We start from the raw sequence: 115,343 nt of genomic DNA on the forward strand, positions 1-115,343 counted from the left end.
TAGAGATAGGTCACGCATACGTTGTAGGATATTGGTTGTCTCATTCATTGCACCTTCAGCGGTCTGTGCAATTGAAATACCATCATTCGCGTTACGTACCGCAACGTCTAAACCACGGCTTTGAACGTTCAAGCGGTTCGAAATTTGTAGACCCGCAGCGTCATCTTTTGCGCTGTTGATTTTAAAGCCTGAAGACAAACGCTCCATTGAAGTTTGTTGAGCTGAGTTTGCGTTGTTTAGGTAACGCTGAGCGGTCATCGCCGATACGTTTGTATTTACATTCACTGCCATGGTGATTTCTCCAATTGATTTTCCGATGTAGCGGTTTCCGACGTCTCGGAAAACCAAGTAGTTCTCTCAAAGTTACTTTTATTAACGGCGCTACTTCTGATTTCTTGAGGAAAAAAATACGTTTTTTTGAAAAAAAGTTCGTTTGGCAGGGAAATAGTGATGAAGTAAATAAAAAAGCAAAAAAACTTTAAAATTCCACTAAAGCTTCTTTTATTACTGTCGATACAGGCTGATTTCGCGCTGAATTTAGATATCTAAATTCATTAACCTAGCAGGGTAAGAGCTAAATTGGGCGCCTGTTTTGCTTGAGCAAGAATCGTCGTACTAACCTGTTGCAAGATTTGTTGCTTCACCATTTGAGTGGTTTCTTTCGCATAGTCAGTGTCTTGAATACGACTTTTTGATGCCGCTACATTTTCGTGAATGTTATCTAGATTATTAATCGCATGACTAAAGCGGTTTTGGTAGGCACCAAATTCGGCACGATGGCTATCAACGTACTTCATTGCCGTATCTAGAACAGCCACTGCTTGTTGAGCGCCACCCACAGACGTAATGTCGATGTTATCAACCGCATCGTAGCCTTTTAGCTGTAGCCCCAATTCACTAGCCAAATCACCAGAAAAAGACATTGTGCCTGACGTTTCTTCACCCGCCATAAACAACTGCAACTGCCTTTTCTCATTCACTGATGCCGTAACCTTGTCAGTTTGACCATTGATGTAAGTGGCAAGCTCTTCTATGTCATCACCTGCTTTAGCATTGATCTGAATGGTTTCAGTTTCACCCAAACGATTAGTGAAGGACATACTCAAATCATTGGCACCATTTTTTACTTGCCAATCAGAACTTGCACGCCCATTCGCAATATAGCTAAAGCCTCCCATCTCGAGACCATCGGTACGCATCGACTTCAGTTCAACCTGAACTGCTTCACCTGAAGCGGCGCCGATTTGAAATGCCGATTTACCAAAACTGCCGTTAAGTAGTTTGCGTCCACCAAAGGATGTGGTCTCTGCAATGCGATTAAGCTCATCGTTGAGTGCCGTGACTTCTTCTTGCAGTGCAGTACGTTCCGCTTTGCTGTTTGAGCCATTGGCTGATTGGAGCGACAAATCACGCATACGCTGCATGATGTTGGTCACCTCATTCATCGCACCTTCTGCAGTTTGCATAATGGAGATACCATCGTTCGCATTACGCACCGCGACATCCAAACCACGCATTTGCGATTGCAGGCGATTAGAGATTTGTAGACCCGCAGCGTCATCCTTTGCGCTGTTAATACGCTTCCCTGAAGACAAACGCTCCATGGATTGGTTCAGCATATCTGTTGCACTGGTCAAATGACGCTGTGCGACAAGTGCTGCCACATTGGTATTAACGGTGATCGCCACGAATAAAGGTCCTAAAATTAAGGCTTTGGACATTTATCGACCACTCACCATAAAGGTTTAGTGTTTTTTTTGAAAAAGTGATGAAGATAAGAGTTGAATAATCACTTGTTTGAAGAATGTTGGTTTGTCAGCGTAAACAAAGAGCTTACGCTGACTGTGTAGGATTAAAGTGCTTCTGCCGGCTTAGCAGGTTTGCGCGTAAGATCTTTTGGCGTTTCTTGCGCAGTAATATGGTCGTACTTCTCCGTCAGATGATCTTGGATCTCCTGATGGTAAGCGCCGTTGAGTTTGTAGAAGCGGAAGTACACAACCAAAGCGATGGCAAAGAAGAACGCAGGCAAGCCAACCATGATGCATTGCATACCAAATACCGTTTCAGGGCTTTGTTCCATGTTTGGTACATAATCCACTGCTGTCAGCGCAATACCGATAAAGAAAGCCGCAAAGGCAGAACCAGCTTTTACCACCAGCGTTTGTACTGAGTAAGCAATACTCTCGCAGCGAGAGCCCAGTTTGTACTCACCATAGTCCACCGTGTCCGCCACCATAATGACGTTAAGCACCCAGAAGAGCGCGGTACCGATTTGCAATAACACACCCGCTGTAGAAATCAGCAAGATGCTTTGCTTGTCGTACATGCCTACATAGATAAGTACTGCACTGCCTAAGATTGGGAAGCTAGACGCACATGCCCATAGCACTCGACGAGAGAACATTTGCGCCAGTTTAGGAAAAAGAACCAGAGTAATTAAGTTAGCAATACCTGCGTACGCCATGTAGTAAGGAAAAAGTGCCTCATTGCCGACCACGTACGTGAAGTAGTAAACCGCAAAGGCTGTAATGATGTTCGTCGCGAGATTGTATGAAAGTGCCATACAAAGCACGCTGGTCAGTTGGTCATTTTTGTAGATAAGAGAAAGGAGCTTCTTCAGGGAGACCTTTTCTTCAGGTTTGGAAGCGTCAAGATTACTTGTCGAATAACGTTCTTTGACGTTGCGCAACGTAATGTAGGTTGAAACGAGGAAACAAGCGATAAGCAGAATCGCAAACACTTGGAATCCAAAACCTTTGTCGTCACCACCGACATAATTCACAAATGGCATCGCGATAGCCGCCGTCACAATCCATGCAAGGCTAGCAAAAAATCGAGGGTATGGAACCAGCTCTTCACGCTCTCGTTTATCCAACGTTAGTGTCGGAACCAAAGACCAAAACGGGATATCCATCAAGGTGTAAGTCATGCCCCACAAAATGTAGGTCACGGCAGCATAAGCAATAAGCCATGGTCCTTCGATATGGTGAGCACTAAACAGCATTAGCAGCACAACGGAGTTAGTGATGGTGCCAATTAAGATCCACGGCTTAAATTTGCCCCAACGAGAGCGAGTGTTGTTCACGACCCATCCCATAATAGGGTCATTAACCGCGTCCCAAATACGTGCCACCAAAAAGATGGTTCCCACTGCGGCAGCCGAGATACCAACAACATCGGTGTAGTAGAACATCAGATACATGTAAACGATGGTGATAGCGAAGTCTTTACCAAATGCGCCAAAGCCGTAGCTTAGCTTGGTATTCATAGAGATACTCATTTGTTGCTCCTTACGCCCTCTCATTGAGAAGGCGCAGTATATTCACGTTATTGTCGTTTTTATTGATATTGGTTTTGTGATTCTGGATTTACTGATGCACCCACTCTGGCAACCAACCTTCATGTGCTTCGATCAAGTCATCAACCAGTGCATAAATTTCTTCCAACCCAAGCACTGCCGCAGTATGAGGGTCCAGCATGGCTGCGTGATAAATGCGGTCACGGTTTTCCGTTAAGATGGCTTCCGTCAGCAGTGTTTGCACATTGATATTGGTCTGCATTAATGCTGCTAAATGATTCGGCAAGCGCCCTGCTTTAATCGGTTGGATACCATTCGCGTCAACTAAACAAGCCACTTCCACACAACAACCTTGTGGCAAGTTATCAATTAATGCTTCGTTCTTAACGTTGCCGTAAATAACGCTCGGTGTACCCGTCCAAATCGAGTTCATAATAGTACTCGCGTATTCATGTGACTCTTTGACGGTGATTTGATCGGCGTTTTTGAAGTCTTCGAGATCTTTCTTCCAGTCAGCAATTTGTTCTACACAACGTTTAGGGTATTCATCCAATGGCACTTTATAACGTTCAATCAAATCTGGGCGATTTGGTTTGATGAAATATGGCGTGTATTCAGAAAAATGTTCTGAAGATTCAGTCACAAAGTAACCCAGCTTCTTAAACATCTCGTAGCGGACTAAGTTCGTACAGCGGCCATTGTGGTGCAGACCCGGCTTCGGCGCTTTACCAGATTCAAATGCTGCCAGCAGATCAGGGTAGATATCGACATACTCTCCTTGCTCGTTTTTCTTTTCGAGTGTCAAGTAGTAAGCCATGTGGTTAATACCCGCACAGGTGTAACGAAGGTCTGAATATTCGATATCTAGGTCACGAGCGAGCTCTTCCGCCGTGCCTTGCACTGAATGGCACAAACCCACTTGTTTGATATGCGGGTATTTCTCGTACATTGCCCAAGTGTTCATCGCCATTGGGTTGACGTAGTTAAGCATAGTGGCGTTTGGGCACACTTCAGTCATGTCTTCACATACGCTCCATAGATGAGGAATAGTGCGCAATGAACGCATAATGCCGCCAGGGCCTAACGTGTCCGCGATGGTTTGTTCCAAACCGTGACGCTTACACACCTCAAAGTCCGTCACAGTACATGGCTCATACCCACCGATTTGGAAAGCTATAACGACAAAGTCTGCGCCTTGCAGTGCCTCTTTTTGGTTTAAGTGGCAAGTGATCGTGCCCGTAGCACCCGATGATTCCATCAGCTTACTCACTACAAGGTGCGATTCCTCTAAGCGGATTTCATCGATATCCATCAAGGCAATTTGCGCCCCTTTGAAGGCCGGTTTGTGGAATACATCACCAAGAATGTTCTTCACAAAAATCGTAGAACCCGCACCGATGAATGTGATTTTAGGGCTTTTCATAGTTGAATCCTTTTTGCTTTCATACTTTTGTTTCGATGTATTTAAGTTACACCTGTCGCAAGGCCAAATTCGTCTCAGATAAACCAATCACTCTCCCATTTTGTAATATTTAAAATCAGAAAATTCCAAATCTTAGGAAATGGGACATTTTTGTTTAAATCACGGATAAAAGAGAGAAAATCTAACGATGAGCCCAGCTGATACAACGATTTAAGTCACATAATAAAAATCTTATAAAACGGAGTAGTCTGTGTTTTTGAGGCTGTTCTGAGTTTTGCTCTAGCAGATTTGCTACAAGGAAGTTATACAGTTTCCTAAGAGGTGGGTGATGTCTAAGTTAGAGTCCAATGCACTGAAAGTGGTCATTCAGGATAAATATTCCTCCGACAATGTCTCGGTGAGCCCTCTATCGTTGTACTCATCTTATGAAAAGATCGATATTGAGCTGAGGCCGCCCCACTCTATGCCGGGTTATCACTGGCACGGACAAGTAGAGGTAAACATTCCTTTCGGGGATGATGTCGAGTACATCATTAACGGCAGTCCAATAGTGGTGAAAGCAGGCTCGATAGGATTATTTTGGGCGTCGGTTCCTCATAGGCTCACCGACCCGGGCAAGAGTCATAATATGGGGATCATCAATATTCCGATTCACCACTTTATGTCTTGGACGCTAAACCGAGACTTCGTCAATCAGATCACCCACGGCTGCGTATTGCAGTCCAGTTCGAATGCATTGGTCAGTGAATTTGAGTTAGCGCGCTGGGCAGAAGAAATTAGTCACCCTTCAGAAAGCCGTCAGCAATTAGCGATAGATGAAATTGGACTCATGTTAAAGCGAATGTGCCTTGATGGCTGGGAGCAACTGGTCATCAATCGACAAGAGAAGTCGACCAAAAAAGGCGTCTCCAAACACTCGCAGTTTTACGTCAGTCAGATGCTGGAATACATTGCCACCCATCATAACCAGCCGATTACGATCAAAGACATCGCAGAGCACATTGGGCTGCATACCAATTATGCGATGAACGTATTCCAACGAACCATGCAGATGACCATCAAGCAATACATAACGGCGATGCGGATTAACCACGCCAGAGCACTGCTGAGTGATACCGACCGGACAATATTGGACATTGCCTTAACGGTAGGTTTTAACTCGAGTAGCCGTTTCTATGAGACTTTTCAGAATTATATTGGCGTGACACCAACGCAATATCGTAAGAAATCACGCGAAGATCATCGCTGGAGCAGTCATAGTAGTAGCCCTCTCTATGAGCTAGAGAAAGGCGCCATTGATGGCAAAAGGCCACTAACGATAAGTTAGTCGAGCAGGAAGGGATTAAAGGAAGATAAAAAAGGCAGATCACTCTGCCTTTTTAATATGTGGGAATTGACGAGAAATTACTTAACGGCCAATTCTGCTAGCATCTCTTGCGATGGAGCGAAGAAGTACGCACCTGTTACCGCTTTAGTAAAACGAAGCAGTTGGTCAGTCTTACCATCCGTCACTCCGTACATGCTTTCAAGCATCACTTTGATGTTGTGGATAGTGTTGCAGTAAGAGATGAACAGAAGACCATGTGCGCCAGTTACTGTGCCGTATGGCAAGCTGTGGCGAACGATCTTAAGACCTTTACCTTCTTCTTTAATGTCTACGCGACCTACGTGAGAAGCCGCTGGTACGTCTTCTAGCTCAATAGAATCTGGTTTAGTACGGCCAATCACTTTCTCTTGAGCAGATACATTCAAACGGTTCCATGCAGGAAGGTTGTGCTCAAAGCGTTGAACCATCACGTAGCTACCACCAGCGAAAGCGCCGTCTTTGATCAATGCAACGTCGGCACGAGCGTCACCTTTCGGGTTTTCAGTGCCATCAACGAAATCCGTCATGTCACGAGCATCTAGGTAACGGTAACCGTAAGTTTCGTCGACGACTGTTACGTCTTCTGCTGTATCCACTAGGAATTTACGCAGTACATAGAAGTGCAAATCGTGACGAGTTGAGTGGCAGTGAATCAGTACATCAACATCAGATGCAGGCGCAATCACGTCGCCTTCACCCAACTCAGGGAAGTCGATCAACTCTTCTGGCATTTGCATGTTTAGGTGCTGCCAAAAAGACTTAGTGAATGCGATAGAAATCGTTAGGTCTGCACCTGGTTGGCTCGCATTTAGCTCATTTACTAGCTCAGGTAGCGCTTTCAGTTTCGCCAGTACGTTTTCACGGTTTTGGTTCACTTTTAACTGAGTGTAAAGTGCAAATGGTCCTGCTTCAGGCACAATCGCCGTTTGAGCTTGTGACATTGAGATATCCTCTTTATAGCCCCGTGCGGGAAATTTTTGTTCTTAATTTTTTGATGGCTGTTCTTCTTTGTGCTCAATCTGTGGCACGTTGAAGCAGTCTTTCACCCATCTTCCATTTAGAAGATAGATCATAAACCAAGTTAACAGGGTAATTGTGAGCGCGTTTGCCCAGTTGAATACACCATGTTCGAGGTAGACATGATACATGGTCTGAGCCAATTGAATACCGCACAAGATCAAAGTCATAGCACGACCATGTTGGGTAATTTGATTCACCCAGCCTCTATCCGGATGGCGCAAGCCCATCAGCCACATCAGCAACAAGCTTGGAATACCCATCGAGAGGCCGAGATATAACGTATTAGAGTCAGGGTAAACAATTGCTAATATCTTACTACCACTGTCTCTACTTACTCCTGCCATGGCAAACACCACCCAAGAGCGTGCTAGGAACATCCAACCTAGCCATAACATAATTGGCGCTTTCAAAAATCCATGAGCGTCATATTGATCGAAGGAGTAACGCACAATATCGTCTTCTTAGTTTCATAAAAACGCCACTTTAACCGATCGCTAAAGAGTTGCAACACCGCAAAGATGAGAACTAAAGTTCATTTCATCATCTTAGGAAGGTAAACTAAGCTCAGGTTTACAGCGACGCCGAATAAACATGAAAAAGAAAAACACAACAGCACCCGTTCCTTCTCAAGAAACCCAAACGGAAGCAATGAAGATCGCCAAAGCGACACAGAAGCCAGGTCAGACCAAAGATCAAACTAAATTAATCGCACAGGGTATCGAAAAAGGTATTGCTCAATACAAGAAGCAACAAAAAGAACGTAATAGACAAGCCGACAGAGCAAAGAAAAAGCAACAAAAAGAGCGCTTGCGCCAGCGTGACGAAATCACTGAAACAGAAATCGAGCCTATCGAATCGACGCCAGCAACTAAATCTCTTTTACCTTGGCTACTGCTTGTTACAAGCTGGATTGGATTCGCCGCTTATATTTTCTTAGGGAGTTAACATGCATCGCGTACTTATCTCTTGTGGCCTCGCAACTTTATTGCTTGGCTGTGCAACGCCTTCAACACTTGTCAATGAATCCAGTAAAGATGTCGAGATCCGTATTGATAGCCAGTTTTCCCCTGAGCGATGTCAATATATGGGAGAGGTCACGGGAAGCGAAGGGCATTGGTACAGCTACTTATTTTATACCAATGATGCAATGATCCAAGGGGCGATGAACGATTTAAAAAATAATACCGCATCTCTAAATGCTGACACGGTATTTATGGTTTCACCTCAAGATTTCGTCACTTCATTTAGCGTTTTGGGAACGGCGTATCAGTGCCAAAATCGATAAGTATTTGAATACAAAAAAAGCCAGCGATTGCTGGCTTATGCACGAAATCCAAGACTAGTAGCGATATCTTTTTCTCGCTCAAGAACCCATTGACTATCAAAAGGCCCCCAGTCAGAAAGCTGGTAATAACCGTCATTGTGACGTCGACCATCTTGAACAAAAATCAGTTCAATGCCGATCCCCGGTAAAGCCTTAAGTACATCTTGAATAGTACGACGAGGCCACCCCGTTTTTTCGATTAACCTAGGCACATTTGGCCTTTCTAGACTTTCGACCAGTAAGGCTAAATACAGCCGCCTTGCAAAAACAGGACTCAATTCCATTGACACCTCCTAAAATTGTGCTGATTCATTATTTCTTTTTTGCACAGTAATTTGTTGAGGCTGATCAATAACTCGCCCTTTCCCAGCAAATTCCCCCTTATTTTTTTCAAGAAGTAAATTATTCATCTCATCATTTTGTCAGTTTCGTTGCTTCTTGGTAGGATGCGTTAACAACTCAATGAATAAATAAGCCAAATTTAACCAATTGGCCCCGAAACAAGAAAGTAAGACTCAAAAGGACACATTATGACGATCACTATGTTCGGCATCCCAAATTGCGACACGATTAAAAAAGCGAAGAAATGGTTAGAAGCAGAAAATGTTGCTTTTGATTTCCATGATTACCGCAAACAAGGTGTCGATGCAGCAATGGTTACAGAATTTTGCAACACACTAGGTTGGGAGCAAGTACTAAACAAACGTGGTACAACTTTCCGTCAGCTGACTCAAGAACAAAAAGATTCTCTTAATGAAGAAAACGCAATCGCGCTATTAATAGAAAACCCAGCGATGATTAAGCGCCCAATCTTGAAAGTTGAAGACCAACTACATATTGGTTTCAAAGCAGACCAATACGCGACCATTTTTAACTCTTAATTAAAGGAACAATCAAGGATGACAGACAGTCCAGTACTGGCACTCGCTAAAGACCTGATCAGCCGCCAGTCCGTAACGCCTGAAGATGCAGGCTGTCAGGAAGTAATGATCGAGCGATTAAAAGCCCTCGGTTTTGAAATCGAAGTAATGGTGTTTGAAGATACCACCAACTTCTGGGCTCGCCGCGGTACAGAAGCTCCCCTGTTTGCTTTTGCAGGCCACACTGATGTCGTGCCAGCAGGTAAGCTAGAGCAATGGGATACGCCGCCATTTGAACCAACTATTCTAGATGGCTACCTTCACGGTCGTGGCGCTGCTGACATGAAAGGCTCACTCGCTTGTATGGTCGTGGCAGTTGAACGCTTTATTGCTGACAACCCAGACCACAAAGGCTCAATCGGCTTTTTGATCACCTCTGACGAAGAAGGCCCATTCATCAACGGCACCGTTCGCGTCGTTGAAACCTTGATGGAGCGCGGTGAAAACATCGATATGTGTATCGTTGGTGAACCTTCAAGTACTGAAGTGGTTGGTGACGTAGTCAAAAATGGCCGTCGTGGTTCAATCACTGGTGACCTAACCGTACACGGAACACAAGGCCACGTTGCCTACCCTCACCTTGCTAACAACCCGGTTCATCAATCTCTATTGGCAATCCACGAGTTAGCCACCACTGAATGGGACCAAGGGAACGACTACTTCCCACCGACAAGTTTCCAGATCCCGAACGTTTCAGCTGGTACTGGCGCGTCAAATGTCATCCCTGGAGAATTTAACGTTCAGTTTAATCTACGTTTTAGCACTGAGCTAAATAACGATGCGATCGTGCAACGCGTAACAGAAACATTAGACAAACATGATTTGAACTACGACCTGAAATGGACTTTCAATGGTGACCCATTCCTAACCGACACTGGCGCACTACTTGATGCGGTTGTCGCAGCAGTTGATGAAGTGAACAGCACTAAGCCCGCACTTCTGACGACAGGCGGTACGTCTGATGGTCGCTTTATCGCGCGTATGGGCGGTCAAGTGGTTGAGCTTGGCCCTGTCAACGCAACGATCCATAAAGTGAACGAGTGCGTGAAAGTCGATGACCTAGAGAAATTGACCGACATGTACGAAAACACTCTGAAGCACCTGCTAGCAAAATAGAGTTTACATCGAACACGCAGTATTTAACGAGAACCCCATGACACCAGAGCAACTTACCGGAATCACCGATTCGCATCTGCAATCCACCTTAGTGGGTCAAAAAGCCTTTATGCTTCACCCCGCTGTAGTAGATGATTTGTTGAAGATGATCGAAGCGGCCACTCAAGCGGGCTTTAAGATGGAAATCGCCAGCGGCTTTCGCGACTTCAACCGTCAAAAAGCCATTTGGAACGGTAAGTTTTCTGGTGAGTTAACGATCTTAGATTCCCAATCTCAGCCTATTGATAAAAAGAAGCTCAGTGACGAAGAAAAGCTGATGGCGATTCTTCGTTGGTCTGCCCTACCCGGTGGCAGTCGCCATCATTGGGGATGCGATTTTGATGTTTATGCCCGAAACTTGTTGCCGCCCGACACGCAACTACAGTTAGAGCCATGGGAATACTTAGAAGGCCACCAGTTGACTTTCTATCAATGGTTAGAGGCAAACCTAGATCGCTTTGGCTTCTTTTTCCCTTACCAACAAGATTTAGGTGGTGTGGCTATTGAACCTTGGCACATCAGTCATAAATCTGTTGGGCAACAATGCTTAACCCATCTGACTCCTGAAGTACTAAGAAGCCAGCTAATTGAACAAAATCAGATCGACAACATTGCAGGGATTGACGTCATATTGAATAATTTGGATAAGGTCACTACCAAATTCATTCACAATATCACTCTGCCGGAGGCTCTATGATAGAAATACTAACCAACCCTTGGGTCATTATCATCATAGTGGTCAGCATAGTGGTTGGTAATATAGCTGCGTTAAAATACACCGCAAAAATGAAGTTTGGTCAGATGGATAAGAGCCGTAAGAACGATTTAGACAAGTTGAACGAACTTGATAAACAACGTTACGGAGACCAAAACAAGGATAACGATGAATCTCGTTGAATGTATACGTTGTGGACAGAAAATAAAAAAGGGACCTTCAGGTCCCTTTTCTTTGTTCGAGTTATTGCTTCGCGACTGCAGCTAAAACAGGTGCTAAAGACTTCAAAAACTCTTCTTCAACAGGCTTGCCTGCCGAATTGGTAACATTAATCGACGTTCGGTTTCCTAGATCACCAAATAGGAAAGTATATTTACCAGCATCTAAGTCGATTGGTTTCACACCAATATCATTCCAAAATGCGTCATCAGGTGATGCGTATCTCGCTTCAACTGTACCTTGCGATTGACTACGACTTTCAATAGTGAAGCCAATTTTTGGAAGCAACTCAGGTAGTCGTTGCCATAAAACATTGTACTGTGCGCGAGCAATGATTACTGGCAGGCCACTGCGATCGGTTCCCATCGTGATCGGAATTTGCTTCACGAGTTCCTGTGCTTTTTTCTGTGCGTCTTCACGAACTTGTTGATCGTAACGAGCCGTTACCAAGTTGGTCATCAGAACATTGTAGCGTTCACGGTTTGTGCGTGATACGTCTTTAACCTGATCACCTTCTCGCCAGTCAACTAAGTTAACTTTAAATCCAAAACGGTTGCTAGCTTCAAAACGAGAAATGTCGTAGCGACTGCCGATTTCCATATCTTCATCCGCAGAGTTCCAGGTCACCCAACCCGTCTCAATGAGAGAGTCACTCTGTTTCTCAACAGGAATCTGATTTGTTGAAATCATGTTTTGAACGGTTTGCCAAACAAGATCAAGCTCGTCTTTGCGAAGTAACCATAGAGTAACCTCACCGTTGCTACGCTCTAAACGTGCACCAGGGATCAGCTCTAGCACTTCTTGCGGGGGACGAATATCAACAGCTTTACCAATACCGCCCTCAAAGTTGCCCTGAGGGATATCGTAATTTGGATAAAACTGAGGCTGAGCATCGGCAGGAATATTCCATTCTGATAGCGGCTCAGTATCCAAATACTCGAAGTCATCTTTTGCTTGACGACGCTGGTTGGCACCACCTGAACAGGCAGTCAATACAAAAACAGCCAGTGAACTCATCACTAACTGGCTAGAAAGCTTCATCTATACTCCTAAAAACTGAGAGCTCTCGCCCTCAGTTATACTTCAATCCTAGTAAATACCGGCGTCTGTAAGCGCCTGTTCCAAAGTCGGCTGCGACTTTTCAGAAAGTGGTGTCAAAGGAAGACGCAAACTGCCGTCATCGATCAAGCCTAACTTAGTAGCCGCCCATTTCACTGGGATAGGGCTTGATTCGATAAATAAGTTTTTGTGCAAAGTCATCAAACGCTGGTTGATTACTTCAGCCTCTTCAAACTTACCATCTCTTGCTAAGTGGAACATATCAGCCATATCTTTTGCTGCAATGTTATTCGTTACTGAGATAACACCATGACCACCTAGCTTCACAAACTCTAAGCCTGTCGCATCATCACCACTTAGTAAGATAAAATCTTCGCCACAAAGTTCACGGTGAAGGGCAATTCTGTTCAAATCACCCGTTGCGTCTTTCAATGCAACGATATTATCAAGCTTTGACAGGCGTGCCACTGTCTCAGGCAACAAATCTACTGCAGTACGACCAGGTACATTGTATAAAATTAGAGGTACATCACTTGCTTCAGAGATCGCTTTGTAATGTTGGAACAAACCTTCTTGCGTTGGCTTGTTATAGTAAGGCGTGACACTTAAGAAGCCTGCAATACCAGAATCTGCAAGTAACTTACTGAATGTGACTGCCTCATGAGTTGCATTTGCACCTGTTCCAGCAATCACTGGGATGCGACCGTCGGCAAACTCTACCGTTTTATTTACGACCTTCACATGCTCTTCAATCGTTAGAGTCGAAGACTCTCCCGTTGTGCCTACCGCAACAATACCGTCAGTACCCGCCTCAACGTGATACTCAACCAGCTTTTGCAGACCATCGAAATCTACTTCACCATCTGGCTTAAATGGCGTGATCAACGCTACGATACTTCCTGAAAACATGTCTATCTCCCTCATTTAACTCTTTCTGCATGGTACTGTAATGCGATTAACAAACACAAGTGTGTATAGACGCTTACAAAGTACAAATGAATGAATAATTATCAGTTGTTAGAGGTTTAGCAAGGTTCTTTTGCTCAACTCTGGGGGTTCGCTCAATTATCGAGCTTCACCAATAATCGTTGCAGCCTTTGCTCCCTAAGGGATCGGCACCTAATTTAGCCGCGGAATATACTCCCTGTTTTCTTCTTCACGTCAGAGCTAAGTGAAATTATCCCGTCCAGAAAGTAGACGATAATATTTCGCTTACAAAGCAAACACTCGCGTCTAAAAAAGGAACCAACTCGACATTTCCAATACTTATCTGTGCTACCATCACTCTATTGAAGAAAGGACAAGAAGCTCATATATGACGCAACATCTGGTACTTACAGCAGTTGGAACGGATCGCCCAGGCATTTGTAATCAAGTAGTCAAACTGGTCACACAAGCTGGCTGTAACATCGCTGATAGCCGAATTGCTATCTTTGGTAATGAATTTACATTGATCATGCTGTTAACAGGCAATACTAACAACATAACTCGAGTCGAGACTCAATTACCTCTACTCGGGCAAGAGCATGACCTTATCACTATCATGAAGCGAACGTCCGCACATGAGTTATTAGACAACTCATATGAGCTTGAGGTTTTCATCGAATCAGAAGACCGAATGGGTTTAACAGAAAAGTTCACCCAGTTTTTTGCCGATCAGAATATTGGCCTTAACTCACTAAGCGCTCAAACTATTAGTAAGTCTAAAGTCCAGCTAGACGCTGACCAGTTCCATATTGCAATCACAGCATCGGTTCAAGCTGACTGTAACCTTATGCAGCTTCAAGAAGATTTCGATGAACTTTGTACTACGCTCAACGTACAAGGTTCTCTGAATTTCATAAAAAACAATCTATAAATAAGTAAAGGACATAACAATGAATACGCTGACAGCAGGCACGCCAGCGCCAGCCTTCTCTTTGCTCGACCAAGATGGTAACACCGTTTCTCTCGGTGATTTTAAAGGTAAGAAAGTTCTGTTTTACTTCTACCCGAAAGCGATGACACCAGGCTGTACCACTCAGGCAAAAGGTCTTCGTGATGTAAAAGCAGAGCTAGACGCACACAACGTTGTCGTTTTGGGCGTAAGTATCGACCCAGTGAAACGCCTTGGTAAATTCATCGAGCGTGACGAACTAAACTTCACACTACTATCTGACGAAGACCATGCAGTGGCTGAACAGTTCGGCGTGTGGGGCGAGAAAAAATTTATGGGCAAAGTCTACGATGGCCTTCACCGCATCAGCTTCCTAATCAACGAGGAAGGCGTGATTGAACACGTATTCAATAAGTTTAAGACCAAAGACCACCACGAAGTAGTTGTGAACTACTTGAAAGAAAACGCTTAATCGCTCCTTTCAATCAAACAATAAAAAGCCCAGCAATCGCTGGGCTTTTTGTTCGGATCTGTTTCTATTCTTGTATCGGTTCTGCTTCTTCTGTACTTGGTAGCGCGTTCCATACCGCTTTGACAAGCGTCGCCAAAGGAATTGCAAAGAATACGCCCCAGAAGCCCCATAAACCACCAAACACCAGTACCGCAACAATAATTGCTACCGGGTGTAGGTTCACCGCTTCAGAGAACAAAACAGGAACCAGTACGTTACCGTCTAGTGCCTGAATAATGCCATACGCGACCAGTAGCCAGTAAAACTGCGGAGATAACCCCCACTGGAACAAACCGACAATCGCAACGGGCACAGTGACTGCCGCCGCACCGATGTATGGGATCAGAACAGATAATCCCACCGCTACCGCTAACAATGCTGAATAACGCAGGTCTAAAACGGCAAACGTCACGTAGCTCACACCACCGACAATTAGAATTTCGAGCACTTTGCCCCGAATGTAGTTCGAGATTTGTTCATTCATCTCGTGCCAGACTTTATTCGCTAGTTTACGGTTCTTTGGCAGAATACCACTAGCCATGCTCATCATCTCTTCTTTATCTTTCAATAAGAAGAAAACTAACAGGGGCACAAGTATCAAATAAACCGCTAAGGTTGCAATGCTCACAAGTGATGCAAGTGAGCCCTTCACAACGCTTTCACCTAAGCCGATTGCTTGGTTTTTAGCGTTGGTTACAACCGTCTCAACAATTTGCAAGTTTGCTAGCTCTGGGTAACGCTCAGGTAATGTTGCAATGAACTTCTGCAGCCCTGCATACATATTAGGAATATCATTAATTAAGTTGCCTACCTGAGTCCAAATGGTCGGAACTAAACCAAATACCGCGATTAACATCAAACCGATGAAAATCAGAATCACTGTAATAACGGAGAAAGTTCGCGGAATACCCAAACGACACATTTGTGTCACTGGCCATTCAAGAAGATAAGCAAGAACAATCGCGACCAGCAATGGTGCAATTAAATGCCCAAAAAAATAAATAGTGATAAAGCCGAACAACAGAATCGCGACTAGGCTCACGGCGTGTGGGTCTGAAAAACGTCGCTTATACCAACGACTTATCATCTCAAGCATCTTATGATGATTCCTTATTGAATACGGTCAAAGTGAAGTACTCTGGTAATGCGTGGCAATGCACTTCATACCTTTGTTTACGTAAATACGTCACTATGTCTCGTTTAGAGCTCTTGTCCACAACTTGAATCACAAGCTGTTGATACTGGGAAGATTCTCCCTGAAATACTTCAGCAGCGTGACGTTTGGCAAGTAACAGCGCCATAGGGCAGCGTTGCTCGCGCAAATCAAGTAACATGGATTCCATTGTATTGCTCTGCACTTATGATAGGGTTGTATTGTAACGGCTTTTTGAGCTGGTGCTAGCATTTCTAACTTGAATTAAATGCATATAGCACAGACTTTACAGTTAGTAATTCAAAGTCTCGTGACACTATCAACGAAACCAATTTGTTTATTTTGGGTCTTATAGCTAGCATATTCATCCATCACGGATGACCATTGGGCATGTATTGATAACGTTCTTTCAATCGCATGCTTTGGTATTTTGGAGAATCTTTAAACCGTATGTTAAAACGCACTCGCTCGCTAGTTTGTTTGTGCCTTGCTGCTGCATTAAGTACACCAACGCCTATTTACGCCAATAGCCTCGACCTCCCTGATATTGGTACCGCAGCCAGCGGCACTCTGACGATAGATCAAGAGTTGATTTATGGTGATGCGTACATGCGCATGCTCAGAGCCAGCAGCCCAATCGTTAGTGACCCAGTTATCAACGAGTATATCGACACGCTGGGGCACCGACTGGTCGCTAATGCAAATGATGTAAAAACACCGTTCCACTTTTTTATGATTCGCGATCGCAACATCAACGCTTTTGCCTTCTTTGGTGGTTACGTTGCTCTGCACTCAGGGCTATTTTTACACGCACGAACGGAGAGTGAGCTCGCATCGGTGGTTGCTCACGAGATTGCGCACGTAACACAACGTCACCTTGCACGAAGCATGGAAGAGCAAGCTCGACGCTCACCAGCTACGCTAGCTGCACTAGCTGGTGCACTTCTCATTGCTATTGCAGCGCCAGAAGCTGGTATGGCAGCCATTACCGCCGCTACCGCAGGCAACATGCAGAGTCAGATAAACTACACGCGTTCTAATGAGAAAGAAGCGGATCGCTTCGGTATTTCTACGCTGGCTAAAGCTGGGTTTGATGTCCAAGCAATGCCACGCTTTTTTAGTCGACTTGCTGATGAGTATCGTTATGCAAGTAAACCACCGCCGATGCTGCTGACTCACCCATTACCTGAAGACCGTATTACCGATTCTAGAGCCCGAGCACAAGCCTACCCTCCAATGAGAGTTATGCCATCGCTCGATTATCATCTTACTCGCGCACGCATTGTGGCACGCCACGCAGGTATAGATGGTGAAGCCGCTATGGGATGGTTTGAACGCACGCAAAAGAAAGCAACCGCAGATTTGATTCCCACATTTGAATATGGGAAAGCACTTGTGCACCTAGATAACAAGCGCTTAGACAAAGCCGAAGTATTGCTTAATAAATTGCTCAAGCAAGACCCATCTAATCCTTTTTATCTTGATGCGATGACCGATTTATATATTGCTCAGAAGCAACCACAAAAAGCGATTGATATGTTATCAAAAGCACTTAAACGGTCGCCGCACAATAAAGTTCTCACTATCAATTATGCGAACGCTTTACTGGAAGCTGGTAAAGACAAAGAAGCAATTAAAATACTGCAACGCTACACGCATGATAATCCTGAGGACACCAATGGTTGGCACCTGCTCTCTAAAGGGAACATTGCCTTAGGAAATAGTGACGAAGATTTGGCTTCACGAGCAGAAATTTTTGCGTTACGCGCAAATTGGAATAAAGCCATTCAATATTATAGTGAAGCAAGTAAAATTGCCGAACTGGGAAGTTTAAAACAAGCTCGATACGACGCTCGTATCGACCAACTTATGATCCAAAGAGATCGATTCATGGCATTACAATAACGAAATGGAGAAAACCATGTCAGTCGTGATTTATCACAACCCTCGTTGCTCAAAGAGCCGTCAAACACTAGAACTTCTAGAGCAAAATGGTGTAACACCGGAAGTGGTCAAATACCTTGATACACCGCTTAATGTTGAACAACTGAAAGCGCTGTACGCTCAACTTGGTTTCTCTTCTGTACGCGAGATGATGCGTACAAAAGAAGACATCTACAAAGAGCTTTCACTTGGTGAAGCGTCAGTCACAGATGCGCAGCTTTTTGAAGCGATGGCTCAAAACCCAAAACTGTTCGAGCGCCCAGTTGTGGTTGCAAACGGCAAAGCAAAAATAGGCCGTCCACCAGAGCAAGTATTGGAAATTCTATAAATGGATTGCCAGATCCTCATTTTGTATTTTAGCCGTCATGGATCTACAAAACTGCTGGCGAGACAGATAGCAAGAGGGGTCGAATCGACCCCTCGTTGCGAAGCAATTTTGCGTACAGTTGAAGAATTGTCACCTCACTCACATACCCCTTCGGATCCAATTGTTACTCTAGATGAGCTAAGAGGGTGCGATGGCCTCGCGTTTGGCAGCCCAGTATGGTTTGGCAACATGGCCGCACCGCTTAAGCATTTTTGGGATCAAACCACACCTTTGTGGGTGAATGGCGATCTTATCGATAAGCCGGCTTGTGTGTTTACCTCATCATCTTCGATGCACGGAGGTCAAGAAACCACGCTACAGAGCATGATGACCCCACTTCTGCATCACGGCATGATGGTGTTGGGGATTCCCTACTCAGAACCGGAACTACACACAACACAGTCCGGAGGTACACCTTATGGGGCTAGCAGCGTAGGACATGAGCCAAGCCTCTCGGCTGAAGAGATTCGTCTCGCACAACAATTAGGAAAAAGACTGGCAACCGCCGCACAAAAGCTCAAAGGAAGCCAGTAAGCTCAAGGATAAGTAAATCGATGTCTGACATTATTGACCAACCACCTCTCAGCACACGAACCCAAACCTATCGCTACATGGCGCTATTCGGCAATTTGGCGTTGTTAGCTTGGGTCGCAATTTGGCAATTAGCACTTTCCCCTCACCCTCACCTGAGCAGCACTACTCTAGCAATTGCGTGGTGTGTTCCTTTGCTTTTGCCGCTTCCTGGCATCCTCGCGGGTAAGCCTTATACGCACGCTTGGGCTAATTTTGTTTTAATGCTCTACTTTCTGCATGCACTCACTATTTTATATGTGGATGATGGTGAACGATGGCTAGCAGCCGTAGAGTTAATGCTCACTACATTAGGGTTCGCTGGTAACATCTTATTTGCACGTGCACGTGGTAAAGAACTAGGCTTGAAACTAAAACGCTTGTCTCAAGTCGAGAAGGAAGAGAAAGCCAAATTCAATAAGTAACCTCAGTTCAGGATAATTTAAGCCATAAAAAACAAGCAATAAAAAAGAGTCGCTCTGGGCGACTCTTTCTTGTTCAGCTTTGGTAAAACATAGAGCTTAACTTAGGTCTTCAACCACATCCGTTTCCAGTACTGGCGCGATTTCTGATTCTTGCTCTACTGGCTCAGCTTGAGTACGAACTGGCGCGTTCCATTTATAAATCAAATCATACTGCACTGGTGCTGGCTGAACGATGACAGGTTGCTCTGATTGGGTTACCTCAGCAGCAGTATCCAGCTCAACCACACCTGCTGCTTGGCCTTCTTCTGCCTCCACTGGCAATTGTGCTGGTTGAGCAGGTTCTTCAGGCAGTTGTACTGGCGTAGCTTCTTCCATACTCACCAATGGTTCTTCTGTTGCCACTAACGGGCGAATTGAAGACGCTTCTTGCTCAAACGCTTGTTGAGAAGCTAACAGGTGAATCGTTAACGTTACTTGGTCTCCTTGCACACGCTTGATTTCCGTACCTGCTACTGAATTCAGTTTGGTTAAGGCACTCTCTAGATCGAAGAAATCCATCGCCGACTCTACATTCAGTACTTTTACATCAAGCGCTTTAGAGGACTTACTTGAAACCACAACCGCACTCTTCTTCGCGTAGTAATCAGCAATACCGCCTATCATCGAAGGAATCGCATTTGCACCAGATACAGAACCGCTACGTGGCGATTGTTTTGATTCAGAGAGTTGAGCAGGCGACTGATCGTACAGTGTCCAACGAATCTTATCACCTTGAACTCGCATAACCAGTACGGCATCCACTGGATAACGTTGACTTGCTTGGCTGATTGGTCCAACAAAGTCACCCCAAAGATCAGAGACGTTCACGCCAGTCACGTCATCAAAATCACCCACTGGCATAGTGATAGGTAGACCACGGGCCTCTGCTGCTTTACGAAGAGCGACTGCATTTGCTGAATCCGAATGCTCCCACGTAATAGCGCGATCGTATCCCTGCTCTTCCACCATCCAGACTAAGATATTTGCTCGGTTTGGTGACCATAAAGGAAGTTGAGCTTGAGTGAGCAATGAGCGAACTTGACTACTATTAAATAGCATCTTAAGGCTTGTTTGCCCATCAAGCTGACCATAGCTTAGCTGAGAGATATAGCGTGCACTCGAGCCTACCGCTTTTTGAATAACTGGATTGTTAATAGAAGATTGACTGCCCGTCGCTCTGACGATGACATCTTTCATACCTTGCTGACGAGCAAGAGACTCACCATCTTTCTGATTACTGTCTATCGCAACTTCGGCACGGTAGACATCTACCTGAGTAAGAGCGTGCACAGGCAGGGACAACCAACCTATCAGTAGGAGAGCTAAATAGCGCATAGTTTTCATAATCCTCAAAACAAGAACCCGCATGATAAGCAACTATCATTTCTTGAGCAAGAAGGGTACTGAGTATGTTGTCGATATTCTGACCAAGTTATTACTTAAAACCGATATAAAGTATTCGTCGCTCTTATAAATCCATACAAAAGTTTGATCTAGACAACATTGCAATCGATTGCCAGATGATAAGATTCGCCGGATTTGTCTACGTATCTTTGAATAGGGAATTATTATGAAAAATGCGTTACAAGGCGCTCAAATGCTCTTTGTCGCTTTCGGTGCTCTCGTGCTTGTGCCACTTCTTACTGGCCTAGATCCAAACGTCGCTCTGTTTGGTGCTGGTGTCGGTACTCTTCTTTTCCAACTGATTACTAAACGTTCTGTTCCAATCTTCCTTGCCTCTTCTTTCGCGTTTATTGCTCCTATCATGTTTGGTATCCAAACTTGGGGTATCGGAGCAACCATGGGCGGTCTTATGGCAGCGGGTCTGGTTTACGTCGGTCTTGGTGCAATGATCAAAGTCCGCGGCGTTGGCTTTATCCATAAGATTCTGCCACCAGTGGTTGTTGGCCCTGTAATCATGGTGATTGGCCTTGGCCTTGCTCCTACCGCAGTTAATATGGCAGTAGGCAAAACAGGCGATGGTGCAATTCAGCTGATCAATGGTGATGCCGCCGTTATTATCTCGGCAGTTTCACTGCTTACCACCATTGCACTTAGCGTGTTCGCAAAAGGTTTCCTAAAGCTAGTTCCTATCGTGGGCGGCATCTTGGCAGGCTATACCGTATCGCTGTTCTACGGTGTGGTAGATTTCACTCCAGTCGCTCAAGCGGCTTGGCTAGCAATGCCAAACTTCACAGCACCAGAGTTCAACATCAACGCTATCTTATTCATGATCCCAGTGGCTATCGCTCCAGCGGTTGAGCACGTAGGTGATATGCTAGCGATTTCAAACGTAACTGGTAAAAACTATCTTAAGAAGCCAGGCCTGCACCGCACTATCGCGGGTGACGGGGTGGCAACGATTGCCGCATCTATGGTTGGCGCGCCACCAAACACCACTTACAGTGAAGTTACGGGTGCGGTTATGCTAACGAAAGCATTCAACCCAGTAATCATGACATGGGCGGCGGTCACTGCTATCGTACTTGCACTCGTTGGTAAGCTAGGTGCAATTTTGCAAACCATCCCTGTTCCAGTGATGGGCGGTATCATGATTCTATTGTTCGGTTCTATCGCAACAGTGGGTCTAAACACACTAATCAAGAACAACGTAGACTTACACAAATCTCGTAACCTTGTGATCGTTGCAGTAACACTGGTATTTGGTATCGGTGGCATGGCTTTCGGTATTGGCGAGTTCAGCCTACAAGGTGTGAGCCTGTGTGGTATCGTAGCAATCATTCTTAATCTAGTGCTGCCACACGACCTTGGTGAAAACCACGTTGTTGATAATGCACAGATGGAAGAAGAAAGCGCAAAGTAGTCCTCTGTGTGGCTCTACCGATATAAGTCGCACGACTTACTCTCGCTTCTCACATCTCGTCACTAGTTTCGAAATAAGTAGATACAAAAAAGGCTTGGTTCTCACCAAGCCTTAATTTTTTTCAATTCAGTAATAATGAAGCATTAAGCTCTAACTATTTAGTACCGAAGATCTTGTCACCTGCATCACCTAGACCAGGAACGATGTAGCCTTTGTCGTTTAGCTTCTCATCGATTGCTGCAGTGTATAGCTCAACGTCTGGGTGCGCTTTTTCTAGAGCTTCGATACCTTCTGGTGCTGCAACAAGAACAAGGACTTTGATCGCCTGACAACCTTTCTCTTTTAGAAGATCGATAGTCGCGATCATAGAACCACCTGTTGCAAGCATTGGGTCAACAACTAGAGCAATACGCTCATCGATGTTAGAAGCAAGCTTATTGAAGTATGGTACTGGCTCAAGTGTCTCTTCATCACGGTAGATACCAACAACACTGATACGCGCGCTTGGCATGTGCTCAAGAACACCATCCATCATGCCTAGACCCGCACGCAGGATTGGCACTACTGTTACTTTTTTACCCTTGATTTGATCAACTTCTACAGGACCATTCCAACCTTCAATGGTTACTTTCTCTGTTTCAAAGTCTGCAGTCGCTTCGTACGTAAGTAGGCTACCGACTTCTGTCGCTAACTCACGAAAACGTTTCGTGCTGATGTCACCTTCTCTCATTAGACCAATTTTGTGTTTTACTAGAGGGTGTTTAACTTCAACAACTTTCATTTCCATCTCCGGCTTTTTTGGCAATATTTAAACAAACCTTCAGATTATACATGATTTTTGCAGGGATATCAGGATAGTTCACTAAAGAAAAAAACCGACGCAAACGTTTGCTATCTACATTTAACCACTGGTAGAATAGCGCCGTTTTCATATCCAACTTAAAAACCGAGGACTTCCCTGTGAGTGGTAACAACTCTTCTCTTAGCTATAAAGACGCTGGTGTAGATATTGATGCAGGCAACGCGCTTGTAGATCGTATTAAAGGTGCGGTTAAGCGTACTCGTCGCCCTGAAGTGATGGGTGGTATCGGTGGTTTTGGCGCACTGTGTGAATTACCGACTAAATACAAACAACCTGTACTGGTTTCTGGTACTGACGGTGTAGGTACAAAACTTCGCCTAGCACTGGATATGAACAAGCACGACACTATCGGCGTTGACCTAGTGGCAATGTGTGTAAACGATCTAATCGTTCAAGGTGCTGAGCCTCTATTCTTCCTAGACTACTACGCAACAGGCAAACTAGACATAGACACAGCGGCGGACGTAGTTTCTGGTATCGCTGATGGCTGTGTTCAAGCAGGTTGTGCGCTTATCGGTGGCGAAACCGCTGAAATGCCAGGTATGTACGAAGGCGAAGACTACGATGTTGCTGGCTTCTGTGTTGGCGTAGTAGAAAAAGAAGACGTGATTGACGGCACTAAGGTAGCAGCAGGCGATGCACTAATTGCTGTTGGCTCAAGCGGCCCACACTCAAACGGTTACTCTCTTATCCGTAAGATCCTAGAAGTTTCTGGCGCAGATAAGAACGAAGAGCTAGCAGGTCGCACTATCGGTGAGCACCTACTAGAACCAACGAAGATTTACATCAAATCAGCACTTAAGATGATTGAGAAACACGATATTCACGCTATTTCTCACATTACAGGTGGTGGTTTCTGGGAAAACATCCCACGCGTACTGCCTGAAGGCACTAAAGCCGTGATCGACGGTAACAGCTGGGAATGGCCAATCATCTTCAAATGGCTACAAGAGAAAGGCAACGTTGAAACGCACGAAATGTACCGTACCTTCAACTGTGGTGTAGGTCTAATCGTAGCACTACCTAAAGACCAAGCAGACGCAGCAGTTGCACTTCTTAAAGAAGAAGGCGAAAACGCATGGGTGATTGGTGAAATCGCTCAAGCAGAAGCCAATGAAGAGCAAGTTGAAATCCAATAACTTGCGAATCAAGCTCAAAAAATAAAAAGAATGAGGACGTGATGTCCTCATTCTGCTATCTGGAACATCGAAAACCATTCTAATAGTAGGTAATTTAGCGAATACGCACTTCAAACCTACAATAGCAAGGCAGTCTCTACATCATGAAAAACATAGTGGTCCTCATTTCGGGTAACGGCAGTAACCTTCAAGCCATCTTGGAAGCTTGCGAAGACAGTATGCCAAATGCACAAGTCACAGCGGTGTTCTCCAACAAAGCTGACGCTTATGGTTTAGAGCGTGCAAAACAGTTTGATGTGAATGGTCATTTTGTCGATCCAAAAGCATTCGAATCACGTGAAGACTTTGATGCTGAACTGATGAAGCAAATCGATGACTACCAACCGGACGTGATTGTTCTTGCTGGTTACATGCGCATTCTGAGTAGTGAGTTTGTTTCCCATTACCTAGGTAAAATGATCAACATCCACCCTTCTCTTCTGCCTAAGTACCCAGGTTTACATACCCACCAGCGCGCTATTGATGCTGGCGACAAAGAACACGGCACCAGCGTTCACTTTGTGACAGAAGAACTCGATGGCGGCCCTGTGGTACTACAAGCCAAAGTCCCTGTGTTTGAAGACGATGATGCCGATGTCTTGGCCGCGCGCGTTCAGACTCAGGAACACAAAATCTATCCAATGGTGACTAAGTGGTTAGCGGATGAAAGGCTAACGATGAGAGATGGCAAAGCGTATCTAGATGGCTTTGAGCTTGGTGAACACGGCTACGCCGACGAGTAATTTTCAATTCCAAACGACAAACACAAAAAAGGCAGCCAACAGGCTGCCTTTTGTTATTTTAAATCTTATAAACTTAATTCAAGAAAGCCACAGTCAGACTAGAAACCTAAAACCAACCACCTAACAAGTCCCTACAACCACTTGAGCAATACCATACTCGGCTAGTAGATTCTGAATCGGGCTCGTTCTTCGCCGTTCAGAATGACACGGTAGGTAACGAAAAAAGAAACTTAACTTCAATTATTTACGTCATTCCAGCAAGCCTTAGCGAGACTAGGAATCTACTACCAGTACACTAGGAAGTAAGAATGTTTCTCCGTATCCGTCCTCGATTTAAAAGGCATAAAAATAAAGCCCGCGATTAAGCGAGCTTTATTTAGTTATTAAGTGTCCGGAACCATCACTCCAACGGCTCGGTCGGTGCTTGGTTGCCCGGCTTCGGTGCAGCAAATGGCACATCTTCTAATGCCTTGGCGTTATTCAACACCAATTCACCGACATGAAACAAACCAAACTCACCTGGCTTCATTCGTTGCCATGTCTCATTACCAGTTAGCGGCTGAGTCGCAATCACAGAAACCACATCATTTGGCGTCGTCTCTTCTTGGAAATTGATTTCTACATCTTCATCCAACAGTGCTGCTTTACCAAATGGTGCACGACGAGTGATCCAGTACAAATGGTTAGTGCAGTAAGTCATCACAAACTCACCATCACTGAGTAGCATGTTAAACACGCCCTTCTCTTTCAACCGGTCGCAGCACTGAGCTACGTAAGTAAAGACCGATTCCATGTCGTGAGGTGGCTCAGGAAACTTATCTTCCATCTGCTTGAGCAACCAACAGAAAGCCATCTCGCTATCAGTTTCTCCCACAGGACGATGACGACCGGTGTGCAAATCTTGGTAGTCAGTCAACTGACCATTGTGTGCAAAGGTCCAGTAACGCCCCCACAACTCGCGAGTAAACGGGTGCGTGTTTTCTAAGTTCACTCCGCCTCGGTTTGCTTGGCGAATATGGCTGACTACCGCACGACTTTTAATCGGGTAGTTTTGCACTAATTCAGCAATCTTAGAGTCACAACTTGGGTTTGGATCTTTGAAGTTACGAAACCCCTTTCCTTCATAGAAAGTAATTCCCCAACCATCACGATGCGGGCCCGTTCGACCACCGCGCTGCATCAATCCTGTAAAACTGAAACAAATATCTGTTGGAACATTTGCGCTCATGCCGAGCAATTCACACATGGTTTAACGAACTCCTTACCTTAAAACACAACTAAGCCAGCATTCGGTTTAGTCGTAAATCTTATTCCATCTCTTTTTCAATCAACTGAATGATGATATGAATGATCTTAATGTGCACTTCTTGAATGCGGTCTGCATAGCCAAAGTGAGGCACGCGGATCTCGATATCAGCAAGACCTGCCATCTTACCGCCATCTTTACCCGTTAGCGCAATCGTCTTCATGCCTTTCGCTTGTGCCGCTTCAATCGCTTTTAGGATGTTGCCTGAGTTGCCAGAAGTCGACAAACCAAACAGAACGTCACCCTTGCGACCAACGGCTTCTACGTAACGAGAGAATACGAAATCATAGCCAAAATCGTTACTTACACAAGAAAGGTGGCTTGGATCTGAAATAGCGATACCAGCGTAACCTGGGCGGTTTTCACGGTAACGACCTGTTAGCTCTTCTGCAAAGTGCATAGAGTCACAGTGAGAACCACCGTTACCGCACGACAACACTTTACCATCTTGCTTGAATGAGTCAGCAATCATTTTCGCTGCCGCTTCGATTTGTGCGATGTTGTGGTCATCACTTAAAAATTTATTCAGAACTTCAGCAGCTTCGTTTAATTCACTTCTAATCAGATCTTGGTACATAAGACGTTCTCTTTATTATCTCGGCCACAGCCATGAGGTTGAACCTCTCGCCAGGCAAATTGTTCCGATGTGAAATTCACACCGGACAGTTCATTACTCTGAGTTTACCCACAAACGAGAATTAGTGTCGATAGCGAACCAACAGATTTGGATTCATCACAGTAATAAACTTGTTAACTTGCTTACGAAATCATCACCCAACTCCCAACTTTAGAATTTTAACTCTACATAGATCACTTTTTACTCAATTCTGGGTTTTACATTTTATTAATATTTTGATTACACTTATGAGAACTGGTTAGACCTCTTACCAAAATACAGACGTACAACATTAATAAAGTCTGAAAAGGAAAAACATATGGATATCTTGCTCTCAATCGTCACGATGACAATTGTGTTAGGCATTGCGCTCTACCACAGAATATCTCTCGTGAAATCCGTCGGCCTGCTAACCGCTGCCATGCTAGCACTGACGATCGCAGGCTCAGTTGGTGTAATCGGCTGGGCACTTTACGTACTTGCTGCTGCGGTATTCGCCGTATCAGGAATTCGCCAATCGCTGATCAGCCGTAAAGCGCTCGTCATGTTTAAGAAAGTCCTACCTGCTATGTCTCAAACCGAGAAAGAAGCATTGGATGCAGGTACAGTATGGTGGGAAGCCGAGCTATTCAAAGGCAAGCCTGAATGGCAAAAACTACACGCCATCAAAGCACCTAAGCTGAGCAAAGAAGAGCAAGCATTCCTAGATGGTCCAGTAAATGAAGTGTGTGCCATGGTAAGTGATTACCAAGTCACTCACGAACTTGCAGATTTACCGCCGGAAGTGTGGCAATACCTGAAAGACAATAAGTTCTTCGCCATGATCATCAAGAAGAAATACGGTGGCCTAGAGTTCTCTGCATACGCGCAATCTTTGGTACTGCAAAAACTGACAGGCGTTTCTGGCGTGCTGTCGTCAACCGTTGGTGTACCTAACTCATTAGGCCCAGGTGAGCTACTGCAACACTACGGTACTGAAGAACAAAAAGATTACTACCTACCTCGCCTAGCAGAAGGTAAAGAAATCCCATGTTTCGCACTGACTAGCCCAGAAGCTGGTTCGGATGCTGGTTCTATCCCAGATTTCGGTGTGGTATGTAAAGGCGAGTGGGAAGGCGAAGAAGTATTGGGCATGCGCCTAACTTGGAACAAGCGTTACATCACCTTAGCGCCAGTCGCAACCGTACTTGGTCTTGCATTCAAGCTGCGTGACCCAGAAGGACTACTTGGTGATAAAGAAGATCTTGGTATCACTTGTGCTCTAATCCCAACTGACCTTAAAGGCGTTGAGATTGGTAACCGTCACTTCCCGCTTAACGTACCATTCCAAAATGGTCCAACTCGCGGTAAAGACATCTTCGTACCGATGGATTTCATCATCGGTGGTGAAAAAATGGCAGGCCAAGGCTGGCGTATGCTGGTTGAGTGTCTGTCAGTTGGTCGTGGTATCACGCTACCTTCAAACTCAACAGGTGGCATCAAGACAGCGGCTATGGCAACGGGCGCTTACTCACGCATTCGTCGTCAGTTCAAACAGCCTATCGGTCACATGGAAGGCGTGGAAGAGCCATTAGCACGTCTAGGTGGTAACGCCTACGTAATGGATGCCGCGAGCAACTTGACCGTGGCAGGTATCGACCTAGGTGAAAAACCTTCGGTTATCTCGGCTATCGTGAAGTACCACTGTACGCACCGTGGTCAACAAAGCATCATCGACGCGATGGACATCGTAGGCGGTAAAGGTATCTGTATGGGTCCTTCTAACTTCCTAGCGCGTGGTTACCAAGGTGCACCAATCGCGGTAACGGTAGAAGGTGCCAACATCCTAACTCGTTCGATGATCATCTTCGGTCAGGGCGCGATTCGTTGCCACCCTTACGTTCTTGAAGAGATGAACGCAGCATATTCTGACGCTGGCGACGCAGTTGAGAAGTTCGATAAAGCACTAGCGGGTCACGTGAGCTTCACCATGAGTAATCTCGTTCGCAGCATCTGGTTTGGTCTAAGTGATGGTCTGGGTTCAACATCACCAACCAAAGACGCAACCAAGCGCTACTACCAACAATTGAACCGTTACAGCGCAAACCTTGCTCTGCTATCGGATATCTCAATGGCGGTATTGGGTGGTTCGTTGAAACGTAAAGAGCGCCTGTCAGCGCGCCTCGGTGACATTCTAAGTCAGCTATACCTAAGTTCTGCAACACTGAAACGCTTCGAACAGGATGGCCGCCCTGTAGAAGATTTACCATTAGTGCATTGGGGCTTGCAAGACAGCTTGAAGCAGACTGAAGCCGCGATTGATGAGTTCCTAGCGAACTTCCCGAACAAAGTGATTGGTCGTGCACTGCGTGTGTTAATCATGCCATTCGGTCGTGTACGCAAAGCGCCAAGCGATAAGCTAGACAGCAAAGTCGCTCGTATTCTACAAACACCAAGTGCAACACGTTCACGCATTGGTCGTGGTCAGTACCTAGAACCAACGGAGCACAATGCCGCAGGTAAGATTGAGCTTGCGCTGTCTGTGATTCTTCAAGCTGAGCCTGTGTTCGACAAAGTATGTAAAGCACAAGGTAAACGCCGTCCATTTATGAATTTAGATATGATTGCTCAGGAAGGTCTAGAGCAAGGCGTGATCACGCAAGAAGAAGCGGAGCTGTTAAGAGAGGCTGAGCAGCATCGTCTAGATACTATTAACGTGGATGACTTTGAACCGGAGCTATTGGCCGCAAAGCCACTGTACCCTCAGATGGAAAACGTCGCTTGAGCGAATGATGGCTTAAACGATAAATAAGAAAGCAAACGGGAGCCGAGGCTCCCGTTTTTTATTGAATCTCCGCTACACGTAACACCGTGTAAGCAAAAGAAGCGTTTATTGTTCGTTATCTTCTTCAACAATAAACGACTGTTCAATTCTGCGCAGTTCTTCCTGCTCTTTTAGCTTAAGCTCTTCTTGAAGCGTCGCTTTACGTTCGTTCAGTGCTTTCTTTTCTGACTTCGTTAAGAACTTAACCGCTTTTTTATTCGCCAATGCGTACGCGACGACATCTTCACCTTTTTCACGACGTTCACTCACGCGTTGCGAGAAACGTTCATTGTCACGTGCTTTACGTTCAGCTGAACTTAATTTGCTCATTTTTATGCCTTTAATAAGAATATGACAGCCCGATTGCTGCCCTCAGGTAAACAAATGAGAAGTCATTCATATAGCTGATGGCGTGAGTTTAGCATAGATACTGAAAGGAACAGCGAAGCGATTGAGAACACAGACTAGAACCTGCTTACCAAGCACTCTCTAAAGGATGAAGAAACAAACGCCCTAGCACGCTGACAATAGATTCTTAGTCTCGCCGGAGCTCGCTAGAATGACGATTTATTTTGAGTTATCAGACTACTACACACGCAGAGCTACCAGACCACCGTCATTCTGAACAGTGAGGAACGAACGTGATTCAGAATCTACTATCCAAATGCTCCGCAGAGGATGAAGGCACAAGCCTCTCAGCACGCTAATAGCAGATTCTTGGTCTCGCCGGAGCTCGCTAGAATGACGATTTATTTTGAGTTATCAGATTACTACACGCGCAGAGCTACCAGAACACCGTCATTCTGAACAGTGAGGAACGAACGTGATTCAGAATCTACTATCCAAATGCTCCGTAGAGGATGAAGGCACAAGCCTCTCAACACGCTGATAGCAGATTCTTAGTCTCGCTGGAACGAGCAAAGTATTTAAACAAAAAACGGAGCCCATCAGCTCCGTTTCCTAATATTTCTTTCACCCTACTTCTTGGGCACTTCCAGTTGCATCTCTGGCATTGCATCACGTTTTGCTTTCAGTTTACGCCATACAAACCAAACAATTAACCCCAAAATTATGGCAATCACGTTGCCTACGGCAATAATTATCATGCTGCGCTTACGATCGGCTTCCCGCTGGGCAATCAATTGCTTTTCGAGCTTAATCTTACGTTGTTGCTCTAGCTCAGCCTCTTTCGCCAAACGTGCGGCTTCTATATCAACTTCTTCTACCACGCTAAACGACTGCTCGTTAATAGGAAATACTAACGCTCTCTCAGTAGCAAAATCCGTCGCGAAGATCCCACCTTTCCATGAGTACTTTCCTATCTCAGGGTCGTTATCCATCGTTAAAGTCGTGGTCAAGCCATCCGCACTAACCACACCCTGACTAAAAGTAGTAAAGCCATCAGGTGCAATTTGCTCAACACTTACCGCGAGTGACCCCGGCAGAACCATCCCCTGCTCGCCTCGTACGACCAACTGATGAGGCTTATTCACATCTCGGGATTGGATAAAGGTTTTGGAGACTGGCGTTGGATATACAAGAACGATTTGTTCTTGAGCACGCAAAAACACGCCATTGCCCGAGGTAATACGCGCTCGATATTTCCCAGGTGCTACATCAATAGGCAACTGCACGGTAAATACACCGTCTGCAGCTTTTTCATCAAGGTTGCGTCCATCATCGGTAAACTCACCAATAACAATCGGAACAGGACGAGCTTCTTTAATCAACTCATCTTCATTTTCCACATATTTGGTCAGTGTCACACGCAAATTGACGCGGTCTAAAAAATCGCGCAAAGCCAATAACTTATCATCGGAAGTAAGGCGAGCCGTAAACTTAAGCGCCTCACTTTGATATAAACGATTTGGAAAAGTGTCTGTTGTGAGCTTTAGGTGTGAGATTAAGCGAATATTGTTTTTAGGCGTAACTTTACCGACAGCCTGCCAAGGGCCGGACATCGGTTTATCAATGGAAATGATGTCTAGAGAGGGTTCTTGATACCAACGGACATTGTCATACTCACCCCATGAATAGTATTTTTTACCGTCAGGGCGAACTAACACAACTGGTTGAGAGCTTTGTTCACGATAAACCAAAAAGGTAATCTGCTCGATGCTGGGATCGACACGAAAGCGGTTATCTAACAAAGACATGACGGACTCATTTGCAAAAGCGAAACAACTCCAGAACGCTAAAATAGCGACTGACAAAGCCCTCAACATAGTCTCTCCTATTACTGCCAAATACTATCGTTCACCAGTTCTAGTCTTTTCTGGTGCGCTTCTACTTCATCGGCAGTTGCACGTAAAACCTTTAGCGCTTTTCTTCCTTCAACGCGACGAATGCCTTCTGCGCCGCCATCACTCTTGTTAGCGTTGAATTCTAGACTTGTTTGTCCACCAGTCATCAGTAGGTAAACGTCGGCTAGAATCTCCGCATCGAGCAATGCCCCGTGGAGAGTACGGTGTGAGTTATCAATGCCGTAACGTTCACACAATACGTCAAGGTTATTTCGCTTGCCCGGGAAGATTTTCTTCGCCATGGCAAGGGTATCGGTCACCTTACAGAAATCATCCGTTTTACCGATGGTTGGATCGAGCATTTCAAACTCGTAATCCATAAAGCCGGTATCGAAGGGCGCGTTGTGGGCAACCAGCTCGGCACCTTTGATGAAATCTAAAAACTCTTGGTGGACATTCGCATAGTCAGGCTTGTCGACTAGGAACTCATCGGTGATACCGTGAACCTCAATCGCATCAGGCTGAATTTCACGATCCGGTTTTAAGTAAACATGGAAGTGACGACCAGTCAGCTTACGGTTGATGATTTCTACGGCACCGATCTCGATAATGCGGTGACCCATGTAGTGTGGGCCGCCCTCGAGGTTCATACCCGTGGTTTCAGTATCGAGTACGACAATACGATTATGTTCAGAATTGCTGCTGGTATTCATAAGGTTATGTGTGTCAGACTATGCTTTATTAAATGTTTCGGCTAATAGTACCAAAAAATATGACCAAACACGTTGAGATTTTCACTGACGGTTCTTGTCTAGGCAATCCAGGGCCAGGTGGTTACGGCATTGTCCTGCGCTACAAGCAAACGGAAAAGACCCTAGCGAAAGGCTACACACTGACAACTAATAACCGCATGGAAATGCTGGCAGCTGTGGTTGCACTTCAAACGCTAAAAGAGCCATGCCAAGTAACGTTAACAACGGACAGCCAGTATGTGCGCCAAGGCATTACGCAGTGGATTCATAACTGGAAGAAACGTGGCTGGAAAACGGCAGATAAAAAGCCAGTGAAGAATGCCGATTTATGGCAGGCGCTAGATAAAGAAACCGCTCGCCATCAAGTGGATTGGCATTGGGTGAAAGGTCATGCTGGTCATCGTGAGAACGAAATCTGTGATGAGCTAGCACGCACAGCAGCCGAAAACCCAACCGAAGAAGATACCGGTTACCAAGCGTCTTAGTTTTTGCTACTGGATACCTTTTTCACTGCACTACCCTCTCTGTTCATCACACCCAGTGGTGTTAACTTTCTCTTCAAACGCCAATGAGGCTTGATTGGTTTGAGAGGGTAAGTTCGCTTACGAGCGACAATGTAGTACAAACTTCCAGCTGGTGATGCCCAATCGCCCAAACTGTTTTCTAACCAAGTCCACATGGTTTTGTAGCGTGTCATTGGGAACAACGCGTAACGATCACAATGAATCACTTGATAGTTCAATACCCCTAACCAGTCTTTGATACGGTTGGAGGTGAACATGCGACCGCTCCAAGGCAAATTGTTCCTGCGCCAAGGCAACAAACTCGCTAAACCAGTAAAACTGATCGGGTTAAAGCCCGTAATAATCAGATAACCATCATCCATCATGACGCGATCAACTTCGCGCAGCAGCCTATGGGGATCACTTGCATAGTCAAGCTGATGAGCAAGCACGACAACATCAAAGCTTTTCTCTAAAAAGGGTAATTCGTAACCATCTGCGATGACATTATGCAACGGGTTCTGGATATCTACGTTGACTTGGTGTTGAATGTTACAACTACAGCTGGTTAGCTCACAGCTCAAGCCACCCAATTTCAACATGTGGTAGCCGAATAACTTCGGACACCATTCATCAAGTCGGGTTTGGATTGACTCAAGTACCCACGGGCCATTGTTCATATCTGACCAAGTCGAAGGGTGCTGTATAGTTTTGTTGCTGAGTGCTGGTTTCATTAACCACCTGACTATAAAAAGGGTGACGGAGAACGAATCGTGTTAGAGATCAAAAGCATACCCGCATTTAATGATAATTACATCTGGCTGATACAAAATAGCGACAAGCGTTGTGCTGTGGTTGATCCGGGCGATGCCAAGCCAGTATTAGAATATTTACAGGCTAACGAGTTAACTTTAGAAGCGATCTTAATTACACACCACCACAACGATCACATTGGTGGCGTTCCTGATTTAGTTCGTGCTTTTCCTCACGTTTCTGTTGTAGGGCCAAAAGCAGAGCCGATTCCAACCTTGACCAATGCTATGGAAGAAGGCGACAAACTTGAGCTTTTCGGTGAAATCTTCATGGTGCTTGGCTTACCTGGCCACACTTTAGGTCACATTGGTTATGTAGGCGACAGCAAGTTATTCTGTGGTGATGTGCTGTTTTCAGCAGGATGTGGACGTATTTTTGAAGGCACACCAGAGCAAATGTTTGAGTCTTTAAGTAAAATTGCGGCTCTTCCGGAAGAAACTGAAGTCTTTTGTGCTCATGAATACACGGCAAGTAACGTGGCATTTGCACTCGCCGTCGAACCAGACAACGAGCAGCTGCGTCAGTACCGCGATGATGTAAACCGCCTACGCGCACTTAATATACCGACGCTTCCTACAACCCTGCGTAGAGAAAAATGGATCAACCCATTCTTGCGTACAAACAACCCGGAAGTGATTAAATCAGTCGCAAACCGCATTGAAAATAGCGATCCAGTCTCGGTTTTTACAGCTTTGCGTGAGTGGAAGAACGAGTTTTAACCTTTTTCTGCTTGTAACCTCCAAAAACGCAAGTATTATCATCTGCTGTTTGAGAAGCGCCTTGTGCGCTTCTATTGTTTTGGAGGGAGCGCATATCATTGCAATTCACTCCAATGCATAGGTGAGACCTTCTCATCCATTTGTAAGTAATAAATTGTCTATTATCTTGTGACTGCCACGCACAAAAGCTGCGCGACAGGCAGGAGAAGATAAACAGGCCCTAAATAGGCTGAATCCATGCGTTTGAAGTACAGTTGGGTGTTGGCGGTATTACTATCTGGCTGTCAACTAACTCAGTCAGACTCGACTACCACATCGACACCTGAAACCAACAAAACACAAGCAACAGACTCCCAGCAGGTTGCCAATACTCAACAAAAGGTTGAACCTGCGGAAAAAGCTGCCCCAAAAGTTATCACTCCTCAAGAGCAACAAGATGTATGGCGCCGTATCGGCATGCAGCTCAAGATGGACATTCCTCAAAGCAAAAAAGTCGACTACTACCGAACTTGGTACCTGAAACACCCAGGCCATCTACGTACCGTATCTCAACGAGCTGAGCCGTTTTTGTATCTCATTACAGAAAAAATCGAAGCCCGTGATTTACCGTTGGAGCTTGCTCTTTTACCTGTAGTCGAGAGCTCATTTGATGCATTTGCCTATTCACACGGCAGTGCTGCTGGCCTTTGGCAATTTGTTCCTGGCACAGGAAAAATGATGGGCCTAGAGCAAAACTTTTGGTATGACGGCCGCCGTGACGTAGACGCATCTACCGATGCTGCATTGGACTACCTTGTTAAGCTAAACCAGCGTTTCGACGGCAACTGGAATCACGCTATTGCGGCTTACAATAGTGGCGGCGGGCGTGTAAACAGCGCAATTCGAAAAAATAAAAAACTGGGCAAGCCAACGGACTTTTTCTCTCTAGACCTGCCGAAAGAAACCAGCAGTTACGTACCAAAACTGCTCGCTCTTGCAGATATTATTGCGAACCAAGATAAGTACGGCATCGAGATTCCACCTATCGCCAACAAGCCTGTTTTAGCGCTAGTTGATCCAAAAGAGCAGCTTGATTTGGCCATCGCAGCTAAGTACGCAGATATCAGCGTAAAAGAATTGCAAAGCTACAACCCTGCCTATAATCAATGGTCTACCGCTCCCGAGGGCCCGCACCAACTTCTTATCCCTATCGAGAAGAAAACGGCGTTTTTAAAAGATGTCAATCAGAACCGTGGGAAAGGGATGAAGGTTGTCCGCTATAAAGTGAAGTCAGGTGACTCCCTGAGCGTCCTCGCTGAAAAATATGGCACAACAACCAAGGTAATTCGTCGCGCGAATGGTATGAGCAGTAATAACATTCGAGTTGGTCAACACTTGATGATCCCAACATCAACTAAGGACGAAAATAGTTACGTTCTTTCAGCCCAAAATCGCTTGTCTAAAACACAAGCCACAGCTCGTGGTAAATATAAGCTGACTCATGTAGTGCAATCAGGAGAAAGCTTATGGTCTATCGCACGGGCAAATAAGGTATCGCACCAATCTCTAGCAAAATGGAATGGTATGGGGCCAAGAGATACCTTACGTGTTGGACAGAAGCTGGTGATATGGAAAAGTGGTGATCAAGGTGCTGTGATTCGTACCGTGTTCTATCAAGTGCGTTCTGGCGATACCATTAGCGGCATTGCTAGCAAATTTAAAGTAAAGAGTAATGACATTGTGAAATGGAACTCTCTTCAAAAACAAAAATACTTGAAGCCAGGACAGAAGCTCAAGCTGTATGTTGATGTAACTAAGGTGAGCGTATGAACTCCTCCAGTAACCCTCTCGTAATGTTGTTGGATATTTTTCGAGCACCAACAGCTTGTTTCCTTGCTCTCTACCAACGTGGAGGCTGGGGCTGGCAGCCTTTCATCATTTTGATGATTAGCCCATTTTTATTCTGGGGAGCTTACTTTTCGAACGTCGACTTTACTTGGTTAAGTGAGCAGCTTTCTGTTCAGTTCCAACAAATTGACCCTAAACAAGTAGAACTGCTTGAGCCGAACACGCTGATGGCAAGCGCTATCATTAATGATGTATTCAATCGTTTTGCAACACTACTTTTGTTAGCACTGTGGTTTTTCCTTGCTACCAAAGCAAGCAAGCAGCAATACGGCTACTGGAAGTGGTTTGCCGCATCAAGTGCAATACTGTTTCCAGCAGTACTAGGGGATATCGCAAGTTACGCAAGCCTGCTGCTCAAGCATGGTCAGGTAATGACATATGCCGCTGACTTAAACAGTCTTAATGGCTTGTTGAAACTACCGTTAACCAACGAATGGTCTCACTTTGCTAGTTCACTACCGTTACTGCTGCCTTGGTACATTGTACTTGGCTACGGTGCGGTTTTAACTTGGACGGAATTTGAACGCGGTCAGGCTCTTGTTATTGCGAGCCTGCCGTGGGTTGCGTTTTACGTAATTTGGGCGCTATACATTGTCGTGACGTAGATAGCCTTCAGTTAAGAAGTGAAAACGATACCAACAATGGATTATGATCAGAAGCGTCGCTCAGCGGCGCTTTTGAGTATTTTAGCTTTAAGCCTCGATAAAACACATGATCAAGCGGTAAGCCTGTAATAAACTGGGTACGTTGATCCGGGGAAAAGCGAACCTCTTTGAGGTCGATATCTGCCAATGCGACTTTCATTGCCGAAACCCTCTCTGCACTCCAGCTATTAAAATCTCCAGCAAAAATGATTGGGCCTTGATGCGCTTTCAATACCTTTTCTAACGTCGCTAACTGAGATAAATATTCATCTGTGCCCACAGTAAAGTTGATAGCATGAATGTTTATCACTGCCAGGTGCTGACCATTACTTAACTGGTATTCACTATAAAGTGCAGATTTAGGCAAGCGTAGCCATGGTTCTTTAGATGTATAAGCACAAGCTCGGATTGGTGCTTTGTGGGCAATACTGATAACACCTGCGTCGCTGCCAAGAGCCTTAAACGCTGACACTTGGTTACTGATCCACTGACCATCAATAAGCCAACGCTTCAGCTCACTCGTTAAACTGGCTTCTTGTAATAACAGCAATTGGCTCTGCTGCGATAGATGATTCAGTGCAACTTCCCAACTAGGCTTATTCTGCTTATAGATATTCCAAACTAAAACGTTTAATACTCCCTCATTATCAATCGCTTGAGGAGTATCAAAATCGACACATTTTACCGTTTGAGTTACGTTTTCTCCCGATTGAGAGATAAGCTGTGGTTGTTCCGAAACGGTGAACACCCACTGAAAAGCGAGTAATACTGATAAAGCAAGAAAAATAAGAACGGCAATAAAACGTTTAAGCATGACAACACCTGAGCTGACAACAAAAAAGGAGCCCAAGGCTCCCTTTTAGTTTAATCATATTTCGAAAAGAAATCGTACTATGAACTTAGATTGCGTCTTCGTCTTCTTCACCAGTACGGATACGTACGACGCGCTCGATATCAGTGACAAAGATCTTACCGTCACCGATCTTACCAGTTTGTGCTGTTTCGATGATAGTTTCTACACACTTGTCTGCGACATCTTCCGTCACAACGATTTCTAACTTCACTTTAGGAAGGAAATCCACCATGTACTCTGCACCACGGTACAATTCTGTGTGACCTTTCTGGCGACCAAAGCCTTTCACTTCAGAGACGGTCATCCCTGTAATGCCTACTTCAGCCAATGCTTCTCGAACATCATCCAATTTGAATGGCTTGATAATCGCTTCAATCTTTTTCATGTTCATCCCTTAAGCTTCAATCGTTTGCGCATATTATCGGTTAGCGCCTCACAACATTCAATCCTTGTTGTTACCAAGCAACTGAAAATCCTGATACTGATGGATTTTATTTGATGAAGAATGTAACAAAATCGCGAAGTCAGCAAGCCCGCACACCCTAAAAGAAAAAGCCAGAGTGTTGGCTCTGACTTGATTTGAATATTTCGCTGAGTCTATTTAAAACCGCATTTACTTCAAACTTGCATAAAACGCCGCTAAGTTTGCGATATCTTCATCAGAAAGCAAGTTTGCTTGTGCCTGCATAACTGGTGCTAAACCACCCGTACGCTGGCCTTGTTTGTAAGCCTTTATGGACGTAGCGATGTACTGCTCATTTTGACCTTTTAGGTTTGGGTAACCAGGAATAACAGCGATACCATCCGCACCATGACATGCAGCACACACTGCAGCTTTAGCTTGTCCAGCCGCTACGTCACCTGCAGCCAGTACTTGTCCACTTAGCATACCCAAGGCAACCACTGCACCTACCATCATTTTCTTCATTGCTTCACCTAATCATTTGTTATTTACCACCAGTGTACGCTTACCTTCCGATTGCAGTACATCAGCAAAAGGCAGAAACAAGCTCTAGAGGGGTGTTTTTAAGTTTTCATTGGCATTGTGACATGAATTACAACGACTTGCGCCATATCAGCTCACAGTCTTGACCGCTAAAAGCTTGATCAACAAATAGGTCAGCAACCGCAACAACTTTATCTTGATACATCAAAATTGGGATTCGACGACGTCGCCAACTTGGCACATTGTACTCTTGGAAGAGCTTTTTTAGCTTACGGCTGTGGTGTCGTGTGGTTGGGTGCGCAGAGAGTCCTTCTGGATTAAACATCACCCGTAATAGCTCCGGATGAGGCGGCATAGCAATGGTCGCTTTGTCCGAGCTAGTACTCAGTGTCAACTCGCCCAGTTGCTCAGGCAGCACCAACACCGTATCGGTTTGAATGTCACTTTGCCACTTCGTCACGTCTGCTGTTTCTGTTACCCAATAAAGGCGATTCTGAAAACGGCGAACTTCACCCTGCTTAAGCTGCAGCTTTGGGTTAGCATCTTGCTGTGCCGACGCGACTTCATTCCAAATCAAATTAAGCTGTACTTGCGTTGGCATGTTGGCATTCAGCTTAGCGAGCCACATGCGCACCAATCGTGCACGAGCGAGTTCACTGTGCGTGGCTAGCTCGTTAATACTCAAGCTCAGGTCGCTTTGTAGAGCACGCTCAAACACCGCGCCAAGCAGCTCATCCAACAAGGCTTCTTGCTGAGCGCACAAGCTAGCACTGCGTTGTACTGACTGGTGAATACTCGGCCAACGCTCATAGAGCTCTGGAACAATACGGTGGCGGAGGAAATTGCGATCGTAACGTGTGTCTTGGTTGCTTTCGTCTTCCACCCAATCTAGGCCTTGTTTCTTCGCTGCAGCTTCGATTTGCTCGCGCTTGATTACCAATAGAGGGCGAACCAGCGTGCCACCAGCAAAAGGCATGCTCTCTGCCATTGAAGATAAACCTTTCGGGCCGCTACCGCGTTTAAGCGCTAGCAAGAAGGTTTCCACTTGATCGTCGGCATGTTGCCCTGTCAGTAATAAATCGCCCTTTTGGATGTGCTTAGACAAGGCTTGATAGCGCGCTTCTCGAGCTAAAAGCTCAATACTTTCACCACTGTTTAGATCCAAGTTCACATGCTCTACCGAACAGAAGATACCGGCTTGTTTTGCCCACTGCATGCACTTTTCCGCCCAGTCATCAGCATTAGAGCTCAGTCCATGATGGACATAAACCGCACAGCAAACAAGGGGGCGTTGACGCTGGTAACGACTCAGTAACTCTAATAACAGGCGAGAGTCCACCCCACCACTGAACGCTAAGACGATCTTGGTGTTTGGTTGATGATAGCGTTCAAGCATTTGAGAAAAATGCAGGTAAAGTGATTCCATAAGCGATCCGATAGAAACAAAAAAGGGTTGGACACATGCCCAACCCTTTCTATTTTATCTGTTATCTCAAGAGAGATCAGCTAGCGCTTGGCGACAGCTGTAATTAACAGTAACCGTAGTTCATTAGACGCTGGTAACGACGCTCTAGTAGCGTTTCCTGGTCTAGTTGCTCAAGGTCTTCTAGCTGACGAAGCAGGTTCGCTTTCATGTTTGCAGCCATTTGAGCGTGGTCGCGGTGCGCACCTCCTAGTGGCTCTTCGATGATTTCATCGATAAGCTCAAGCTCTTTCAGACGTGGAGCGGTTAGACCCATCGCGTCTGCTGCTTGTGGTGCTTTGTCTGAATCACGCCATAGGATTGAAGCACAACCTTCTGGAGAGATTACTGAGTACGTTGAGTACTGAAGCATGTTCACGTAGTCACCTACACCGATTGCAAGTGCACCGCCTGAACCGCCTTCACCAACAACGTTACAGATGACTGGCACTTTAAGACCAGACATCACTTTAAGGTTAGTCGCGATAGCTTCAGATTGGCCACGCTCTTCCGCGCCAACACCTGGGTATGCACCTGCCGTGTCGATGAAAGTGATGATAGGCATGTTGAAACGCTCTGCCATTTCCATCAAACGTAGCGCTTTACGGTAACCTTCTGGTTTAGGCATACCAAAGTTACGTTTTACTTTTTCTTTGGTCTCACGACCTTTCTGGTGACCAATGATCATCACTGGGCGACCTTCAAGACGTGCGATACCACCAACGATCGCTTTGTCGTCAGCAAACGCGCGGTCACCCGCTAGTTCGTCAAATTCATCAAATGCGTGCTTGATGTAATCTAGTGTGTACGGACGTAAAGGGTGACGAGCCAGTTGAGCTGTTTCCCATGCACCTAGATTGCTGAAGGTTTTCTTCTTAAGTTCTAGGCTCTTTTTCTCAAGCTGTTCGATTTCTTTATCAAGGTCAACCGCAGAATCACCGCCGTGACGAGATACGTCGCGTAGCGCTTCAATTTTTGCTTCTAGTTCTGCAATTGGCTTTTCAAATTCAAGAAAGTTTAGGCTCATCTATGAATCCTTTTTGACTCAGCGTCTTACGTATTGCGCTGAATTTTTTAGTTAAATTCGAGTTCTACTTGGCCTTTACCAAGTAACTGTTTTAAATCGTCTAGCAATGTATCAGTTGGCGTTACTCGCCATTCGGTGCCCAATGTTAACCGCGCTCTGGCGTCGGCACGCTGGTAGTATACATTGACAGGTACGGTTCCGGCTTTGTGCGGTTCTAAAATACGCGTAAATTGTTCAAAGAATTTATCGTTGATCTGGTTAGCATCAATAGAAACCGACAAACCACGTGCGTATTTTTCACGTGCAGTACCCAGATCCATAACTTCACGCGCCGACATTTTAAGGCCACCGTTGAAGTCATCAAAGCTGACCTGTCCAGAAACCACCAAAATTTTATCTTTTTCGAGAAGTTCTGCATACCTATCAAGCGCATCCGAGAACAACATCACTTCCATTCGACCACTTCGATCATCTAAAGTCATCAAACCGATGCGCGTTCCACGCTTGGTTGTCATTACACGAGCTGCAATCACCAACCCTGCAACAGTCACGGATTGATCGCGCCGAGTTGGGGTCGCGTCTTTTAGTCGACAACTAACGTACTTATTTAGTTCCTTTATGTAGGCGTTAACTGGGTGACCGGTCAAATACAAGCCCAGAGTTTCGCGTTCACCCTCTAGCCATACTTTTTCTGGCCAAGCTGGCACCTGAGTATATTTATGTTCAACTTCTTCTGGCGCATCGGTAAGTACACCAAACATATCCCCTTGGCCAAATGCTTCAGCTTGGTGATGTTGACTGGCTGCTTTTACCGCATCATTGAGCGATGCCATCAATGCCGCACGGTGTGGACCAAGCCTGTCGAGTGCGCCCGCGTAAATCAGTTTTTCGATAACACGCTTGTTGACCTTTTTCAGGTCGATTCGCGCACAGAAGTCAAATAGGTCAATGAAGTGACCGCCTTTGTTTCGTGCTTCTAAGATCGCATCAATTGGACCTTCACCAACACCTTTAATTGCCCCAATGCCGTAAACAATCGCACCGTTTTCGTCCACGTTAAAACGGTACAAACCCGAGTTAATGTCTGGTGGTAAGACGGTCAGTTTCATGCGGAAACATTCGTCCACAAGGCCAACGACTTTTTCGGTGTTATCCATATCGGCGGTCATTACCGCGGCCATGAATTCTGCTGGGTAGTGCGTCTTTAGCCATAGTGTTTGATAAGAAACCAACGCATAAGCAGCAGAGTGCGATTTGTTAAAGCCGTAACCTGCGAACTTTTCTACCAAGTCGAAGATCTTCATCGCCAGCTCGCCATCGACGCCGTTAGCAATCGCTCCTTCTTCAAAGGTAGCACGCTGCTTAGCCATCTCTTCCGGCTTTTTCTTACCCATCGCACGACGAAGCATGTCCGCACCACCAAGGGTGTAGCCAGACAGTACCTGTGCGATCTGCATTACCTGTTCTTGATACAGGATGATGCCGTAAGTTGGATCGAGGATCTCTTTAAGTGATTCGTGTTGCCATTTTTCATCTGGGTAAGAGATCGCTTCTCGACCATGTTTACGGTCGATAAAGTTATCTACCATGCCCGACTGTAGCGGCCCCGGACGGAAAAGGGCTACCAATGCGATGATGTCTTCGAAACAGTCCGGCTGTAGACGTTTGATCAGCTCTTTCATACCACGCGATTCCAGCTGGAATACCGCGGTAGTTTCTGAGTTTTGCAACAGTCGGAAAGAGGCAGGATCCACCAGCGGGATCGACTCAATCTGGACCGGTTCTTTACCTTCACGTTCTAAACGCGGGTTAATCAATCCCAGCGCCCAGTCGATGATGGTTAGGGTTCTTAGACCCAAGAAGTCGAATTTAACCAGACCGGCGGTTTCGACGTCGTTCTTGTCGAACTGAGTAACTGGGAAGTGACCTTCCGCATCGGCATAAATTGGAGCAAAGTCTGTAATCGTGGTTGGCGAGATTACAACACCACCGGCGTGCTTACCGGCATTTCGTGTACAACCTTCGAGGATGCGACACTTATCGATCAGCTCTTTAACTTCTTCATCAGCATCATAAAGTTCTGGCAGTGCAGGTTCAGCTTTAAACGCTTTCTCTAGCGTCATACCTGGGTCAGGTGGAACCAGTTTCGAAATACGGTCAACGAAGCCAAACGGGTGACCCAGTACACGGCCAACATCGCGGATTACCGCCTTTGCCGCCATGGTACCGAAAGTGATGATCTGAGATACCGCATCACGACCGTACATTTCCGCCACGTGATCAATTACTTGGTCACGCTTATCCATACAGAAGTCGACGTCGAAATCGGGCATGGAGACACGTTCTGGGTTCAAGAAACGTTCGAAAAGAAGGTCATATTCTAGTGGATCAAGGTCGGTGATTTTTAATGCGTATGCCACCAAAGAACCAGCACCCGAACCACGACCCGGACCTACCGGAATCGCGTTGTCTTTCGACCACTGGATGAACTCCATTACGATCAAGAAGTAACCTGGGAATCCCATTTGGTTGATTACGTCGAGTTCGATTTGCAGACGGTCGTCGTATTCTGGTCGACGCTCTTTACGCTCTGCTTCGTCTGGGAATAAAAACTCTAGACGCTCCTCCAAGCCTTCACGAGATTTCATCACCAAGAATTCGGTTTCTTCCATCCCTTCGGTTGGGAAGGCTGGCAGGAAGTATTCGCCAAGACGTACCGTTACGTTACAGCGTTTAGCAATTTCGACACTGTTTTCCAACGCTTCCGGAATGTCGGCAAATAGCTCACACATTTCCTCTTCAGTACGTAAATACTGTTCTGGACTGTAGTTCTTGGGACGACGCGGATCTTCTAGGGTGTAACCATCGTGGATCGCCACACGGATTTCATGAGCATCAAACAAGTCTTCGCTGATGAACACCACTTCGTTAGTAGCAACGACTGGCAGCTCGGCCTCTTCCGCCAATTCAACCGCAAAGTGAAGGTAGGTTTCTTCATCTGGGCGACCGGTACGAACCAGTTCTAGATAGAAACGATCTGGGAAGTATTGGTTGTAAAACTCAACACAGCTATCAACAACTTTACGATTGCCTTTTAGTAACGCTTTACCGATTTCACCGTTTTTCGCACCAGAAAGCACTATCAAGCCTTCTGACAGCTCTGCTAACCAAGCTTTATCGATAACAGGTTGATGTTGTACGTGGCCACGAAGGTAAGCTTTTGAGATCAGCAACGTGAGGTTTTTATAACCTTCGTTGTTTGCTGCTAGTAGCGTTAATTGCGTCAGCTCCTCGCCAAACTCATCCGATTGCATTTTGAAGTCTGCACCGATGATTGGCTTCACACCACTGCCGTGCGCAGTACCGTAGTATTTCACCAGACCACACAGGTTGGTGAAATCGGTCAACGCCATAGCTGGCATACCGAGTTCTGCGACTTTCTTAACGAGCGGTGGAACTTTGTTGATACCATCCACCATCGAGAAATCACTGTGGATTCGAAGGTGAATGAACTTGGGATCTGACATTAACAGGTACCGTAAAACTATATCTTGTTTGGGATTCTAACCTAAAGCGGGCGTGGTTTATAACACCGATACGCCCATTCTATTACTTTGCTTTATTCTTCGATGCCGAGCGCTTTCTTCACGGGCTTGAAGCTCTTACGATGCTCACTGATGACACCATGCTGTTCAATTGCTTCAAAGTGCGCTTTGGTTGGGTAACCTTTATGCTTAGCAAAGCCAAACTGTGGGTGTTGTTTATCCAACTCTTCCATTTCTTGGTCGCGAACCACTTTCGCAATAATCGAAGCCGCACTGATTTCAGCCACACGCAAATCGCCTTTCACCACTGCTTGGGAATCCATTGGCAGTTCAGGGCAACGATTGCCATCGATAAGCGCAAGGTCTGGCTGCACTTTCAAACCCGCAATCGCACGTTGCATGGCAACCATGGTCGCTTGCAGGATATTGAGCTCATCAATTTCTTCAGGAGAACAGCGACCTACCGCCCATGCTAAAGCTTTCTCTTTGATTTCTGGCAGCAGCGCAATGCGCTTTTTCTCGCTCAGTTTTTTCGAGTCGTTTAGGCCTTCAATTGGGTTATTTGGATCTAAGATAACCGCAGCGGTAACGACATCACCCACCAAAGGACCACGCCCCACCTCATCAACACCCGCAATCAACTGATAGCCATGCGGATATTCAAACGGTGGTAGTTCAACTTTTGCTTTGGTCGTTTTTGGTTTTACAGCCATGGTAAATCTCTATTTTTCAATCAGTTTTAGAACCGCGTTTGCGGCTTGTTGATCTGCATCTTTGCGAATCCAATGATGCATTTCAGTAAACTTATCCAACATTTCTCGGTTGTCGCTCTCTAGTAAGCGAGACACTTCGTTGAATAAGTTGTCTGGCGTGCAATCATCTTGCAGGTATTCTTTGACCAGCTCGGTATCGGCCAGAATGTTTGGCAGCGAAACGTATTTGGTTTTCAGCAGACGCTTAGCAAGGAAAGCCGTTACAGCGTTTACACGGTAACCGACCACCATTGGACGTTTGAGTAACATACATTCCAACGCTACGGTGCCAGATGCCAACATCACGGCATCAGACGCGGTAATCACGTTACGCGCCGTATCATCCACCAGCTTGAAGTCCAACTCCGGTGCGTGCTCTTTCCACACTTGCTCGAATTGCTCACGGCGCTTCTGGTTTACTAACGCAACAACAAAGCCAAGATCTGGGAATTTCTGATGCAACTTCTTACACGTTTCGATAAATGGCTGAGAGAGCATTTTCAGCTCGCTGCCACGGCTACCCGGAAGTACCGCTAACCATTGCTTATCTTGCTCTAAACCCAGTAGCTCACGTGCAGGCGCTTTGTCTGATTGCAGCGGAATAGCATCTGCCAATGTGTGACCAATGAATTCACACGGCACATTAAATTTGTCGTAGAACGCTTTTTCAAACGGTAGAAATGCCAACACTAGGTTAGTCGCTGCTTCAATTTTGAAGATGCGCTTTTGACGCCATGCCCAAACCGACGGGCTTACGTAATGTACGGTTTTGATACCAGCATTTTTCAGGTCTAGTTCAACACGCAAGTTGAAGTCTGGCGCATCGATGCCAACGAAAACATCCGGCGGATTTTCAGTGAAGTATTTAACCAGCTCAGCTTTAACTTTCAACAGCCTTGGTAAGCGACCTAACACTTCTACTAAACCCATTACGGCCAGCTCTTCCATTTCGAACAGAGACTCGCAGCCTTGCGCAATCATTTTAGGGCCACCAATACCAACAAACTCTGCGTCTGGGTATTGTTGTTTTACCGCTTTGATAAAGCCTTCACCTAGCGTGTCGCCAGACAGTTCTCCGGCAATAATGCCAATACGTAATGGTCTTTCCATATCTACTTCGCTATTTTCCTGTGCGCTATGGATAACGTTTTACACTATGTAGCCACACAAACCGCAGCGTACAAACCGTTATCCATAAAACACAAAAAGACCGCAGCCCTATTTGGGCGCGATCTTTTCAATTTAACCGTTCATTCGTTGATTAACGAATGATGCCACGTTCCGTTGTTTCCAGAATATCTGAGAAACGTTTCACTGCAGGCCACTCTTGTGCCATTTCAGCTAGGATTGGTTTTACTTCTTCCAGAGTCTTACCTGAACGGTAGATTTCTTTGTACGCTTTTTGCAGCGCACGAATTTCTGGTTTTTCGAAACCATTACGCTTCAAGCCAACCAAGTTCAAACCAAATGGTGTTGCGTGGTTACCTTGAGCCAATACGTAAGCTGGTACGTCTTGAACAACCGCAGAACAGCCGCCAACGTAAGCATAAGCACCAACAGTACAGAATGGGTGAATCGCAGATAGCGCCATCACACCTGCGTGATCATCTACGGTTACGTGACCACCCAGAATCGCATTGTTACCAATGTGAGTGTGGTTACCTACGACAACATCGTGTGCAATGTGTGCGTTAACACAAAGCAGGTTGTCGTCACCGATCACTGTCGTTGCTTTATCTTGAACCGTACCACGGTGAACCTGAACCGCTTCACGAATCACGTTACGGTCACCGATAACCACCGTTGTATCTTCGCCGCCGTACTTCTTGTCTTGGTTTTCTTCACCAATCACAGCATGTGGGAAAATGCGGTTATCTTTACCAATTTTGGTGTGGCCTTTGATCACTACGTGAGACATCACTTCTGTGCCTTCACCAATTTCCACCGTAGAGGTAATGTAAGTGAAAGGACCAACGGTCACGTTAGCGCCAATTTTCGCGCCTTCTTCTACCACCGCAGCTGGGTGGATTTTAGCGGTTTCATGAATCATATTAAAACTCTCGACGAGCACACTTCAGCTCAGCTGAACATACCACTTCGCCGTCAACTTTTGCTACACCACTAAATGCAGCAATACCACGACGCTCTTTCAGAAATTCTACTTCAATAATCATCTGATCGCCTGGTACTACAGGTTTACGGAACTTAGCACCGTCAACACTTGCGAAGTAGTACAGCTCATTTTCCGTTGGTGCACCAAATGATTTAAATGCAAGCAAGCCTGTTGCCTGAGCCATAGCTTCCAGGATTAGTACACCTGGGAATACTGGCAGCTGTGGAAAGTGACCTGTGAACTGAGGTTCATTAACCGACACATTTTTAATCGCGTGAAGGTACTTCTCTTCTTGGAAGTCAATCACTCGGTCGATCAATAAGAATGGGTAGCGATGAGGTAATAGCTCTTGAATTTCAGAGATGTTCATCGTTTTCTTTTCAGTAGTCAAAGTCGTCTTCCTATATCAATTCTCAACAACCAAGATGGCAACACCTCTCACTTTTTGGGTTGTATACCGACTTGGTGATAAATCTACTTATAGCGCGTCATTATAGAAGAAAAAGACCCGCATTTCGCGAGTCTTTGTTCAGAAAGTGGAACTAAGATTCTTCTTTCGGTTGAAGTTGCTTTTCAACGGCTTTCAGTCGTTTGTTCATCTCATCAATGCGGTGAACTCGAGCCGCCGTTTTACGCCACTCACGGTTGGTTTGCAATGGAATGCCTGACGAGTACAGGCCTTTCTCTTCGATACTGCGCATAACCATGCCCATACCGGTAATGGCAACACCATCCGCGATCTCGATGTGGCCATTGATAACCGACGCGCCGCCGATTTGGCAGTACTTACCAATTTTCGTACTACCTGCAACAATAGTACCACCAGGCATCACGGTACCATATCCGATCTGCACGTTGTGTGCGATTTGGAGTTGGTTATCAAGAATGACATTGTCTTCGATAATAGTGTCTTCAAGTGCACCACGGTCGATAGTGGTACATGCGCCAATCTCAACACGGTTACCAATACGCACAGAACCAAGCTGAGGAATTTTGATCCACTCGCCTTTGTCATTTGCGTAACCGAAACCATCAGAACCGATGACTGTACCAGATTGCACTAGACAGTCATCGCCCAATGACACTTCATGATAGATAGTCACATTAGCCCAAAGCTTGGTGTTATTACCTAGCTTTGCGTTTTTACCGATAAAGCAACCTGCGCCAATACTTACGTTATCGCCCAGTTCTACACCCGTTTCAATCACTGCGTTTGCACCGATTGTTACGTTAGTTCCCATCTTCACATCTGCTGCGATTACGGCACTTGGTGCGATCTCGTCAGCTGGCTTCGGAGTGGTATCCATTGCTTGCACTACTAGAGCAAAAGCAATGTAAGGGTCAGCCACAACCAGTGCGTTACCCACACACTGTTCTTTGTGATCGGCTTTCACCATCACGACTGTCGCTTGGCACTCAGAGAGGTGTTTAGCGTATTTTGGGTTAGACAAGAAGGTCACGTCACCTTCTTGTGCTTTATCCATTGGAGCTACTCGGCTTACAACGAGAGACTCGTCACCAAATAGCTCACCCCCGGTAATTGTCGCCAACTCGGCTAATGTCAATGTCTTCATAACTTCTTATTTTAGAGCTTTAATTACGTCTTCAGAGATGTTGTATTCTGGCTTACCGTATTGAAGTGAAGAGATATCAATAACTAGATCGTAACCTTTTTTCTCAGCAACTTTTTCAACTGCGTCTTGGATAGTTTTGAACAGCTTTGCTTTTTCTTCAGCTTCGCGGCGAGCACTTGCCTTCTCTAGCGCTTGAGCTTTTACTTTGTACTCACTATCAAGCTTAGCGATGTCAATACGTAGCTTCTCAATGTCTTCTGGGCCTAAAAGTTCGCCGTCACGCTGCAGTTTCTCAATCTTTGTCTTAGCTTGCGCTTGGATTGACTTAAGCTCATCAGCTTTGTTCTTGAAGTCTTTCTGCATTTTTTGTAGAACCACTTCACGCTGAGGAAGAGCCTGAAACACTTGTGCTGTATTGATATAAGCAATCTTTTGCGCTGCTTCTGCCGCATTTGCAAACATAGATGAGCTCAGTACAAGAAGGCCTAGACCAGCCGCTTTGATCATTTTATTCAAAATATTTTCCTCAAATTTAGAAGGTTCTACCGATTGTGAATGTGAAGAACTCTTCATCATCACCATCGTATTTTTTAAGTGGTTTCGCTAGTGAAAATACCAGTGGCCCCATTGGAGACATCCATTGTAACGCCGCACCGTATGATGAACGATAGTTCGTAGGATCAGAGTAATCGTAGTAGTAACGGTCACCAAACTCGGCACCAGAGTCTCGATAATCGAATTCCGTATCCCATACACTTGCCATATCGAAGAAGATACTGGTACGAATCTGATTACGAACTTCATCAGATGCAAATGGCGTCGGAACAATAAGTTCCAAACTCGCTAACGCTACTGCGTTACCACCTACGGCATCATCAGTCGCCGTATCTACACCGTTGTTAGAGCCGGAGTAATCACGATAAACAGCTTTTGGACCAACCGAGTTAGAACCAAAACCACGTAGTGTGGTAAAACCACCCGCGTAATAGTTCTCGTAGAATGGGAACAAGTTGTCGTTACCATTAGTCTGTCCGTAACCATTACCGTAACCTAAACGACCACGGAACAAGAGCGTGAATTCATGCTTTTTAGTCAATGGAACGTATTGACGAACATCATACTGCATCTTGAAGTATTGAACGTCAGAGCCAGGTACGGTCATCTTATAGAATGCACGTTGGTGATTACCCGCTGTCGGGAAATAACCACGGTTCAAGTTGTTTCGTGTCCAAGAAATATTGATATCGAAGTCATTGGTGTTCAATGCACCATTCCCATCAATATTTTCTGCTTGAGCTTGTAGGAACTGTTCAACCTGTAGGTAAGGAGAAAGGTTACCGATCCGGTTATGCGTGTAACCAACACCAAACTCAAAACGGTTTAACTCGTCAAATGGGAAACCCCAAGTCAAGTTAGCACCATAACTTTCGTTGGTGTAGTCAACAATACCCGCTTCAGAAGCTTCAAACTCATCATAGAAAATTTTACCGCCAAGACTCACACCATCAAGGTTCCAATAAGGATCGCGATAATCTAGGCTGATATTTTTCTGGTAGTCATTCATCATCGCGTTAATACCAACGCGGTTACCACTACCAATAAAGTTGTCTTGTTGCAGACCAACTTGGAAGCTTACGCCCGATTCTGTGCCGTAGCCGACACCAAAGTTCACGCTACCAGAGTTGGCTTCTTTAACCGAGTAAACAAGATCTACTTGGTCATCACTGCCTGGAACACGTACTGTTTGTACTTCTACGTTTTCGAAGTAACCAAGACGGTTTAGACGCGTTTTACCAGTTTCAATTGATTTTGAGTTTAGCCAGCTACCTTCCATCTGGCGCATCTCACGACGCAAAACTTCGTCTTTCGTCGAGTTGTTACCCGTAAAACGAATATCACGAACGTAAATTCGGCTACCTGGTTCAACATTTACAACCAGTGACACTTCCTTGTCCTCATCGTCGAACTCAGGAATTGTACTTACCTGCGGATAAGCATAACCAGACTCGCCGAGAACACGCTTGATGCCTTCCTCTAGTGAAGTAACTTTAGAGCCGTTGTAAGTCTCGTTGGTTTCGAAAGGTACCATTTTCTCAAATTGAGCATCTTCACCAATCAAATCACCGCGGAATTTTACATTTTTTACCGTGTAAACATCGCCTTCCTCAAGACCCAGAGTGATATATACACCCTTCTTATCTGGAGAAATTGCAACTTGCGTAGAGTCTACATCAAACTTTAAATAACCACGGTCTAGGTAATAAGATTTCAGCGCTTCAATATCACCAGCAAGTACTTGCTTCTGATACTTTTCATCAGCGAGGAAGTTCCACCATGGCACGTCAACATTTAGGTTAAAGCGTGAGCGAAGTTCGTCATCCGAAAAGACTTCGTTGCCGATAAAGTTGATTTGCTGAATCTTCGCCGATACACCTTCGGTAAAAACGAACTTCAAATCAGAACGGTTACGAGGCAATGGCGTAACAACCGCCTTTACCGTAGCGTTATACTTACCAACACTGTAGTAAAAATCTTCTAAGCCTTTCTCGATATTACGTAAAGTGGTTCGGTCTAGCGCTTCACCTTCACGGATACCTGATGCGTTTAGGTTTTCCTGCAACTGTTCATCTTTGATTGCTTTGTTGCCAGAAAATGCGATGCTAGCAATAGTCGGTCTTTCTTTAACCTGCACTACAAGTACATCTTGATCCTTAAGTACTTTTACGTCCTCAAAGTTACCCGAAGCGTAAAGAGCACGAATGATATCCGCTACATCTTGTGAGTCGACCGTGTCTCCTACTCGAACAGGCATTTTCAATAGTGCAGCACCCAGTGCCACACGTTGTAATCCTTCAATCTGGATGTCTTGAACTACAAAGTTTTCTGCCCCATTTGCCGAGACACTGGTTGCCAGTAAACTCGCAAATAGAATTCGCTTAATCGCCATATTTGTTCTAATTATTCCTTGCTACTGCTAGATGTCTCTGAAGAATCACAGACGAGTAAAATCATTAAATAGTGCCAGTGCCATTAACGAAAATATAATTGCACCACCAATTTTATATCCCATTTCCTGCACTTTTTCTGGAACTGGGCGTCGGATGACCGCTTCAATTGCGAAAAAGAGCAGATGACCACCATCCAACATTGGTAAAGGAACGAGGTTAATAATACCCAGGTTAACACTAATCAGTGCTAGAAAACCTAAAAAGTAAACCAAACCGTAGTCTGCTGTCGCCCCTGCACCTTTGGCAATCGAGATTGGTCCACTTAAATTGTTCAGACCAACATCACCTACAATCAGTTTCTTAAGCATGCTGATTGTAAGTCCAATAACTTGACCTGTTTTGTCAATCGCTTTGCCAATAGACTCGAATACACCAAACTGCAATTCGAAGCGATAACTTTCTGGCCATTCTGCGACTTTAGGTGCGATACCCGCAAAACCAACCACTTGTTTGTTAGCTAGCTCACGACTAGCCGGAGTCAAAGTAAATGATTGCTCTTCACCTTGACGTAGCACCGTCAGTTCCATTGGCGTATCTGCGTTGGAACGAATGGCTTCTACCACTTCTTCCCATTTAGATATCTTATTACCATTAATCGCGATGATTTTATCGTCGGCTTGTAGACCGGCTTTTTCAGCTGCTCCACCTTCGCTTACTTGCGCTAACTCCGTGAAAATCTCTGGCGTATATGGCTTGAAGCCGAGTGATTGCATCGTAGATTGCGTTTCTGGGTCAAACTTCCAATCACGAATATCAAGAGTTCTCGTCACCTCTGAACCCACTTCATTTGATGAAGACAACGTCATCGTCACGGAATCATCGCCAATATGGGAAATCAGCCCCATGTTGACTGATTCCCAATCCGGAGTTTTGATACCTGAGATGGATTTTAGTTCCATTCCAGATTCAATTCCTGCTTGAGCAACGATGGAATTGGGTGTTACTTCACCGATTACGGGCTTAACCGCAGGTACACCGATAAGAAAAACCAACCAATATGCGACGATCGCGAACAGGAAGTTAAAAATAGGTCCAGCGGCAACAATTGAGGTGCGCTTCCACAATGGCTTTTGGTCAAATGCCATGTGTTTTTCGTTTTCAGGCACTTCATCAATGCGGCTGTCCACCATTTTGACATAGCCACCCAAAGGGATCATCGAGATGCTGTATTCCGTTCCATCTTTGCCTACCTTACTCCAGATAGACTTACCAAAACCGATGGAAAACTTCTCAACTCTTACCCCACAACGGCGAGCAACCCAAAAGTGACCAAACTCGTGCACTGCAACCAAGATGCCCAATGCAACGATAAAAGAAACCAAATTCCACAAGATACCAGTCATTAGCTACGCTCGCGTAAAAATTCTAAGGCGATAGTTCGTGACATTCTATCTAGCTCTATCAAGCTTTCCAAGTTATTCACATTCTCAGTGGTATGGCTTGCCGTGATTTTGTTCAAAACTGACTCATTGATGCGAGCGATATCAGTAAAACCAAGACGGTTATTCAAAAAAGCATCAACCGCAACCTCATTAGCAGCATTTAATGCGGTTGTAGCATGCTGACCTTCGTAACAAGCATCAATCGCTAGCTTCAAACATGGGTAACGAGCAAAATCTGGCTGAAGGAATGTCAACTCCCCCACTTGGGTAAAGTCGAGCGGTTTCACTCCTGCATCCACACGCGATGGATAAGACATTGTCAGTGCAATTGGTGTAGCCATATCCGGCTCACCCATTTGCGCCAATACCGAACCATCTCGGTATTGCACCATCGAGTGAATCACCGACTGAGGGTGAATGATCACTTTCAGTTGTTCACGAGCCGCATTAAATAGCCATTTTGCTTCAATGTACTCTAGACCTTTGTTCATCATGGTTGCAGAATCAACCGAGATTTTAGGTCCCATTGACCAGTTCGGGTGAGCAATCGCTTGTGCAGGGGTAACTTTCTCTAGCTCTGCGATATCAGTGTAACGGAATGGACCGCCAGAACCAGTTAGAAGGATTGATGAAATACCATGCTCTTCTAGGTTGCAACGACCCAGATTGGTTTGAACTTGTTGCGGCAAACACTGGAAGATCGCATTGTGTTCACTGTCGACAGGAAGAAGCTCAGCACCATGTTCTGCAACCGCATCAATAAATAGCTGACCTGACATGACTAGTGCTTCTTTGTTAGCTAGCAGTACTCGCTTGCCCGCTTTTACTGCTGCCATCGTTGGCAACAGGCCAGCTGCACCCACGATTGCTGCCATTACGCTATCCACTTCCTCTAACGCAGACACATGACAAAGCGCATCAACGCCACCTAACACTTCTGTGCTTGGGGAAACTGAAACCAGCTCGCTTTGTAGAGCCACAGCGGCCGCTTTATCCGCCATTACCGCGTACTTAGGTTGCCATTTACGACAAAGTGCGACCATCTTTTCAACGTTCGTGCTTGCCGCTAATGCGACGATAGAAAACAGCTCAGGGTTTTGTTCAACCACTTTTAGTGTGCTTGCACCAATTGAGCCTGTTGCACCAAGAATCGTTAACTTTTGCATGATGTAAGACCGTTAGAAAAACTCAGGAGCGACGATGCCGCTCCCGATAAATTAGAATACGTAGTAAAGAAGAGCAAATACTGGGAATGCAGCAGTTAGGCTGTCGATACGGTCAAGAATGCCGCCGTGCCCCGGAATGATGTTGCTGCTGTCCTTGATACCTGAAACACGTTTGAACATGCTTTCTACTAAGTCACCAAGCACAGAAATCACAACAGTAACCAGTGTGATAATCACCATATGAAGTGGGCTGGTGAATTGGATATCAAACCAACCTGCGAATAACCACCCGACAATCAATGCCGCGATGATACCACCAATCAAACCTTCAATTGTTTTGTTTGGGCTCACATGAGGCGCCATTTTGCGTTTACCCATGCTTTTACCGGCAAAGTAAGCGCCGCTATCTGCAGCCCATACCAAGAAGCAAACGTACAGCACAAGCTTTGCGCCGTGGTATGGATCTACTGAAATATCAGAAGCTCTGAGAATGATCACACTCCAAAGGAAAGGAATCAAAGTCAGAAAACCGAACACATGACGAAGAACTTTACTGCCTTGCCATAAGTTGGTGGTTTTTGGGTAAGTAATTGCCATACCACTTGCGAGAATCCACCATACAAAACCAAGCGCTAATACGGCGTAGTGTGGTGTTGCTAGTTGATTTAAGCTGGTTGCGTCTGGTGAAATGAATAGAAAACTGAGTCCCGTGACAACGGCTGCCGGAACAAGCGCAACGATGCGTGAATTGCTTTCTGTAAACTGGGTCCACTCCCAAAATCCTAATAGCGTAATCGCAGTCAAAGCCGCAATGAAGCCGATTAGGGGTAATTTAAAAATACCTAAAATTACAAGGGGAGCTAAAATTAGTGCTGTTATTATTCTCTGTTTCAAACTAACTAGTCCTTATTGAGCAGCCATTAATGCCTTCACTTGCTCGCCGGTACAACCAAAGCGACGCTCTCGGTTAATAAACCAAGTCACTGCCTCAATTAAACTGTCTTCGCCGAATTCTGGCCAGAACTCTGGAGTAAAGTACATTTCTGCATACGCTAACTGCCACAACATAAAGTTACTGATACGACACTCACCACTGGTACGAATCAAGAGATCGACTTCTGGCAAGTCCGCCATCGTTAGATGCTGTGTGATTAACTGCTCGTTTATGTCCTCTACACGAATCTCTCCGTTGCGTGCTTTTGTCGCTAACGTTTTAGCCGCCTCTGTAATATCCCACTTACCACCATAATTGGCAGCAATGTTAATTACCATCCCGGTGTTATTTGCCGTTAAGGCTTCAGCCTCGATGATTTTACTTTGTAAACGTTCACTAAAACGACTGGTGTCACCAATAACGCGTAGACGTAAGTTATTCTTATGTAGCTTTTTCACTTCGCTCGATAGTACAGAAATGAATAGCTCCATCAATAGGCCAACTTCCTCTTCTGGACGTCGCCAGTTTTCACTACTAAAAGCGAACAATGTCATGGCTTTGATGCCAAGCCTAGAAGCAGCGGCCACGGTCTTACGCACGGCGTTAACGCCTTTTTTATGACCAAATACGCGAGGTTTTCCTTTGGACTTAGCCCAGCGGCCATTACCGTCCATAATGATGGCAATATGCTTTGGAAGGGAATCAGAGAAGACTTGAGAATTTTGCATAGGGAGTTAATTTAATTCCATCAGTTGGATAGACTAACACAAAAAAACGCTGCACTGTGAGCACAGCGTTTTCCAACAGTGATGTAGTTGGGAGTATTAAACTTCCATCAACTCTTTTTCTTTCGCAGCAAGAACATCGTCGATCTTCTTAACGGCTACGTCAGTCAGTTTTTGAATTTCGTCTTGTGCTTTACGATCTTCATCTTCAGAAATTTCTTTATCTTTCAGAAGACCCTTTAGGTCGCTGTTTGCATCACGACGGATGTTACGTACTGCAACACGTGCACCTTCAGCTTCACCACGAACGATCTTAACTAGGTCTTTACGACGCTCTTCCGTTAGCGGAGGAAGTGGAACGCGAATGATTGTACCAGCAGACATTGGGTTTAGACCAAGGTCAGACATCATGATCGCTTTTTCAACTTTTTGAGTTAGTTCTTTGTCGAAAACTGTGATTGCTAGAGTACGAGCGTCTTCAGCAACAACGTTAGCTACTTGGTTTAGAGGAGTAGCAGCACCGTAGTATTCTACAGAGATACCCGATAGTAGGCTTGGGTGCGCGCGGCCAGTACGAACTTTAGAAAGGTTGTTCTTTAGCGCTTCAACGCTTTTATCCATGCGCTCTTGCGCGTCTTTATTGATTTCGTTAATCACGGTTTCACCTTAAAAATGTCATCTTTCCTGAAGAAAGCCTAAAGGGCTTGAGCAAAGTGAAACACCATCCAACATTCTAGTTGAATGGTGCTGAGATTTACGCGTCAGCGCAGATCAGTGTGCCTTCAGCTTCGCCCATTACCACGCGACGTAGTGCGCCTGGCTTGTTCATGTTAAATACACGGATTGGCATTTTGTGGTCACGAGCAAGTGTGAACGCTGCCAAGTCCATTACTTTCAATTCTTTATCCAGAATTTCAGCGTAAGATAGCTTATCATACAGCTCTGCGTCTGGGTTTGCTACTGGGTCAGCAGTAAATACACCGTCAACTTTTGTCGCTTTTAGAACTACGTCAGCTTCGATTTCGATACCACGTAGACAAGCAGCTGAATCTGTTGTGAAGAATGGGTTACCAGTACCTGCAGAGAAAATTACTACACGGCCTTGGCGAAGTTCACGGATAGCATCAGCCCAATTGTAATCATCACATACACCTTTTAGAGGAATTGCAGACATTACGCGAGCATTTACGTACGCACGGTGAAGTGCATCACGCATTGCTAGACCGTTCATTACTGTTGCTAGCATACCCATGTGGTCACCCACAACACGGTTCATGCCCGCTTCAGCTAGACCAGCACCACGGAATAGGTTACCGCCGCCGATTACCACACCAACTTGAACACCCAGTTCAACCAGCTCTTTAACTTCTTGAGCCATACGGTCAAGTACCGCAGGGTCAATACCGAAACCTTCTTCGCCTTGAAGAGCTTCACCGCTCAGTTTTAATAGAATACGTTGATACGCTGGTTTAGGGTTCGTAGTCATGGAGTTTACCTTCCAAAAGAGAGTTGTCGATTAACAGTCATGAATAGACACAAGATTACTTATAGCTATTCATCACGGTTAAATTTTGCGGCTCTTTTCATAAAAAGACCGCAGCCAAGGCCACGGTCTAAAATTTGTGCGCGTCTCTAAGGATTAACCTTTTTGAGCAGCAGCTACTTCTTCAGCGAAGCTCATTTCTTGAGCTTTCTCGATACCTTCACCTACTTCTAGGCGAACGAATGTAGCAACAGAAGCACCTTTCTCTTTTAGCATTTCGCCAACAGATTTCTTAGGTTCCATGATGAAAGCTTGACCAGTTAGAGAGATTTCACCCGTGAATTTCTTCATACGGCCGATAACCATCTTCTCAGCGATCTCTTGAGGCTTGCCTTCGTTCATAGCGATTTCAACTTGAACTTCTTTCTCTTTAGCAACTACGTCAGCTGGTACGTCTTCTGGGTTAACGAACTCAGGCTTAGAAGCAGCAACGTGCATAGCAACGTGTTTAAGAGTTTCAGCGTCGCCTTCACCAGCAACAACTACACCGATTTTCTCGCCGTGACGGTAAGAAGCGATTGCAGTACCTTCAACGTAAGCAACGCGACGGATGTTGATGTTTTCACCGATTTTAGCAACAAGAGCAACACGCTCTTCTTCGAACTTAGCAACTAGCTCTTCAACAGAAGCTTTAGAAGCTAGAGCGTCAAGCGCTACTCTTTCTGCGAATGCAGTGAAGTTACCATCTTTAGCAACGAAGTCAGTTTGGCAGTTAACTTCTAGAAGAACAGCTACGCCGTTTTCTTCTTTGATGATGATTGCGCCTTCAGCAGCAACGTTACCAGCTTTTTTAGCTGCTTTCGCTGCGCCAGATTTACGCATGTTTTCAATTGCTAGTTCGATGTCAGCGTTTGCTTCTACAAGCGCTTTCTTACATTCCATCATGCCAGCGCCAGTGCGCTCGCGAAGTTCTTTAACTAGAGCAGCAGTTACAGTTGCCATTCTCTATTCCTCGTTTGATTCGAAATAAGGTAAAAAACAGGGGCCTACATTGTCGGCCCCCATTGCTAACTATAACTCAGTCTGTGCTACAACAAGGTTTCACATAGACTAAGTGTGACGCAGAGCCGCTATTATTCAGCTTCTACGAAACCGTCTTTTTCAGCAACTACTGCAACGTCTTTGTTGCGGCCTTCAGTTACTGCAGATGCAGCAGCGTTTAGGTATAGTTGTACTGCGCGGATCGCGTCGTCGTTACCTGGGATGATGTAGTCAACGCCGTCTGGGTTAGAGTTAGTATCTACCACAGCGTATACTGGAATACCTAGGTTGTTAGCTTCTTTAATTGCAATGTGCTCGTGATCAGCGTCGATTACGAATAGAGCGTCTGGTAGGCCGCCCATATCTTTGATACCACCAAGAGATTTCTCTAGCTTCTCCATTTCACGAGTGCGCATTAGAGCTTCTTTCTTAGTTAGTTTTTCGAAAGTACCGTCTTGTGCTTGTGCTTCGAAATCTTTTAGACGCTTGATTGACTGACGAACTGTTTTGTAGTTCGTTAGCATGCCGCCCAACCAACGGTTGTTAACGTAGTATTGGTTGCTTGCGATTGCAGCTTCTTTAACAGCTTCAGATGCAGCGCGCTTAGTACCTACGAATAGAACTTTACCTTTTTTCTCGCCAACTTTAGCTAGTTCAGCTAGAGCTTCGTTGAACATTGGTACAGTTTTTTCTAGGTTGATGATGTGAACGCGGTTACGAGCACCAAAGATGAATGGCTTCATTTTTGGGTTCCAGTAACGAGTTTGGTGACCGAAGTGAACACCAGCTTTCAGCATATCGCGCATTGATACAGTTGCCATTTTAAAATCCTCTATGGGGTTAGGCCTCCACATCCCCCATAATTCCGACCAAGCTTCTGCTCAGCACCCCGGAACATGTGACGGAATGTGTGTGATTTAAAGATAAAAGTTTAATCGGAAGAAGCCTGCTTCGCTGCTATTCTAAAAAAAAGCAAAGAGAACAGTCCTCGATTCCGGCGCGCTTTATACCATATTTTAGCCCAAGATGGCTAGTAAAAATTGTTTCTTACAATTCTAATTTACCTATCACACTCCCCCCTACTCTCACTAGAATTCGATGATTAGACTACAAGTAAGAATGACTCATATTCTTAACTAGCTTGGGTTAATCACTCGATGTCTGATAGAATGCGCGCATTCGCACGTTTACGTGCTTACGAATTAGTAGAGAAAACCAATGTCAATCAAGATTAAAACTGCTGAAGAAATCGAACGCATGCGTATTGCGGGCAAGCTAGCCGCAGACACTCTAGAAATGATCGAACCGCACATCAAAGCTGGTGTGACGACAGAAGAGTTAAACAAAATCTGTCACGATTACGCTCTAGAAAGAGGCGCTTACTCTGCACCGCTTGATTACCATGGATTCCCTAAGTCGATCTGTACGTCAATCAACCACATCGTTTGTCACGGTATTCCAGCCACTGAAGACGAGAAAGGTGCAAACGGCCAAATGAAGCCAGCTGTACTGAAAGATGGCGATATCATCAACGTTGATATTACCGTGATCATCCCGAACGATGAAAACGCAGATCTAAGCGTTCGCCCACAAGGCTACCACGGTGATACATCTAAGATGTTCCTAGTTGGTGATGTTTCGCCAGCAAACAAGCGTCTGTGTATGGTTGCGCAAGAGTCACTTTACATCGGTATGCGTCAAGTTAAACCAGGTGCAACTGTAGGTGACATCGGTACTGCAATCGAGAAGTACATCAGAGATAACAACAAGAACAACCCACGTAACAAATTCTCCATTGTTAAAGACTTCTGTGGCCATGGCATCGGTGATGAGTTCCACGAAGAACCTCAAGTAGTTCACTACAAGAACAAAGACCGCCGCGTACTAAAAGAAGGCATGTGCTTTACTATCGAGCCGATGATCAACGCGGGTAAATTCGGTTGTACTGTTGACGCTCAAGACGATTGGACGGTTTACACAGGCGACGGTAAAAACTCAGCACAGTGGGAACACACTATCGTGGTAACCAAAGAAGGTTGTGAAGTGCTAACACTTCGTAGCGACGATACCATTCCACGTTTGATGAAAAACGTTTAATCGCCCATCACTTTACCTATCCCCGCTCATGCGGGGATATTTTTTATCTGTTTCAAATTTGTTAGATTGCTAATAGTTTAGCTTGCACGGATAGCAAATATGACCCTTCAGTCTCCTCTTACGTTTACCGATGAACAGATCAATATCGGTGAACTAAAGCAAGAACTCGAAAAATTCAGTTCATACCAAAAAGAAGAATTTCTTAATCACCACCCAGTGACTAACCTTGTTTTGTCACGCGCTGAGTACATGGATTTACTCCTCAATCGTTTATGGCAGCACTTCGGTTTTAAAGATATCCATAATATTTCGTTGGTTGCCGTCGGTGGCTACGGGCGCGGTGAGTTACATCCTCTATCTGATATCGACATTTTGATTCTGTCGAACAACAAACTGCCCAACGCACTGGAAGCCAAAATCAGTGAGTTCATTACCCTGCTGTGGGATTTACGCCTCGAAGTAGGCCACGCTGTGCGTACTGTGGATGAATGTGCAGAAATCGGCCGAGCAGATTTAACCGTTGCAACAAACCTACAGGAAGCGCGTTTGTTGTGTGGCAGTGAAGATACCTTCCAAGCGTTGAAGAAAGTGGTGCTATCCGATTCTTTTTGGCCGAGCGAAACTTTCTACCGCGCTAAGATCCAAGAGCAACGTGAACGCCATGCTCGATACCATGATACTACCTACAACCTAGAGCCAGACATCAAGTCCACACCAGGTGGTTTGCGTGACATCCACACATTAAGTTGGGTGGCACGTCGCCACTTTGGAGCCACCTCGTTGCTGGAAATGAGTCGTTACGGTTTTCTGACCGATGCGGAATACCGCGAACTGGTTGAGTGCCAAGACTTCCTCTGGCGAGTTCGCTTTGCGCTGCATATTGAACTACGTCGTTATGACAATCGCTTAACCTTTGCTCACCAAGCGCAAGTAGCCGAACATCTCGGTTACGTTGGTGAAGGCAACCGTGGCGTAGAAATGATGATGAAAGAGTTCTACCGTACACTTCGCCGCGTATCAGAACTGAATAAGATGTTACTCAAGCTGTTTGACCAAGCGATCATCAATGGCGGCGCATCAGAAGAAGCAGAAATTATAGATGACGATTTTCAGCGTCGTGGGTCATTAATTGAGGCACGCAAACCGGCACTATTCCAAGCTCGCCCTGAAACCATTTTAGACATGTTCTTACACATTGCTAACGATTCGAGCATCGAAGGCGTAAGTCCACCGACTCTTCGCCAATTACGTACCGCGCGTCGTCGCCTGAACAAGTTTTTGCACACTATGCCAGAGGCTCGTAAGAAGTTCATGGCGCTTTGTCGACACCCAAATGCCTTGCACAAAGCCTTCAGTCTGATGCACAAACTTGGGGTACTGGCCGCATATCTACCGCAGTGGAGCCAAATTGTAGGTCAAATGCAGTTCGACCTATTCCACGTTTACACCGTAGATGAGCACAGCATTCGTCTGCTTAAACACATCAACACTTTTAGCTACGCCGAAAACCACAGTAAGCACCCTATTTGCTGTGAAGTTTATCCACGAATTCAAAAGAAAGAGTTGCTGATCCTTGCCGCGATTTTCCACGACATCGGTAAAGGGCGTGGCGGTGATCACTCGGTAATTGGTGAGGGCGAAGCGTATGATTTTTGTATTGAGCACGGCTTGTCTAAGCCGGAAGCGAAGCTAGTTAGCTGGTTGGTAAGGCATCACCTACTGATGTCAGTAACCGCACAACGCCGTGATATTTACGATCCAGATGTCATTGCTGAATTCGCTAAGCAAGTTCGTGATGAAGAGTATCTTGAATATCTCGTATGCCTAACCGTTGCCGACATCTGTGCAACCAATCCTGAACTTTGGAACAGCTGGAAGCGAACATTACTTGCCGAGTTGTTCTACTCGACTCAACGCGCTTTACGTCGCGGCTTAGAGAACCCTGTCGATGTGCGAGAGCGTATTCGTCATAACCAACAAATGGCTTCAGCCCTACTGCGAAAAGAAGGCTTCTCAGCGCGAGAAATAGAAGTATTGTGGCAACGCTTTAAAGCCGATTACTTCTTACGTCACACCCATAAGCAAATTGCTTGGCACTGTGAAAACTTACTGCGCATGGAAGATCCAAACAAACCACTGGTACTGATCAGCAAAAAAGCCACTCGTGGTGGTACAGAAGTGTTCGTTTACAGCCCCGATCAACCGGCGTTATTTGCGACAGTTGTTGCAGAGCTTGACCGTCGAAACTTCAACGTACACGACGCACAGATCATGACTAGCAAAGATGGTTACGTGCTCGATACCTTTATGGTTCTCGACCAACACGGAAAAACCATCGAAGAGGGTCGTCATAGTGCGGTCACTAAGCATTTAACCCATGTATTAGAAGATGGCCGTCCAACTAAGATCAAAACGCGTCGTACGCCCCACAAACTACAACACTTCAATGTGAAGACCAAAGTCGACTTTTTACCAACTAAGAGCAAGAAACGTACGTTGATGGAGTTTGTTGCTTTGGATACGCCGGGACTGCTGGCAAAAGTGGGTCGTACCTTTGCTGATTTGGGAATTAACCTTCACGCGGCAAAAATCACCACCATTGGCGAGCGAGCAGAAGACTTGTTTATCCTTACCAGTGATACGGGAGGCAGATTAAGTGAAGAGCAACAAACCGAGTTACGTGAAAAGCTGATCGAGAAGCTCTCCGATTCACTCTTAACCTAAGTGATCCCCTTCCTTTTCCAAACGATAACTGTGGGCAAAAACGATAGCGATCTTGCCCACAAGTTGAGCAACTTGATTAAATATCAACTATCTAGCTCATAAATGGGCTGCTACAGTTATACAGAAGACTTATTCTAGTTATTAGACAGAGGTAGCCTATGTATCCACACCTCACTGGTTTGGGCATTCATGAACCAAAACAGATTGAACGTTACTCCCTGCGCCAAGAAGCACACAAAGATGTCCTGAAGATCTACTTCCACAAACAGAAGGGTGAATTTTTCGCCAAAAGCGTGAAGTTTAAATACCCACGCCAAATTAAAAATGTACTGGTAGACAGCGGCAGTCACAAATACAAAGAAGTCACGGAGATCAACCGTAATCTAACGCTTGTGATCGATGAACTGAATAAGATCACCAAACCAGTGAAAACGACTGAAGTAGATGTGAAGGAGAAAATTCTCTCTGATCTTCGTCATCTAGAAAAAGTGGTTTCTAGCAAGATCGCCGAGATCGAAGCGGATCTGGAAAAACTAAAGTAGTCCGTTTAGTTCCTCAAAGATTAAAAAAGGGGTTGGTATGCATACCACCCCCTTTATAGTCTTATCTTACGCAGACACTGCTCAATCTAAGTGCATTATTTTACTAACGATTCATTCCACTCAAATCGTACGAACAACTGCTGCCAAGTTTCATCGATATTGGCTTTCATCACGATTTCTTCATCGGTAAACGGATGCACAAAGCGCAACTCTGATGCATGCAGTAACAATCGGTGAGAATCAAATTCCATGCGATACAACTTGTTGTGCTTACCATCACCATGTGTTGTATCACCAACAATAGGATGACGCAGGTGAGCCATATGGCGACGCAGCTGGTGCTTACGTCCTGTCTTCGGCTTCATCTCCATCAAACAGTAGCGCGTGGTTGGAAACTTACCCGTAGAATATGGTACTTCTACTTTCGCTAAAGGTTTGTATGCCGTTACGGCCTCTTGGGCTTCTTTCTCTTGTGAAGCAAACTTATCGGCAATCTTGTCTAGCTCAACTTTCAGAGCATAGTCGAGCACGCCCTCTTCTTCGATCCAGCCACGAACGATCGCGTGATAGGTCTTCTCCATCTTATGCTCTGCAAACATTGGCATCACTTGCGATGCCACTTCACTAGATAAGGCAAACACAAGCACACCAGAAGTGGGACGATCTAAACGGTGCAATGGGAAAACGTGCTGACCAATTTGATCGCGCAGCGTTTGCATCACGAATTGGGTCTCATGCTTATCCAACCAACTGCGATGGACTAACATACCTGCAGGTTTGTTCACCGCAACAAAATACTCGTCCTGATAAACGATCTCTAATACGACAGGATCAACGGATGGTGATGTTTCTTGTTCTGACATTGAGGTTACTTACATAGTTCGTCGATGGTTCGGATAGTCTCAAGCAATTCGCCATAATGCAGCTCTTGCTTCCACGCTTCTGCGAAATACGGCTCAATAGAAAAGCCACGTGGCAAAGGTTGGTTACTTTCTACTAACGCACGCATACGTGCAATAAAAATCCATTGTAACCACTCATGGGGATGCAGGGTATCAATCGCGAAAGGTTCCGTGCTCCGTAGCGCTTCTGCCGAGGGCATGGTTTGTTGCCACAGCTCATGGTGCTGCAATTGCGCCTCAAGTTGTTGAAGTAAGTCGACCAATTGGATGTTTGTTGCCATTAATTCCATCTCGAACCTTGAATTAGCCAAGAATGATACCATTTCTTGTGAAAAGAACATTAGGATGTCGTATTTAATGGAAAACATTCAAACCCTCACTCAGCTGTTAAACAACAGCCAGTGTGAGTATCAAATCTTCGACCTTGGTCGTCGTATCAAGACCATCGAGCCACAAGTCTTTGCTGATGTGGAAAAAGGTCAATGCCCTTACCCATTCCCAATGCAACGCAAAGCGCACTTGGCTATTGCATACTGGAATGAGCAAAAGCAGCCTTGGATTTGGTTCTTGAAATTCGAGTTGGATGAACGCGGCCTACTCAAGCAAGCGGATATTGGTAACTTCATTAAATACGTCGTGGAAGCGATGGGCACTCGCCTGAATGAGGAGATGTCTGAAGAGCAGCAACAAAAGCTTTCCAACAACCCATACACTTTCAAACCTGCGGAAGAAAAGATGGCAGTCTTCCACAGCCAAGTTCGCGCTAACTTGGACTTACCCACCAGCCAGTATTACGAGCACACCCAGCACTACTTTACCGGTGGTTTAGGTTGGGAAAACTGGCAAACTGTTGGCCTACAAGGCATCACAGACATGGCGGCACGCCTAGGCAAAGAGCAAAACGCTGTGACCTTGCGTAAAGCGCTAAATTACCTACCGAATGAGCCACTTTATGCCCTACTTGGCGCGTTAGAACATGTTGACTTACAAGAGCGTTTGGCAGAGCGCATTGCTGAGAAAGCGCAACAAGAAATCGAAAGCAACGAACCTGACTTGTTCCTACTTTCAGCATTAATTCGCGCATTATCTGGCGCATCAACAGAAATTTCGTTACCGATTTTGAAGGCCATCCTGCAAAGCCCGCGATTAAGCCATCAAGAAGTTCTGATCGGTATCGCTGGTCGAACGTGGCACCTACTAGCTGACGCAAGTGTTGCTGAGCAATTTTTACTGCGTCTCGCACAAACTGGTAACCAAGCTCTATTTAATCAATTGTTTGCGGACTTGGTCATGCTGCCAGAGTTAAGACTGGTTCTTTTACCTCTGCTGCACTCTAGCCCATCGGAAGAGCTAGCAACGGCACTGGTGAAACTTCAGCAAGCGACAAAGGGATAATAAAGGATTAGGGATGATTGGTGACTTATTAGCCATTTTAGGATTGTGCTTTTTCTGCTTTTTATTTTGGCAACAACGACGCCAATCAGAATTAGCAAAAGCGGCTATTACGCGTAAGTGCGAGCAACTGGATCTGCAATTGGTCAGCATTGCTTTTGGTGCCCATAAAATGAAAACGCCAGACGGAATCTGGCGTTGGCATACTGTGTATCAATTTGAGTTTTCATCCCTTGGCGATGATTGCTACCAAGGGGAACTGACGATGATCGGGTTTAGGCCGCTGAACTTTCACCTACCGCCACATCGCTTGTAAACTCCATTTCAAAGTAAGGGCCGTATAGGTCCTTGCTTTCTGCGGTCTTTGTAAATCCAAGTTTTTCCAGTATTGCCATGGATGCTTTGTGATGGCTATTCACATTTGCTTTAACTTTGTGTAGCCCAAGCTCACGGCACGCTTTCGGGAAAAACGCCTTTAGCGCTTCTGTCGCTAATCCTTTACCCCAATAAGCTTTATCAAAGATAAATCCCAGCTCTGGTTCATGATCCAGATTCGAAATGAACACGTGCCCCATGTAGTCACGACTGGTACTTTCAAGTACCGCCATGCTGTAGATGTTCGCATCATCGAGAATCTTCTCAAACAATTGCTTGGCAGAAGACACCGTATAAGGGCCATTCATCTCTGCGCGATTTCTAGCGCAACAATTCAACATCACGAACTCTAGTTGCAACGACTCATTGTAGGGTAGAAGAAGCATTCTTCTGGTTACTATGGTCACATCTGTTCCTTGATTACAGCAAACTTAATTTATCCGCATAGCAATAGCTCGTGAGCTATCGATTTTTATGCGGCACATAACGCCATTTAGAGAAGCCGAAAGTTAAACCAACTGATTGGAAAGGATATTGATCTGGATTGTTTTTTATTCAGTGTTATGAGGAATTTATAAATTATGTGATATTGACACTTTTAATTATTTGAAGTTATGAAAGTGCAAAAATAAGAAAGACCCCGACACTAGCGTATCGGGGTCATGGTCTTACTCGCAGCAGTCCGGCTACTAATTAGTGCTCCATGCATCATCCATAATAGTGGCTGATTCCGTCAGCTTAGTCCTTACGTCGCCGTCCTAGCGGTGTCCTTATCATCCTGATAGCTAACATTCCTCGTTAGCGCGCATCACTTGTTCCTTGAGCGGTGTCCTTTGCATCGTCCTGATGCTGTCCTTACCTCAATCCTATGAGGGGTCCATTATCTTTCCTTAGTCATCAACATCCTATTGATGATTGTGTCCTTACAATGTCCTACGCTCCTTGCTTGATCACTCATCCTGAATAATCAAATCGTCGTCCTGACGATGACCAAATCCTTGGTGCTTTCCTGTTCCATGTCTGCTTCCTGCCGACAAGGTTTAATTTACGCTTTTCCCTTTAAATCACAATCTACCCTAGAAAATCTTTTGCTGAAAAACTTGGTTAACAGCATGTTAAAATGATATTTTTCATACACTTATATGGGGAAGTTTCTGTTTAACTGATGACGAAATCGTTTTCTCTCACAACCCGTGTGAGAGATCTCGCACAAGGCACTGCCGAAATTGCTATTCGCTAAAATGTGTAGCGCAAAGTATGATGATATAAGTCATTTTAGTAGGGACAAATTATGTTAACTCAAGACGTCACTAAAGAGCTGGAAGCCGTGATGGAGCAGTTGCAACAGCAAGGTAAAGAGCCAACCGTTGCTATCGTTAAAGCTCGAATGAAAACACCTGTGCCGATGCCAGCATTAATCGCAACCATCAAAAGCTGGAAAAGCGCCAACCGAATTCCTAAAGTCGAGGTTGCGGTTCAAACTCCGAAAGAAGAAGATCGCATTGTTGCTCTGGAAAACACCGTCGCTAAACTGGTAGCACGCGTTGAAGAGCTTGAAGCCAAACTAAATGAGAAAACAGCATGAAATTATGGGTAGATGCGGATGCTTGTCCGAAGGTCATTCGTGAAACCATCGTCCGTGCCGCTGAGCGAACCGGTGTTGAATGCACATTTGTAGCGAACCATGTGGTCCCTGTACCCAAGCGTGCCAATATTCACTCTCTGCAAGTACCAGCTGGCTTTGATATTGCCGATAACGAAATCGTCCGTCGCGTGGAAGCCAATGACTTAGTAATCACGTCTGACATTCCATTGGCAGACGAAGTGATCAGCAAAGGGGCTCAAGCACTGAGCTCACGAGGCGAGTTATATACTAAAGACACCATCAAAGCGCGTTTAAACATTCGTGACTTTATGGACACCATGCGCTCAAGTGGCATTCAGACTGGCGGCCCTGCGGCGTTGTCTCAAACGGAACGCAGAGAGTTTGCCAACCACCTTGATAGAATTCTTGCCAAACGTTGATAACATTCCCCCTTCCTTTTCTCACATCAGCGGATTAATAGGCTAGACCATAAAACAAAAAGCCTGCGATAGACGCAGGCTTTGATTAAGCTGAATGAAGTTGCCAATTAAGGCGTGTAGTGCGTTGCCGCACCAGGACCTACTGGTAGACCAAATACGAATACCCATAGGTAGAACAGTACGCTCCAACCAACAATGAAGACGATTGAGTAAGGTAGCATGGTCGCGATCAGCGTACCGATACCTAGGTTCTTCATGTAGCGTGTTGCGACTGCAAGGATAAGACCGAAGTAGCTCATCATTGGTGTGATGATGTTCGTCGTTGAGTCACCGATACGGTAAGCTGCTTGAATCGTTTCTGGCGCGTAACCAACAAGCATCAACATTGGAACAAAGATTGGTGCTGTTACCGCCCACTGCGCCGATGCTGAACCAATCATCAAGTTGATAAAACCACACATTAGGATGAAGGCAAAGAACAGCATTGGGCCAGTCAAGCCAATTTCTTGCAGGAAGCTTGCACCCGCTACCGCGAATACTTGACCAAAGTTTGTCCACTTGAAGAAAGCAACAAATTGAGCCGCGAAGAATACCAGTACAATGTACATACCCATTGAAGACATTGACTTCGACATTGCATCAATCACATCGCGATCATTTTTCATCGTGCCAACAACGCGACCGTAAACAAAGCCCGGTACTGCGAAGAAAACAAAGATGAACGCAACAATACTCTTTAGGAATGGAGAGCCTGCAACCGTGCCCGCATCAGAACGCAGAACACCGTCAGCTGGAACGATAGTCCATGCTAGTAGTGCAGAAACCGCCAGTACCGCAATACCTGCTAGTTTTAGACCTTTCTTCTCTACGTCAGTCAGACCACCCATCTTATCTTGAGATAGATCTTCTGCCGCTTCTTCATCGTTGTATTTGCCAAGTTTTGGCTCAACGATTTTCTCAGTAACAAATGCACCGGTAATCGCGATGAAGAAAGTAGAAACGAACATGAAGTACCAGTTTACTTCTGGGCCAACGGTGTACGTTGGGTCAATCATCTGTGCAGCAGTTTCAGTAATACCTGAAAGCAGCGGGTCAACCGTACCAATAAGTAGGTTAGCTGAGTAACCACCTGATACACCAGCAAACGCAGCCGCAAGACCAGCAAGCGGGTGGCGACCTAATGAATGGAACAGCATTGCCGCTAGTGGAATCAATACCACATAGCCAAGCTCAGATGCCGTGTTTGATATGATACCCGCGAAAACAACCGTTACCGTAACCATGCGCTGAGAAGCACCCATGACTAGGCCACGCATTGCAGCAGAAAGTAGACCAGAGTGTTCTGCAATGGCGACACCAAGCATCGCAACAAGTACGGTACCTAACGGTGCAAAGCCTACGAAGTTTTTCACTAGGTTAGTAACGATTAACTGTAAGCCTTCTGCATTTAACAAGCTTACGACTTGGATCATGCCATCCGCAGCACGACCTGGAGCACCTTCTGGACGAGGATCAACAACGGAAACCTCGAAATAGCCAGCAATACCAGACGTAACTAGGATTGCAAGACAGAAAATGGCGAAAAGAGTGATTGGGTGGGGTAAAAGGTTCCCCAAATATTCAACGGTATCTAAAAAGCGCGTGAATAACGGCTTCTTTGGCGAGCTTTGTTTCATTGAAGCAGACGAACTCATCTGTTCCCTCCTTGTATTTATTCCTGCGCATTTGTGACAAAAATGTCATAAAGCCTGCGCAGGGTACTCGACACAAGGGTTAAGTGAAAGTTCAAAACGTTACAGAATGTTACTACTAGTCGAATTTATAACCTGTTATGGATAAAAATATAGTTACATCATCCGCATATAGATCATAAATCAGTATTATGAGCAAGTTAACTTCATAAACAGTTACTATGTTTATGGTTATTTCTGCACCGCCTTAAAACGGGGGTTTGTCTTGCAAATGACGTACAGACGCCCTCTTCTCTTGACGATTTGACAATCTGGATGACGGCTTTTTGCGCTCTTTAATGACTTAACGACTTTCATCTGCTAATCCTTATCTTTGTTAAATTGACCAAAGCGACGATTGAAGTTCGCGATACGTCCTTCTGCTTGAACGACGCGTTGTTTACCTGTGTAGAATGGATGAGACGCAGACGAAACGTCTAACGTAAAATACGGGTAAGTTTTTCCATCTTTCCATTCGATAGTGCGATCGGTTTGCAGCGTTGAACCAACCACAAAATATTCGTCTACGCTTGTGTCGTGAAATACCACAGGTCGGTATTCGGGATGGATACCTGGTTTCATAGAAACTGTCCTTCTAATTAATTGTTATGTTATAACATATTAATTAATAATCATTCTCAAGAAGAAAAGCAAGCAAAATTTGTGATACTTTGCTTCTCAAACCTTTCACCAAGACACAAACCATGTATTCCATAGAGCCGATTGGCATTATTGAAAGCCCTTATAAAGAGAAATTCGCCGTTCCTCGCCAGCCTCGTTTAGTACCTGCAGCACGATCACGCGTCAAGCTTCAAGGGGCGGCAAATAGTCCCGAAGCCGTTCGCGGGTTGGAGCAGTTTTCTCACGTATGGTTACTGTTTTTGTTTGACCAGAATTTAGAAGCAGGCTGGAAACCGACCGTGCGCCCACCTCGCTTGGGCGGCAACGAACGTATTGGCGTGTTCGCTTCACGCTCAACCTTCCGCCCCAACGGCATTGGCATGTCTGCTGTGGAAGTCAAAGGCATTAGTAAAAAAGGCGATCAGATCTATTTGGATCTCGGTAACGTGGACTTGGTCGATGGCACACCAATTATCGACATAAAGCCCTATATCCCTTATTCAGATTCAATTGAGGCTGCACAAGGTGGCTATGCAGAAGAAGAACCAAAGAAAACACAGGTCACTTTCTCTTCAGTTGCACTGGCAATCCTTAAAAAGCATAACGATACTGATTATGTCAAAACCGTTATCGAACAAGTTCTAGCACAAGATCCTCGTCCGGCTTATAAGAAGAACAAGCCAGACAACAAAGAATATGCGGTAAATTTGTTCGATCTAAACGTGAAGTTTACGGTTAGCGATAACTTAATAACAGTTACTGCGATTGAAAGCTTTTGACAAAGGCATTTGGCTGATATTATAAGCGGCTAACAATTTTCCCCTCGTGGGACCTCCTTACTCCTGTCCATTCCGGCTTGAGTATCTAACTTTAATAAACGGATAAATTTAATGCGTACCAGTAATTATCTTCTTTCTACTCTGAAGGAGACTCCAAACGACGCAGAAGTAGTGAGCCACCAGCTCATGCTACGCGCGGGTATGATCCGTAAGCTGGCTTCAGGTCTTTACACCTGGCTGCCTACTGGTCTACGTGTGCTGCGTAAAGTCGAAAACATCGTTCGTCAAGAAATCGACAATGCAGGTGCAGTCGAAACTTTGATGCCCGTTGTTCAGCCGTTTGAACTATGGGAAGAGACAGGTCGTTCTGAGAAGATGGGTCCTGAGCTACTTCGCTTTACTGACCGTCATACTCGTCCGTTTGTTCTTAGCCCTACAGCTGAAGAAGTGATCACTAGCCTTGTGCGTAACGAAGTGAGCTCTTACAAACAGCTGCCGCTAAACCTGTACCAAATCCAGACTAAATTCCGTGATGAGCGTCGTCCACGTTTTGGCGTAATGCGTGCACGTGAATTCTGTATGATGGATGCATACAGCTTCGACATCGACAAAGAAGGTCTAGAAAAATCTTACCAAGCGATGCACGATGCTTACTGTAAAGCATTCGATCGCATGGGTCTTGAGTACCGTCCAGTACTTGCTGACTCTGGTGCTATCGGTGGTAGTGGCTCTCAAGAGTTCCACGTACTTGCTGAAAGCGGCGAAGACCTAATCGCATTCTCTACTGAGTCAGATTACGCAGCAAACATCGAGAAAGCAGAAGCGGCAGCACCTGCGGGTGAGCGCGCTGAACCAACTCAAGAAATGACGCTGGTTGATACGCCAAACGCGAAAACTATCGCGGAACTTGTAGAGCAACACGGTCTACCAATCGAGAAGACGGTTAAAACTCTATTCGTTAAAGCATCTGACGAAGTTGAAGCAGACATCATTGCTCTTATTGTTCGTGGTGACCACGAGCTAAACGAAGTAAAAGCAGAAAACCTACCTCAAGTTGCTTCTCCACTAGAGATGGCATCTGAAGAGGAAATGCGTGCGCTGATCGGTGCTGGCGCTGGTTCTCTGGGCCCTGTTGGTCTTGAGCTGCCATTCATCGTTGACCGCTCTGTTGCTGCAATGAGCGACTTCGGCGCGGGTGCAAACATCGACGGCAAACACTACTTCGGTATCAACTGGGGTCGTGACGTTGAACTAGGCCAAGTTGAAGATCTACGTAACGTAGTTGAAGGCGATCCAAGCCCATGTGGTCAAGGCACGCTAATGCTTAAGCGTGGTATCGAAGTTGGTCACATCTTCCAGCTAGGTAATGTTTACTCTCAAGCGATGAACTGTGGTGTTCTTGGTCCTGACGGTAAAAACGTAATCCTAGAAATGGGTTGTTACGGTATCGGTGTTTCACGTGTTGTTGCTTCTGCAATCGAGCAGAACCACGACAAATACGGCATCATCTGGCCAGACGCACTAGCGCCTTTCCAAGTGGCTATCGTTCCTATGAACATGCACAAGTCTGAAGAAGTGAAAGAAGCGGCTGAGAAGTTGTACGCTGAACTGACAGCTATGGGTATCGAAGTACTATTCGATGATCGTAAAGAACGCCCAGGCGTAATGTTCTCTGATATGGAACTTATCGGTATTCCTCACACTATCGTGATCGGTGATCGTTCAATGAAAGAAGGTAACTTCGAGTACAAGAACCGCCGCTCAGGTGAGAAAACAGCTGTTGCTATGGCAGACATCGTTGAGCACATTAAAGCTCAACTAGCATAAGCTGCACTAAGCACATTGTGCTGAATACATAACGATGAAAGGGTTGGCTTAGGTCAGCCCTTTTTATGTCTGTTTTTTAAGCCTTTTGGCCCTATCTAATATTGGCGCTGTTAATCTTTGGTTCAGATTCATCACCTTACACTGGATTTAATCTAGTAAGGAGGTCACTCATGGATCTAAAAAGTCTTCTTAACCAAGCACTCAAATCAGACCTGCTCAAGCAAGGTGCCGATGCGCTTGGTAAACAAACCAACAATATCAAATCTTCATCTAACTCTAGCCAGCTAAAAACACTTGGCGCTGGCGCGATTGGCGGCGGCCTTATCGGCATGTTGATGGGCTCTAAGAAGAGCAAAAAGATGGCGAAGAAGATGGGCTCTGGCGCACTCAAAGTCGGCGGTGCAGCGGCATTAGGCGCTTTGGCTTACAAAGTCTATAACGATTGGCAAGCAAAGCAGGATACGCAAGGCGTTAGCGAAACCTTCAATCCAGATGACAACAAACACGCGAAGCTGATCCTCAAAGCCATGATTGGCGCTGCAAAAGCTGATGGTCATGTCGATGAAGAAGAAATGGCTCGCATCGAGCAAGCGTTAACAGAAATGGACGCAGACGATCATGTAAGGCAACTGGTTCATCAAGAGCTACACAAGCCTCTTGACCCGGCGGAAATTGCGCGCTTGGCAACCTCGCCACAGCAGGCATCAGAAATATATTTGGCATCACTGATTGTGGCCGATGAGCAAAATTTTATGGAAAAAGCTTACTTACAAGAGCTTGCGAAGCAGTTCAACCTTTCTCCAGAGATCACGCATCAATTGGAAGCACAATTACAGTGATGAATGTTTGTTCAACTTGCCTATGAATTTGAGCCAAAACAATTCTCTGCTTTGAGTTTCAAAACGGCTATGTGTATATTGAGATAAGTTATCATTTACTGGAAAGAAAACATGCAAGTATACGGCTGTTGTGATTTGGTTCGTGAGCTTTACGCTCAAATCGGTAGTGGCGATCAAGCTTACATTCCTCAAGCAATTTCATGCGCAGTGAAAGCACTAAACGACGTTGCTGCAGACGAGTCACTGCCTAAAGATGTTCGCGAAAAAGCAGCATTTGCTGCGGCAAACCTACTGATTTCTGATTTCGAGGACTAGTCATGAATCTGGCGAACTTTGAATCGATGGATCCGATCATGCTGATGAGCATCGTCAACATGAAACTGCGTGACGATTTTGGTGGCGATCTGGATAAGCTGGTTGCGTTCTTTGATATTGACCGCGCAGCGCTTGAAGCAAAGCTGGCAACAGCGGGCTTTGATTTTTTGCCTGACGCTGGTCAGTTTCGTTAATCGTTCATTACGACGAATAACAAAAACGAAGAATAGAAAAAAGGGCTTGATGCAGTCATCAAGCCCTTATCTTTTGTACGTTGTTTAAGATTATTAGCCGAATGAAGCCCAAATAACAGTCGCTACCAGAACAGGACAAACAAACTTCACATATGCAGGCCATAGTTTACCAAACCAGCCTTGAGTGAACTCCGGACAACCTTGTTCAAGCTCTTTAATTTTCGAGTGACGGTTCCATACCCAGCCACCAAATAGACAAAACAACAGTGCCGCCATTGGTTGTAAGTATTGCGTTGCAATGGTCGCGACCATGCCAAATAGCGCACCGAAATTAAATACGATAACCACACTGAACAACGCAATCAGACCACCTAAAACCCAACTAGTCGTGCTGCGTTTGGTATTAAATCGCTCACCCACCAGCGCAACTGGGCATTCCAGCATCGAGATAGATGAAGTCAGTGCTGCAATCGTCAGTAGTAAGAAGAACACGATTGAGAACAGTTGGCCAAGCAAGCCTAAGCTATCAAACATCAGCGGTAGAACCGTAAATACCAGCGTATCTGAACTTAACAGTGAGCCATCTTCCGCGTAGATTTGAACGCCTTTTTGCATCGCAACAAACATCGCCGGCATCACCACTAGACCAGCAATAAAGGCAACCGCGGTATCGACCATAGTCACGTTCATCGCCATCTTAGGCAGGTTCTCTTTCTTGCTTAGGTAGGAACCGTAAATAAGCATCGAACAGCCACCGATGGTCAGAGAGAAGAAGCCTTGGCCCATTGCGGCAAGGATTAGTTTGCGATCCCATACTTTCTCGAAATCAGGCACTAGGTAGTGCTTCAAACCTTCCATCGCACCGTTTTGCGTCATGATGTAGATGAACAGCAAACCAAACAGAACAAACAGTGCTGGCATTAGACGTGTAGACCACTTCTCAATACCCTGCTTCACACCGCCTTGTACGATCAAAATGGTTAATACATAAAATGTAATCGTACCAAACAGGTTGCGCTCAACACTGAAACCTTTCAACCATTGTGTCGCCGCTTCCATGCCCATGATGTCGGTCACTGCGCCCAACATAAAGCAGATCAACCAGCCGCCGACAATCGAGTAAAACGCCAAAACCGCACTTGGTACACTCAGGCCAATCCAACCAACTAGGCCGCCAAGCTTCTTGCCGACTGGGTTGTCTGTTAGAGAACGCATACTGTCGACTGGGTTTGCTTGACCATGACGACCAATCGCCATTTCAACCACCAGCATCGGGAATGCAACGATAAGGATCATCACCAAGTAAACCAACAAGAAGGCACCACCGCCGTTACTTGCTGCTTGGGTAGGAAAGCCCCAAATATTACCTAGACCCACTGCAGCACCAGCTGCCGCTAAGATGAATCCAAGGCGTGAGCCAAAATGCTCACGAGGCTGAGAAGAAGTTTGTTGCGTCATACCACTCACACAAATATCAATGAACTAGCTGACTAGTACACTATAGCAATATCATCTTCTCAACAAGAGTGATTAGGTTAATTACTCGACAGTTAGAACAATTAGTAGATATTCAGTTTGTAAATTTCCACGTACAACAATGAGCGGCTAAAAAAACAAAAAGGGCCGTTGATGACTCAACGACCCTTTCATAAGTCTTGGTGGGCACAGATTAGCGCACTATTCCATCACTTCCCAAACTTCTTATATTGTGAAAACTTGGTAATCTTTCAGCTCTGGGATCTTCTTCAGCAAGTCTTGTTCTTCACCCGCCATATTATCTAGCGAATCGCATAGATCCTCAGCTTGTTGTTCCACTTCTTTCGAATGCTCAGCTAAGCGCTGTTGCACCTTGGCTTGCAGTTCTGTCATGCTTTCAGACAGTGCAGTTAAATTCAAACCGCCGTCTTCTTTCATCTTGGCAGACAAGGCGTCAAAAGCGCTAGTTAGGAATTCTTTGTTGAAGATTTCTTGTGCTTTTTCGAAGTCTTGTGACCATGATTCAGTCATCGAATCAAAGCTGTCAGCAGGCAGAATAAAATCACCGTCTTTGTAGTAGCGCGCTTCGACATCAGCAAAGAAATCCTTTACCGCCACTTTTACGTTATCAAACGATTTTGGCGCATCAAGACTAACCGCGATGTCATCTATGATGTCGTTGGCTAATGCTAAGCCATCACTTGCCAGCTGTTTTGCTTGCGGAATGTAAGCATTCATCTTCTCGCGGTAATTCTCAATTGCCGCTTTCTGGTCCTCATCAAGCTCAATCAGCTCGCCTTTGATGAACAGGTTGTTGTCTTCATCAACGACCGCTTTTTCACCATTGGTATGCACGATTTCTAAGTTCTGACCATCCATACGAACTTCGTTGTTAATATCGACACGACACTGGGCTGCGTAGCCACTGGCGCTGATGGTCAACAATGAGAGTGTGAGCAGTTTCTTCATTACTTTCTCTTTTTCATGGTTATTCTGTTTAACTATAACAAGCAACTATGGATAAGATGTCAGAAAACCGTCACAACTTCATAACAAGTTGTTTTATCGCCAATTTTCACATCAATATCTTCCCCTTCTTCTCTGCCCATCAAGGCACGACCAAGGGGGGATTTCGGCGTGAGAACAAACACTTCTTTGTCTTGCCATTCAACGGTCAGTCCACCAGAACAAGGACCGATAAAGAAGGCTTTTTCAGTATCGTTCTCGTCCACTAATTCCACATAAGCACCAACTGCGATACGTGCATCAACAAAATCACGTAACACAAGAGAACGGTACTGACGCAGCTCTTCTTCACTCTCTTGTACACGCATTGCTTGCCCGTGCGCCAGATAAGACGCCTCAAGCGCTAATGTATCGTACTTATGCTCAGGCACAGTTTCTTCATCAGTAGCGGCGTCGATCGCTCTCTGGGTCGAGGCGTGAGCAACATGCAGTTTGTCTTCAAGTTGTCGAATGATTATTTGGACTAAATCGGCTTTGTTCATACTTTTAAGGCGCGCGTTCGGCACTCAGGGTGTGTTAATGTAACCCAGTTTACCATCAAACAAAGGTTTCCCTATTATGCAAAGTGACTCGCTTCAGCAAACGCTTCAATCCGTGTTCGGATTTGACTCATTAAGACCCGGCCAGCAACCGGTGATTGAAGCAGTAATGAACGGACACTCAGCCGCTGCCATCTTCCCGACTGGCTCAGGGAAATCACTTTGTTACCAATTACCCGCAACGGCCCTGCCTAATCTCACGTTAGTGATTTCTCCGCTACTCGCTTTGATGAAAGACCAGTTAAGCTTTCTACAAAATCGAGGAATTCAAGCTGCATCTGTAGACAGCAGCCAAAGCCGAGAAGAAACACAGCAAGTAATGGCTGGCGTCAAAAATGGTCAGATTAAAATTTTGATGATTTCTGTTGAGCGACTCAAGAACGAACGCTTTCGAGAATTCATCCGTCAAATTCCAATCTCATTGATGGTGGTCGATGAAGCGCACTGTATCTCAGAATGGGGTCATAACTTCCGCCCTGATTACCTAAAACTTCCACAATATCAGCGTGACCTCAATATCAAGCAATCTCTATTGTTAACCGCAACTGCGACACCTGCAGTTATTGAAGATATGCAGAAGAAGTTCAATATCGCCAGTGAACACATTACCGTTACCGGCTTTTATCGCCCTAACCTCGATATTTCTGTCCTGCCTTGCGATGAAGCAAACAAACAAACTCAACTGAATGACATCGTTGCTGCAGCACCTAAACTGCCGAGTATCGTGTACGTAACTCAGCAACAAACCGCAGAACAAGTTGCAAAATCTCTGATTCACTTGGGCATCAATGCTCACGCTTACCATGCAGGTATGAAGAGCGACATACGCGAGAAAATCCAACAGCAGTTTATGGACTCGCAAATCGACTGCATTGTCGCAACAATCGCATTTGGTATGGGGGTAGATAAATCTGATATTCGCCGAGTGATTCACTTCGACTTACCGAAATCTATCGAAAACTACGCGCAAGAAATCGGACGTGCCGGACGGGATGGGCAGCGTTCGGAGTGTATTCTACTGGGCAATACCTCTGGCTTAACGGTATTGGAGAACTTTGTTTACGGCGACACGCCAGAACCAAGCTCAATCAATTATGTACTTGAACAAGTCCGCGAAAACGCTCCTCAGTGGGAAGTAATGGCGCTGCGCTTATCTCGCGATAGCAATATTCGCCAACTCCCGCTGAAGACCTTATTGGTTTACCTAGAGCTGGCAAAAGTGATTGAAGCCAAGTTCAGCTATTTCGCCGAATATCGCTTCAAGTTCTTACAAGACCAAAGCTTCATTCTCAATCAATTTCAAGGCGAACGACGTCAGTTTGTTGAGGCGATTTTTGCTTGTTCAACCAAAGCCAAAGTTTGGTGCCAAGTGGATTTAGAAGCGTTGTGGATGAACTATCAGTCAGAGCGTAGCCGCGTGGTTGCCGCGCTTGATTACTTCCACCAAAACGGTTGGATTGAATTAGAAAGCAAGCAGCTCACGGATGTGTACTCGGTGCTTCCGACCACTCAAAGCCAAGAGGCTATCTCTCAACATTTGGTTGAACTGTTCCAATCCAAAGAACAGAAAGACATTGAACGAATTCATACCATGCTGAGCCTGTTCCAGTCGTCAGATTGCCTGAGTCACCAATTGGCACATTACTTTGCTGATCATGATGCTCCGACGCAATGTGGTCACTGTTCGGTGTGTCGTGGACAAGTCGCATCGTTCCCTAGGCCACAACAAGCACAACCTGAGTTGGCGCACTTATCCGCTTGGGTTGATGAATTTGTCCAACTTTCACCAACAGCGATTAGCAACGCCGCTGTGGCGCGCTTCCTATGTGGAATTAGCACACCAATCATTACGCAACTCAAAGCGAGCAAGCTACGCGGTTATGGTTCAATGGCGAATGTCTCTTTTGAGCAAGTTCTGAAGCAGGTTGAGTTAGCACGAGCTTAAAAGAAACTCAATTGGCGCGCTTGTTGTTCAGGCTTGAGCATCACACTCAAGCCTAATAGCCTTATCTCTCTGCCGTTTTGGCGCTTAAGAATGTCCTTTAGCAGCACTTTGAAGTCTTCGAGCTCAAGTTGAGGGTGAATATGCTCAATCGTTGTGAGTTGAAAGTCAGCAAACTTGAGCTTGATACCCTGCTTGATAATAGACTTATCCGGACTGGCTTTCTCTAGACGTCTTTCCAGTTCGGGATACAGCTTGTCTTCAATCACCTTCCAACATTCATCATAAGTGGAAATGTTCTCGCTGAAGGTTCGCTCTACCCCAACCGACTTGCGCTCACGCTCGACTACCACTTCACGATCATCAATGCCATGGCTACGTTTCCACAATGAAGCACCTTGGCGTCCAAACTGGCGCAGCAACTCACGATAATCACTGTTTTTGATGTCTTCGCACAGATAGAAGCCCGCCTGGTGTAGCTTCTCCAAACTCACTTTGCCAACGCCAGGAATCTTTTCTAGCGGTAGTTTATCTACCACTTTTTGGACCTTCTCTGGCGGAATCACAAACTGGCCATTGGGCTTATTCATATCAGAGGCGACTTTGGCGAGAAACTTAATCGGCGCAACACCAGCAGATGCCGTTAATCCCAACTCAGTGTGTATGTCGTTGCGAATTGACTCAGCAATTAAGGTCGCAGAGCCTCTGCACATCTTAGAGTCAGTCACATCCAAATAAGCTTCATCGAGAGACAGCGGTTCTATTAGCGGGGTATATCGCTCAAAAATGGCTCGTATCTGTTGGGAAACTTGTCTATATACATGCATTCTACCGGGAACCACGAGTAAGTTCGGACAAAGCTGAAGTGCACGAGCCGTTGGCATCGCGCTACGCACTCCAAATTTACGAGCTTCATAATTACACGTACTGATCACACCTCGCTGTTTCTCATGACCTCCGACAGCAAGAGCCGTCCCTCGGTAACTCGGATTGTCACGCATTTCCACCGCGGCGTAAAAGCAGTCCATATCAACATGAATGATTTTTCTTACTCGTTCCTGCACGATCCACACACAAACAGCACTGTTTAAAAAAACAGTATAGCGATAAATATGCACATTTTAAATAGTGTTATCTGGAGCCAGAGTCAGGCATTTTTTCATGGCAATCACTCTACTTTCTATTATTATTGAGCTCTATAACATTAAAGTTGATTTATATACAAAAGTAGGGAAACTTTTTGAGTAACAGAATTTTGATTGTCGAAGACAGTCGTGCTTATAGAAATTACCTGCAGCAAATATTAACGAAAGCAGGCTACGATGTACTTGCCGCCGAAAGTTATGATGAAGCAAAGTCAACTTTAGCTTCACAGCCTGAACTATTGTGTGCTGTATTAGATTATTGCTTACCAGATGCCCAAGATGGCGAAATTATTGATCTGCTGTTATCTCATAACCAAAAAGTGATTGTGCTAACAGCCATGTTCCAAGAAGATATTCGTGAGCAAATGCTAGCGAAAGGTGTTTTGGATTACATACTGAAAGACAGTATGGCTTCTGTCTCCTACCTTCTTCCTCTCATCAAGCGCTTAACCAACAATCAGCATCACAAATGTTTGGTTGTAGACGACTCAATGACTGTTCGCCACCACGTTGTGCAGTTGTTAGAGCACCAATATATCCAAACACTTCAGGCTGAGAATGGCCAACAAGCGATTGAGTTAATAGAACAAAATCCCGACATCACATTTATACTCACCGATCATGACATGCCAATAAAAGATGGCATTACAATGATCCGTGAATTACGGCAGAATTTTGATAAAAACCAACTCGCTATTCTTGGTATCTCTGGAAGTGATGACCACACAATGACCGCTCGCTTCCTCAAAGCCGGCGCTAATGATTTCTTATATAAGCCATTTAATCAGGAAGAGTTTTTCTGCCGTGTTCATCAAATACTGGATATGAAGGAAGCAACAACAGAACTGTTTAGAATGGCAAACCAAGATGCTTTGACTGGATTGTGGAATCGCCGCTTCCTGTTTGGCCAAGCTTGTGATGGTTGCGAAAAACGTAATATTGCCATGTTAGATATCGACTTCTTTAAAAAAGTGAATGATAACTACGGGCACGATGGTGGCGATGCGGCACTCGTTATGGTCGCGAATATATTAAAAATCTATTTCCCAGATGATGTGATTGCGCGTTTCGGCGGCGAAGAGTTTTGTATTCAAGCGTGCGGTAGTTATGAAGATTTTGTGACCCGCTTGGAGCAAATGCGTCAACGAGTGGAGAAGACCCCTATTCCTTATCAAGATAAGAACATTCAAGTGACCATTAGTGTTGGTGTGGCGAGTGTTGAAGGTGATCTTGACCAACAGATTAAAGTGGCAGACGACCGTTTATATCAAGCAAAAGGGAATGGGCGAAACCAAACTATTTATCAGTAAGCCTCTCCTCTTGATATAAAGCCTAAAAAAACAAAACCCAGCCATTAGCTGGGTTTTATCATTCTTGCTATCGCTGATTAAGCAATGCGATCTTTTTCCCATGCAGCCAGCTTTTCTGCGCGGGCAGCTTCACGAGCTTCACGCTTCTTACGCGCATCACATGGCTCTGGGCAGTTACATACCTTCTCAATACCAACCGCACCAAGACCACCACAACTGCCTTTTACCACCTTCTTTTGGAAGATGTAACCCACTGCCATCGCTGCAATCACCGCAACAAAAACAGCAAAAGTAATTAGAAATGTACTCATAAGGACATGCTCACTTCTGTTGTTATTTCTTCATGAACGGCTTGTATGCTTCCGAAGCCAGCTCTTTAAAACCATCATCCGTTTTCACAATCATGAAAACAGGAATGTTATTTTCGTTCGCGATTTCCATGCCTTTGTTCTCACCTAGTACCATAAGGCCAGTTGCAAGACCATCAGCCGTCATCGACGATTTATCCAGTACCGTTACAGACACCACTTTATGATGGATTGGTTTGCCTGTTTGCGGATTGATGATGTGAGAGTATCGCACACCATTGCTCTCAAAGTAATTACGATAGTCACCACTTGTTGCAATTGCCATGTCGCCAGGCTCAATAATTTCTTGAATTGAGCGCTCATCAACAGTCGGCTTTTCAATTGCAATACGCCATGGCACACCTTCACGATTAATGCCTTTCAAACGCATTTCACCGCCAACTTCTACCATGTAGTTGTGAATGCCTTGTGATTGTAGGTAATCCGCAACCACATCAACACCCCAACCTTTTGCGATAGTAGATAGATCAACGTACAAGTTTGGAATGTCTTTCGACATTTTATTGCCTTCAACCGAAAGGTGGTGAATACCAGTATTCGCTTTACGAGCAGCTAGCTCTTCATCTGTCGGAACCACATCTGGACGCGCTTCTGGACCAAAGCCCCAAAGATTCACTAGTGGGCCAACGGTTACGTCTAGTGCGCCTAGAGTAAGACCGTTCAAGCGAATCGCTTCTTTCACTACCGTTGCCGTTTGCGGTGATACTTCAAATGGCTCACTGGTCTGGTGTTGGTTAAAACGGCTAAGCTCTGAATCTTCACGGTAAGTCGACATCTGATCGTTCACTTCTTCAAGTAGGCGGTCGATTTCTGTTTGCAAAACTTCAGGCGATGGCAGGCCATCTTGCTCGATGTATTTAATGTTGTATGTGGTACCCATTGTTGGGCCACTTAAATGAACTTGATCTGCAGGCTGTTCACAACCAGCTAGAACCAATAGAGAAGCGAATGCAACAAGCCACTTTTTCACTTGTTTACTCCTATTGTCGTTAAATTGATATGGAAAATGGGTTCTCTCAAGACAAACCGATTTCCTATAGCAACTGTTGAATATGGTTTTTATTTCTACAAAAAATAATGGCTAGCTCTTAGAGAGCTAGCCATAGATTCAATCACTTAGGGGGATTAACCACCGAAGTCATCTAGAAGGATGTTTTCATCCTCTACACCTAGATCTTTCAGCATGCCGATTACAGCCGCATTCATCATAGGTGGACCACACATGTAGTATTCACAGTCTTCTGGCGCTTCATGATCACGTAGGTAGTTCTCGTAAAGAACGTTGTGAATGAAGCCAGTGTAACCATCCCAGTTATCTTCTGGCATAGGGTCAGACAGTGCACAGTGCCATACGAAGTTATCGTTGTCAGCCGCTAGGCCATCGAAGTCTTCTACGTAGAACATTTCACGCTTAGAACGTGCACCATACCAGAATGACATCTTACGCTTAGAGTGCAGACGTTTCAGCTGGTCGAAGATATGAGAACGCATTGGAGCCATACCTGCACCACCACCAACGAATACCATTTCAGCGTCAGTGTCTTTCGCGAAGAACTCACCAAATGGACCAGAGATCGTACACTTGTCGCCTTCTTTTAGAGACCAAATGAACGATGACATGATACCAGGTGGTACGTCAGGGTTGTTTGGCGGCGGCGTAGCGATACGCACGTTAAGCATGATGATACCGTGCTCTTCTGGGTAGTTAGCCATAGAGTATGCGCGGATCGTTTCTTCGTTTACCTTAGACTCGTAGCGGAACAGGTTAAACTTGTCCCAATCTTCACGGTATTCTTCAGGTACATCGAAATCAGCGTATTTAACGTGGTGAGCTGGCGCTTCAATCTGGATGTAACCACCAGCACGGAAAGGTACTGATTCGCCATCTGGGATTTGTAGCTTAAGCTCTTTGATGAATGTTGCTTTGTTATCGTTAGAGATAACTGTACATTCCCACTTCTTAACGCCGAAGATTTCTTCAGGAAGTTCGATGTCCATGTCAGTTTTCATTGCAACCTGACACGCTAGACGCTCACCTTCACGTGCTTCACCTTTAGTAATGTGGTCAAGCTCGGTAGGTAGGATGTCACCACCACCTGATTTAACTTTTACGCGACACTGACCACAAGAGCCACCGCCACCACAAGCAGAAGATACGAATACGCCAGCACCAGCTAACGCAGATAGTAGCTTACCACCTGGTTGTGTAACGATCGCCAGTGAAGGGTCATCGTTCACAGAAATTGTAATGTCACCTGTTGGTACAAGCTTAGACTTAGCGAAAAGAATCACTAGTACTAGCGCAAGTACGATCAGAGTAAACATCACTACACCAAGAATAATGTCCATTGACTATTCCTTAATTGTTGCGGTTTACCCGACTTACAGTTGAACACCAGAGAAAGACATAAAGCCTAACGCCATTAGACCTACAGTGATGAACGTGATACCTAGACCACGTAGACCCGGAGGTACATCTGAGTACTTCATCTTCTCACGGATACCTGCAAGAGCGACGATCGCTAACATCCAGCCCACACCAGAGCCGAAACCGTAAACAACAGATTCAGCAAAGTTGTAGTCACGTTGTACCATGAAAGATACACCACCGAAGATCGCACAGTTTACTGTGATCAGCGGTAGGAAGATGCCTAGCGCGTTGTACAAAGGTGGGAAGAAACGGTCAAGAACCATCTCTAGGATCTGTACAAGTGCTGCGATTACACCGATGAAGGTGATGAAGTTTAGGAAGCTAAGGTCTACGCCCTCAACTAACGCGTTCTCTTTCAGAACTAGGTTGTAAACTAGGTTGTTCACAGGAACCGCGATAGTTAGTACTACCACTACTGCAACACCCAGACCAAAAGAGGTCTTAACTTTCTTAGATACGGCAAGGAAAGTACACATACCTAGGAAGAAAGACAGTGCCATGTTTTCGATGAAAATCGATTTAACTAGCAGACTGATGTAATGTTCCATGACGTCCTTACTCCTTCGCTTCGATTTGTTCAGGTCTGATAATGCGGATAGCCCAGATCATGAAACCGATTAAGAAGAATGCTGATGGTGCAAGTAGCATCAGACCGTTAGGCTGGTACCAACCACCGTTGCTCACTAGAGGTAGAACTTCCAGACCAAATAGTTTGCCTGAGCCAAATAGCTCACGGAAGAAACCAACAGTGATAAGAACGAAACCGTAACCAAGACCGTTACCGATACCATCAATTAGCGATGGGATTGGCGCAGATTTCATTGCGAATGCTTCTGCACGACCCATTACGATACAGTTCGTAATGATCAGACCTACGAATACAGATAGCTGTTTAGAGATATCGTATAGGTATGCTTTAAGCACCTGGTCTACCACGATTACTAGTGATGCGATGATTGCCATCTGAACGATGATACGCACACTGTTAGGAATGTGGTTACGGATTAAAGAAACAGAGAAGTTCGACAGTGCAGTTACAAACGTTACCGCTAGTGTCATTACAAATGCTGTTTCTAGTTTAGTTGTTACTGCAAGAGCAGAACATACACCAAGAACCTGCAGCGCGATCGGGTTGTTATCCAACACCGGCGCCATAATGCTCTTTTTAATGTTTTGTGCGCTAGACATTAGTTCAGACCTCCGTCACGAACTTTTGCTAGGAAAGGACCGAAGCCCATGTCACCTAACCAGAAGTCAAATGTACCTTGAACACCGTTACCAGTTAGTGTCGCACCAGATAGGCCATCAACGCCGTGTTCAGAACCTTCTGGAGCACCACCTTTAACAATCTTGATTGCTGGTTTGTGGTTCTCATCGAATAGTTTCTTACCAACGAATTGAGCGCGCCATGCTGGGTTTTCTACTTCACCACCAAGTCCAGGAGTTTCACCTTGCTCGTAGTAAGTAATACCAGACACAGTGTTACCGTCAGTTTCAACCGCAACGAATGCGTACATCATTGACCAAAGACCTGTACCGTGAACAGGGATGATAACTTTCGAGATTTCATCACCACTTTTCACTAGGTAAACGATACCTGTGTTAGCACGACGTAGGATCTTAGCTTTGTCTTCATCAGCCGTTAGCTTGATAGACTCAGCTGGATCTTTAGCGGCTTTACGTTGGTCGTAGTTAGCTGCTGTAGAGCCATCTTCAGCTTTCTCTACAAAGTCACCCGTTTTGAAATCAACTAGACGAGGTTCAATGTATTGTGCAAATAGCTCAGGTACTTTTTTACCGTCTGCTTCAATGCCAGCAACTTCTACAATCTTAGATTGCTTATCTAGGACAGCGTTAGCTTTTTGCTTGTCACGCAGGCCTACGGCTGCTGTTGATACGATGATTGAACAAACAAGGCTCAACCCGATAACAACACCCAGCGTCTTTTTAATGCTGTCGTTATTACTTGCCATAGCGTGCTAGTCTCCGCTTGATGTTCTTCTCGATAACCACATGGTCGAACAGAGGTGCGAATAGGTTCGCGAATAGAATCGCCAGCATCATACCTTCAGGGTAAGCTGGGTTAACTACACGAATCATCACACACATTGCACCGATTAGGATGCCGTACCACCACTTACCGCCATTGGTAAATGAAGCTGATACAGGGTCTGTTGCCATGAAGAACATACCGAATGCAAAACCACCTAGAACTAGGTGCCAGTGCCAAGGCATGTTGAACATTGGGTTGGTGTCAGAGCCAATCACGTTGAATAGTGTTGACACTGCAATCATACCGATCATTACACCCGCAATGATGCGCCACGAAGCGATTCGCATGTATACGATCATCGCTGCACCGATCATTAGAGCTAGAGTCGATACTTCACCAATTGAACCAGGGATGTTACCGATGAAAGCATCCATCCAAGTGATAGGAGCGCCAGTGATGTTGTTGATCAACGCGCCGCTACCGCCGTGAGCCCATTGGCTAAGAGCAGTTGCACCAGAGAAGCCGTCAGCTGCTGTCCATACTACGTCACCCGAGATTTGTGCTGGGTAAGCAAAGAATAGGAAAGCACGACCCGCAAGAGCAGGGTTCAAGAAGTTACGACCTGTACCACCGAAGATCTCTTTAGCAACAACAACACCAAATGTGATACCTAGTGCCGCTTGCCATAGAGGTAGCGTTGGTGGAACGATAAGTGCGAATAGGATAGAAGTTACAAAGAAGCCTTCGTTAACTTCGTGCTTACGCACCATACAGAAAAGTACTTCCCAGAAGCCACCAACAATAAATACTGTTGCGTAGATCGGTAGGAAGTAAGTCGCACCTAGTAGCATCTTACTGCCAACACCAGCTTCAGCACCGATGGTGCCGCCAAACATTTCTGTTAGCCAGTAGTGCCAGTTACCTGCGATAACTGTCGCTAGTTGATCACTAGCGTACATGTGGTTAAGTGCTGCGATAGCTTGGCCACCCGCGTTGTACATACCCCAGAACATTGCTGGGAATACCGCGAACCAAACCATGATCATGATACGTTTTAAGTCAACGCTATCACGAACGTGCGAGCTACGTTTTGTTACTAGACCTGGTGTGTAGAAAAGCGTTGCAGCAGCTTCGTACAGTGCAAACCATTTTTCGTGTTTACCACCTGGTTCAAAATGATGCTCGATATCCTCTATGAATTTCTTAAGCATGGATTACCCTTCCTTCACAATGGTATCTAGGCATTCACGAAGTAGCAGACCGTACTCGTACTTACCAGGACATACAAAGGTGCACAATGCCAAATCTTCTTCATCCAGTTCAAGTGCACCTAGTGCTTGAGCACTATCAGTATCACCGGCACATAGATCACGAAGTAGCAATGTAGGCTCCATATCAAGTGGCATTACACGCTCGTAGTTGCCAATTGGAACCATTGCACGATCACTACCGTTAGTTGTCGTTGTCATATTGAACAACTGACCCTTAAAGATGTGACCAAGGAAAGATTTCGTGATTGAGAATTTGTTTTTGCCAGGTACAGCCCAGCCAAACAGTTCTTTTTCACGACCTTCACGCAGGACAGAAACCTGCTGATGGTAACGACCAAGGTAGGCATGTGGACCAGACGCTTGTGTACCTGAAAGTACTGAGCCTGAAATCACACGAACTTCACCTGGCATCAATTCGCTGTCAGTTAGGTCTTCAAGAGAAGCGCCTACAACAGTACGAAGAAGACGTGGGTTATTCACTACAGGACCAGCAAGAGATACAACACGACCTGTGTATAGCTCACCAGTAAGGAATAACTTACCGAACGCGATAACGTCTTGGTAGTTGATGCTCCAAGCCACGTTTTGTGCATTTACTGGGTATAGGAAATGCATGTGGGTGCCAGCAAGACCTGCTGGGTGAGGGCCATCGAAGACGTGTTCTTCTACATTAGACTGAGAAGAGCGTGGTAAACTAGTACCAGATTTACATACGTAAACCTTGCCTTCTGTCAGGGCTGAAAGAATGTCTAGACCTGCAACGAATGCTTCTTGTTGTTCATTGATGATCAACTCAGGCTGTGCTGCTAGTGGATTAGTATCCATTGCAGTTACGAAAATAGCCTTAGTAGCAGACTCGATTGCTGGAACCTTGCTAAACGGACGAGTACGTAAAGCGGTCCAAAGGCCAGATTCAACCAATTGAGTCTTGATCACTTCGCGATCTAGACCTGCTAGTTGAGCTGCTTCGAACTTATCAAATGTAACCTGCTCTTCGCCTGCCACTTCAATCACTACAGATTGAAGTACACGCTTAGCGCCACGGTTAACTTCGATCACTTTACCGGCTGCTGGAGCAGTGAACTTAACGCCAGGGTTCTTCTTGTCTTCAAAAAGAACTTGCGCTTTTTTCACTTCATCGCCAACGCGGACATGCATGGTAGGACGCATGCCAACGTACTCTTCGCCAAGCAAGGCGACTTTTTTGATGGTCTTACCATCATTAATCACCTGGGATGGAGCTCCTGCGATAGGAAGATCCAAGCCCTTCTTTATTGTAATCATACGCACTTGCACTACTTTTATCGGGAAAAAGATTCTTTTGATTGCGTAACTTTTAGACACGACATCAGTGTCCGGTTTTGATGCTGTTTGAAACATCAAAATCGCAACATCCTATTAAAAATCTCATCACATTTTTTGAGCGAGATTTATCAGGTGCAGTAGTCTAGCATTTTTTGGGAACTTGATGCCATGACCAATGACAGCAATAGTGGTTTTATTTCGACCGAATCAGATCTAAAAGGCTAAAGAATAGTCATAAGTTTGAACCATCGCACAATTGCATCGTCCTCTACGAATACCTATTTAGTGATATATTCATGGTTTGAAACAAACAGAAATTTCTATTTATTTGTTGAAACACTGTTAACACATTTTTTAACCAGCTTTTGTACCACATTGTGTCCCCGTAAAAATGTAAAATAAAAAAAGATGACTCTCGTCATCTTCTTTTATCAATACTTTAGCGCCCTCCGCCCATGCACATTGGGCTATCTGGCGCACCATTTTGTTGCTCATGCCACTCAGCTTCAGTGTAAGTATGAATCGCCAAAGCATGAATGTGATTATCAAGTTCATCAGCCAAGATTTGGTTAACTTGTCGGTGACGACCAATTAAACGCTGACCGTCAAAAGCATTACATACGACAATCACTTTAAAGTGGCTTTCTGAGCCTGGTGGAACATTATGCATGTAGCTTTCGTTAATCACTTTTAGGTAACTAGGCTGCAGCTCACTATGTAGCTTCTTTTCTATGATTTCTTGGATCATATTACGTCCTCGCAAATACGAATTATGCAAGTATATACGCAACTCATTCAAACAACGTACAACTGGTTTAAATTTCAAAGAGCCTTCACACTTCTTTGCTTGTGTCACGTGCAGCGCTAAAACACGAGAAACAGAGAATTGACAGCTTTTTAGTATCTTGTCCCGCTATCATCTGCGACAATACCAGCTGTATGTTACAACTACCCTTAACTCACTTATGAAAACCGAACTGAACCTTCACGATAGAAGTCTTACACTTCATCGCTTCCCAAAGCGCACTAATGAAACACTTCAAGCTTGGGATGCGGGAGATGAGTACCTAATTAACCACGTGGAAGAACTGGATCTGCCTACCAATCAGAACATACTTATCATCAATGATAGTTTTGGAGCATTGGCATGCTGGTTTTCAGAGAAGCATAACGTCACATCGATAAGCGACTCATTTGTCTCTCAAAGAGGAGCTCAACTGAACTTAGAGAATAATCACTGCAATAGCGTGACTTTTGACTCAACCATCAGTGAAATTTCCAACCAAACCGATATCGTTTTGCTTCAGTTACCCAAAAGCAATCGTCATCTAGTTTGGCTGTTGAGCCAACTACGTAAAACACTGCCCGTATCGTGCCCTATTATCGCAGTAAATAAAGCGAAAGATATTCATACATCAACGCTCAAGTTATTCGAAAAGCACTTAGGCGAAACAAAAACGTCTTTAGCTTGGAAGAAGCATCGCTTGGTTTTTTCTGCTGCCAATGCACAACCCGTTATCACCGTTGACCCTTTTACGGTTTGGGGTGTCGAAGGTGAGAACATACAACTAAAAAATCTGCCAAATGTTTATTCAGGCGAAAGCTTAGATCTGGGTGCCCGCTTTATGCTTCAGCATATTCCGCAAGATCCTAAAATCAAAAGCATCATCGACCTTGGATGCGGTAATGGTGTGTTGTCAGTAAAAGCAGGACAACTCAACCCAGGCGCTCAGTTAACGCTCGTTGACGAGAGCTTTATGGCTATCGAGTCTGCCAAACAGAACCTTATTGATAACCTAGGTGCCGAGCATCCCGCCCAATGCATCGTCAATAACTGTTTAGATGGCTTTGAGCACAATAGTGCAGACTTAATCATGTGCAACCCACCATTTCATCAGCAACAAGCTATTACCGACCATATTGCTTGGCAAATGTTCTGTGATGCGAAACAAATTTTGAACCAAGGTGGTAAATTACAAGTCATAGGTAATCGCCATCTTGGTTACGACGTTAAGCTGAAACGCTTGTTTGGCGATAAAAATGTGAAACTTGTCGCTTCTAACAGTAAATTCGTAATTTTACAGGCGACAAAAGATCCTGCTAAATTAAGCGTTATGCAATAAAGCTATGACTTTAAAAAGGAATAATAAGATGAAAAAACTGGTATTAGCAGCTTCAGTTGCCCTGCTTGCTGCCTGTTCTGCCCCACAGCAGCCACAATTGAACCTTATGCCTCAAACTACTTTGAGCACGAATTCAATTGTACAAGGAAAAACCTACAGCTTAACCAGTAAAGACGTCCGCGCTGCACAATATGTGGCATTGGTTGATAACGGCCGTTCAAATATTTTACCTCTACACGCAAAGCAAAACCTTAGAATCACTCTTGAAGACGCATTTGCTCAGCAATTTGCTTCTCAAGGTTTCCGCACCGACCTCAATAGCAATAACTCTATCGAGCTAGAGATCCAAGAAGCGCTTATCAATGTGAAACATTCGGTCATGGAAAATGAGATGGATGCGAAGGTCGTTATCGAGATCACTGCAGAAACACCTGAAGGTAAATTGGTTAAGACCTACACAGGTACTGCTAAACGTTCGGGTACGTTAAGTGCCTCTGATTCAGACATTGAAGAAACGCTTAATGATGTTATTAGTTTAACCTTAAAAGAAGCAGCGAATGATTCTGAACTTCGTCAGTACATGCAGGAGCGATTCTAATGCTACGTAAAGCGATTCTTTCTCTTGCACTATTAAGCTGCAGCGTTTTTGCGGGCCCAAAAGTTGCGTTTGAAACCACGTTAGGAAACTTTACGGTGGAGCTAAACGAAGAAAAAGCACCAATCACCGTCGCAAACTTCCTGAAATACGTAGAAGATGGCAGTTACGAAGGCACGATTTTCCACCGCGTGATCCCTGGCTTTATGGCACAAGGTGGTGGCTTTGACCAAGATATGCAAATGGTACAGACATACGCACCGATCAAAAACGAAGGGAACAACGGTTTAAATAATGACCGTGCAACCATCGCAATGGCTCGTACCAATGCTCCCGATTCAGCTACTCGGCAGTTCTTCGTTAACCTAGTAGATAACGATTTCTTGAACTACGGCTCTCGCCCACCAGGTTATGCTGTGTTTGGTGTTGTTACTGAAGGCTTCGATGTCATTGAAAGCATGGCGAAACAACCAACCAAATCTATTGGTCGGATGCGCGATGTCCCAGAGACACAAATCGTCATCACCAAAGCAACACTACTCAAATAGCCAAAATCATAAGCCCTTTGAATATTCGAAGGGCTTTCTCTTTTAGCGGCTCTATTTTAACGGATTGATTTATGTCTTCATTACCTTCCATCACTTGGTTGGAAACGGTAAAAAGTTACCTCGATAAACGCCTACTTTGGGTTTTCATGCTTGGCTGCTCAAGCGGCTTTCCATGGGTGCTTATTGGTTCAAACATGTCAGGCTGGCTCAAAGATGCTGGCTTAACGTTATCGGCAATCGGTTATTTCGGTAGCGTTTTTGCAGTTTACGCAATCAACTTTTTATGGGCGCCATTAGTTGATCGTGTCAAATTACCTGTTTTGCATCGTTTACTAGGGCAGCGCCGAAGTTGGATTTTTCTTTGCCAAAGTATCGTGCTAGTTGCGACCTTATTTATTGCTGATGTGAACCCCGCAGAGAATTTGATTTTCACCTCTATGCTTGCTCTATGTATAGCAACAGCATCCGCAACCCAAGACATCGCTATTGACGCTTTTCGTATTGATACCTTCCCAAAAACTGAAGAATCAAAACTCCCGCAAGCTTCAGCAATGGCTGTAATCGGTTGGTGGACCGGTTATTCGTTACCAGGCTACCTTGCATTTATTAATGCAGATACAGTGGGATGGAACGGCGTCTACTACGGCATGGCAATGATTGTTGTTCTACTGATGATTTTTACTCTACTAGTTGGAGAACCAAATACGCAGCGAGAGCAGCTTCAACGCGAAGCAGAACAACGCCATAAAGAAGTTGTAGGTTCTAAGTTAGTTGCTTGGTTTACTGTAACCGTCGTTGAACCCTTTTTAGACTTCTTTAACCGTAACGGAGTTCGGGTCGCTATCACGTTGCTACTGTTCGTCTTTCTATTCAAAATTGGTGAAGCGTTCTTAGGCCGTATGTCGATTGCCTTCTATAAAGAGATAGGCTTTAGTAATGAACAAATTGGCTACTACTCTAAGCTCATTGGATGGGGCGCAACTATGGTATTCACGTTTGTTGGTAGTATGTTCAACGTGAAGTTCGGCATAGTAAGAGGCTTGATGATTGGCGGCATTGCGATGGCGGCAAGCAACCTCATGTTTGCTTGGATTGCGAAAGTTGGCCCGAGCGAGCATTTATTCTTGGCAACGATCTTTGTAGACAACTTTACAACGGCATTCTCTACCGTTGCTTTTGTGTCGTTCTTAACGGTCCTTACCGGGCAAGCTTTTTCCGCTACTCAATATGCTCTATTAGCTTCACTTGGTAACTTTGGCCGAACTACTCTTGCATCTTTCAGTGGCGAGCTCGTTGATTACCTAAATGATTGGACTGCTTTCTTTGTCCTTACCGCTTTGATGGTCATTCCAAGTTTAATCATGCTTTATTCACTGCGACACTACTTCACAGAGTTACTAGAAAAAGCTAAACAAAGAGATTAAAGAACAAGTGATGAAAAAAGCCACCGGACATCGGTGGCTTTTTGATAGGGGCCTGTTGAGCCAATATTTAAGGATACATGCCCTTGCCAAACATATTGAAAATTCGAGCAACACCTTGTGTAAAAATCATCGGCTCCGTCAGGACTGTTAAACATAAACAGTCTTCACCTGGCTTAGTGAATGGACTGTGCTTAACAGTGGCATCTTTGACTAGCATATCACCAACCTCGTAATGACCTTCCTCATCACTAAAGCCACCGTGTAACACTAAGGTCGATTCCAACCCTTTGTGAGTATGCTGAGGGATCCGTACGTCTTCGCCAATGTACATAAGATTGACGCGGGCATCTTCTCCAAGATCTAATTGAGCGCTATATACCTTGCCGCCATAACTCTTCCAATCACACACCAAGTCAGAAAACCGGCTCAGAGTTTTGGGTAATGTAAAGTCCTTCCCCGCGACTTGAATTTTAGCTTGCTCTAGCACAATGATATCGTCGGACACGACTTCTGCAGACAGTATATCGTCAAGCATGGTGTCAAACTCTTCTCCATACTCTGTAGGAATATCACTAACAAGTACGGCTTGAGCAGCCTCTACTTGGTTTACATAGGCACGACAATCGGAACAAGTCTCTAAATGCGTAGCGACAACTAAGCCAGAAACTGCATCAATACTTCCCGAAGCATATGCCTCTAACAAGTTTTTATCTGGATGTTTGTTCATAATTGCTCCGTGTGCATTGAATGCCTCAACTTCTCAACTGCAAGCCTCAGCCGAGATTTGACTGTGCCTAAAGGGATCTCAAACATTTCTGCAACTTGCTGATGTGGTAACTCTTCCAAATACACCGCTCTTAGCACATCTCGCTGGTTCTTGGGTAAAATCTCCAAGAACTTCACAACTTGCTCTTTTAGCATGTCTTGCTCTGGTGAGTAATGGTCGACTAAATCCGGTGGGTAATATTCTGAAGGCCAAATGTCATCAGAATGAATATGTAACTCCTTCCCTTTCTGCTTTCTCAGCAAATCAAAGCAAAGGTTACGCAATATTGTGTAAATCCAAGTGGAAAGAGCACTTTTTGATCCGTCGTACAAGTGTGCTTTCTGCCAAACGGTCGCCATGGTCTCTTGAACCATTTCCATTGCGACCTGCTCGTTTCCAACATGTTTGTAGGCGAACTGCTTAAGCTTTGGGGCATAGAAACGGAATACGAAAGCAAAAGCGACTTTGTCTCTCTCTTTTACTTTGTCCATATAATCGTTCCACTCGCTTCGCCCAAGCTTCTGCGGACTATCACTCATCATAATCAGCCTTTTTAACGGGAGGAGTTTCCTCCTCCCTTCCTTTGTTACTTGGTGATGTCACCAACAAGCAGACCAAAACCACCACTTTCATCAATCGCAATCGCCTGATATACCTTACCATTTTCTAGTGTAGGTAACGGTGCAGGACCGATGACCGGAGTTTTGTCTCCTGGCGCTGTTACGGTTACAAAGTAATCTCCAGCAGTGACATAAACATTTTGAGCACTATTTTTATACGCAAAGTCGGCTAATGCTGGATCACTTTGAGAAATATCTTGCGACGATGTTAAATAAACATCTACTCTCGCGGCGGCTGGATTTGCTGCTGCGTGAGTGACATTCAATACCGCGCTTGTCGCAATGGATCTTCTGTTATCTGATACCACAAGCGGCTCTATCGCTAGTGGTGCTACCGTACCTACGGCATAAACACTGTAAGACATGCCGTTATCCAAAGTTACATCAGCATCGATAATAGGATCCGCTAGCCCTGCGTCGACAGTTGCATTGTATGTACCCGCATCAACCGGAAGATAATTAGAAATATCTTTAAACATCACATTGCTAAGCACGACATTACCATCTAGAGCCACATCAACATCTGGCGCTCCATCGACAAGGTGACCGACTCTCAACTCAGACTTACTGCCTGTATTTAAAATAATAGACGACCCCATACCATCGAGCACTAGCAGCTTGACTGGTGAGTCCGAAATCGTGCCACCGGTTTTGATTGCCGCAATCGTTAAATCTGCATTTGCAGGGAGCGGGATTGTACCTGAGTCAAAAGTGACGATACCACTCGCAACAAGACGAACTTGGTAGTCACCCGCCGCAATATTGAGGACGTCTGTAGAGTCTTTGTACCCGAGAGTAGAAATGGGTGAAGAGGAAGCGAGGTCGGCCCCTGGAGCTGTGACGTATAAATCGACGTCACCTACACCAGCCGCCGCATGCACAACTTGAACGTCCAAACTATTTTCGTCAGCCATCGACATCGCGCTTCTTGTCACGATCAATGTCTCCACTGGATTAGCAGACCCCGTCGCAGCATCACCGACAACAAACGCTGTGTACTTAAGGTCAGAGTCTAAATCTAACGAAGTTTTTTCAACTACGGTTGCAACGTAACCACCCGGAAGCTGTACGTCAACTTGAACCGAGTTTGAACCCTCACGCAGTTTTACGTAGCCTGACCCCACGCCATAATCGACATCAGTTAGTGCTGCGTTACCATTTATCCATACATTCGCTAAAGGGGCATCTGCAGAAGCATGAACAGCTTGAAGGTTTGAATACTCAATCGTGTCACTGTCTGAGCCACAAGCAGCCAAGCCAAAAGCAGTAACCAAGGTCACTGCAGCTTTAGTTAGTCCTTTCATATCCTAGTCTCTCTTTCGTTTGGAGCTTCAATGGCATGGGTAAGAAACGTCAGAGCATCGATGCAATCATCCGCACCAACTAACTTTTCAAACAATGAACGATTGAGTGGCAATAGCTCCAACCAACGCTGCGTAACCCAGGAAGGGTCGTCATAGAAACGATGCTGGTATAAATTGCCAAGTTGAGGAAATTGTTCATACACGTGGGCGAGTTGCGTACTCAAATGAATAAAGTCAGGGTAAGAATGAGGCTGTTGCCAGTTTTCCATCCATTCGACGTCAGCATGACGAAGACCATCAAAATCAGAGCGCACACGCTTCACGCGGAAGCGTCTCTCCCCCACAACCGTAATGCCAAGAAGCCCATCACTGAGTGTTTCGAAATCAACAATGGTCACCAAAGTACCGATGGACGACACGTTACCCGCTGCTCTCTGGTGACTATCGTTACCGACCAAGCAAACCCCAAACCCAATGTTCTGTAAGCTGCACTCTTTCACCATTCGCTTGTAACGTGGTTCAAAAATACGCAGATTCATTTTCCCTTCGGGCAAAACCACTGAGGTTAGTGGGAATAACATCACTTCATTCATTAAATCGTCCTCTTTGATTCAGTAACTCATACGAGAGACGTATCAGTCAGATCACTAACGATTTATGTTGGTTAAACGACTGGCTTAAAATGTCATAAAATTGCCCACGCAAACGATCTAAATCACACAATTTATGCAAAAAAGTGCAACAAGATAAAAGTTCCGTTATTAAAATTAGTTTCGTGACAAACATCACCAAAAACCTTCATTTTTGCATCCTTTATCACTTTCATTTGCGATTTTTATCGCTATTATCCCTGCCAATTGGAAAGCGCAGCAAAGATTGCGTGTTCTGAATCATTACAAACATAGAGAGTCCCCTTATGCGTAAATCACTTCTAGCTCTTGGCCTTCTAGCGGCTACTTCAGCTCCAGTAATGGCTGCAGATTACTCTGACGGCGATATCCACAAAAACGATTACAAGTGGATGCAATTCAACCTAATGGGTGCATTTGACGAACTTCCAGGTGAGTCTTCTCACGACTACCTAGAAATGGAATTCGGCGGCCGCTCTGGTATCTTCGATCTTTACGGTTACGTTGACGTATTCAACCTAGCGACAAACAAAAGCAGCGACAAAGCTGGCGCACCTAAAATCTTCATGAAGTTCGCTCCACGTATGTCTCTAGACGGCCTAACTGGTAAAGACCTATCTTTCGGTCCAGTTCAAGAGCTTTACGTTGCAACACTATTTGAGTGGGACGGTACTGATTACAAAACAAACCCATTCTCAGTAAACAACCAAAAAGTTGGTCTAGGTTCTGACGTAATGGTTCCATGGTTGGGCAAAATCGGCCTAAACCTATACGGTACTTACCAAGGTAACAACAAAGATTGGAACGGTTTCCAAATCTCGACTAACTGGTTTAAACCATTCTACTTCTTCGAGAACGGTTCATTCATCTCTTACCAAGGTTACATCGATTACCAATTCGGTATGAAAGATGAGTACTCTACTGCTAGCAGCGGTGGCGCAATGTTTAACGGTATCTACTGGCACTCTGACCGCTTCGCAGTGGGTTACGGCCTGAAAGGTTACAAAGACGTTTACGGTATCAAAGATACTGACGGCTTCAAATCTACTGGCTTCGGTCACTACCTAGCTGTAACTTACAAGTTCTAATAGAACCGATAAGTTCCCCAAAAATGGCGCCTCTTGGCGCCATTTTTATTTGCTTTCCTTTTCTCCCTCATTATCCTTGCAGCAAACCTTTTTACTGAGAGCGTTTGGTGAATATTCTTATCCTTGGTCCGGGAGCTGTTGGCTCACTCTGGGCGACCAAATTTCAACTTGCTGGGCACAATGTTTCCCTATGGGGAAGAAACTCAAACAGCCAACAGTTGCTGCAACTTGATGACCGCCCTGCTATCAATTTTGCCAATCAACACATTCCTTCTGTTCAAAATGCAGATCTGATCGTTGTGACGGTAAAAGCATGGCAAGTAGAGGGAGCCATTGAACCTCTTCTTCCCTACATCAGCGAAGACACCATCGTGATGTTAATGCACAACGGTATGGGTACTGCACCGCTACTTGAAGCAAAACTGGCTGATAACCCATTAATAGTTGCTACAACAACGCACGGTGCTTACAAGCCAAGTAAAGAGCAGGTTCTTCACACTGGTCATGGGCACACACAACTGGGTGGTTTTAACGCTAAAGGTGCTCAATGTGGCTTTCTTGCTGATGTGATGAGCCACGCTTTGCCCGAGGTAAATTGGAACCCAAATATCAACGCTGCATTGTGGACAAAACTTGCGATCAATTGCGCAATCAACCCCCTGACTGCCATCCATCAAGGCAAGAATGGTGAGCTTGCCGCTCCTGAGTTTGCCACCGAGTTGGCGAACATCACTCATGAGTTAGTGGAAGTCATGAATAAAGAAGAGATCGAGGTAGATTTTGACTCTCTTCACGCCACTATTATGCAAGTGGTTAACGCTACAGCGGCCAACTACTCTTCTATGAGGCAAGATGTTTTTCACCAACGTCGTACCGAGATAGACTTTATTACTGGTTATCTACTGCAAGCCGCCGAAAAGCATCACATTAGCACGCCAGAGAACGCCAAACTCTATCAACGCATCAAACAGATTGAACAAAGCTGGACAGAACAATGAATAAAAAGATCTTAGTACCTATCGCGCCGGGCACAGAAGAAATGGAAGCGGTAACCGTTATCGATTTAATGGTTCGAGCAGGCTATGACGTAACGGTCGCAAGCGCAGATTTCGATGGTGCACTTACTATGAAAGCGTCTCGTGGTGTGACACTTACCGCGGATTGCAAGCTGGTTGATGTTGCCGATGACGAGTTTGATGCGATTGTTCTATCTGGCGGCGTAGGTGGTGCAGAAACCTTCCGTGATAGCACCATCATGATTGAGATCCTGAAACAGCATATGTACGAAGGTAAACTGGTTGCGGCAATTTGTGCTGCTCCTGCTTTGGTTTTGCAACACCACAACCTTTACCCTGAAGCTTTGATGACATGTCACCCAAGCTTCCAATCTCATATTCCGGAAGACAAATGGCGAGCAAAACGTGTCACCATGGACGTGAATCACAATCTACTGACAAGTCAGGGACCAGGAACCGCACTTGAGTTCGCTATGGAAATCATTATCAAACTTTCCGGTAAAGAGCATGGATGGATGGTTGCAGAGCCGTTAGTCACGATCCCAACACTGCATTATCACGAATTCGGTGACGAATAATGTTTGACGTAAACGCTGTACGCGAACAGTTCCCAGCCCTGAATCAAGACGTCAATCAATCACCTTTGGTTTACCTTGATAGCGCAGCAACAACGCAAAAACCGCAGTGCGTGATTGATGTGATTAGCCGTTACTACAGTGCACAAAATGCTAACGTACACCGAGGCAGCCACAGCCTAACAGCCAATGCGACCAGTCAATTTGAGGCGGCTCGTGAAACCGTTGCAAAGTTCATTGGTGCAAACAGTTCGAAAGAAATCATTTGGACTCGCGGTGCAACCGAAGCACTGAACCTAATCGCGCAAACTTATGCCCGTAGTACTCTTCAAGCTGGTGATGAAATCCTGATCAGTGAAATGGAACATCACGCCAACATCGTACCTTGGCAAATCGTCGCCGAACAAACTGGCGCGAAAATCATTAAGATTCCGATGACCTCCGATTGCCAGTTCGATATCGGTGCATTTGAAGCATTGCTGTCGGAGCGCTGTAAAATCGTAGCGTGCGCGCAAATCACTAATGTAACGGGCTCTCGTCAACCTATCGAAAAAATCATCACTATGGCGCACTCGGTAGGTGCTGTTGTGGTCGTCGATGGTGCACAAGGTATTGTTCATGAACCGTTGAACTTGGCAAATCTCGATGTCGATTTTTATGTCTTCTCTGGTCACAAACTGTATGCGCCAGCTGGGATTGGGGTGCTGTATGGCAAGCTCGAACTTTTAGATGCGATGCCACCATGGCACGGCGGCGGTAAGATGGTTGAAAGAGTATCGTTTGAGAAAACCACCTTCTCAGCCTTGCCAGGTAAGTTTGAAGCGGGTACGCCAAACGTCGCAGGCGCGATTGCGCTAGCAAAAGCCATCGATTGGTACCAAGGCTTTGACCAAGTCGCAGTAGAGGCACATCTGCATTCACTACAAGCCAAAGCTTACCAAGCATTAAGTCAGTTGGACGATATTCAAATCCTCGGTTACCAACCGAATGCTTCAGTGCTTACCTTTGTGATGGATGGTGTTCACCATCAAGACATTGCCACCCTGCTTGATCAACAAGGTATAGCCGTTCGTGCTGGGCATCACTGTGCTCACCCTCTGATGGATGCGCTCAACGTTAAAGGCACGGTGCGCGTTTCTTTTGGTATCTACAATACCTTAGAAGATGTTGAGAGGCTGATTGCAGCAGTCGAGAAAGCAGTCGATATGCTTTAGGAAACAGGCAGGTCTTAGGTTTAAAGATAGGTCCTAGATTCCTAGGGCCTAATATCTTGGATTACGTAGTCTTTTTAGTTGGAAAACACAGCTGTCATTCTGAACAGTGAGGAACGAACGTGATTCAGAATCTGCGGATCGAATTTGAGGACGCAAAGGTGATGAATCGAGGCTAAATTGCGTGTAGGTACTAGATTCCTAGTCTCGCTAAGGCTTGCTGGAATGACGTTATTGCGAAAGTATTTTTTCTGTTATCGAGAAGCAAAGCGCTCCGTATTCCATACATCTCTCAATAGTCAACGAAACGCACAAAGCTCCCAAGGTGCTTTCCTAGGCTCCTAGACCCTATCAACCTAGGATCTATAACTAGTCCCTTTTCTTACTGAGCTTGTGTTTTGATCTGCTCAACAATCGCTTTTAAACCATTGCCACGTGATGGGCTAAGGTGAGCGATTAAACCAAGTTTTTCAAAGTAAGCATCAATATCAAACGCTTGGATTTGCTCTGCCGTTTTACCGTCGTAAGCCGCCATCACCAAGGCAATCAGACCACGAACGATACGCGCGTCAGAATCAGCGCAGAAGTGCCATACGCCTTCTTGCTCCTTGCTCACCAGCCACACTAGGCTTTCACAGCCAGATACCGTAACTTGCTCTGATTTAAGCTCTTCAGGCATTTGAGGTAACTTTTTACCCCATTGAATCACCTGACGGTAACGGTCTTCCCAACCTTTGAATTGCTGCATCGTTGCTGCAATGTCTTCACTGGTGATGTCTGTACCAAACGGCGAAACAGGAAAATCAGTCATGGTGCGCTCTCTTCTTTGAATTACTTCTTGTGCTTTTGAATCAGCTTTTCAACGATACGTGATACCGCAACAAAACCGAAAGTCGCCGTTACAACAGTCGCCGCGCCAAAACCACTCGCACAGTCCATACGTTTTGGACCTTCCGCTGTCGATTTCACACCACATACCGAGCCATCCGCTTGTGGGTACTTCAACTGCTCAGTGGAAAACACACAATCGATGCCAAACTTACGCGCTGGATTTTTCGGGAAGTTATGATGACGACGCAATGTGTCTTTGATCTTCTTCGCTAGTGGATCTTGGATAGTTTTGGTCAGATCCGCCACCATGATTTGGGTTGGATCGATTTGACCACCAGCACCACCTGTCGTGATCACTTTGATCTTGTTGCTGCGACAGTAAGCCAACAGAGACGCTTTTGCTTTTACGCTATCAATCGCATCCAACACGTAATCGAACTCTTTTCTCAAGAACTCGTGCTGGTTACCTGGCGTGATGAAATCGTCAATCAGATTCACCTTACACTCTGGGTTAATCAGCTTAACGCGCTCTGCCATCACTTCTATTTTGCTCTGACCAACAGTACCAGTCATCGCATGGATTTGACGGTTAATGTTAGTCACACACACGTCATCCATATCGATAAGCGTTAGCTCACCAATACCAGTACGAGCCAGCGCTTCTACCGCCCAAGAACCTACGCCACCGATACCAATCACGCACACGTGTGCAGCACGAAGAATTTCTACTTCGCTGTTACCGTAGAGACGACGAGTGCCACCAAAACGTTGGTTATAGCTGTCAGATGCCGGAGTATCGAGTTCACGCATATTGAAGTTCCAGATGATCGATAGAAAAACAAAGAGTGCGATTTATACGCACTCTTTGAGGAAATGTCTAGATGATGAGGAGTGATTCCTCTCGCTAAGCGCTTATTGTAACTTCTCTGGCGGTAAAGCCCAAGGCGCTTGCGTTGATGTGTTTTCCAATCCTAACTTCCACACTCGACCAAAGTGCTTGTAGTGACCCGCAGCGGTACCCGCGCGCGGTCCCATACCATGGTATAGGTCTAGATGGTTTTGCTTCACCGCACCGCCAGTGTCTAACACAATAAGAAGACGAAGTTGGTGTGCTCCACTCCATGTACCGTCTTTATTAAGCAATGGAACTTCCGCCAAAATTGGCGTACCCATCGGTAAAATCGAACGATCGCCCGCTACCGATGCCATTGGTAACAAAGGAATACCCGCAGAGCCTGTTACTGGCGCATCTGCTTGTGGCGCAAAGAAGACATAAGAAGGGTTTTGTTCTAACAACTCACGCACCGTTGCTTCATCATTTGCCATTACCCATTCTTTGATCGCTTTTAACGACATCTTTTCACGTGGTACTTCACCACGCTCAATTAGAATACGGCCAATGCTTACGTACGCTTTGTTGTTCTTTCCGGCGTAAGCGAAGTACTCCAACGTGTCGTCGTCTTCAAAATGCACAAAACCACTACCCTGTACTTCCATCATAAATGGGTCGATCATGTTTGGCGCGTAACCAAGCTCAAGCCCTTGCCCCTCTAGTGCTCCGTTATAGATCTCGGCGCGAGTCGGACAATCTGAGCTACAAGTCGGCTTACCGTAAACTGGATATCTATACTTTTCATTAGGCTCATGACGTAATTCCATCACTGGTGAAAAATACCCCGTGAATAGTACATTACCCTTTTTGTCACCGCCGCCAAGCTGCGCAGTTTGAATGCCGTAAGCACTGAGCGCTGTTGTATCACCGCTCTGTAATGCCCATTCACTCAACTTCTCGTAAAGTGGTTGGTACATTTTTGCCATTGAAGGCGACTTGGTTACAACTTGCTCTGCTTGCTTGTTGAACTCAGTAAAGTCTTGCGGCTTATTAGATTCAACCACATCTACTTTATTAAGTATGTTGGTAAAATCACCATCAAGATATTGTTGAGCTCGCTCCGTTGGTTGAGCACAGCCAAATAAAAGACCTAATGAGATAAGAGGTAGAAGTTTTTTATACACGAAGGGTTTCCACTGTTAAAGATAGCAAGAGGATGACAAACAAATACCGTTGAAGCAATTGAAAAGCTGCGACAAAGTGTATCAACTATGAGCGAATGTACGAGCTCCTCGTACAGGTCATCAACCAAATATATTTATAGCAGAGGAAAATAGAAGAAATGTCCAAGCAATGTTTGATATTTCTGACTCGGTAAACGTAGGGAAATAATACCGACGGAATTAAACCCTCGCTTCCATGCGATGAAAAAAGTGGTGCGAAGTTCTAGCGCAGAGACAAGTCGCTTTTGCCCTCTAAACGGAAAACAGGCAAATAGTGCGCATTGGAGTCTAATTTCATCTCCGTGTGGCTTTGGCCAATAAACTCAAACTCTCTTATTTTAGAGCCAACTTTATACGAGAAGGTTTTACCGTCAAACTCAAAGTCAGTGGCAACGGTAGAGCCCTGAACGATGATACCCCTTTCACTGACAATAAACTCTTCACGAGCGTAAGGTGCTACCTCTTGCTCAATCCACTTTCCATATATCAATGATTTTGGTACCGGTTCATAAAATAAGCGGCCAATTAAGTCACCATAAACCCCCATAACAAGCACAGAACCAACTAAAGCAATGAGCATCAGTGTGCGTTCAGTCCATTTTCGAGTATTGGTTTTTTTCTGAGTTGGCTGTTCATTAATGGCAGCATTTTTTTTCGCTAAAGAAGACATCACACTTTCTTACTTTGAAACCACACACACATTCTACTCTCTTATGCTAAAGAGAATAAAGAGTGAACAAATTGATGTTTGCTCTTTGTTCCAAAAAACACCTTGCCAACCAATGAATAAAAAGACAATATTAGAGCATAAATAACCAAGCGGAATGGATGTAGTGAAAATTCGCAGTACTGCTCTAGTAAAAGGATTTCGTCAATCGACCCCCTACGTAAATGCACACCGTGGTAAAACCATGGTATTAATGCTGGGTGGCGAGGCAGTGGCAGACAAAAACTTTGGCAACATTATCAACGACATTGCCCTAATGCATAGTCTTGGAATAAAAGTAGTTGTAGTTTATGGTGCACGCCCACAAATAAACCAATTACTAAAGAAGCAAGACCTTACTACTCCGTATCACAAAAACATTCGTATCACTGACGAAGCAGCCCTATCGGTAGTTATGCAAGCAGCAGGTCAACTTCAGCTCGCTATAACTGCACGCTTATCGATGAGCCTCAACAACACCCCGATGGCAGGCACCCAACTGAATGTTGTCAGCGGTAACTTTGTTATTGCTCAACCACTTGGCGTAGATGATGGCGTTGACTACTGCCATAGCGGTCGTATTCGTCGCATCGATAGCAATGCTATTCACCGCACACTCGATCAAGGCTCAATCGTTCTACTCGGCCCTATTGCCAGCTCTGTAACAGGTGAATGTTTTAATCTGCTCTCTGAAGAAGTTGCCACTCAGCTTGCGATAAAACTAGGTGCAGATAAGCTGATTGGCTTTTGTTCGGAACAAGGTGTGATTGATGACAATGGTAATGCGGTCGCGGAGTTATTCCCGATCGAAGCAGAACACGTCATCAAGAAACTGACTGAAAACACCTCACCTGACACTGATTACAACTCTGGAACTCTACGTTTTCTTAAAGGTTCCATTGCCGCATGTCGCGCAGGAGTACCGCGTAGCCACCTTATCAGCTACAAAGTGGATGGCGCGTTAATTCAAGAGCTTTTCTCTTTCGACGGTATAGGTACTCAAGTCGTAATGGCAAGTGCAGAGCAAGTACGAGAAGCCGACATCGATGACATTGGCGGTATCCTAGATTTGATTCGTCCACTAGAAGAGCAAGGAGTCTTAGTACGACGCTCACGTGAGCAACTTGAGCAAGAAATTAGTAAGTTCACCATCATAGAAAAAGACGGTTTGATAATAGGCTGTGCGGCTTTGTATCCATATATCGAAGAACGCAAAGCAGAGATGGCCTGCGTTGCAATTCACCCTGACTATCGAGATGGAAACCGAGGACTACTACTGCTCAACTATATGAAGCATCGTTCAAAATCAGACTGCATTGACCAGATTTTTGTACTGACTACCCACAGCTTGCACTGGTTCAGAGAGCAAGGCTTTTACGAGGTGAATGTTGATTACCTACCTGTCGTAAAACAGGATCTGTATAACTTTCAGCGTAAGTCAAAAATCCTAGCGTTAGATCTTTGAACCACATGATCAACTAACACAAGCCGTTCAATTAATGTGCAAACCATTACATTAAAATTGAATGACTATTTATCGTTGATTTATTCATCTGGTTGGCTATACTTTGCGCCAATGCGGTTAAACTTTAACCGCAAAGGATCTAGGTGCGAGAACTCTCTCCACCCTAAAGTACCCAGCATTAATACCACTCCTGCTGGGTATCCGTATATCAAGGACAGCTGTTTATCTGACTTTTATTAAAGCCGAGAAGAGCACTGTTATATGAGAACTATTATTTGTAATTCGCTGCAAAGCTTTTGGGATATGGCTGATAATCACTTTTTAGAAGGCCTAGATGTGCATTGTGTGTTCCCTGTTAATGATGCTATCCGAGAGTTCATCTTAAGCTACCAAAAACAATACAACATTAAGAGCGTGTCATTTACCAACGCTTTTAGTAAAGCCAGTTGATAGAAGAAGACCGAGCATCATGCTCGGTCTTTTTGTGTTAACTAGATAAGCGAGAGACCAACCCACTCGCTCGAGTGGTTTTCACTTTGATGCCACGTTTGAGGACATTCATCTCAGCGTACATCGCAAGGCGTTTCTTGGCGCGAGTAATTCCGGTATAGATCAGCTCGCGAGTGAGGATTGGACTGAAATCTGGCGGCAAAATCATCAACGTGTACTCAAACTCACTGCCCTGTGATTTATGGATAGTCATCGCATATGCGGTTTCATGCTCAGGGACTCGGCTTGGCAGCACCGACTTCACGCTGCCATCCGGTAATTCGAAGAACACTTTTAGACGCGGTTCACCTTCGCTGTCGTCTCGCATACAAATGCCGATGTCACCGTTATACAACCCCAAACCATGATCATTACGCGTGACCATCACAGGTCTGCCGTGATACCAAAGCTCGTCTTGGGTTTGAATCAACTTACGCGCTGCTAGTGCTTTTTCAATACGTTGGTTTAAACCTGTCACACCAAAATCACCTTCACGAATAGCACACAACAAGCGGCATTGATTAAAAGTATCCAGCACAGCTTTGGCTTTGTGGGTCAGCGTTTCTGTTTCTCCAGTCTTTTGGTCAATCTCTTGCTGTCCGATGCGTTTTAGATAACGACCATATTCGGAGACCAAAGTCTGCATCATCTGATTGTAATTTGGGCTACTCAATGCGAAATGCTCGATATCAGCAAAATCACGATTCCAAACGTCATCTACTTTTGCGGCTGAGCCAGCATTGACCGCTTTCGCTAACTGACCAATACCAGAACGGACGTCGAATCGGTAACTCTTTTGCAGCATACACAAGCTATCGGCAATCGAAGCATTACTGTTGGTGCTGTACGCCAAGGTGTCAAAGCCCGTTAACTTCGCCACCGCAGACGCCTGCTCTTTGCCAAAACCGAATGCATGAAACGAACAGATATCACCGAGTACCGCACCTGCTTCTACCGATGCCAACTGGTCTTTATCTCCGAGAAGAATCAAACGCGCATGCTTTGGCAGCGCATCGACGACTTTGTACATCATCGGCAGATCGACCATGGAAGCTTCATCCACCACTAAAATATCGAGATGTAACGGATTTTGTTTGTTGTGACGAAACTCTGCACTGTTTGGGATCGCGCCCAACAGACGATGCAAGGTGCTCGACTCGGTTGGAATTTTCGCTTTAAGCTCAGGCTCCACCGGCAACTCTTGAATCGCTTTACCAATAGACTCTGTCAAACGTGCTGCCGCTTTACCTGTTGGCGCCACTAGCTTGATGGTGAGGTTTTTCTCTTGTCCAGCTTGCTCAATCAGCGCGGCAAGCAATTTGGTTACCGTGGTGGTTTTTCCCGTACCCGGACCACCGGAAATCACCGCAAAACGACGCGTCAGTGCCACCGCAGCAGCGACCTTCTGCCAGTTAACACAAGCCGATAATGGTACAAGCTTGTCCAGCACTTGCAGATCGTGAACTTGTTTCGCTTGGCAGACTGCCGCATCAATGGCAGCCCAATTGAGACTGTCTACAGTAACCACATCCAAATGGTCACAGACTAATTGCTGGCGTAGCACTTGGTTGCTGGTTCCTGCCTCTGTCGCTTTGGCTAATGCATTGAACAGAAAGTGGTACTGACGAGCGAATAAATGATGCAGCAACTCAGACAAACGTGTGAATTCTTGAGGCTGTAGGTTTACAGCCGCACTGAGTTGATTGAGCTTGTCCGCCAACGTCACTTCATAGTGCCAGTAACGATGTAAGTAGAGACGCTCACCATCAAACATCATTGGCAAGGCTTCACCTTGAGCACCAACCAAAGGCGACGCTTGCAGAAGCTCAACCCAATTAACGCCTTGCAGCTGAGTATTAAGCGCTAACGCAGACTCTCCAAACAGACCAAGCTTACTGACAAGGTCCGCTGGTTGCCCTTGGCTATCAAACAGAGGCAAGCAGATGTGTCCTTTCCCTAACTCACTACTGACCACGCCTGCAATAAATGCCAGTTCTTGGCTGTTCACTTGTTGCTCAACTTGCGAATAGATAAAGCGCGCGAACTGGAAATCCAATTGGCGAATCGCTCCTTTTTTTGCTAGCGATTCTAACGTTGCCAATAGATCTGGTGTTGCCATCGCACTGCTTTGCTCAGAAAGAAGATCATTGGTTTTCATCAAATTAACTCCATCTGACCAGATTCGCTGGATCGCGTGTCAGGTGCTTGACCATCAATCAAATGATCCATCTCTTGTAAAAATTCAAAGGTTGGCTTGGCAGAAAAAATACCGTGATCACTTTGCCCATCCATACCACGCAAGAACAGGTAATAAACGCCGCCAAAGTGCTGTTCATAATCATAATTTGGCAATCTGCTGCGTAAGAAACGATGCAGCGCCAAGGCGTAGATTTGGTATTGTAGATCATAGCGATGATCCGCCATCGCCGACTTCAACGCATCGCCATGATAATGGAACACATCATCACCTAAGTGGTTCGATTTCCAGTCGAGGACGTAATATTTGCCTTGGTGCTCAAACACCAAGTCAATAAAGCCTTTCAGCATACCTTGCACGGTTTGGAAACCCAGATCGCCCGCTTTGGCAGACAGCGGATCATGACGTTGAATCACACGGTTCAATGCTGGTGCAGATAGCACTTCAATCGGTAATAAGAATTCCATCTCAACCAAACGTTGTGCCGGGCCTTTTTGATTGAGCAGCAGTGCTTTGCTATCCAAAGGCGTTGCCAGCACGGTATCAATCAACTGTTGCAGGATTGGCAACCATTCTTCATCAAGCTGTTCGCTTTCCATCAAGCCGAGGATGATTTGGGTGTTCTCTTCCGTTGTCGCTGGTTGAGTAAACTCAATTTCCTCAAATAAGCTGTGCAGGAAAGTACCCGGACGTGCGCCACGCGGGAAGTTGAAGATAGAGCGTTCTGGCTCAACCAATTCCGCTTCATCTTGCTCTTCTGAAGAATCGATATCAAAGCCTGTAATTTCAATCGTCGCGTCATGTTCAGCATGATGAGAACCTTGCTTAACCAAGCCCGAGTAACTGGTGATGCGCCAGTTTCTATCAATTGGGTTTTGCAGTTCTTTGGCAGTCAACGCTGCTAACTCGGTTTGCTCCGCAACATACATCTCGTCGTGCTGCTTTGGAGGGTCACAAATTACGACGTTATCGAGATTCTCTTGCTGCTTTTTCAACCCCACGAACAGGTCGTTGATGCCGCCCTCTTGACCATTTTGCACCAAGTAACCAATCGCACTGTGATGAACACCGGTTGGCTCTTTGGTTGAGCGACCATTGCGCAGCGGTGAAGCACCAATAAAGCAGGCATATACGGCACGCGTTAGCGCTACATAGATGAGGCGCAAGTCTTCCGCAAGACGTTCCTTATCTGCCTGTTTTAACGACGCATCGTTACCCGTGATATCAAGTACGGTGCGATCGTTCTCAGCGTCGTAGTATTTGGCTTCACTCGCTTCTCGGTAACCAAACACAAATGGCAAGAAGACTAAGTCATATTCCAGACCTTTGGATTTATGAATGGTGACGATTTGCACCAAGTTACGCTCTGATTCCAGACGTTGAATTTGGTCATCGCTGCCACCCAACCCGTGCTCTGCATCGCTGATAGATTGTGCTAACCAACGCAGCAAACCGTGGTCGCTGTCTAATTCGTTACTCGCTTGCTGCAATAGCTCACCAATGTGCATCAGATCGGTAAGTACTCGCTCACCGTTTTCGCTTTGTGAACTCGCCCCTTCTTCTAGCAGACGTTCAGCAATATGACGCTTACTGATCACTGCTCGCAGCATAGGAAGCACACCACGTTGCACCCAAAGCTTACGATATTCTTTGAACTCATTAACCGCGTTTTCCCACACGGTTTCGTCGTTATTGAGGGCGTCTAAGCTGGCTGCATCCAGAGCAAACAATTCTGATGCTAGGCTGGCACGTAATGCTCTGTCATTTTCTGGCGTTAACACCGCTTGCAGCAAACGCTGTAAGTCTTGTGCCACAGAACTGGTAAACACGCTGTCGCGGTTAGAAAGGTACACGCTGGCAATGCCTTGGCCGGCTAACGCCTGTTTGACCATGCGACCTTCGCTACCCGTTCGCACCAACACTGCAATGTCACCCGCTTTGACTGGCTTCTGCTTCTCACCATTGACCAGACACGCTTGACCTTGTTGTGCCGCGGTCAAAATGGTTTGAATTTGGCTCGCTGTCGCCTCTGCCATAGCGGTGAGATATTCACCTTTTGGCAAAGGTTTATCTTCCGCTTCTTGCAGCCAATAAGTCAGTGCAGGTTGCTTTTGACCACCCATAGTCCAAACGCGTTTGTCGGCACTTGGGCTGTAATCCACGGGGTGGAATGGAATATCAGAGTCATAAATAAACGGGCTATCTGGCAGAGCAAAAATCTGATTCACTGCCAATACCATATCGGCACTTGAGCGCCAGTTAGTACCAAGCGTGTAGTGAGCACTAACTTGGTTACGAGCCTTAATGTAAGTGAAGATATCCGCGCCACGGAAGCCGTAAATCGCCTGCTTCGGGTCACCGATCATAAACAAACCGCACTCAGGATTATCCAAATAAATGCGGCTAAAAATACTGTATTGCAGTGGGTCGGTATCTTGGAATTCATCGATCATCGCAACCGGATAAAGCGTGCGAATGCGCTCTGTCAGTAGTGCGGTTTCATCGGTATCAATCGAGGCAGAAAGCTGAGTCAGCAAGTCATCGAATGACAACCATTGTTTCTGATTTTTTGCTTTTGCCAGCATCACGCGACAATGCTCAATCGCATGAGCTAACAATGGCGCTTTTAAGCTGATAGGGTTGGTAAGGAAAGTTTCAATCGCCTCAAACACAGGATGCTGTGGCGCAGTTCCTTTCGGGGTTTTCTCAAACAACACATTCTGCGCGAACTTCTCCAGCTTATCTGGATAGTCATAGCCCGTGGTTTCTGTCGCTGCCCATGTATTGACCGCTTCTAACCACGTCGGCAAAGACTTTTTGGTGTAGCTGCGTTTGTTGACATCGGAATCAGAAATCAGCGCGAGGAAGTCATCTTGGCTATCACGCCATTGGGCTTTCAAAGCATCAATTTGCTTTAAGTTTTGCTCATGCAAATTGGCAAGGCTACCTTCCATTGCCGGAACAGAGAGACTTAGCGGCGCGCCCGTGAGGTAGTTACTTATGTCATACAGTAGATCCGATGGCGAGCCCCAGAGTTGGCGTACTTCTCCAGCCAAAGCGAACGGCAGAGGGTAGAAATTGCGACGCCAGTAATCAGCAACCACTTGCGCTTTAAGATGGCTTTCGTCCGTTACAAACTCATTGTTGAAACGGCTACCAGATTCGAATGCGTTTTGCGTCAGCATACGTTGGCAGAAACCGTGAATGGTGTACACCGCGGCTTCATCCATTTGGCGTTCCGCTTGCAATAGGATCTCAGCGGCTTGCTTATGATCTTCGATTTCTTCCAACAAAGGTTGAATCACAGGATCTGAGCTTTTCCCGCGAGCGAACGCGATCCTCGCGTCATGAATACGAGCACGAATACGATCACGCAGCTCCGCCGTTGCAGCTTCGGTAAAGGTCACCACCAGAATTTGATCCACGGTCAACGGTACGCGGTGCTTCGTATCGGCAGTGCCATGCCCTAGTAGGAGTCGCAGATACAAACCCGCGATAGTAAAGGTTTTACCCGTACCCGCCGATGCTTCAATTAACCTTGCACCATGCAGTGGAAAAGTCATGGTTTGCAGTGGAGTTGGAACTGACATTTGCGCCATAACGCTGAATCTCTCCGGATTATCGACTGACCGAACTGTGATCTGTCGTTAAAAATTCTATTTATATGTCTAACAAGTTGGAATATTTAGAGGTTAGTGGGATCTCACTCACGGTTATCCTGATCTTCAACCGCTAGTATGCGCGTCACGAGATAAGCCAAGCCTTTCAGGCAGCTACACTCAAACGAATCATGGTCCCTCTGACCTTGTGGCCGTACAGCGAACGCCCTACAAAAAATAATGATTTTCTGGCGGCCACCCTACTCTCTTTTTTGTCTAAATAATCCAACTTACTTTTCATCATCGGCATCCATCGCCGCCAATCTTGCGCCTTGAAGAACCAATGCGGTCAGCGTGCGAACTTCTGCTGCAAGCTCGTCATTCCAAGTAGACCAAATACGCGAAATATACGCGTTATTTCCTTCTCCTGGACTCATGTAGCCATCATTGAATGCATCCGCCATTTTCTTCAGCGATTTCTCTTCGTCATCAGCCCAATGACCACGACTAAAGCCCGCCTCAACGCACGCCAGTGCTGTTTTCGGGAAGTATGGTAATGGCTTGGTCATGCCTTCAAAAAACAAACGCACTAATTCAGCAAGTAGTTGTTTTGCTTGCGCAGCGTCTGCCATTGCTGGGTAAACCAAATGCACTGCGCCTTCCTTGCGGTCATAACCGATAACGTGAGTCTTTCTAGCGTGACCAGAGGCAGACATAGCAAGATGATCAATCCATGCAGCGAGGTAATCCTGCGCACGAATTTTACCGCTGCGGTAGCGAATCAAACCGGACTGATAGCATTGAGTTAGCCAACCGGTTAGACGGATGTTTTTTCCTTCACCAAGCACATCGAAGGTAAGGTCGATTTCTAAATCGTCTTGCGGAGCACCGGATAAGAACGCCAACTTATCCACCAGCTCTTCCGCTTGCACGCGGTTGGTTTCAAACTCGATATCACCAAATGCGCCAACCGGTAATTTGCCCTGCGCGCGTTGTTCAGTCATAAAGTGCTTGAGTACGTCTGCTTTTGCGGACGGTTGAGTAATGGCGGTTTCGAGCAAGGTTTCCAGTAGCTCATCGCGCATTTGATAGCTTTCTAAGCCACCTAATACAAAGGGCTCATCGTCTTCCATCACAGGCAATGGGGGTTCAAACATCACTTTCAAACGGCGGTTAAAAAAATACTGAACAGGCAAACGCCAGAAGCGTTGTAATTCCACCAAGTCCAACTCAATTGGGAAGATCGCACCGAGTAAGTAATCATCCAATGCGCGGTTAAACTCGCCACGCGCATGACCTTGCGATTGATTGCTTTGGGTCAACGCTGCTGGAATCCACTCTTTGGCATAGCTTGAATGAGAACCTTGGAATGCGCTTGGGCTGAATGGCACCATTGCATGCACATTCACTAACTCCTTGAGTAGTTTATCTCCGGAGTCATCAACAGGCTGGTCTTGATCGCCATCTAGGCAGTAGTTCTGATGGCAATATTCCATCAACTCCGACACCAGAACAGACGGCACGCGCTCAGTGTTGTCTTGGATAGAACGCCCAACGTAACTGATGTACAAACTTTGCTGCGCAGACAGCATGGCTTCTAGGAACAGGTAACGGTCATCGTCTCGGCGTGAACGGTCGCCCGGCTT

115 protein-coding genes (1 of these 115 running past the window's edge) are annotated in these 115,343 nt (G+C 45.4%); 45 read left to right on the top strand and 70 right to left on the bottom strand.

Annotated features, from left to right (window positions below):
* The 4 genes from ACTS60_RS12575 to ACTS60_RS12590 form a co-directional block, all read right to left on the bottom strand.
* The coding region (locus ACTS60_RS12575) for a flagellin N-terminal helical domain-containing protein (protein ID WP_440887474.1) at positions 1–291 on the bottom strand (291 nt) is incomplete at its 3' end.
* 263 nt (positions 292–554) lie between these two features.
* Positions 555–1,688, bottom strand: a complete 1,134-nt coding sequence (locus ACTS60_RS12580) for a flagellin (protein ID WP_440888762.1) — start codon at positions 1,686–1,688, stop codon at positions 555–557.
* A gap of 164 nt (positions 1,689–1,852) precedes the next feature.
* Complete coding sequence (melB, locus tag ACTS60_RS12585) at positions 1,853–3,280, bottom strand: melibiose:sodium transporter MelB (protein WP_440888523.1); 1,428 nt, start codon at positions 3,278–3,280, stop codon at positions 1,853–1,855.
* Between the two features lie 88 nt (positions 3,281–3,368).
* The gene (locus ACTS60_RS12590; protein WP_440888524.1) at positions 3,369–4,721 is read right to left on the bottom strand and encodes an alpha-glucosidase/alpha-galactosidase; all 1,353 of its coding nucleotides are present in this window, start codon (positions 4,719–4,721) and stop codon (positions 3,369–3,371) included.
* A 328-nt stretch (positions 4,722–5,049) separates the two neighbouring features.
* Between ACTS60_RS12590 and melR the strand changes: the two genes are divergently transcribed.
* Complete coding sequence (gene melR / locus ACTS60_RS12595) at positions 5,050–6,048, top strand: transcriptional regulator MelR (RefSeq protein WP_440888525.1); 999 nt, start codon at positions 5,050–5,052, stop codon at positions 6,046–6,048.
* Between the two features lie 77 nt (positions 6,049–6,125).
* Here melR and ACTS60_RS12600 read toward each other — a convergent pair whose 3' ends face one another.
* Both ACTS60_RS12600 and ACTS60_RS12605 read right to left on the bottom strand, forming a co-directional pair.
* The gene (locus tag ACTS60_RS12600; protein WP_252041000.1) at positions 6,126–7,028 is read right to left on the bottom strand and encodes a Dyp-type peroxidase; all 903 of its coding nucleotides are present in this window, start codon (positions 7,026–7,028) and stop codon (positions 6,126–6,128) included.
* Between the two features lie 42 nt (positions 7,029–7,070).
* Positions 7,071–7,556 carry a DUF2919 domain-containing protein gene (locus ACTS60_RS12605; protein WP_038886646.1) on the bottom strand — a complete coding sequence of 162 codons (486 nt, stop codon included), beginning with the start codon at positions 7,554–7,556 and terminating at the stop codon, positions 7,071–7,073.
* A gap of 142 nt (positions 7,557–7,698) precedes the next feature.
* Between ACTS60_RS12605 and ACTS60_RS12610 the strand changes: the two genes are divergently transcribed.
* Both ACTS60_RS12610 and ACTS60_RS12615 read left to right on the top strand, forming a co-directional pair.
* Positions 7,699–8,052 carry a DUF2956 domain-containing protein gene (locus ACTS60_RS12610; RefSeq protein WP_440888526.1) on the top strand — a complete coding sequence of 118 codons (354 nt, stop codon included), beginning with the start codon at positions 7,699–7,701 and terminating at the stop codon, positions 8,050–8,052.
* Position 8,053: 1 nt separating this feature from the next.
* Positions 8,054–8,392, top strand: coding sequence for a DUF4156 domain-containing protein (locus ACTS60_RS12615; RefSeq protein ID WP_440888527.1), 339 nt, complete (start codon positions 8,054–8,056; stop codon positions 8,390–8,392).
* Positions 8,393–8,427: 35 nt separating this feature from the next.
* Here ACTS60_RS12615 and ACTS60_RS12620 read toward each other — a convergent pair whose 3' ends face one another.
* On the bottom strand, positions 8,428–8,715 hold the full coding sequence (locus tag ACTS60_RS12620; protein ID WP_010449652.1) for a winged helix-turn-helix domain-containing protein: 288 nt from the start codon (positions 8,713–8,715) through the stop codon (positions 8,428–8,430).
* Between the two features lie 246 nt (positions 8,716–8,961).
* On the opposite strand from ACTS60_RS12620, the gene ACTS60_RS12625 reads away from it, so the two are divergent.
* From ACTS60_RS12625 to ACTS60_RS12640, 4 genes are read left to right on the top strand one after another with little or no spacing between them, the layout of a single operon-like run.
* Positions 8,962–9,312, top strand: coding sequence for an ArsC family reductase (locus ACTS60_RS12625; RefSeq protein ID WP_440888528.1), 351 nt, complete (start codon positions 8,962–8,964; stop codon positions 9,310–9,312).
* Positions 9,313–9,330: 18 nt separating this feature from the next.
* Positions 9,331–10,467, top strand: a complete 1,137-nt coding sequence (gene dapE / locus ACTS60_RS12630; protein WP_138944016.1) for a succinyl-diaminopimelate desuccinylase — start codon at positions 9,331–9,333, stop codon at positions 10,465–10,467.
* 37 nt (positions 10,468–10,504) lie between these two features.
* Positions 10,505–11,203 carry a M15 family metallopeptidase gene (locus ACTS60_RS12635; RefSeq protein WP_440888529.1) on the top strand — a complete coding sequence of 233 codons (699 nt, stop codon included), beginning with the start codon at positions 10,505–10,507 and terminating at the stop codon, positions 11,201–11,203.
* Positions 11,200–11,403 carry a DUF2897 family protein gene (locus ACTS60_RS12640; protein ID WP_440888530.1) on the top strand — a complete coding sequence of 68 codons (204 nt, stop codon included), beginning with the start codon at positions 11,200–11,202 and terminating at the stop codon, positions 11,401–11,403. Before ACTS60_RS12635 ends, ACTS60_RS12640 begins: the two co-directional genes overlap by 4 nt.
* 61 nt (positions 11,404–11,464) lie before the next feature.
* On the opposite strand, the gene bamC is transcribed toward ACTS60_RS12640, so the two are convergent.
* Both bamC and dapA read right to left on the bottom strand, forming a co-directional pair.
* Complete coding sequence (gene bamC / locus ACTS60_RS12645) at positions 11,465–12,481, bottom strand: outer membrane protein assembly factor BamC (protein WP_440888531.1); 1,017 nt, start codon at positions 12,479–12,481, stop codon at positions 11,465–11,467.
* A 48-nt stretch (positions 12,482–12,529) separates the two neighbouring features.
* Positions 12,530–13,408, bottom strand: a complete 879-nt coding sequence (gene dapA, locus ACTS60_RS12650) for a 4-hydroxy-tetrahydrodipicolinate synthase (protein ID WP_440888532.1) — start codon at positions 13,406–13,408, stop codon at positions 12,530–12,532.
* Between the two features lie 406 nt (positions 13,409–13,814).
* On the opposite strand from dapA, the gene ACTS60_RS12655 reads away from it, so the two are divergent.
* Positions 13,815–14,357 (top strand): glycine cleavage system protein R, encoded by a 543-nt coding sequence (locus ACTS60_RS12655; RefSeq protein ID WP_440888533.1) that lies wholly within the window; start codon positions 13,815–13,817, stop codon positions 14,355–14,357.
* 19 nt (positions 14,358–14,376) lie between these two features.
* Positions 14,377–14,847, top strand: coding sequence for a thioredoxin-dependent thiol peroxidase (gene bcp, locus ACTS60_RS12660; RefSeq protein ID WP_440888534.1), 471 nt, complete (start codon positions 14,377–14,379; stop codon positions 14,845–14,847).
* Between the two features lie 64 nt (positions 14,848–14,911).
* Here bcp and ACTS60_RS12665 read toward each other — a convergent pair whose 3' ends face one another.
* Both ACTS60_RS12665 and ACTS60_RS12670 read right to left on the bottom strand, forming a co-directional pair.
* Positions 14,912–15,982, bottom strand: coding sequence for an AI-2E family transporter (locus ACTS60_RS12665; protein WP_440888535.1), 1,071 nt, complete (start codon positions 15,980–15,982; stop codon positions 14,912–14,914).
* A 1-nt stretch (position 15,983) separates the two neighbouring features.
* Entirely contained in the window at positions 15,984–16,220 is a 237-nt protein-coding gene (locus tag ACTS60_RS12670; RefSeq protein ID WP_440888763.1) for a sulfurtransferase TusA family protein, read from the bottom strand.
* A 269-nt stretch (positions 16,221–16,489) separates the two neighbouring features.
* On the opposite strand from ACTS60_RS12670, the gene ACTS60_RS12675 reads away from it, so the two are divergent.
* Genes ACTS60_RS12675 through ACTS60_RS12690 form a run of 4 tightly spaced genes read left to right on the top strand, consistent with a single transcriptional unit; the run spans position 16,490 to position 19,345 of the window.
* Complete coding sequence (locus tag ACTS60_RS12675) at positions 16,490–17,944, top strand: beta-barrel assembly-enhancing protease (protein WP_440888536.1); 1,455 nt, start codon at positions 16,490–16,492, stop codon at positions 17,942–17,944.
* A gap of 16 nt (positions 17,945–17,960) precedes the next feature.
* Positions 17,961–18,311, top strand: a complete 351-nt coding sequence (gene arsC, locus ACTS60_RS12680; RefSeq protein WP_440888537.1) for an arsenate reductase (glutaredoxin) — start codon at positions 17,961–17,963, stop codon at positions 18,309–18,311.
* Positions 18,312–18,884: an NAD(P)H:quinone oxidoreductase gene (wrbA, locus tag ACTS60_RS12685; protein ID WP_440888538.1), complete on the top strand. Its 573-nt coding sequence runs from the start codon at positions 18,312–18,314 to the stop codon at positions 18,882–18,884. It abuts the gene before it with no gap.
* Between the two features lie 20 nt (positions 18,885–18,904).
* Positions 18,905–19,345, top strand: a complete 441-nt coding sequence (locus ACTS60_RS12690) for a DUF2069 domain-containing protein (RefSeq protein WP_440888539.1) — start codon at positions 18,905–18,907, stop codon at positions 19,343–19,345.
* A 96-nt stretch (positions 19,346–19,441) separates the two neighbouring features.
* Here ACTS60_RS12690 and ACTS60_RS12695 read toward each other — a convergent pair whose 3' ends face one another.
* Positions 19,442–20,719, bottom strand: a complete 1,278-nt coding sequence (locus ACTS60_RS12695) for a DUF2066 domain-containing protein (protein ID WP_440888540.1) — start codon at positions 20,717–20,719, stop codon at positions 19,442–19,444.
* A 235-nt stretch (positions 20,720–20,954) separates the two neighbouring features.
* On the opposite strand from ACTS60_RS12695, the gene ACTS60_RS12700 reads away from it, so the two are divergent.
* Entirely contained in the window at positions 20,955–22,208 is a 1,254-nt protein-coding gene (locus tag ACTS60_RS12700; RefSeq protein WP_440888541.1) for a uracil-xanthine permease family protein, read from the top strand.
* A gap of 154 nt (positions 22,209–22,362) precedes the next feature.
* Here ACTS60_RS12700 and upp read toward each other — a convergent pair whose 3' ends face one another.
* Positions 22,363–22,989, bottom strand: a complete 627-nt coding sequence (gene upp, locus ACTS60_RS12705) for a uracil phosphoribosyltransferase (RefSeq protein ID WP_005445324.1) — start codon at positions 22,987–22,989, stop codon at positions 22,363–22,365.
* 179 nt (positions 22,990–23,168) lie between these two features.
* Between upp and purM the strand changes: the two genes are divergently transcribed.
* Both purM and purN read left to right on the top strand, forming a co-directional pair.
* On the top strand, positions 23,169–24,209 hold the full coding sequence (gene purM / locus ACTS60_RS12710) for a phosphoribosylformylglycinamidine cyclo-ligase (RefSeq protein ID WP_440888542.1): 1,041 nt from the start codon (positions 23,169–23,171) through the stop codon (positions 24,207–24,209).
* Between the two features lie 143 nt (positions 24,210–24,352).
* Positions 24,353–24,991, top strand: a complete 639-nt coding sequence (gene purN, locus ACTS60_RS12715; RefSeq protein WP_440888543.1) for a phosphoribosylglycinamide formyltransferase — start codon at positions 24,353–24,355, stop codon at positions 24,989–24,991.
* Between the two features lie 400 nt (positions 24,992–25,391).
* On the opposite strand, the gene ACTS60_RS12720 is transcribed toward purN, so the two are convergent.
* Both ACTS60_RS12720 and lpcA read right to left on the bottom strand, forming a co-directional pair.
* Positions 25,392–26,237, bottom strand: coding sequence for a class II glutamine amidotransferase (locus ACTS60_RS12720; protein WP_440888544.1), 846 nt, complete (start codon positions 26,235–26,237; stop codon positions 25,392–25,394).
* A gap of 61 nt (positions 26,238–26,298) precedes the next feature.
* Positions 26,299–26,874, bottom strand: coding sequence for a D-sedoheptulose 7-phosphate isomerase (gene lpcA / locus ACTS60_RS12725; protein ID WP_005436835.1), 576 nt, complete (start codon positions 26,872–26,874; stop codon positions 26,299–26,301).
* Between the two features lie 358 nt (positions 26,875–27,232).
* On the opposite strand from lpcA, the gene fadE reads away from it, so the two are divergent.
* Complete coding sequence (fadE, locus tag ACTS60_RS12730) at positions 27,233–29,677, top strand: acyl-CoA dehydrogenase FadE (RefSeq protein WP_440888545.1); 2,445 nt, start codon at positions 27,233–27,235, stop codon at positions 29,675–29,677.
* A gap of 105 nt (positions 29,678–29,782) precedes the next feature.
* Here the strand turns inward: fadE and ACTS60_RS12735 are convergent, their stop codons facing one another.
* From ACTS60_RS12735 to dnaQ, 3 genes are all read right to left on the bottom strand, one after another.
* The gene (locus ACTS60_RS12735) at positions 29,783–30,046 is read right to left on the bottom strand and encodes a DNA polymerase III subunit epsilon (protein WP_440888546.1); all 264 of its coding nucleotides are present in this window, start codon (positions 30,044–30,046) and stop codon (positions 29,783–29,785) included.
* Between the two features lie 647 nt (positions 30,047–30,693).
* The gene (locus tag ACTS60_RS12740) at positions 30,694–31,941 is read right to left on the bottom strand and encodes a TIGR03503 family protein (protein ID WP_440888547.1); all 1,248 of its coding nucleotides are present in this window, start codon (positions 31,939–31,941) and stop codon (positions 30,694–30,696) included.
* Between the two features lie 11 nt (positions 31,942–31,952).
* Positions 31,953–32,672, bottom strand: a complete 720-nt coding sequence (dnaQ, locus tag ACTS60_RS12745; protein WP_440888548.1) for a DNA polymerase III subunit epsilon — start codon at positions 32,670–32,672, stop codon at positions 31,953–31,955.
* A 59-nt stretch (positions 32,673–32,731) separates the two neighbouring features.
* On the opposite strand from dnaQ, the gene rnhA reads away from it, so the two are divergent.
* A complete protein-coding gene (gene rnhA, locus ACTS60_RS12750; protein ID WP_005436823.1) occupies positions 32,732–33,196 on the top strand; it encodes a ribonuclease HI in 465 nt (154 codons plus the stop codon).
* Here the strand turns inward: rnhA and ACTS60_RS12755 are convergent.
* Complete coding sequence (locus ACTS60_RS12755) at positions 33,193–33,948, bottom strand: class I SAM-dependent methyltransferase (RefSeq protein ID WP_440888549.1); 756 nt, start codon at positions 33,946–33,948, stop codon at positions 33,193–33,195. The two genes, rnhA and ACTS60_RS12755, sit on opposite strands and share 4 nt — an antisense overlap.
* A gap of 39 nt (positions 33,949–33,987) precedes the next feature.
* On the opposite strand from ACTS60_RS12755, the gene gloB reads away from it, so the two are divergent.
* The 3 genes from gloB to ACTS60_RS12770 all read left to right on the top strand — a co-directional run bounded on the left by gloB (position 33,988) and on the right by ACTS60_RS12770 (position 37,238).
* A complete protein-coding gene (gloB, locus tag ACTS60_RS12760) occupies positions 33,988–34,746 on the top strand; it encodes a hydroxyacylglutathione hydrolase (RefSeq protein ID WP_440888550.1) in 759 nt (252 codons plus the stop codon).
* Between the two features lie 237 nt (positions 34,747–34,983).
* Positions 34,984–36,555 carry a LysM peptidoglycan-binding domain-containing protein gene (locus tag ACTS60_RS12765; protein ID WP_440888551.1) on the top strand — a complete coding sequence of 524 codons (1,572 nt, stop codon included), beginning with the start codon at positions 34,984–34,986 and terminating at the stop codon, positions 36,553–36,555.
* The gene (locus tag ACTS60_RS12770) at positions 36,552–37,238 is read left to right on the top strand and encodes a YIP1 family protein (RefSeq protein ID WP_440888552.1); all 687 of its coding nucleotides are present in this window, start codon (positions 36,552–36,554) and stop codon (positions 37,236–37,238) included. The genes ACTS60_RS12765 and ACTS60_RS12770 overlap by 4 nt, the downstream gene beginning before the upstream one ends.
* 7 nt (positions 37,239–37,245) lie before the next feature.
* On the opposite strand, the gene ACTS60_RS12775 is transcribed toward ACTS60_RS12770, so the two are convergent.
* The 21 genes from ACTS60_RS12775 to rpsB form a co-directional block, all read right to left on the bottom strand.
* A complete protein-coding gene (locus tag ACTS60_RS12775; protein ID WP_440888553.1) occupies positions 37,246–38,091 on the bottom strand; it encodes an endonuclease/exonuclease/phosphatase family protein in 846 nt (281 codons plus the stop codon).
* Between the two features lie 85 nt (positions 38,092–38,176).
* On the bottom strand, positions 38,177–38,515 hold the full coding sequence (gene glnB / locus ACTS60_RS12780; RefSeq protein WP_005380372.1) for a nitrogen regulatory protein P-II: 339 nt from the start codon (positions 38,513–38,515) through the stop codon (positions 38,177–38,179).
* A 228-nt stretch (positions 38,516–38,743) separates the two neighbouring features.
* Positions 38,744–39,058, bottom strand: a complete 315-nt coding sequence (locus tag ACTS60_RS12785) for a c-type cytochrome (RefSeq protein WP_010449720.1) — start codon at positions 39,056–39,058, stop codon at positions 38,744–38,746.
* Positions 39,059–39,185: 127 nt separating this feature from the next.
* Complete coding sequence (gene tilS, locus ACTS60_RS12790; RefSeq protein WP_440888554.1) at positions 39,186–40,502, bottom strand: tRNA lysidine(34) synthetase TilS; 1,317 nt, start codon at positions 40,500–40,502, stop codon at positions 39,186–39,188.
* A gap of 103 nt (positions 40,503–40,605) precedes the next feature.
* A complete protein-coding gene (accA, locus tag ACTS60_RS12795) occupies positions 40,606–41,565 on the bottom strand; it encodes an acetyl-CoA carboxylase carboxyl transferase subunit alpha (RefSeq protein ID WP_045369569.1) in 960 nt (319 codons plus the stop codon).
* A gap of 47 nt (positions 41,566–41,612) precedes the next feature.
* A complete protein-coding gene (gene dnaE, locus ACTS60_RS12800) occupies positions 41,613–45,092 on the bottom strand; it encodes a DNA polymerase III subunit alpha (RefSeq protein WP_440888555.1) in 3,480 nt (1,159 codons plus the stop codon).
* Between the two features lie 92 nt (positions 45,093–45,184).
* The gene (gene rnhB / locus ACTS60_RS12805) at positions 45,185–45,823 is read right to left on the bottom strand and encodes a ribonuclease HII (protein WP_440888556.1); all 639 of its coding nucleotides are present in this window, start codon (positions 45,821–45,823) and stop codon (positions 45,185–45,187) included.
* 9 nt (positions 45,824–45,832) lie between these two features.
* Positions 45,833–46,972: a lipid-A-disaccharide synthase gene (gene lpxB / locus ACTS60_RS12810; protein WP_440888557.1), complete on the bottom strand. Its 1,140-nt coding sequence runs from the start codon at positions 46,970–46,972 to the stop codon at positions 45,833–45,835.
* 151 nt (positions 46,973–47,123) lie between these two features.
* Positions 47,124–47,912 (bottom strand): acyl-ACP--UDP-N-acetylglucosamine O-acyltransferase, encoded by a 789-nt coding sequence (gene lpxA, locus ACTS60_RS12815; RefSeq protein ID WP_005430231.1) that lies wholly within the window; start codon positions 47,910–47,912, stop codon positions 47,124–47,126.
* Position 47,913: 1 nt separating this feature from the next.
* Positions 47,914–48,366 carry a 3-hydroxyacyl-ACP dehydratase FabZ gene (fabZ, locus tag ACTS60_RS12820; protein ID WP_005430234.1) on the bottom strand — a complete coding sequence of 151 codons (453 nt, stop codon included), beginning with the start codon at positions 48,364–48,366 and terminating at the stop codon, positions 47,914–47,916.
* 151 nt (positions 48,367–48,517) lie between these two features.
* On the bottom strand, positions 48,518–49,549 hold the full coding sequence (lpxD, locus tag ACTS60_RS12825; protein ID WP_440888558.1) for a UDP-3-O-(3-hydroxymyristoyl)glucosamine N-acyltransferase: 1,032 nt from the start codon (positions 49,547–49,549) through the stop codon (positions 48,518–48,520).
* Between the two features lie 6 nt (positions 49,550–49,555).
* Complete coding sequence (locus ACTS60_RS12830; protein WP_440888559.1) at positions 49,556–50,065, bottom strand: OmpH family outer membrane protein; 510 nt, start codon at positions 50,063–50,065, stop codon at positions 49,556–49,558.
* 16 nt (positions 50,066–50,081) lie between these two features.
* Positions 50,082–52,496, bottom strand: a complete 2,415-nt coding sequence (gene bamA, locus ACTS60_RS12835; protein ID WP_440888560.1) for an outer membrane protein assembly factor BamA — start codon at positions 52,494–52,496, stop codon at positions 50,082–50,084.
* A 45-nt stretch (positions 52,497–52,541) separates the two neighbouring features.
* Positions 52,542–53,900 (bottom strand): sigma E protease regulator RseP, encoded by a 1,359-nt coding sequence (rseP, locus tag ACTS60_RS12840; protein ID WP_440888561.1) that lies wholly within the window; start codon positions 53,898–53,900, stop codon positions 52,542–52,544.
* Entirely contained in the window at positions 53,900–55,105 is a 1,206-nt protein-coding gene (gene ispC, locus ACTS60_RS12845; RefSeq protein WP_440888562.1) for a 1-deoxy-D-xylulose-5-phosphate reductoisomerase, read from the bottom strand. Before ispC ends, rseP begins: the two co-directional genes overlap by 1 nt.
* Before the next feature lie 51 nt (positions 55,106–55,156).
* Positions 55,157–55,999 carry a phosphatidate cytidylyltransferase gene (locus ACTS60_RS12850; protein ID WP_440888563.1) on the bottom strand — a complete coding sequence of 281 codons (843 nt, stop codon included), beginning with the start codon at positions 55,997–55,999 and terminating at the stop codon, positions 55,157–55,159.
* 12 nt (positions 56,000–56,011) lie between these two features.
* A complete protein-coding gene (locus ACTS60_RS12855; RefSeq protein WP_440888564.1) occupies positions 56,012–56,767 on the bottom strand; it encodes an isoprenyl transferase in 756 nt (251 codons plus the stop codon).
* Between the two features lie 96 nt (positions 56,768–56,863).
* On the bottom strand, positions 56,864–57,421 hold the full coding sequence (gene frr, locus ACTS60_RS12860; RefSeq protein WP_010449748.1) for a ribosome recycling factor: 558 nt from the start codon (positions 57,419–57,421) through the stop codon (positions 56,864–56,866).
* Between the two features lie 97 nt (positions 57,422–57,518).
* On the bottom strand, positions 57,519–58,250 hold the full coding sequence (pyrH, locus tag ACTS60_RS12865; RefSeq protein ID WP_010449750.1) for a UMP kinase: 732 nt from the start codon (positions 58,248–58,250) through the stop codon (positions 57,519–57,521).
* 153 nt (positions 58,251–58,403) lie between these two features.
* The gene (gene tsf, locus ACTS60_RS12870; RefSeq protein WP_440888565.1) at positions 58,404–59,249 is read right to left on the bottom strand and encodes a translation elongation factor Ts; all 846 of its coding nucleotides are present in this window, start codon (positions 59,247–59,249) and stop codon (positions 58,404–58,406) included.
* A 131-nt stretch (positions 59,250–59,380) separates the two neighbouring features.
* Positions 59,381–60,109, bottom strand: a complete 729-nt coding sequence (gene rpsB / locus ACTS60_RS12875; RefSeq protein WP_041853288.1) for a 30S ribosomal protein S2 — start codon at positions 60,107–60,109, stop codon at positions 59,381–59,383.
* A 397-nt stretch (positions 60,110–60,506) separates the two neighbouring features.
* Here rpsB and map point away from each other — a divergent pair, with 397 nt between their 5' ends.
* The 3 genes from map to ACTS60_RS12890 all read left to right on the top strand — a co-directional run bounded on the left by map (position 60,507) and on the right by ACTS60_RS12890 (position 64,651).
* On the top strand, positions 60,507–61,385 hold the full coding sequence (gene map, locus ACTS60_RS12880; RefSeq protein WP_440888566.1) for a type I methionyl aminopeptidase: 879 nt from the start codon (positions 60,507–60,509) through the stop codon (positions 61,383–61,385).
* A 99-nt stretch (positions 61,386–61,484) separates the two neighbouring features.
* Positions 61,485–64,109: a bifunctional uridylyltransferase/uridylyl-removing protein GlnD gene (gene glnD / locus ACTS60_RS12885; RefSeq protein WP_440888567.1), complete on the top strand. Its 2,625-nt coding sequence runs from the start codon at positions 61,485–61,487 to the stop codon at positions 64,107–64,109.
* A gap of 158 nt (positions 64,110–64,267) precedes the next feature.
* Positions 64,268–64,651 carry a DUF3461 family protein gene (locus ACTS60_RS12890; RefSeq protein WP_440888568.1) on the top strand — a complete coding sequence of 128 codons (384 nt, stop codon included), beginning with the start codon at positions 64,268–64,270 and terminating at the stop codon, positions 64,649–64,651.
* Positions 64,652–64,746: 95 nt separating this feature from the next.
* Here ACTS60_RS12890 and truC read toward each other — a convergent pair whose 3' ends face one another.
* Together truC and ACTS60_RS12900 are read right to left on the bottom strand one after the other, a co-directional pair.
* The gene (truC, locus tag ACTS60_RS12895; protein WP_440888569.1) at positions 64,747–65,514 is read right to left on the bottom strand and encodes a tRNA pseudouridine(65) synthase TruC; all 768 of its coding nucleotides are present in this window, start codon (positions 65,512–65,514) and stop codon (positions 64,747–64,749) included.
* A gap of 5 nt (positions 65,515–65,519) precedes the next feature.
* The gene (locus ACTS60_RS12900; RefSeq protein WP_440888764.1) at positions 65,520–65,834 is read right to left on the bottom strand and encodes a YqcC family protein; all 315 of its coding nucleotides are present in this window, start codon (positions 65,832–65,834) and stop codon (positions 65,520–65,522) included.
* Positions 65,835–65,910: 76 nt separating this feature from the next.
* Between ACTS60_RS12900 and ACTS60_RS12905 the strand changes: the two genes are divergently transcribed.
* Both ACTS60_RS12905 and ACTS60_RS12910 read left to right on the top strand, forming a co-directional pair.
* Positions 65,911–66,948: a DUF3549 family protein gene (locus ACTS60_RS12905; protein WP_331443907.1), complete on the top strand. Its 1,038-nt coding sequence runs from the start codon at positions 65,911–65,913 to the stop codon at positions 66,946–66,948.
* Between the two features lie 13 nt (positions 66,949–66,961).
* Positions 66,962–67,261 (top strand): DUF3301 domain-containing protein, encoded by a 300-nt coding sequence (locus ACTS60_RS12910; protein ID WP_039976952.1) that lies wholly within the window; start codon positions 66,962–66,964, stop codon positions 67,259–67,261.
* On the opposite strand, the gene ACTS60_RS12915 is transcribed toward ACTS60_RS12910, so the two are convergent.
* A complete protein-coding gene (locus tag ACTS60_RS12915; RefSeq protein ID WP_440888765.1) occupies positions 67,221–67,706 on the bottom strand; it encodes a GNAT family N-acetyltransferase in 486 nt (161 codons plus the stop codon). The genes ACTS60_RS12910 and ACTS60_RS12915 overlap by 41 nt on opposite strands.
* Positions 67,707–68,611: 905 nt before the next feature.
* On the opposite strand from ACTS60_RS12915, the gene ACTS60_RS12920 reads away from it, so the two are divergent.
* Together ACTS60_RS12920 and ACTS60_RS12925 are read left to right on the top strand one after the other, a co-directional pair.
* Positions 68,612–68,905 carry a hypothetical protein gene (locus tag ACTS60_RS12920; protein ID WP_440888570.1) on the top strand — a complete coding sequence of 98 codons (294 nt, stop codon included), beginning with the start codon at positions 68,612–68,614 and terminating at the stop codon, positions 68,903–68,905.
* The gene (locus ACTS60_RS12925) at positions 68,902–69,345 is read left to right on the top strand and encodes a YaiI/YqxD family protein (RefSeq protein ID WP_005436748.1); all 444 of its coding nucleotides are present in this window, start codon (positions 68,902–68,904) and stop codon (positions 69,343–69,345) included. Before ACTS60_RS12920 ends, ACTS60_RS12925 begins: the two co-directional genes overlap by 4 nt.
* A 107-nt stretch (positions 69,346–69,452) precedes the next feature.
* Here the strand turns inward: ACTS60_RS12925 and ACTS60_RS12930 are convergent, their stop codons facing one another.
* The 3 genes from ACTS60_RS12930 to ACTS60_RS12940 all read right to left on the bottom strand — a co-directional run bounded on the left by ACTS60_RS12930 (position 69,453) and on the right by ACTS60_RS12940 (position 71,657).
* Entirely contained in the window at positions 69,453–71,039 is a 1,587-nt protein-coding gene (locus tag ACTS60_RS12930) for an AbgT family transporter (RefSeq protein ID WP_440888571.1), read from the bottom strand.
* A 228-nt stretch (positions 71,040–71,267) separates the two neighbouring features.
* Complete coding sequence (gene ykgO, locus ACTS60_RS12935; RefSeq protein ID WP_005380299.1) at positions 71,268–71,393, bottom strand: type B 50S ribosomal protein L36; 126 nt, start codon at positions 71,391–71,393, stop codon at positions 71,268–71,270.
* A gap of 3 nt (positions 71,394–71,396) precedes the next feature.
* Entirely contained in the window at positions 71,397–71,657 is a 261-nt protein-coding gene (locus ACTS60_RS12940; protein WP_331410128.1) for a type B 50S ribosomal protein L31, read from the bottom strand.
* 122 nt (positions 71,658–71,779) lie between these two features.
* Between ACTS60_RS12940 and tsaA the strand changes: the two genes are divergently transcribed.
* From tsaA to ACTS60_RS12965, 5 genes are all read left to right on the top strand, one after another.
* On the top strand, positions 71,780–72,475 hold the full coding sequence (gene tsaA / locus ACTS60_RS12945; RefSeq protein ID WP_440888572.1) for a tRNA (N6-threonylcarbamoyladenosine(37)-N6)-methyltransferase TrmO: 696 nt from the start codon (positions 71,780–71,782) through the stop codon (positions 72,473–72,475).
* 111 nt (positions 72,476–72,586) lie between these two features.
* The gene (locus ACTS60_RS12950) at positions 72,587–74,302 is read left to right on the top strand and encodes a proline--tRNA ligase (RefSeq protein WP_440888573.1); all 1,716 of its coding nucleotides are present in this window, start codon (positions 72,587–72,589) and stop codon (positions 74,300–74,302) included.
* Between the two features lie 170 nt (positions 74,303–74,472).
* Positions 74,473–75,141: a tellurite resistance TerB family protein gene (locus ACTS60_RS12955; protein WP_440888574.1), complete on the top strand. Its 669-nt coding sequence runs from the start codon at positions 74,473–74,475 to the stop codon at positions 75,139–75,141.
* A gap of 111 nt (positions 75,142–75,252) precedes the next feature.
* Positions 75,253–75,456, top strand: coding sequence for a YaeP family protein (locus ACTS60_RS12960; protein WP_010449800.1), 204 nt, complete (start codon positions 75,253–75,255; stop codon positions 75,454–75,456).
* A 2-nt stretch (positions 75,457–75,458) separates the two neighbouring features.
* Positions 75,459–75,650 (top strand): DUF4250 domain-containing protein, encoded by a 192-nt coding sequence (locus tag ACTS60_RS12965; protein ID WP_010449802.1) that lies wholly within the window; start codon positions 75,459–75,461, stop codon positions 75,648–75,650.
* A gap of 93 nt (positions 75,651–75,743) precedes the next feature.
* On the opposite strand, the gene ACTS60_RS12970 is transcribed toward ACTS60_RS12965, so the two are convergent.
* The 3 genes from ACTS60_RS12970 to ACTS60_RS12980 all read right to left on the bottom strand — a co-directional run bounded on the left by ACTS60_RS12970 (position 75,744) and on the right by ACTS60_RS12980 (position 78,634).
* Positions 75,744–77,108: a sodium-dependent transporter gene (locus ACTS60_RS12970; RefSeq protein ID WP_440888575.1), complete on the bottom strand. Its 1,365-nt coding sequence runs from the start codon at positions 77,106–77,108 to the stop codon at positions 75,744–75,746.
* Positions 77,109–77,351: 243 nt separating this feature from the next.
* Positions 77,352–78,095, bottom strand: a complete 744-nt coding sequence (locus tag ACTS60_RS12975) for a YggN family protein (RefSeq protein WP_440888576.1) — start codon at positions 78,093–78,095, stop codon at positions 77,352–77,354.
* A 59-nt stretch (positions 78,096–78,154) separates the two neighbouring features.
* Complete coding sequence (locus ACTS60_RS12980) at positions 78,155–78,634, bottom strand: GreA/GreB family elongation factor (protein ID WP_440888577.1); 480 nt, start codon at positions 78,632–78,634, stop codon at positions 78,155–78,157.
* Between the two features lie 76 nt (positions 78,635–78,710).
* Here ACTS60_RS12980 and ACTS60_RS12985 point away from each other — a divergent pair, with 76 nt between their 5' ends.
* On the top strand, positions 78,711–80,636 hold the full coding sequence (locus ACTS60_RS12985) for a RecQ family ATP-dependent DNA helicase (RefSeq protein ID WP_440888578.1): 1,926 nt from the start codon (positions 78,711–78,713) through the stop codon (positions 80,634–80,636).
* On the opposite strand, the gene dinB is transcribed toward ACTS60_RS12985, so the two are convergent.
* Positions 80,633–81,697, bottom strand: coding sequence for a DNA polymerase IV (dinB, locus tag ACTS60_RS12990; RefSeq protein WP_440888579.1), 1,065 nt, complete (start codon positions 81,695–81,697; stop codon positions 80,633–80,635). The two genes, ACTS60_RS12985 and dinB, sit on opposite strands and share 4 nt — an antisense overlap.
* 176 nt (positions 81,698–81,873) lie before the next feature.
* On the opposite strand from dinB, the gene ACTS60_RS12995 reads away from it, so the two are divergent.
* A complete protein-coding gene (locus ACTS60_RS12995) occupies positions 81,874–83,088 on the top strand; it encodes a diguanylate cyclase (protein ID WP_440888580.1) in 1,215 nt (404 codons plus the stop codon).
* 77 nt (positions 83,089–83,165) lie between these two features.
* Here the strand turns inward: ACTS60_RS12995 and nqrM are convergent, their stop codons facing one another.
* The 9 genes from nqrM to ACTS60_RS13040 all read right to left on the bottom strand — a co-directional run bounded on the left by nqrM (position 83,166) and on the right by ACTS60_RS13040 (position 91,204).
* Positions 83,166–83,399: a (Na+)-NQR maturation NqrM gene (gene nqrM, locus ACTS60_RS13000; protein WP_005436655.1), complete on the bottom strand. Its 234-nt coding sequence runs from the start codon at positions 83,397–83,399 to the stop codon at positions 83,166–83,168.
* 22 nt (positions 83,400–83,421) lie between these two features.
* Positions 83,422–84,426 carry an FAD:protein FMN transferase gene (locus tag ACTS60_RS13005; RefSeq protein ID WP_440888581.1) on the bottom strand — a complete coding sequence of 335 codons (1,005 nt, stop codon included), beginning with the start codon at positions 84,424–84,426 and terminating at the stop codon, positions 83,422–83,424.
* 155 nt (positions 84,427–84,581) lie between these two features.
* A complete protein-coding gene (gene nqrF / locus ACTS60_RS13010) occupies positions 84,582–85,805 on the bottom strand; it encodes an NADH:ubiquinone reductase (Na(+)-transporting) subunit F (protein WP_005436653.1) in 1,224 nt (407 codons plus the stop codon).
* A gap of 33 nt (positions 85,806–85,838) precedes the next feature.
* Complete coding sequence (gene nqrE, locus ACTS60_RS13015) at positions 85,839–86,435, bottom strand: NADH:ubiquinone reductase (Na(+)-transporting) subunit E (RefSeq protein ID WP_005436652.1); 597 nt, start codon at positions 86,433–86,435, stop codon at positions 85,839–85,841.
* Positions 86,436–86,442: 7 nt separating this feature from the next.
* Positions 86,443–87,075 carry an NADH:ubiquinone reductase (Na(+)-transporting) subunit D gene (locus ACTS60_RS13020; protein ID WP_005436651.1) on the bottom strand — a complete coding sequence of 211 codons (633 nt, stop codon included), beginning with the start codon at positions 87,073–87,075 and terminating at the stop codon, positions 86,443–86,445.
* On the bottom strand, positions 87,075–87,860 hold the full coding sequence (locus ACTS60_RS13025; RefSeq protein WP_038885205.1) for a Na(+)-translocating NADH-quinone reductase subunit C: 786 nt from the start codon (positions 87,858–87,860) through the stop codon (positions 87,075–87,077). The genes ACTS60_RS13020 and ACTS60_RS13025 overlap by 1 nt, the downstream gene beginning before the upstream one ends.
* The gene (locus ACTS60_RS13030; RefSeq protein ID WP_440888582.1) at positions 87,850–89,091 is read right to left on the bottom strand and encodes an NADH:ubiquinone reductase (Na(+)-transporting) subunit B; all 1,242 of its coding nucleotides are present in this window, start codon (positions 89,089–89,091) and stop codon (positions 87,850–87,852) included. Before ACTS60_RS13030 ends, ACTS60_RS13025 begins: the two co-directional genes overlap by 11 nt.
* Positions 89,092–89,094: 3 nt before the next feature.
* Positions 89,095–90,435: a Na(+)-translocating NADH-quinone reductase subunit A gene (locus tag ACTS60_RS13035; protein ID WP_440888583.1), complete on the bottom strand. Its 1,341-nt coding sequence runs from the start codon at positions 90,433–90,435 to the stop codon at positions 89,095–89,097.
* A gap of 460 nt (positions 90,436–90,895) precedes the next feature.
* Positions 90,896–91,204 carry a BolA/IbaG family iron-sulfur metabolism protein gene (locus ACTS60_RS13040; RefSeq protein WP_010449838.1) on the bottom strand — a complete coding sequence of 103 codons (309 nt, stop codon included), beginning with the start codon at positions 91,202–91,204 and terminating at the stop codon, positions 90,896–90,898.
* Positions 91,205–91,421: 217 nt separating this feature from the next.
* Between ACTS60_RS13040 and ACTS60_RS13045 the strand changes: the two genes are divergently transcribed.
* The 4 genes from ACTS60_RS13045 to ACTS60_RS13060 all read left to right on the top strand — a co-directional run bounded on the left by ACTS60_RS13045 (position 91,422) and on the right by ACTS60_RS13060 (position 95,146).
* A complete protein-coding gene (locus tag ACTS60_RS13045; RefSeq protein WP_440888584.1) occupies positions 91,422–92,579 on the top strand; it encodes a methyltransferase in 1,158 nt (385 codons plus the stop codon).
* A gap of 28 nt (positions 92,580–92,607) precedes the next feature.
* The gene (locus ACTS60_RS13050; protein ID WP_010449842.1) at positions 92,608–93,177 is read left to right on the top strand and encodes a YajG family lipoprotein; all 570 of its coding nucleotides are present in this window, start codon (positions 92,608–92,610) and stop codon (positions 93,175–93,177) included.
* Positions 93,177–93,722: a peptidylprolyl isomerase gene (locus tag ACTS60_RS13055; RefSeq protein ID WP_440888585.1), complete on the top strand. Its 546-nt coding sequence runs from the start codon at positions 93,177–93,179 to the stop codon at positions 93,720–93,722. The genes ACTS60_RS13050 and ACTS60_RS13055 overlap by 1 nt, the downstream gene beginning before the upstream one ends.
* Positions 93,723–93,793: 71 nt before the next feature.
* Entirely contained in the window at positions 93,794–95,146 is a 1,353-nt protein-coding gene (locus tag ACTS60_RS13060) for an AmpG family muropeptide MFS transporter (RefSeq protein ID WP_440888586.1), read from the top strand.
* A 67-nt stretch (positions 95,147–95,213) separates the two neighbouring features.
* On the opposite strand, the gene ACTS60_RS13065 is transcribed toward ACTS60_RS13060, so the two are convergent.
* Genes ACTS60_RS13065 through ACTS60_RS13080 form a run of 4 tightly spaced genes read right to left on the bottom strand, consistent with a single transcriptional unit; the run spans position 95,214 to position 98,429 of the window.
* A complete protein-coding gene (locus tag ACTS60_RS13065; RefSeq protein ID WP_440888587.1) occupies positions 95,214–95,873 on the bottom strand; it encodes a ChrR family anti-sigma-E factor in 660 nt (219 codons plus the stop codon).
* The gene (locus ACTS60_RS13070) at positions 95,870–96,454 is read right to left on the bottom strand and encodes an RNA polymerase sigma factor (protein ID WP_440888588.1); all 585 of its coding nucleotides are present in this window, start codon (positions 96,452–96,454) and stop codon (positions 95,870–95,872) included. The genes ACTS60_RS13065 and ACTS60_RS13070 overlap by 4 nt, the downstream gene beginning before the upstream one ends.
* A 44-nt stretch (positions 96,455–96,498) precedes the next feature.
* Positions 96,499–97,836 carry a DUF4397 domain-containing protein gene (locus tag ACTS60_RS13075; protein ID WP_440888589.1) on the bottom strand — a complete coding sequence of 446 codons (1,338 nt, stop codon included), beginning with the start codon at positions 97,834–97,836 and terminating at the stop codon, positions 96,499–96,501.
* Positions 97,833–98,429 carry an LON peptidase substrate-binding domain-containing protein gene (locus tag ACTS60_RS13080; RefSeq protein WP_440888590.1) on the bottom strand — a complete coding sequence of 199 codons (597 nt, stop codon included), beginning with the start codon at positions 98,427–98,429 and terminating at the stop codon, positions 97,833–97,835. Before ACTS60_RS13080 ends, ACTS60_RS13075 begins: the two co-directional genes overlap by 4 nt.
* A gap of 323 nt (positions 98,430–98,752) precedes the next feature.
* Between ACTS60_RS13080 and ACTS60_RS13085 the strand changes: the two genes are divergently transcribed.
* The 4 genes from ACTS60_RS13085 to csdA all read left to right on the top strand — a co-directional run bounded on the left by ACTS60_RS13085 (position 98,753) and on the right by csdA (position 102,358).
* On the top strand, positions 98,753–99,553 hold the full coding sequence (locus ACTS60_RS13085) for a nucleoside-specific channel-forming Tsx family protein (RefSeq protein ID WP_440888591.1): 801 nt from the start codon (positions 98,753–98,755) through the stop codon (positions 99,551–99,553).
* A gap of 107 nt (positions 99,554–99,660) precedes the next feature.
* Positions 99,661–100,551 carry a 2-dehydropantoate 2-reductase gene (gene panE / locus ACTS60_RS13090; protein ID WP_440888592.1) on the top strand — a complete coding sequence of 297 codons (891 nt, stop codon included), beginning with the start codon at positions 99,661–99,663 and terminating at the stop codon, positions 100,549–100,551.
* Positions 100,548–101,147, top strand: coding sequence for a DJ-1 family glyoxalase III (locus tag ACTS60_RS13095; RefSeq protein WP_440888593.1), 600 nt, complete (start codon positions 100,548–100,550; stop codon positions 101,145–101,147). The genes panE and ACTS60_RS13095 overlap by 4 nt, the downstream gene beginning before the upstream one ends.
* Positions 101,147–102,358 carry a cysteine desulfurase CsdA gene (gene csdA, locus ACTS60_RS13100; RefSeq protein WP_440888594.1) on the top strand — a complete coding sequence of 404 codons (1,212 nt, stop codon included), beginning with the start codon at positions 101,147–101,149 and terminating at the stop codon, positions 102,356–102,358. Before ACTS60_RS13095 ends, csdA begins: the two co-directional genes overlap by 1 nt.
* Before the next feature lie 379 nt (positions 102,359–102,737).
* Here the strand turns inward: csdA and csdE are convergent, their stop codons facing one another.
* The 4 genes from csdE to ACTS60_RS13120 form a co-directional block, all read right to left on the bottom strand.
* A complete protein-coding gene (gene csdE / locus ACTS60_RS13105) occupies positions 102,738–103,166 on the bottom strand; it encodes a cysteine desulfurase sulfur acceptor subunit CsdE (RefSeq protein WP_038864626.1) in 429 nt (142 codons plus the stop codon).
* 20 nt (positions 103,167–103,186) lie between these two features.
* Positions 103,187–103,996, bottom strand: a complete 810-nt coding sequence (gene tcdA / locus ACTS60_RS13110; RefSeq protein WP_440888595.1) for a tRNA cyclic N6-threonylcarbamoyladenosine(37) synthase TcdA — start codon at positions 103,994–103,996, stop codon at positions 103,187–103,189.
* Between the two features lie 102 nt (positions 103,997–104,098).
* Positions 104,099–105,202 carry a murein transglycosylase A gene (gene mltA / locus ACTS60_RS13115; RefSeq protein WP_440888596.1) on the bottom strand — a complete coding sequence of 368 codons (1,104 nt, stop codon included), beginning with the start codon at positions 105,200–105,202 and terminating at the stop codon, positions 104,099–104,101.
* 262 nt (positions 105,203–105,464) lie between these two features.
* Complete coding sequence (locus ACTS60_RS13120; protein WP_440888597.1) at positions 105,465–105,911, bottom strand: DUF2850 domain-containing protein; 447 nt, start codon at positions 105,909–105,911, stop codon at positions 105,465–105,467.
* Positions 105,912–106,074: 163 nt separating this feature from the next.
* Between ACTS60_RS13120 and argA the strand changes: the two genes are divergently transcribed.
* Together argA and ACTS60_RS13130 are read left to right on the top strand one after the other, a co-directional pair.
* Positions 106,075–107,412: an amino-acid N-acetyltransferase gene (argA, locus tag ACTS60_RS13125; protein ID WP_440888598.1), complete on the top strand. Its 1,338-nt coding sequence runs from the start codon at positions 106,075–106,077 to the stop codon at positions 107,410–107,412.
* 261 nt (positions 107,413–107,673) lie between these two features.
* On the top strand, positions 107,674–107,862 hold the full coding sequence (locus tag ACTS60_RS13130; protein WP_010449872.1) for a hypothetical protein: 189 nt from the start codon (positions 107,674–107,676) through the stop codon (positions 107,860–107,862).
* 37 nt (positions 107,863–107,899) lie between these two features.
* Here ACTS60_RS13130 and recD read toward each other — a convergent pair whose 3' ends face one another.
* From recD to recC, 3 genes are all read right to left on the bottom strand, one after another.
* Positions 107,900–110,059 (bottom strand): exodeoxyribonuclease V subunit alpha, encoded by a 2,160-nt coding sequence (gene recD, locus ACTS60_RS13135; RefSeq protein WP_440888599.1) that lies wholly within the window; start codon positions 110,057–110,059, stop codon positions 107,900–107,902.
* The gene (recB, locus tag ACTS60_RS13140; RefSeq protein ID WP_440888600.1) at positions 110,059–113,697 is read right to left on the bottom strand and encodes an exodeoxyribonuclease V subunit beta; all 3,639 of its coding nucleotides are present in this window, start codon (positions 113,695–113,697) and stop codon (positions 110,059–110,061) included. Before recB ends, recD begins: the two co-directional genes overlap by 1 nt.
* A 290-nt stretch (positions 113,698–113,987) precedes the next feature.
* Positions 113,988–115,343: the 3' portion of an exodeoxyribonuclease V subunit gamma gene (gene recC, locus ACTS60_RS13145; protein WP_440888766.1), read on the bottom strand. It continues 2,118 nt past the right edge of the window; the window shows 1,356 of its 3,474 coding nt (coding positions 2,119–3,474); its start codon lies off the right edge, out of view — the gene reads right to left on this strand; it ends in the stop codon at positions 113,988–113,990.

The sequence above is a fragment of the Vibrio sp. WZ-1 genome (assembly GCF_052037695.1).
GTDB lineage: Bacteria > Pseudomonadota > Gammaproteobacteria > Enterobacterales > Vibrionaceae > Vibrio.

Excerpts from the sequence above, each read along its gene's own strand:
- ACTS60_RS13130 (WP_010449872.1), top strand. The coding sequence starts at position 107,674 with ATGAGAACTATTATTTGTAATTCGCTGCAAAGCTTTTGGGATATGGCT.
- ACTS60_RS13065 (WP_440888587.1), bottom strand. The coding sequence starts at position 95,873 with ATGAACAAACATCCAGATAAAAACTTGTTAGAGGCATATGCTTCGGGA.
- nqrM (WP_005436655.1), bottom strand. The coding sequence starts at position 83,399 with ATGAGTACATTTCTAATTACTTTTGCTGTTTTTGTTGCGGTGATTGCA.
- csdE (WP_038864626.1), bottom strand. The coding sequence starts at position 103,166 with ATGACTGATTTTCCTGTTTCGCCGTTTGGTACAGACATCACCAGTGAA.
- ACTS60_RS13095 (WP_440888593.1), top strand. The coding sequence starts at position 100,548 with ATGAATAAAAAGATCTTAGTACCTATCGCGCCGGGCACAGAAGAAATG.
- ACTS60_RS13070 (WP_440888588.1), bottom strand. The coding sequence starts at position 96,454 with ATGATGAGTGATAGTCCGCAGAAGCTTGGGCGAAGCGAGTGGAACGAT.
- ACTS60_RS12665 (WP_440888535.1), bottom strand. The coding sequence starts at position 15,982 with ATGCTTGAGATGATAAGTCGTTGGTATAAGCGACGTTTTTCAGACCCA.
- ACTS60_RS12965 (WP_010449802.1), top strand. The coding sequence starts at position 75,459 with ATGAATCTGGCGAACTTTGAATCGATGGATCCGATCATGCTGATGAGC.
- wrbA (WP_440888538.1), top strand. The coding sequence starts at position 18,312 with ATGGATTGCCAGATCCTCATTTTGTATTTTAGCCGTCATGGATCTACA.
- ACTS60_RS13080 (WP_440888590.1), bottom strand. The coding sequence starts at position 98,429 with ATGAATGAAGTGATGTTATTCCCACTAACCTCAGTGGTTTTGCCCGAA.
- melR (WP_440888525.1), top strand. The coding sequence starts at position 5,050 with ATGTCTAAGTTAGAGTCCAATGCACTGAAAGTGGTCATTCAGGATAAA.
- lpcA (WP_005436835.1), bottom strand. The coding sequence starts at position 26,874 with ATGTACCAAGATCTGATTAGAAGTGAATTAAACGAAGCTGCTGAAGTT.
- ACTS60_RS12770 (WP_440888552.1), top strand. The coding sequence starts at position 36,552 with ATGAACTCCTCCAGTAACCCTCTCGTAATGTTGTTGGATATTTTTCGA.
- dnaE (WP_440888555.1), bottom strand. The coding sequence starts at position 45,092 with ATGTCAGATCCCAAGTTCATTCACCTTCGAATCCACAGTGATTTCTCG.
- accA (WP_045369569.1), bottom strand. The coding sequence starts at position 41,565 with ATGAGCCTAAACTTTCTTGAATTTGAAAAGCCAATTGCAGAACTAGAA.
- ACTS60_RS12735 (WP_440888546.1), bottom strand. The coding sequence starts at position 30,046 with ATGAGCAAATTAAGTTCAGCTGAACGTAAAGCACGTGACAATGAACGT.
- bamA (WP_440888560.1), bottom strand. The coding sequence starts at position 52,496 with ATGGCGATTAAGCGAATTCTATTTGCGAGTTTACTGGCAACCAGTGTC.
- ACTS60_RS13050 (WP_010449842.1), top strand. The coding sequence starts at position 92,608 with ATGAAAAAACTGGTATTAGCAGCTTCAGTTGCCCTGCTTGCTGCCTGT.
- map (WP_440888566.1), top strand. The coding sequence starts at position 60,507 with ATGTCAATCAAGATTAAAACTGCTGAAGAAATCGAACGCATGCGTATT.
- upp (WP_005445324.1), bottom strand. The coding sequence starts at position 22,989 with ATGAAAGTTGTTGAAGTTAAACACCCTCTAGTAAAACACAAAATTGGT.
- ACTS60_RS12655 (WP_440888533.1), top strand. The coding sequence starts at position 13,815 with ATGACGCAACATCTGGTACTTACAGCAGTTGGAACGGATCGCCCAGGC.
- recB (WP_440888600.1), bottom strand. The coding sequence starts at position 113,697 with ATGGCGCAAATGTCAGTTCCAACTCCACTGCAAACCATGACTTTTCCA.
- ACTS60_RS12695 (WP_440888540.1), bottom strand. The coding sequence starts at position 20,719 with ATGCGCTATTTAGCTCTCCTACTGATAGGTTGGTTGTCCCTGCCTGTG.
- ACTS60_RS12955 (WP_440888574.1), top strand. The coding sequence starts at position 74,473 with ATGGATCTAAAAAGTCTTCTTAACCAAGCACTCAAATCAGACCTGCTC.
- ACTS60_RS12755 (WP_440888549.1), bottom strand. The coding sequence starts at position 33,948 with ATGAAACCAGCACTCAGCAACAAAACTATACAGCACCCTTCGACTTGG.
- ACTS60_RS13075 (WP_440888589.1), bottom strand. The coding sequence starts at position 97,836 with ATGAAAGGACTAACTAAAGCTGCAGTGACCTTGGTTACTGCTTTTGGC.
- purN (WP_440888543.1), top strand. The coding sequence starts at position 24,353 with ATGAAAAACATAGTGGTCCTCATTTCGGGTAACGGCAGTAACCTTCAA.
- glnB (WP_005380372.1), bottom strand. The coding sequence starts at position 38,515 with ATGAAAAAGATTGAAGCGATTATCAAGCCATTCAAATTGGATGATGTT.
- tilS (WP_440888554.1), bottom strand. The coding sequence starts at position 40,502 with ATGGAATCACTTTACCTGCATTTTTCTCAAATGCTTGAACGCTATCAT.
- ACTS60_RS12590 (WP_440888524.1), bottom strand. The coding sequence starts at position 4,721 with ATGAAAAGCCCTAAAATCACATTCATCGGTGCGGGTTCTACGATTTTT.
- melB (WP_440888523.1), bottom strand. The coding sequence starts at position 3,280 with ATGAGTATCTCTATGAATACCAAGCTAAGCTACGGCTTTGGCGCATTT.
- ACTS60_RS13120 (WP_440888597.1), bottom strand. The coding sequence starts at position 105,911 with ATGTCTTCTTTAGCGAAAAAAAATGCTGCCATTAATGAACAGCCAACT.
- ACTS60_RS12925 (WP_005436748.1), top strand. The coding sequence starts at position 68,902 with ATGAAATTATGGGTAGATGCGGATGCTTGTCCGAAGGTCATTCGTGAA.
- ACTS60_RS12610 (WP_440888526.1), top strand. The coding sequence starts at position 7,699 with ATGAAAAAGAAAAACACAACAGCACCCGTTCCTTCTCAAGAAACCCAA.
- bcp (WP_440888534.1), top strand. The coding sequence starts at position 14,377 with ATGAATACGCTGACAGCAGGCACGCCAGCGCCAGCCTTCTCTTTGCTC.
- ACTS60_RS12915 (WP_440888765.1), bottom strand. The coding sequence starts at position 67,706 with ATGCTTCTTCTACCCTACAATGAGTCGTTGCAACTAGAGTTCGTGATG.
- ACTS60_RS12920 (WP_440888570.1), top strand. The coding sequence starts at position 68,612 with ATGTTAACTCAAGACGTCACTAAAGAGCTGGAAGCCGTGATGGAGCAG.
- ACTS60_RS13055 (WP_440888585.1), top strand. The coding sequence starts at position 93,177 with ATGCTACGTAAAGCGATTCTTTCTCTTGCACTATTAAGCTGCAGCGTT.
- ACTS60_RS12700 (WP_440888541.1), top strand. The coding sequence starts at position 20,955 with ATGAAAAATGCGTTACAAGGCGCTCAAATGCTCTTTGTCGCTTTCGGT.
- ACTS60_RS12775 (WP_440888553.1), bottom strand. The coding sequence starts at position 38,091 with ATGCTTAAACGTTTTATTGCCGTTCTTATTTTTCTTGCTTTATCAGTA.
- rnhA (WP_005436823.1), top strand. The coding sequence starts at position 32,732 with ATGACCAAACACGTTGAGATTTTCACTGACGGTTCTTGTCTAGGCAAT.
- csdA (WP_440888594.1), top strand. The coding sequence starts at position 101,147 with ATGTTTGACGTAAACGCTGTACGCGAACAGTTCCCAGCCCTGAATCAA.
- ACTS60_RS12690 (WP_440888539.1), top strand. The coding sequence starts at position 18,905 with ATGTCTGACATTATTGACCAACCACCTCTCAGCACACGAACCCAAACC.
- ispC (WP_440888562.1), bottom strand. The coding sequence starts at position 55,105 with ATGCAAAAGTTAACGATTCTTGGTGCAACAGGCTCAATTGGTGCAAGC.
- ACTS60_RS13040 (WP_010449838.1), bottom strand. The coding sequence starts at position 91,204 with ATGATCCAAGAAATCATAGAAAAGAAGCTACATAGTGAGCTGCAGCCT.
- ACTS60_RS13020 (WP_005436651.1), bottom strand. The coding sequence starts at position 87,075 with ATGTCTAGCGCACAAAACATTAAAAAGAGCATTATGGCGCCGGTGTTG.
- ACTS60_RS12625 (WP_440888528.1), top strand. The coding sequence starts at position 8,962 with ATGACGATCACTATGTTCGGCATCCCAAATTGCGACACGATTAAAAAA.
- ACTS60_RS13030 (WP_440888582.1), bottom strand. The coding sequence starts at position 89,091 with ATGCTTAAGAAATTCATAGAGGATATCGAGCATCATTTTGAACCAGGT.
- nqrF (WP_005436653.1), bottom strand. The coding sequence starts at position 85,805 with ATGGACATTATTCTTGGTGTAGTGATGTTTACTCTGATCGTACTTGCG.
- recD (WP_440888599.1), bottom strand. The coding sequence starts at position 110,059 with ATGAAAACCAATGATCTTCTTTCTGAGCAAAGCAGTGCGATGGCAACA.
- rseP (WP_440888561.1), bottom strand. The coding sequence starts at position 53,900 with ATGACTGGTATCTTGTGGAATTTGGTTTCTTTTATCGTTGCATTGGGC.
- truC (WP_440888569.1), bottom strand. The coding sequence starts at position 65,514 with ATGTCAGAACAAGAAACATCACCATCCGTTGATCCTGTCGTATTAGAG.
- ACTS60_RS12675 (WP_440888536.1), top strand. The coding sequence starts at position 16,490 with ATGTTAAAACGCACTCGCTCGCTAGTTTGTTTGTGCCTTGCTGCTGCA.
- ACTS60_RS13025 (WP_038885205.1), bottom strand. The coding sequence starts at position 87,860 with ATGGCAAGTAATAACGACAGCATTAAAAAGACGCTGGGTGTTGTTATC.
- ACTS60_RS12640 (WP_440888530.1), top strand. The coding sequence starts at position 11,200 with ATGATAGAAATACTAACCAACCCTTGGGTCATTATCATCATAGTGGTC.
- ACTS60_RS12785 (WP_010449720.1), bottom strand. The coding sequence starts at position 39,058 with ATGAAGAAAATGATGGTAGGTGCAGTGGTTGCCTTGGGTATGCTAAGT.
- ACTS60_RS12740 (WP_440888547.1), bottom strand. The coding sequence starts at position 31,941 with ATGTTGAGGGCTTTGTCAGTCGCTATTTTAGCGTTCTGGAGTTGTTTC.
- nqrE (WP_005436652.1), bottom strand. The coding sequence starts at position 86,435 with ATGGAACATTACATCAGTCTGCTAGTTAAATCGATTTTCATCGAAAAC.
- ACTS60_RS12910 (WP_039976952.1), top strand. The coding sequence starts at position 66,962 with ATGATTGGTGACTTATTAGCCATTTTAGGATTGTGCTTTTTCTGCTTT.
- ACTS60_RS12930 (WP_440888571.1), bottom strand. The coding sequence starts at position 71,039 with ATGAGTTCGTCTGCTTCAATGAAACAAAGCTCGCCAAAGAAGCCGTTA.
- ACTS60_RS12620 (WP_010449652.1), bottom strand. The coding sequence starts at position 8,715 with ATGGAATTGAGTCCTGTTTTTGCAAGGCGGCTGTATTTAGCCTTACTG.
- tsaA (WP_440888572.1), top strand. The coding sequence starts at position 71,780 with ATGTATTCCATAGAGCCGATTGGCATTATTGAAAGCCCTTATAAAGAG.
- ACTS60_RS13035 (WP_440888583.1), bottom strand. The coding sequence starts at position 90,435 with ATGATTACAATAAAGAAGGGCTTGGATCTTCCTATCGCAGGAGCTCCA.
- dapE (WP_138944016.1), top strand. The coding sequence starts at position 9,331 with ATGACAGACAGTCCAGTACTGGCACTCGCTAAAGACCTGATCAGCCGC.
- ykgO (WP_005380299.1), bottom strand. The coding sequence starts at position 71,393 with ATGAAAGTCGTTAAGTCATTAAAGAGCGCAAAAAGCCGTCATCCAGAT.
- ACTS60_RS12635 (WP_440888529.1), top strand. The coding sequence starts at position 10,505 with ATGACACCAGAGCAACTTACCGGAATCACCGATTCGCATCTGCAATCC.
- ACTS60_RS12855 (WP_440888564.1), bottom strand. The coding sequence starts at position 56,767 with ATGCAAAATTCTCAAGTCTTCTCTGATTCCCTTCCAAAGCATATTGCC.
- ACTS60_RS12975 (WP_440888576.1), bottom strand. The coding sequence starts at position 78,095 with ATGAAGAAACTGCTCACACTCTCATTGTTGACCATCAGCGCCAGTGGC.
- fadE (WP_440888545.1), top strand. The coding sequence starts at position 27,233 with ATGGATATCTTGCTCTCAATCGTCACGATGACAATTGTGTTAGGCATT.
- ACTS60_RS12890 (WP_440888568.1), top strand. The coding sequence starts at position 64,268 with ATGTATCCACACCTCACTGGTTTGGGCATTCATGAACCAAAACAGATT.
- bamC (WP_440888531.1), bottom strand. The coding sequence starts at position 12,481 with ATGAAGCTTTCTAGCCAGTTAGTGATGAGTTCACTGGCTGTTTTTGTA.
- ACTS60_RS12970 (WP_440888575.1), bottom strand. The coding sequence starts at position 77,108 with ATGACGCAACAAACTTCTTCTCAGCCTCGTGAGCATTTTGGCTCACGC.
- tcdA (WP_440888595.1), bottom strand. The coding sequence starts at position 103,996 with ATGCGTGAACTCGATACTCCGGCATCTGACAGCTATAACCAACGTTTT.
- lpxB (WP_440888557.1), bottom strand. The coding sequence starts at position 46,972 with ATGGAAAGACCATTACGTATTGGCATTATTGCCGGAGAACTGTCTGGC.
- ACTS60_RS12960 (WP_010449800.1), top strand. The coding sequence starts at position 75,253 with ATGCAAGTATACGGCTGTTGTGATTTGGTTCGTGAGCTTTACGCTCAA.
- glnD (WP_440888567.1), top strand. The coding sequence starts at position 61,485 with ATGACCCTTCAGTCTCCTCTTACGTTTACCGATGAACAGATCAATATC.
- rpsB (WP_041853288.1), bottom strand. The coding sequence starts at position 60,109 with ATGGCAACTGTATCAATGCGCGATATGCTGAAAGCTGGTGTTCACTTC.
- ACTS60_RS12670 (WP_440888763.1), bottom strand. The coding sequence starts at position 16,220 with ATGTTACTTGATTTGCGCGAGCAACGCTGCCCTATGGCGCTGTTACTT.
- ACTS60_RS12765 (WP_440888551.1), top strand. The coding sequence starts at position 34,984 with ATGCGTTTGAAGTACAGTTGGGTGTTGGCGGTATTACTATCTGGCTGT.
- dnaQ (WP_440888548.1), bottom strand. The coding sequence starts at position 32,672 with ATGAATACCAGCAGCAATTCTGAACATAATCGTATTGTCGTACTCGAT.
- ACTS60_RS12905 (WP_331443907.1), top strand. The coding sequence starts at position 65,911 with ATGGAAAACATTCAAACCCTCACTCAGCTGTTAAACAACAGCCAGTGT.
- ACTS60_RS13045 (WP_440888584.1), top strand. The coding sequence starts at position 91,422 with ATGAAAACCGAACTGAACCTTCACGATAGAAGTCTTACACTTCATCGC.
- ACTS60_RS12615 (WP_440888527.1), top strand. The coding sequence starts at position 8,054 with ATGCATCGCGTACTTATCTCTTGTGGCCTCGCAACTTTATTGCTTGGC.
- dapA (WP_440888532.1), bottom strand. The coding sequence starts at position 13,408 with ATGTTTTCAGGAAGTATCGTAGCGTTGATCACGCCATTTAAGCCAGAT.
- ACTS60_RS12600 (WP_252041000.1), bottom strand. The coding sequence starts at position 7,028 with ATGTCACAAGCTCAAACGGCGATTGTGCCTGAAGCAGGACCATTTGCA.
- tsf (WP_440888565.1), bottom strand. The coding sequence starts at position 59,249 with ATGGCAACTGTAACTGCTGCTCTAGTTAAAGAACTTCGCGAGCGCACT.
- lpxA (WP_005430231.1), bottom strand. The coding sequence starts at position 47,912 with ATGATTCATGAAACCGCTAAAATCCACCCAGCTGCGGTGGTAGAAGAA.
- lpxD (WP_440888558.1), bottom strand. The coding sequence starts at position 49,549 with ATGAAGACATTGACATTAGCCGAGTTGGCGACAATTACCGGGGGTGAG.
- ACTS60_RS13060 (WP_440888586.1), top strand. The coding sequence starts at position 93,794 with ATGTCTTCATTACCTTCCATCACTTGGTTGGAAACGGTAAAAAGTTAC.
- ACTS60_RS12950 (WP_440888573.1), top strand. The coding sequence starts at position 72,587 with ATGCGTACCAGTAATTATCTTCTTTCTACTCTGAAGGAGACTCCAAAC.
- ACTS60_RS12985 (WP_440888578.1), top strand. The coding sequence starts at position 78,711 with ATGCAAAGTGACTCGCTTCAGCAAACGCTTCAATCCGTGTTCGGATTT.
- ACTS60_RS12940 (WP_331410128.1), bottom strand. The coding sequence starts at position 71,657 with ATGAAACCAGGTATCCATCCCGAATACCGACCTGTGGTATTTCACGAC.
- ACTS60_RS13085 (WP_440888591.1), top strand. The coding sequence starts at position 98,753 with ATGCGTAAATCACTTCTAGCTCTTGGCCTTCTAGCGGCTACTTCAGCT.
- pyrH (WP_010449750.1), bottom strand. The coding sequence starts at position 58,250 with ATGACTACGAACCCTAAACCAGCGTATCAACGTATTCTATTAAAACTG.
- rnhB (WP_440888556.1), bottom strand. The coding sequence starts at position 45,823 with ATGGCTGTAAAACCAAAAACGACCAAAGCAAAAGTTGAACTACCACCG.
- arsC (WP_440888537.1), top strand. The coding sequence starts at position 17,961 with ATGTCAGTCGTGATTTATCACAACCCTCGTTGCTCAAAGAGCCGTCAA.
- ACTS60_RS12980 (WP_440888577.1), bottom strand. The coding sequence starts at position 78,634 with ATGAACAAAGCCGATTTAGTCCAAATAATCATTCGACAACTTGAAGAC.
- ACTS60_RS12900 (WP_440888764.1), bottom strand. The coding sequence starts at position 65,834 with ATGGCAACAAACATCCAATTGGTCGACTTACTTCAACAACTTGAGGCG.
- ACTS60_RS12720 (WP_440888544.1), bottom strand. The coding sequence starts at position 26,237 with ATGTGTGAATTGCTCGGCATGAGCGCAAATGTTCCAACAGATATTTGT.